Below are 83,012 nucleotides of genomic sequence, written 5' to 3'. Positions count from 1 at the left end.
ACTTCCCAGCTCAATTTATATCAGAAGCTGTTGACCAAACAAGAGGATGGTTCTATACATTACTTGCAATTTCAACTGCAATATTTGATAGAAACCCATTTGAAAACTGTATAGTTTTAGGTCATGTTCTTGATAAAAAGGGATTAAAGATGAGTAAATCAAAAGGCAACGTTGTTGATCCATTTGAAGTACTAGACTCTCAAGGTGCTGATGCTACAAGATGGCATTTCTACACTGCAAGTGCTCCATGGCTTCCAACTAGATTCTCAATTGATGATGTAGGAGAAGCTTCAAGAAAGTTCTTAAGTACATTATGGAATGTATACTCATTCTACGTATTATATGCTGACTTAGATAACTTTAATCCAACTAAGTATGCTGATTTCGAATCAGATAACGTAATGGATAAGTGGATCATGTCAAAATTAAATACATTAATTAAGACTGTAGGAGACGGACTAGATGACTACAACATAACAGGATCAGCTCTTGCTATAGAAGCATTTACTGATGAATTATCAAACTGGTATGTAAGAAGAAATAGATCAAGATTCTGGTCATCAGAATTAACTGATGATAAGATTGGTGCTTATGTAACTCTTAATAGAGTACTTGTTACTTTATCTAAGATTTCAGCTCCATTTGTTCCATTCATTACAGAAGAAATTTATCAAAACTTAGTTGTTAACTTAGACCAAAATGCACCAGAAAGTATTCACTTATGCGATTGGCCAGCAGTTAATACAGAAGCTATAGATAAAGCTTTAGAAAATGATATGGATTTAGCTTACACAATAGTTAAACTAGGAAGAAGTGCAAGAAATGGTGCTAATGTTAAGAACAGACAGCCACTTTCAAAGATACTTGTATCAACAACATCACTTCCAGAATATTATGGTGACATTATAGCTAATGAGCTTAACATTAAAGAAATTGAATTTGGAGCAGATCTTTCTAAGTATGTTAACTTTGAAATCAAGCCAAACCTACCTGTTTTAGGAAGAGCTTATGGTAAGTTAATACCAGGAATAAGAAAAGAAATTGCATCAAGAAATCAAATGGAATTAGCTCAAAAGATTAAAAATGGCGGAATTGAAATAATAAACGTTGATGGAACTGAAATTGAACTTAACGCTGAAAGCATTCTAGTAACAATGCAAGGCCTTGAAGGATTTGCATTTGCAGGAGAAGGCGGAATCGGAGTAGTTTTAGATACTCATATAACAGAAGAATTAAGAGAAGAAGGTCACGTAAGAGAAGTCATCTCAAAAATTCAAAATATGAGAAAAGAAAAAGGATTTGAAGTTCTAGACAATATTAACCTTTATGTTTCAAATAACGACATGTTAATAGATATAATCAAAAAATACCAAGATACTATTAAGAAAGAAACTTTAACAAAAGAAATAGTATTTAATGGAGAATTTGATTTTACAGAAGTAACTATTAATGGTGAAAAGTTAAACATGACTGTTGAAGTTGTAAGATAACAATCTAAATAAAGCAGGCTAGATACGAAATTTCATAGATTCTAGCCTGTTTTTAGTATTTTAATATATATTTACAAAAATTTTAGGAAAACTATAATTAAAGAAGGGTTTCCATTGAAATAAGACGAATATATTAGTATAATAAATTATCAAAGGTGGTTAGGAGTGATTAAAAAATGGCTACTTCAATAAAAGACGTTGCTAGAGAGGCTGGAGTTTCTATAGCTACAGTTTCTAGAGTGTTAAACGACATAGACGTTGTAAACGAGGACACGAAGAAGAAAGTTTTAGACGCAATAAAGATGCTTGGATATAGACCAAATATAGTTGCAAGAAGTTTAAAAACACAAAGAACAAAGACTATAGGAATATTAATACCAGATATATCAAGTCAATTTTATCCAGAAATCGTTAGAGGTGCTGAAGACGTATCCAATATATATGATTATAACATAATACTTGGAAATTCAGACTTTGACGTTGAGAAGGAAAAAGAGTACTTAAGAGTATTAAAAGAGAAAATGGTCGACGGTGTTATATACATGAGTAGTTCTCTTCAAGATGAAATTTTAGATTTAATCAACGAATTAGATTTAAAAACAATCCTTGTAGAAACTAAAGATAAGGAAGGTAAACTTCCAAGTGTAACTATAGATAACGTTGAGGGTGCTTATGATGGTACAAAATACCTATTAAATAAGGGCTTAAAGAACATAGGATTCGTTGGAGTTCAAAAGAATGAAATAAATGCATGGAGTGACAGATACATAGGTTTTGAGAAAGCTATGAAAGAAGCTTCAATTGCAATCGATAGTGATTTAGTTCACTTAGCTGATCTTAAAGTTAAGAGCGGTAATGACGCTGCAGAGAAATTTGTAAAGTCAAACAAAAAAATCGACGGTATAATTTGTGCAACTGATGAATTAGCAATGGGCGTTATAAACGGCTTAAGAGATAATGGAGTTAGAGTTCCAGAAGATGTAAGCGTTATTGGATTCAATAACAATTACGTTGGAGAAATATTCTATCCAAAGTTAACAACAGTTGGTCAACCAAGTTATGATATGGGATCTGTTGCTATGAGAATGTTAATAAAACTTCTTAATAAGCAAGAGCTTGAGCAAGCACATTATGTACTTCCATACCATATTGTTGAAAGAAACAGTGTAAAGTAGTAATTAGTTAATTACTTGATGAGTCATCCTTATTTTTGTAAGGGTGGCTTATTTTTATATTTGTGATATGATTATATTTGTAAAAAAAATATGAAGGAGGAGACTTAGTGAAGAAAAAGTACCTTATAATAGTAACAGCAGTGATTTTGGCCATTATAATAGGGGTGGTTTTATTTATGTCTATTAACAAAAAAGACAAATATGAAGCTATAAAATATGGTAGAGCTGAATTTGTAACTAGCATGAATGATATAAATAAAGAACTTCCAACTGTAATATTATTTAAATCTTCGATGGTAGAAAATAGTTTATATGCCGAGAGAAATTTAAAATATTTACATGATGATTATGGAGATCAATTTAATATAGTACATGCTAATGCAGATGATATTCAAAATAAGGAAATAGTAGCGCTTGCAGAAAAATATAACGTTGTAGGAGTTCCTACAATTGTAGTTTTAAATAAAGATGGTAATTTAGTTGATAAAAAAGAAGATATTTCTTCAAAAGAGGAAATAGCTGAGATGCTAAAGAAGGTAGGGGTAAAAATCAATAACTAATAATTTATAAGGGGGTAGTTTTATTTATATGAATAAGCAAAAAAGACTTGGCGAAGAAAAAATTACGAAGCTTCTATTAAGCTTCTCAATACCTGCTATTGTTGGTATGGTTGTAAATACTCTATATAATATAATAGATAGAATGTATATTGGTAGAATAGAGGGAATAGGATCACTTGCATTAACTGGTGTTGGGATAACAATGCCAATAATGACTATAATATTAGCTTTTGGTATGCTTGTTGGAATAGGAACAGCTGCAAGAGTATCTTTAAAACTTGGACAACATGATAAGGAATCAGCAGAAGAGCATTTAGGTAATGCATTTACATTAATAATTATAATAAGTATTGTAATTACGATAGTTGGACTTATGTTTTTAGATCCAATACTATCTGTGTTTGGGGCTAGTGCAAATACTGAAATATATGCAAGACAGTATATGCAAATAATATTCATAGGAACAATAGTTAATATGTTAAGCTTTGGTCTTAATCACTCAATAAGAAGTGATGGAAGTCCTAAAATAGCAATGCTTTCAATGCTTATTGGAGCAATAACAAATATTATATTAGATCCTATATTTATATTTGGGTTCGGTATGGGAGTTAGAGGTGCAGCTATTGCAACTGTAATATCTCAAATATTAACTACTGTATGGATACTTCAATATTTCACTGTTGGAAAAAGTATAATAAAGATTAGAATTAGTAATTTAAAGTTAAAAAGTGCAGTAATAATTAGCATATTCTCAATTGGGATGAGCCCATTTAGTATGCAAGTTGCATCAAGTATTGTACAAGTATTAGCAAATAATTCATTAAAAGAATATGGTGGAGATTTGGCTATAGGCGCAATGACTATTATAACAAGTATTGCTATGATATTCTTAATGCCTATATTCGGTATAAACCAAGGTTCTCAACCAATAATAGGTTATAACTACGGAGCAAAACAGTATGATAGAGTTAAGCAAACAGTTAAATATGGTGCAATAGCAGCAACAATAATAGTTATGATTGGATGGGTCATAACTCAAGTAGCACCTGATTTACTTATTGCAATATTTAATAATGATCCAGAACTAGTTCAAATAGCCACAAATGGAATGAAGATTTATTTATTCATGATGCCTGTTGTAGGATTCCAAGTAGTTAGTTCAAACTACTTCCAATCAATCGGGAAAGCTAAAATATCAATGTTTTTAAGTTTACTTAGACAAGTTATTCTTTTAATTCCATGCCTTATAATATTACCAAAGATTTTCGGGTTAAATGGTATATGGTTAGCTGGTGCTATGAGTGATGGATTATCATCAGTTATAACAGGAATAATTTTCTTCTACTCAGTTAAGAAGTTGAAAGCTAAAGAAGTGGTTTTAGAAGATGGATTAGAAATATCTTAATATATAATAAAATCAAGAGGAACTGTTAATAGCAGTTCCTTTATTTTTTTAGTTGTAACTATGGTTACTACATTAAGTTAAGGGGTAATATATAATATAAATAAAATTAGAATAAATAGAATATTTTACATAGATAATATAGGAGGAATTTATGGTGAATAATATAAAAGGAAGTATGCCAGCTATGGTAAGTGGTACTCATTATGGCAACCTTCAGAAAGTAAGAGATGGAAAAAGAACTTTTGGAATAACGCCTCATATTCCAGGTGGATTTATTACTGTAGAGCAATTAGAAAAAATAACAAAAGTTGCAAAGAAATATAATGGAGTAATTAAGATAACATCAGGACAAAGACTTCTTATTACTAACTTACAAGGTGAAGATTTACCTAGCATATGGGAAGAACTTGGTATGGAACCTGCTGTTAAAAAGCAAAATACAGTTAAGAATGTTGAGATGTGTCCTGCTGGATATTGCAAAAGATCAAAGTTCAATACAATAAGTACAGGAATGAAACTTTTAAATAAATATCAATACATGGAAGTGCCATGTAGAAGTAAGATAGGTGTTGCAGGTTGTAGAAATGCTTGTGGGGGTGTTTACTCAAAGGATGTAGGGGTAATTGCTGATAAGACAGGATTCCTTGTTACAGCTGGAGGATCAGCAGGATATAATCCTAGGATGGCAGATGTAATAATTTATGATGTTGATGAAAAGGAAGCTATTAGAATAGTTGATAAAATTTTTGAAATTTATAAATGTGAAGGAAATCCAGGAGAAAAACTTGGAGATTTTATAGATAGAATAGGGCTTGATGTATTTAAAGAAAAAGTGCTTTAAAAGAAGATTTTGTAGAACTTATAAAATAGACCAAAAAAGGTGTATTTATATAAGTTCTTTTTTTAATTTTTTGAAATAAAAAAAGAACTTTAATCAAATAATATATAGTGTACATTACAGTCTGTAAGTGAATATTGTTTGAATTTTATTTGTAATTTGTGAACTTTGATGATATAATCACTACTAACAACTTTTAATTCATAATAAGTTGTCAGTTGTCGAAAAGGGGGCTTTTTATGATAGAAATAAAAAACGTAACAAAAAAATTAGGTAACAATGTTATATTAGACGATATTTCGCTTTCGATAGATAGCGGTAGTCTAGTTGTACTTATAGGATCTAGTGGTTGTGGTAAAACAACAACACTTAAACTTATAAATAAATTAATAACACCTACTTCAGGTGAGATTTTCATTGATGGCAAGCCGTTATCAAAAGAAAATACTATAGACCTTAGAAGAAGAATAGGGTATGTAATCCAAAATACAGGACTATTTCCTCATTTAACGACAAAGGAAAACATAGAACTTATTCCTAAGTTAAAGAAAGAAAAGTCTTTAAAAGATATAGAGAAAGCAACCGAGAAATTTTTAAATATGGTAGGACTTGATCCGAAGCAATATTTAAACAAATACCCATCTGAGCTTAGCGGTGGTCAACAACAAAGAGTTGGCGTTGCAAGAGCCTTTGCTACTGATGCTGAAATCATACTTATGGATGAACCTTTTAGTGCATTAGATCCAATAACACGTACATCATTACAAGAAGAACTATTCACATTACATGAAGAATTAAAGAAAACTATAATATTTGTTACTCATGATATGGATGAAGCTTTAAAAATTGCAGATAAAATATGTATTATGAAAGATGGTAAAGTAGCGCAATACGATACCCCTGAAAATATACTTAGAAATCCTGCAAATGACTTTGTAAGAGACTTTATAGGCTCTGATAGAGTATGGAATAATCCAGAATTCATTAAAGCAGACGCAATTATGATTAAAGATCCAGTTGCTGTTAAGGGTTCAAGAACTGTACTTCAAGGTATAGAAATTATGAGATCTAGCAAAGTTGATAGTTTATTAGTTGTTGATAAAGAAAATACATTAAGAGGTATCGTTACAGTTAAGGATATTAAATCAACTCAAGAAAAATCTACACCCCTTGAGAAAGTAATGAGTACAGAATTACTTACTGTAAATGAAAATGATAACTTAGTAGATATATTAGCTGTTATGAATGAACATTCAGTTGGATATATTCCAGTAACAAATGATTCTAAAAAGTTAGTTGGGTTAATAACTAGAAGTAGTTTACTTTCAATTTTAAGTGAACAATTCCTTGAAATGGAGGTGAGCGTTCTTGGGTAGTTTTTTTCAATTCGTAATTGAGCAGAAGAGTCAAATACTTGATCTTCTATATCAACATATTACATTAACATCTACTGCTATTATAATTGCTATATTAGTTGGAGTTCCGCTTGGAATTATAGTATCTAGAGTATCATTTTTAAGAAAACCTATCGTTGGGTTTGTAAATTTAATTCAAGCAGTACCATCAATGGCATTACTTGGTCTTCTTATTCCTTTACTTGGTATAGGTAGTACACCAGCTATATTTATGGTTGTTATCTATTCTTTACTACCTATTGTTAAGAACACTTATACAGGTCTTACAAGTATAGATCCAGTTATTTTAGAATCTGCAACAGGTATTGGTCTTACAAAGAACCAAACTTTATTTAGAATTCAATTACCTCTTGCACTTCCAATGATAATGGCTGGTGTTAGAATTTCAGCAGTTACTGCTGTTGGTCTTATGACACTTGCAGCATTTATTGGTGCTGGTGGACTTGGATATTTAGTATTCTCTGGAGTTCAAACTGTTAATAATAATATGATATTAGCCGGAGCAATACCAGCTTGTATACTTGCATTAATAGTTGATTATATATTCGGTAAGATAGAAAGTGCAGTTACTCCAAGTGGTTTAACACCGGGAGAGCCAAAGAAGAATTTAATTGTTCTTAAAGTAATTGGAGTAATACTTGCAATATTAGTATTATTTACTGCATTTACTTCAATATTTTCAAATAAGAAAGATACAATAACAATCGGTTCAAAAAACTTTACAGAACAGCTTATACTAGGAAATATGTATGCTGATTTAGTTGAAGATAAAACAGATTTAAATGTAGATAGAAAGCTAAATCTTGGTGGTACATCAGTAGCCTTTGGGGCAGTGCAAACAGGCGATTTAGATATGTATGTTGATTATACTGGAACACTTTTATTAAGTGTAATGAAAGAACAAGCAATAAAAGATGAAGCAAAATCTTATAATCATATAAAAGATGTTATGAATAGTAAGTATGGAATAACTTTATTAGATCCAATTGGATTTAATAACACATATACATTAGCTATGATGCCGGAAGTTGCTGAGAAATACGGTATAAATACTATTTCAGATTTAGCTAAGCATAGTAAGGATTTAGTGCTTTCTCCAACAATAGAATTTGAAACAAGAGATGATGCATTAGTAGGTCTTACTAAGGATTATAATTTGAAATTTAAAAATGTTAAAGCAATGGATGGAAGTTTAAGATATTCAGCTTTAAGCAATAATGAATCACAAGTAGTTGATGCATTCTCAACAGATGGACTTTTAAAGAAGTTTAATCTTAAAGTACTAGAGGATGATAAGAATTTCTTCTCTCCTTATAAAGCAGTACCTTTAGTTAATAATAAAACTTTAGAAGAACATCCTGAACTTAAGGACGTATTTAATTCATTATCTGGAAAGATTGATGAAAAGACTATGTTAGATCTTAACTATCAAGTTGATGAACTTGGTAAGTCACCAGAATCAGTGGCACATAAGTTCTTAGTTGATAACGGGTTAATTAAGTAGATTATATAAAAAATAGAGTTCCATTTTATAATGGAACTCTATTTTTTTATTTATCAGTTATATATATCTTTTTGTATGCTTTTTCAATTGAAGTAAACCCATTATTTTTTAATGCCTTAGAACATGAATCAATTACTTCTTTATAAGATGCAGCTCTGCAATCTTTAGTAATATCTTTTAATATATCCTCTGTAGCTTCAGAAACTAACTGTAAATCAGATTCAGTATAAGAATAATTTGCATCCATAAATGCACCTTCGATACTCTTTTTTAATTTTCCAAAGTCAAATGGAACAACTTCATTATCTCTTTTAACAACTCTCATAAAAATCTCCTCCTAAGTAAAAATAAACAAAAGAAGCTTACAAAATAAGCTTCTTAAATTTTCTAAATCTTAAATTTTATAAAATACCTTCTGTTTTTAAGATATTTTCTAATTTTTGAAGTTTATCACTTAATGATACAAATTTTTCTTTTATATCATCTTTTGATATAGCATCTTCATCGATACCTTTTTCTAAATCTTCTACTGTTCTTAAAGCTTCTTCAATGTCTTGTTGAGCTAATTTAAGGTTTTCTTCTCTCATATGATTGTCTCCTTTAATGTACCTTTAGTTATGTAGGAGTATTAAAAAACTCCCTTATATATTTATCCTATCACTACTAAAAGCCTAGTGCAAGGCATATATTTAAATGTTAACAGTACTTATTTTATGGAGGATAGAATGATTAATTATATTTGGTTTGCCATGATATTTTTTGGAATTATATTTGCATTAATTACAGGTAATGCAGACAAAATAACAGAAGCTATTGTATCAGGAAGTGGCAACACAGTTACATTTGTTATTGAACTTGCTGGAATAATGTGTTTTTGGTGTGGTGTTATGAAAGTTGCAGAAAAGAGTGGACTTACACAAATATTAGCAAAAGCATTAAGACCTATATTAAAGAAGCTATTTAAAGATGCAGCAAAAGATGAGAAAGCACTTGGTGCAATAGTTATGAACTTAACTGCTAATATGATGGGATTATCAAATGCAGCAACTCCATTTGGAATAAAAGCAATGGAGGAGATGGATAGATTAAATAAAGGAAGTAGTATAGCTTCAAATGATATGTCCTTATTTCTTGTAATGAATGCAGCTTGTATACAGCTTGTCCCGACTACTATAATCTCAATAAGAGCAGCATCAGGGTCAATAAATCCAGGGATAATAATCGTACCTGCAATAATATCAACAACAGTAGCAGCGGCAGTAGGTATAATGTGCTGCAAAATACTGCAAAGATATTTTTAGGAGGAGATAAAGATGCTTTTTAATATTACAAAGAGTATTATTCCTATAATTGTAGTTTTAATTTTAGGTTATGGAATGATAAAGGGAAGAAAAGTTTATGAATGGTTTGTTGAAGGGGCAAAAGATGGACTTAAAGTTTGTCTTAGAATATTTCCTTGCCTGTTAGCAATGTTAGTTGCAGTTCAAATATTTAAAAATGCAAATCTTTTAGATTTAGTAAATAAATTAGTATCACCAATGTCTAATGCTATAGGGTTACCAGAGGAAGTTGTACCACTTGTACTTATTAAACCTATATCAGGAAGTGGAGCAATTGGAATGTTTACAGATATAATTAAAACATATGGAGCAGATACATTTATAGGGCTTGTTGCATCAGTAATAATGGGAACGACAGAAACTATATTTTATACAATAACTGTATACTTTGGGGCAGCTAATATAAAGAAGATAAGACATACATTATGGGCGGCTATAATTGCAGATATAACAGCTGTAATTACAGCTGTTATAGTTGTTAATTGGATGTTATTGTAAATAGAATCTCCCTATGGTACTATTTATTTAAATAGGGGAGGCGATAGCTTGATTAATATTAATAATGTTACAAAAATGTATAACAAAGAGTTCAAAGCTGTAGATAATGTTACTTTACAAATTAAAGATGGAGAAATTTTTGGTCTTTTAGGTCCAAATGGAGCAGGAAAGACTACAACAATTAAGATGGTTACTGGAATATCAGAGATAACAGAGGGTAATGTAGTAATTAATGAGTTAGATATATCAGTAAGTCCAGTAAAGGCAAAAGAACAATTTGGTTATGTACCAGATAGTCCAGATATGTTTTTAAGATTTACAGGAATTGAATATTTGAATTTTATGGCGGATGTTTATGGAGTTTCAAAGGAAGATAGACTAGCTAGAATTAATGAATTAGCTGTAAGATTTGAAATGGAGAAAGCATTAGGAGATAAAATTCAAAGTTACTCACATGGTATGAGGCAAAAGGCTATTATAATGGGAGTTCTAATCCATAAGCCGAAAGTTTGGATATTAGATGAACCACTTACAGGATTAGATCCAAAGTCAGCATTTATATTAAAAGAGATGATGAGAGAACATGCAGATGAAGGAAATACAGTACTTTTTTCAACTCACGTATTAGAAGTTGCAGAGAAAGTATGTGATAGAGTTGGAATAATAAATAAAGGTAAATTAATATTTGTTGGAACATTAAATGAGATGAGAGAAGAATTTAAAGAGAGTGAATCTTTAGAAGAAATGTTCTTGGAGATGACAGGCAATGAATAGGACTAAAATAGCAACTAAATTTTTCTTAAAAAATTCCTTAGAAGAGATGTTTAATAATAAGATGTCAGGTACATTAATGATATTACTTATGATATTTTTAATGTTTGTACTATCAATACCAATAAGTATGACTGTAACTATGAGTTATGATTCTTTTAAGGCAATTAATCAAGATGGATACCTTCTTTCACTTATATTGCTATTAGGAAGTTTAACAACACTTCTTATGGGAATATACACTGTACTTAATGTCTTTTTCTTCTCAGAAGACATAGAAATATTAATGCCAATGCCTTTTAAAATGAGCGAAATAATGCTTGGTAAATTCATAGTGACTTTAATAAATATGTATGTCTATACTATTATAATCGTAGTGCCGTTAATGGCTTATGGAGTAGTATCAAAGGCAGGATTCCTATATTATATATTTGCTATAGTTGTTATAATAGCAAATCCAATTTTGCCATTAATGTTATGTTTATTAATCTCATTAATAATAATGAGATTTACTAATTTATCAAAGCATAAAGATATGTTTAGGACAATATCAGGTGTTATATCAATAGCATTTATCGTAGGAATAAATTTCTTTGCAAATAGAGGTCCAAGCCATGAAGAAATGACTAGTTTAATTTCTAAAAATAACGGTTTGATGGATGGAATAAACGGAATATTTTTCACTAACACTTTAGGGGCTAATGCCTTAATTTATAGTGGAGGGTTAAAGGGGATACTTAGTTTAATAATATTAATTGTATCTTTAGCCATTCTTGTATATGCACTTTATTATATCGGAGACAAGCTATACTATAAAAGTGTAGTTGGAATGGCAGAGTCAGTAGGTAAAAGAAAAAATATATTAGAAGAAGATAAAGATTATATAAAAGAGAAATCCCCAATGGTAACATTAGCAGTTAAAGATATAAAGATGATATTTAGAACACCAACTTTCTTTATGAATTGTATAGTAATGCTTCTATACTTTCCATTAATAATGGGTGTTGCATTTATAGGAAATGACTTCTCTGAGTTTGTTGGAAATGTAAATAGTAATATGATAATTTCAGGAACAATGTTAGTTATAGCATTCTCAATAGTGGGTGGAAGTGCAGCAACTACTTGCTTAAGTAGAGAAGGTAAGAATTTAATTGTATCAAAGTATATTCCTGTTAGTTATAAGACTCAAATAAAATCAAAAATATTATCATCCTCAGTTATAAATTGTATTGCGCTCTTAATGGGAGTTGCAATATTAATATATATAAAGGCATCAGCAGTTACGTTTATTATGAGCTTAATAATTCAAGTATTAACAATAATTATGGTTTCTGTTGTTGGAGTATTTTTAGATTATTCATCTCCATCAATTAATTGGGAAGATGAGAAAGCTTTATTTAACAAGAATTTTAAGCCACTTATTTTAATGGGATTATTCTTTGCAATAGGAGGCGCATTAACAGTTATATATACAAAAATTCCAAATTTACTACTTTTATTTGTAGTTAATATAGTAGTTATTTCGGTTATAACATTTTTAATATATAAATTATTAGTGAAAAAGGGACCTGAAGTATATAAAAGAATATAAACTAAGAAAGAGACTGTTTAAACAGTCTCTTTCTTAGTTTTAAACTTAAATTTATCAACAATTAATGCAATTGCATTATCACCAGATACATTACAAGCAGTACCGAAACTGTCTTGAGCAATATATAAAGCAATCATTAATGCTAATTGAGCTTCATTAAATCCAAGGTTTGATTGAAGTACACCAAGTGCTGCCATAACAGCGCCACCAGGTACACCAGGAGCTGCAACCATTGTTATACCAAGCATTGCTATAAATCCTGCAAATGTAGTAAATGAGAAAGGCATCCCATTTAAAAGCATAACAGCTATAGCACAGCAAGTAAGAGTAATAGTACTACCTGATAAGTGGATTGTTGCACATAAAGGAACGACGAATTCACGGACCCCTTTTGATACACCATTATTTTTTGCAACATCAAGGTTAACAGGAATAGTTGCAGCAGAAGATTGAGTACCAAGTGCAGTTAAATATCCAGGAATCTGATTTTTTAAAAGAGTAAATAAATTCTTTTTGCTAGACATACTAGCTACAGAAAATTGAAATAATAACATTATAAAATGTAATAAGATTATTACTAAAAATACTTTCCAAAATACAGAGAATATACTTTTAACTTCTCCAGCATAAGTCATGTTAGCAAATATACCTAATATGTGTAATGGAATAAGTGGGATAATAATATTTTTTATAACCTTTTGAATTATTTCTTGAAATTCAAAACACATATCATATAATGTTTTACCTTTTATTGAAGCAATACCAAGTCCTAATAAGAAAGCTAATATTAATGCAGTCATTACAGACATAACAGGTGGCATATCAACTTTAAAAAGAGGAGGAAGTAAATTTTCCTCAGGATTATTTGCATTAAAAGATAGTGAAGCAGTAATAAACTTTGGGAATATACTAGATGAAACAAAGAATGCTAAAAATCCAGCAATAAGTGTTGAGCCGTAAGCTAAAACTGTTGTAAGTCCAAGCATCTTACCAGCAGCACCACCAAGGTCTGCAATACCACAAACAACAAATCCTAATATAATAAGTGGAATTATAAATCCTAAAAAGTTACCAAAAATTGAGTTAAAAGTAGCTAGTACACTAACAACTCCTTTTGGCATAAATGTTCCGATGAGTAGACCTAATATAATTGCTATTATTAACTTTGGAATTAAACCTAAATTTTTCATTTTCATGTTCTCCCTTCGTGCACAAGTGTCTTTTGTATGTTATTATATATATATATCGTGAATAAAGTCCATTTATTTATCATAAAGAAGAGATAGGAAGAGGAAATAGGCAAAAAGTAAAGAATAACAAGTAATAAGTGTAAAATTGGGGATAATACGAAACAATTTTAGAAGTAGGTAAGTAATAAAGGTTTCTATTAAAAACACATTATATTATTTGTGCACAAAATAAAGGGGGAGATTTATATGTCAGAAGAAAAGTTCTATGTAGTAAATGAGGCAGTACTTCCAGAGATATTTTATAAAGTTATGGAAGTTAAAGAATTAATACATACAGGAAAGGTCAAAGACATTTCAGAGGGAGTAAAGAAAGTTGGTATAAGTAGAAGTACTTATTATAAATACAAAGATTCAATACATCCTATGGCAGAGGGCGTCAATAGTAAAAAGATAACAATAGTGTTATTATTAGCACATAAGTCTGGTGCATTATCAAGAGTATTAGACTTTATAGCAACAAGAAAGTTAAATATATTAACTATAAATCAAGACATACCTATAAACATGACAGCTAATGTAACTATAACGTTAGATGTATCAAAGATAAAAGGAGATGTTAAAAAGTTTCTATATAGAATGAGTGAAGTTGAAGATGTTATAAAAGTTAGAGTATTAGCTGTTGAATAGAATTTTTTAGGAGGAAGATAGATATGGATAAAGAAGTTTTCAAATTAAATAGAGAAAGACTTAGAGAAAAGATGAAGGATGATTCTGTAGTAATACTTTTTGCAGGCGTTGCGCCAAAGAAAACTGCAGATGAGAAGTATGAATTTACTCCAAATAGAAATTTTTATTATTTAACAGGAATTAATGAAGAAGATCATATGTTAGTTCTTTTCAAGAAAAAGGGTGAGCTAACTGCTAAAATGTTTATAAAAGAAACAGACGAAGAAAAAGAAAAGTGGCATGGTAAAACAATAAGAAAAGAAGAAGTATTTGATATAAATGGAATAGATGATGTAGCGTATTTAGGAGAGTTTAGAGCATTCTTAAATAAGTTATTAAATGAGAGTGAAGATCTTACATTATACCTTGATTTAGAGAGGGACGAATTTGATAGTTTACCTACTTTAAGCAGTACATTTTGTAAGAAGTTAAGAAATAAATACCCACATGTAAATATAAAAAATATATTCCCATTAATGGCACCTTTAAGACTTGTGAAAAGTCCAGGTGAAGTAAGAGAAATGCAAAAGGCTATTGATATAACAATTAAAGGTGTTGAATCAATAATGAAAAATATTAAGCCGGGAATGAAGGAATATGAGCTTGAAGCTTACTTTGAATTTGAATGTAAAAGAAGGGGAGTTTGTGATTATGCATTTAAGACAATTGCAGCAGCAGGTAAAAATGCAACAATTCTTCATTATGTAGATAACAACTGTGAGGCAAAAGATGGAGATTTAATTCTCTTTGATTTAGGAGCTCAAGTTAACTATTATAATGGAGATATTTCAAGAACATTCCCTGTAAGCGGAAAATTTACAGACAGACAAAAAGAAGTGTATGAAGCAGTTCTAAGAGTTAATGAAAGAGTTATAAGAAGTTTAAAACCTGGAGTTAATTTCTTAGAAATAAATAGATTATCAAGAGAATGGATTGGCGAAGAGTGCGTAAAACTTGGAATAATTAAAGATAAAGAAGAGGTTACAAAGTATTACTGGCACAGCATCGGACACAGTTTAGGTCTTGATACACATGATATAGATAACCCAGGTAGAGATACAGTTTTAGAACCTGGAATGGTATATACTGTAGAGCCAGGCATATATATAAGTGAAGAGAATATTGGTGTAAGAATAGAAGATGATGTTTTAATAACAGCTGATGGAAATGAAGTTCTTACTAGAAATATGATTAAAAGTGTTAGTGAAATAGAGGGATTTATGAAAAATCATCAATAAAAATAAGAGAAATTTCTCAAAAATGTATTGACAGTATTTTCAAATAACTGTATAATCACAGTAATATAAAAAGTGAATAATAGGAAGAGATAGAGGCGCGATCTTTAAGAGTACTATCACTGAGTTAAGCACAGTGAAGTGGTAGGAAAGGAAATATCGCCGAAGGATATAACTAATGCTTTGAAGTTATAATCCTGGGTTTATGAATAATATTCATAAGACTGTCGCAAAGTAACTTTGTGGTGAGCTATCATTCAAGCGGATTTTACGAATATGTAGAACCTTGAGTGCTATCTCAAGGTTCTTTTTTGTTTTTTAGCAAAAAACGAACCTTAAACATTCACAAAATTTTTAAGGGGGTTTTATACATGAAAAGAAACAGAAATTATTTGGTATTATTACTTACAGTTATACTTACACTTTGTATGACGACTATGGCATTTGCAGCGGAGGTTGATCCTGGAACTGTAAATGCAGAGAAATTCGGTCTTTGGACTATAATTCCACCACTAGTTGCAATTATTTTAGCATTCATAACGAAGAATGTTGTTGTATCACTATTTATTGGAGCTTTATCAGGATGCTTTATGCTTCAAATAGTTGATCAAAATGCTTTTAGTGCATTAATTCAAGCATTTTTAGATTTTATTCAAAGAGTTTTAAACTCACTAGCAGATCCATGGAATGCTGGTATTATTCTTCAAGTATTAGCAATAGGAGGAGTTATAAACTTAGTTTCAAAAATGGGTGGTGCTAAGGCTATAGCAGAAGCTTTAGCTAAGAGAGCTAAAACTCCAAGAAGTGCTCAAATGGTAACTTGGTTCTTAGGATTATTAGTATTCTTTGATGATTACGCTAACTCTTTAATAGTTGGTCCTATAATGAAGCCAGTTGCAGATAAGTTAAAAGTTTCAAGAGAAAGATTAGCATTTATAATTGATGCAACAGCAGCGCCAATTGCTGGGCTTGCAATAATCTCAACTTGGATAGGACTTGAAGTTGGACTTATAAAAGATTCATTTACTCAAATAGGTATGGAAGTTGATGCTTTTGGTGTATTCTTAGATACAATACCTTTTAGATTTTATAATATTTTAATACTTGCTTTCGTTGTTATAACAACTCTTATGCTTAGAGATTTCGGTCCTATGAGAAAAGCAGAAATAAGAGCTAGAAAAGGAATTGCAGATAAAAAATCAGAACTTGAAAGTATAACAACAAGTGAAGAAATGGACGTTAAAGAAGGAGTTAAGCTAAGTGTTTGGAATGCAATAATTCCAATTGGAACACTTATTGTATCAGCACTTGTAAGTTTTTATTACAGCGGATACACAGCTATAATGGCAGGAGAAGATACAATAATTCAAGGTGTACTTACTAATTCACCATTTTCTTTTGAAGCAATTCAACAAACATTTAGCTCAGCAGATGCTTCAACAGCACTTTTCCAATCAGCAGTATTTGCTTCAATAGTTGCAATTGCAATGGCTGTAGGAAAGAAGATATTCACTGTTTCAGAAGCAGTAGAAGTATGGATTGATGGTATGAAAGGACTTATAATCACAGGAGTTATACTACTTCTTGCATGGTCATTAAGTTCAGTTATAAAGGACTTAGGAACAGCTAAGTATTTAGTAACTTTATTATCAGATTCTATACCGGCATTCCTTCTTCCAAGTATAATTTTCTTACTTGGTGCAGTAATATCATTTGCAACAGGAACAGCTTATGGAACAATGGGAATATTAATGCCACTTGCAATACCACTTGCTTATTCAATATCACCTGATATGGGATACATTGTTTTAAGTACAAGTGCAGTTTTAACAGGTGCTATATTTGGAGATCATTGCTCCCCAATATCAGATACTACGATACTCTCCTCAATGGGAGCTGGGTGTGATCATATTGAACACGTCAAGACTCAGATGTGGTATGCAATATTTGTAGCAGGAGCTACAATTTTACTTGGATACATTCCAGCTGGACTTAATGTTCCAGTTTATATAATACTTCCAGTAGCCATTGCATTGCTTGCAGTAGCTGTAAGATTTATTGGAAAGCCAGTTGATAACGTAGAAGAAGCTTAAATAAAAAAAGGGGATTGTTTAAAAACAATCCCTTTTTATGTATCAAATTAAGGTATGTACTAATAGAATGTAAATAGAAGAAATATTCTAGGAGTAGACAATGAATAATAATAATTTGAGCAATAATAATGGTTTTTTCTCAAGTATATTTAATTTTACTAACCTTATAAATGATAGTGGAATAATAGATAGTATATTAAATGAAATGTTAACTGAAGAAAATAATAGCAGCGATATAAATGTTTCTATGAGGGAAGAGGATGACGCATATATAATAGAAGGAATATTTAATGGTGTAAAAAGAAAGGATTTAAAAATTGATTATAAAGACGATTATGTTTACTTAAATGTTAATAATACTCAGACATTTTCAAATGGTTCATATGGCAATATGGTTATAATGCAATATGGAGGAGATTATAGGAGAGAGTTTTATCTTCCAAATAGTGATGGTACAAGGATTGAAGCTTCTTATAAAAATTATAAGTTGAATCTTAAAATTCCAAAAATGATCGATGACTTTATAGAGGGAGAGAGCAATATAATAGATGTAGAAGAATTTTACGAGGAGTAGTTTTTACTACTCCTTTCTTAATAAAAAATAAAAAAAGACTTTACTATAAGCCTTTATGTATGTAAAAATATAGAAAATAGGAGGCGGTATATATGAGAATAGTTGAAAGAATAGACTCTTTAAGAAATGAGATGAAGAAAAAGGGCGTAGATTATGTAATTATTCCAAGTTCAGATGCTCATCAAAGTGAATATGTAAGTGATTATTATAAAGGAAGAGCTTATATATCAGGATTTACAGGTTCTGCAGGAACAGTATTAATTGGGTTAAATGAAGGTATTCTGTGGACTGATGGAAGATATTTTATACAAGCTGAAAAAGAACTTGAAGGATCAAATATAAAGATGTATAAGATGAGAATACCAGGGTGGCAAACATTAGAAGAATGGCTATTTGAAAATATTAAAGAAGGTGAGACTATAGCCTTTGATGGTAAAGTAATTTCACTTCTTCAATATAAAGAAATTAAAAGTATAGCAGATGAAAAGTCAGTAAACATTAAATTAGATGAAGACTTAATTGATGTAATATGGGAAGATAGACCAAACTTGCCTAAAGAAAATGTATTTTTACATAATGTAAAGTATTGTGGTAAAAGTGCAAAAGAAAAGATAGAAGAAGTAAGAAAATATATGAAGAAAAAAGAAGCACTAAATTATATAATTTCATCATTAGATGATATAGCATGGCTTTATAACATAAGGGGAAATGATATTCATTGTAACCCAGTTGTTATGAGCTATGGGATTGTTACTTTGAATAAGGCGTATCTTTATGTAGATAAGGATAAAATAAGTAATGATATATTAAAGTCTTTAAATGATGAAGGAATTGAAGTTAAAGATTACGATAAAATATATGAAGGTATAAGTAAACTTAAAGAGAGTGTACTTATAGACCCAGAAAGAATTAGTGCATTCATTTATGAAAGTATAGATAAAAAGGTTAAAGTAATAGAAGATACTAATATAACAACGAGTCTTAAAGCAGTTAAGAATAATGTTGAAATAGAAAATTTGAAAAAATGCCAAATAAGAGATGGTATAGCAATGGTTAAATTCATTAAGTGGCTTAAAGAAAATTTAGGCACAAGTGAAATAAGTGAAATATCAGCTTCAGAAAAGTTAACTGAATTTAGAAGCTTTGGAGAGTTATTTAAAGGAATTAGCTTTGATACAATAGCAGGGCATAAAGAGCATGGTGCTATGATGCACTACTTCCCAACTAAAGAAAGTGATTATAAGTTAGATAAGAAAGGATTCTTACTTATAGATTCAGGTGGTCAATATTTAGATGGAACAACTGACATTACAAGAACAATAGTACTTGGGGATCTTACAGAAGAGGAAAAAAGAGACTTTACTCTAGTATTGAAAGGCCACATAAACTTAAGTATTACTAAGTTTTTAAAAGGAACTAGTGGATCAAATCTTGATATAAAGGCAAGAGAACCTTTATGGAAAGAGGGAATAGACTATAAATGTGGTACAGGACATGGAGTTGGATTCTTCTTGAATGTTCATGAAGGACCTCAAAGAATAAGTCCTATCCCAAATGATATAGCATTAGAACCAGGAATGATTTTAACTAATGAGCCAGGTATTTATAGAGAAGGCATGCATGGAATAAGAACTGAAAATACAATGGTTGTTATAGAGGATGAGTCTTCAAAAGAGTTTGGAGAATTTTATAAATTCCAAGTTATTTCTTTATGTCCTATAGACTTAAAAGGAATAGAAGTTTCATTATTAAATGAAGAAGAAAGAAGTTGGATAAATGATTATCATAAAGGGGTATTTAATACATTAAGCCCATTATTAAATAAAGAAGAAATAGAATTTTTAAAAGAAGAGACTAAAGAAATATAAAAAATAAAACTCCCATTAAGTTAATGGGAGTTTTATTTTAGTTATACTGAAAAATTAGTTACTAATCCTTCATATAATATATCATCATGACCTATTGATTGAATATCACTAGGTTTTATAAATTCAGGTTTTTTCTCAGAAGAAAATATCTCATTATTGATAAGTAGCTCGGCCACAAACTGAGAACAGAAATAATAATTGCTACGCTTGTAAGGAAATTTGAAATTAACTAGTAAAAGGCCTAAAAAATTATATCTGTAAATATCTTTCTTTGAAAAATGGTTGTCCAAGTCTTTTTTTAAACTAATAAACTGGTTTTCTGTAATTTTAACTTTATATATTAAGCATTTGCTTTTATTGAATAATTTAAAAGTACCATCATAGAGATTTTCCTTAACTAATCCTGCAATAAAAGGGTTAGTTGGAACCTTTCTTCCGAATGAGTACATTTCAGTAAAAGTATCATCTAAACTTAATGATACGTGAGTATAGTTATCGCTAGTTACAAGCTTTATAAAATTAGATAAATTAGAGCCTGTATAAGAAAAAACTAAATAAATATCTTTGCATTTCATAAAAAAATTAACCCCCTTACTAAGTACACATATTCATTTTATTTAAATGACAACCAAAAGTAAACAAAAAGTTAATAAAAAGTTAATAAAAATAGAACAAAAAAAGATAGCCACAAATGTGACTATCTAAAATATATAAATATTCAATTTTCTTCTTCTGATTCTTCAGGTGGATTAAAATATTTATTAATTAAAATCGCAACAATTATTCCTATTGCAGTATCAATACTTCTTCCAACTGCATAAGCATAAGATTGAGGGCCACTATAATTAATCATTATACCAATAAGTACTATGCAGGCAATGGTTACAGAACCAGGCTTATTAAATAAATTACATGTATATATAACAAAAACTATTCCGAGTCCAGTTACAAAAGCGTTGTAATCATATAGAAATGGTAATTTAATCATAATATATATTATACATAATCCAAATAGAGCACCAATTATAGTTCCTATAAGTCTATTTTTACCCATTGAAAATGAACTTGATACAGTATCTTTCATGCAAATAACTGCTGCGATACAAGCGTAAAAAGCATTTTCTCTTCCCATAACTTGAAATATTACCATGCATATAGCTACTGCTAATGCTGTCTTTATATTACGAAGGCCTATCCTATGTACGTTTAACTTCATACGAGTTTCCTCCTACAATTAATTATTATAATACACTATTATAGCATACAGAATATATAATAGTAGATACTAGAAGTGTATTCATAATGAAAAATTAATGAATTTAAATATTAATTGACATATAAAAGTATATAGAATATTATATATTTAAAATGGAAATGCTATGAAAAGAAGAGTAATAAAAGAAAATATCTAAAGAGAGCTAATATTTTGCTGAAAGTTAGTGGTATTTGATTTTATGAAGATGGCCTTGGAGCAGGTTTCTCGACCTTTATATTTATAGATAGGGAAGCACGGGTGCAACCGTTATATTGCAAGGTTATTAAATGTAACCTAATGAGTTTCTTATTGAGAAGTAAGAAAGAAATAGAGTGGTAACGCGTAATTAACGCCTCTATGCAGTATTATATTGCATAGAGGTTTTTTTAATAAGTAAAAATAAGTGATATACTATGTATTACTATGAAATATGAAGGAGGACTTTACAATGTGTAAAAAACCATATTACATTACAACACCTATATACTATCCATCAACAAAACTACATATAGGTAACACTTACACAACAGTTGCAGCAGATGCAATTTCAAGATTCAAAAGATTAACAGGATATGATGTTATGTTCTTAACAGGAACTGATGAGCATGGTCAAAAGATCCAAAGAATAGCGGAAGAAAAAGGCATTCAGCCAATAGAACATGTTAATGAAATTGTTGCAGGAATAAAAGATCTTTGGAAGATGATGGACATAAGCTATGATAAGTTCATAAGAACAACTGATGATTATCATATTGAAGCGGTTCAAAAAATATTCAAGAAATTATACGATCAAGGAGACATTTATAAGAGCTCATATGAAGGTTTATACTGTACTCCATGTGAATCATTCTGGACAGAAAGTCAATTAGTTGACGGAAATTGCCCAGACTGTGGAAGACCAGTTGAAACATCAAAAGAAGAAGCATACTTCTTCAAGATGAGTAAATATGCTGACAGATTAATTAAGTATATTGAAGAAAATCCAGATTTCATACAACCAGAATCAAGAAAGAATGAAATGATTAATAACTTCTTAAAGCCAGGACTACAAGACCTTTGTGTTTCAAGAACTAGCTTTAACTGGGGAGTTCCAGTAACATTTGATGAAAAGCATGTTGTTTATGTATGGATAGATGCATTATCAAACTATATAACTGCATTAGGTTATGGAAGTAATAATACTGAATTATTCGATAAATACTGGCCTGCAGATGTTCACCTTATAGGTAAAGATATATTAAGATTCCATACAATATACTGGCCAATAATGTTAATGGCACTTGACTTACCATTACCAAAGAAAATATTCGGTCATGGATGGTTATTAGTTGATGGAGGAAAGATGAGTAAGTCAAAGGGTAACGTAGTAGACCCAGTTACACTTGTTGAAAACTTCGGTGTTGATGCTGTTAGATACTATTTATTAAGAGAAATACCATTTGGAGCAGATGGATTATTCAATAATGAAATATTCATTAAGAAGATTAATTCAGATCTTTGTAATGACCTTGGAAATTTACTTTCAAGAACAGTTGCAATGGTAGAAAAGTACTTTGATGGAGTAATTCCAGCACCACTTGATAAAGAAGCAGTTGATGATGAGCTTATAAATCTTGCACTTGAAACTCCAAAGAAAGTTGAAGATGCAATAAATGCTCTTAAACTTCCAGACGCGTTAGAATATATATTCGAATTAGTTGGAAGAGCTAATAAGTATATTGATGAAACAACTCCTTGGATATTAGCTAAGGATGAGGAAAAGAAAGATAGACTTGGAACTGTACTTTATAACTTAGCTGAAAGCTTAAGATTTACATCAGTTTTAATTTCATCATTTTTACCAACAACAGCTGAAAAGATTAACGAGCAGTTAGCTATAACAGCTAAAGATTGGGCATCATTAGAAGGATTTGACGGAACAGCTTCAGGAACAACAGTTAAAAAGGGAGATAGCTTATTCCCAAGAATTGATGTTGAGAAGAGATTAGCTGAACTTGAAGAACTTAGAAAAGCTCAAATGGAAGCTATGAAAGAAAAAGAAGTTAAAGAAATGAAGCCAATAAAAGAAGAAATAACAATAGAAGACTTCGAAAAGCTAGACTTAAGAGTAGTTAAAGTATTAGAATGTGAGCCAATTAAAAAAGCAAACAAATTACTTAAACTAAAGGTAGATTTAGGTGGAGAGATTAGACAAGTGGTTTCTGGAATAGCAAAACACTATAAACCAGAAGATCTTATCGGAAAGAACGTTGTTCTTGTTGCTAACCTTAAGCCAGTTAAGTTAAGAGGCGAATTATCACAAGGTATGATACTTGCAGCATCAAATGATGATGATAGTATACTAAACCTAGTTAATCCAGGAGATTTAGATACTGGAAGCGAAGTTAGATAATTTAATATAAATATATAAACTAAAGAGGAAGTCGACTTAAAACTTTAAGTTGGCTTCCTTTTGTATAAAATTTGAGAATTAAAGATGAGGTTTATTATGAATATAATTGTAGGAAATGCTTGGCCATATGCAAATGGGAAGCTTCATTTAGGAAGAATAGCAACGCTTTTACCTGGAGATATACTTGCAAGGTATCATAGAATGATGGGAGATAATGTTTTATTTATATCAGGAAGTGATGCACATGGAAGACCAGTTACTATGAAAGCGATAGAAGAGAATACTACTCCAAAAAAAGTTTTAGATAAGTATCATAAAGAATTTGTTGAATGTTTTAATAAGTTAAATTTCTCTTTTGATTTATTTACTAGTACACACACTTACTACCATAAAAAGGAAGTAATGAGGCTGATAAAAGAGCTTTACAAAAAAGACTATATATATGAAGGAACTGACAAGGAATTATATTTTTCACTTTCGAAATTTGAAAATGATGTGAAAAAAATATTCGTAAAACAACAAGGCTGGAGAGAAAATGCTTTAAATATAACTAAAAAATATATTGAAGAAGGTCTTAGAGATAAATCAGTAACAAAGGAAATTGATTGGGGTGTTGATGTTCCTTTAGAAGGATTTGAAAACAAAAAAATATTCGTTTGGATTGAAGCTCTTATGGGATATATTACTGCAACGAATAGTTGCTTAATTAATAAGGATGAAACTATAGATGACTACTTTAATGATGAGGAAGGAAAGGTTTATTTAGTTCATGGAAAAGATAATATTCCATTCCATACAATAATTTTCCCAGGACTTCTTTCAGCACTTGGTTTTGATAAGGTGAATTTAAGCGTAATGTCTAGCGAGCATTTAAAACTTGAAGGTAAAGATTTCTCTACTAATAAGAATTGGGCAATTTGGGTTGATGATATATGCAAAAGATATGATGTTGATACAATAAGATATTATTTAATTTTAAATGGACCAGAAGATAATGATACAGATTTTAAGTGGAAGAATTTCATAAATGCTAATAATTATGATTTAGTATCAGAATTAGACCTCTTATATAGAAATACTGTATCAAATTTAAGACAAGAATCGATTAATGAAGGAGAAAAAGATAAACTTCTAAATATGTATTTCGATCTTTCTGACAAGATAGAAGACGGTAATTTTAAAGATGCATTAAAAGAAATATTTGCATTAATTAAGGAAGAAAATAAAAAGAAAAAATGTTCAGTAATTACATTAATAAATATAGCAAATATGTTAGAGCCTTTTATGCCTAAAACGGCTAAAAGAATAAAAGAGGAATTTGGAGCAAATAAAAGTATATGGAGTTTTATTACGATTGAAAGATTCCCTAAAAAGGTGTTTTATAGACCGTTATTTAGAATGATAGATAGGAAAAATCTTAATGATGAAATAAGACTTTTAAAAGATAAAAAAATATAAAAAAAACCTAGAATATCTACAATAGGGGGACGAGATATTCTAGGTAACCAATCAATTAAGATGGTTATAAGGGGTAAATAATAATGCTTTAACTACTTTACAATTTAAATGATACATTATTAATATGTCATTTATGTGTCAAAAAACATAATAAAATATTAATAGATAATAATATAAAAATTAAATAAACCATAAAAAGGATTAATAGGTTTTTATTTCATCAAAATCGACTATTGTAATGGTTTTTCTGTCGAAATCTATAATGTTTTCACTCTTCATTTTCATAAGTTCTCTAGATAATGAGGGTCTTTGTACACCAAAAGTATCAGCCAAAGCTTGCTTTGTCATATTAAGCTCGATCTTGGCACTTTTTTGTTTTTTATATTCATTTAACAAGAACTCACAAATCATAGATTTTAATGATTTTGAAGTTACTTGTCTTAACTTTTTACTTAGTAACATAGCCTTGTTTGACAATAGTTTAAGAAATGCTACTAAAAAATCTTGGTTAGTCTGAAGCAAAGATGTAACTAAGGTTTTATTTATATGAAGAACAGTGCTATTATCCTTGCTTACAACATCCATTGGATAGACGTTTTTATCTCCGAATAAAAGGTTTTCTCCAAACATATTTCCTTTAACAAGGCTTGTTACAACTAACACATTGCCATTCTCATTATTTTGTTGTATTTCTATAGTTCCGTTTAGAACAATACTTAAATTATCACACGTATCCATTTGAAAAAATATTGTTTCTTCCTTAGAGTAATTTCTAATAGAAGAATAAGAATTTTCTAGTAAAGATTTTAAAATATCTTCATTAAAATTTTTAAACAATATACAGGACTTTAAAATATTAATATTGTCAATTTGTGACATGAATCCACATCCTCTCTTACTGTATATATTTTGTGCAGAGTGCTTATAATGTATAATAATATATATGAAAAATTAATTAAAGAGGTAGGATGAAGATATGGAACAAAAATATAAGATATTTGATACACATGCACACTATGATGCAGAGGAGTATGACTTAGATAGAGATGAAGTTATTAATGAATTAAAAGAGAATGGAGTTATAGGAATTTTAGACTGTGCATCATCTTATGAAAGCAATAAAAAAGTTGATGAAATTACAAAGAAATATGACTTTATATTTGGTGCACTTGGAATACATCCTGAAAATGCTGACGAAATGACAGAGGAGAGATTAGCTGAGATAAAAGAGATGATTAAAGCTAATGATAAAATAGTTGCTGTAGGGGAAACAGGATTAGATTATTACTGGGATGAGAATCCGGAAAAAGAAGTTCAAAAGGAGAATTTAAGAGCTCATATGAAAATGGCACAAGAACTTAACTTGCCAATAATAATTCATGATAGAGATGCTCATAAAGATACTCTTGATATACTAAAAGAATTCCCAGAAGTAAAGGGTATTGTACATTGCTTCTCAGGCAGTGTTGAATTCGCTAAAGAATGTATTAAACTTGGATACTATATTGGATTTACAGGAGTAATAACTTTTAAAAATTCTAAGAAAATAGTTGAGGTTGCAAAAGAGATACCATTAGATAGAATGCTTGTAGAAACTGATGCACCATATATGGCTCCAGTTCCAAACAGAGGTAAGAGAAATAGATCAGATTACATAAAGGATATTATAGAGAAAATCGCAGAGATTAAGAGCATAGATCCGAAAATTCTGAATATTCAACTAAATAACAACTTTATGGATTTGATTAAGAGGAATATTTAAAGTAAAATAGAATACAATTAAATGAATATTTAATAAAAACTGGAAATTTTAAACAAGAGACTATTCACTACAAAACCAATGGAATAAGGAGACTCCATAAAGAGCTGAAACTATAGTAAATATCCAAATTACTATATTATGCATATAACTGCATTTTACTATCAGTTCATATAAGCAAGAGGGCTTGAATTTGACAAAGTGTTAAAATGTAAGATATAATGCAAAAGACACTCTTGCCTAAAGGAGGTAAATCAATGGTAGAAAAATTTAAAACTTTTATTAAGAAAAGTTTTTCTAACGGTCCGAAGGCAAAAATAGTGATATTAGCCACGGCCTGTGTTGTGGCAGTTGCAGCAGTTACTGCTGTAACAATGAGAAAGACAGTAAATATAAGCATTGACGGAAAAGAAGAAACATTTATCACATATAAAGGGACTGTTAAAGATGTATTGCAAGAAAATGGTCTAGAGGTATCAGACCACGATAAGGTGCAACCATCCTTAGAATCCAAACTTAAAGAGGATGATCAAATCGAAGTTAGAAAAGCTGTACCTATCAACGTTAAGTTTGCAAAAAAAGATGTCAAAATCGTTTCAGCAGAGGAAACTGTTCAGGACGCACTAATAGCTGGGAGCGATCAGCTAAAAAAAGAGGGAGTAGAATATGTTAATGGTGTAGACGAAGTCGAGCCAGGACTAGATGCTCCTGTAGAGGAAAATATGAAAGTTGATGTCGTAAAGGTAGAAGTTAAGAGTGTAACAGAACACAAAAATATACCTTATGACACTGTAACTAAGAAAGATTCATCTTTAGAACAAGGTAAAAAGAGAGTTGAATCTGATGGTAAGCATGGAAAGCAAGAGGTTACTTACCAAGTAGTATATAAAGATGGTGAAGAAGCTGAAAAAAGAGAAGTAAGCAGCAAGACTATTGCAACACCAGTAAATGCAATTGTTGTACAAGGTACAAAAAATCCAGTACAATACATTCCAAACAGAGGTGGAGACTCAATTGCCTACAAGAAACACTTAGTTGTAGAATCAACAGCATATTCAGGACATAATAATACTGCAACTGGCGTTAAACCAGTGTACAACCCAGGTGGTATAAGTACAATCGCAGTTGACCCAAGAGTAATACCGCTAGGAAGTTTAGTATACGTAGAAGGTTACGGATACGCAAGAGCAGCGGATACAGGTGGGGCTATAAAAGGAAATATCATAGACGTTTTCTTTAATAGTGATTCACAGTGTACAACTTGGGGAAGAAAATATGGAGTAGATGTTTATGTAGTATCTTATCCGGGTGAATGGTAGAATATTAAGGAGATAGCATTTTAGTTATCTCCTATTTTTTTTTGCAAATAATATGGAAAAGTAGTGTGTTTATTTGACACATTCATTATATATAGGTAAATTATTTATATAGAAAGCGCTAAGGAAAGTTAATAGCGCTCTGAAAGGATGTACATCGTGGAGAAGAAGATTATAAAAGAAGTTATAGTTGTAGAAGGAAGAGACGACATAGATGCAGTAAAGAAAGCTGTAAATGCTGAACTTATTGCTACTGGAGGATTCGGAATAAACAAGAGAGTTATAGATAGAATAAAAGAAGCTCAAAGGAGAAAGGGTGTAATAGTATTTACTGACCCTGACTTTGCAGGTGAGAAGATAAGAAGCATTATTTCAAAGAGAGTTAAAGGAATAAAACATGCATACATAGCTCAAGAAGACGGACTTAAAGATGGAGATATTGGTGTTGAGAATGCTTGTCCTGAAGTTATTATAAAAGCACTAGAAGGGGCTAAGGTTACTGTAGAAGATAAGCAAGAAATATATAAGATGGAAGATATGTTCTACTTTAAGTTAACAGCAGATAGTAAAGCTAAAGATAGAAGAATGGCATTAGGAAAAGAACTTGGAATTGGATACGGAAATGCAAAGCAAATGGTAGCAAGATTAAATAATTATGGAATAGATAGAGACGAGTTTGCAAATGCTATACAAAAGGTAGAGAAAGAAATGGGAGATAATTAATATGGATATAAAAGATTACAAAACACAAGAACTTGTAAAAAAATATAATTTTAGATTTTCAAAAAGCTTAGGACAAAATTTTCTTATAGATGATTCTGTTCTTAATGATATAGTAAAAGGCGCTGACGTTAACGAAGAAGACTTTGTAATAGAAATAGGACCTGGAGTTGGAACATTAACAGCACACCTTTTAAATAACGCTAAGAAAGTTACATCAATTGAATTAGATAGTGACTTAATCCCTATATTACAAGAAGAACTTGGAGACAATGAAAAGTTCTCTCTTATACATAAGGATGCATTAAAAGTAGATTTTAATGAAGTTATAGGGGATGAAAAGAGCGTAAAGCTAGTTGCAAATCTTCCATACTACGTTACAACTCCTATAATAGTAAATCTTTTAAAGAAAGGATATAACTTTAAAAGTTTAACTATTATGATTCAAAAGGAAGTTGCAGAGAGAATTGATGCAGAGCCAAACTGTAAAGAATATGGAGCTCTTTCATTATTAGTTCAATATTACTGTAATACTGAAATAATAAGAAAAGTTGCACCAAGTTCATTTATGCCAAGACCAAAAGTTGAATCAATAGTAATAAGATTAGACAGATTAGAAGAACCAAGAGTTAAACCTATTGATGAAGCTTTAATGTTTGAAATAATAAGAAACTCATTTAACATGAGAAGAAAAACTTTATGGAACGGTGTAAAAAACATGGGAGTTAATAAAGATGACTTAAAGAAGGCATTTGAAGAAGCTGGAATAGACACTAAGAGAAGAGGGGAAACTCTGTCATTAGAAGAGTTTGCAGAACTTTCAAATAAAATTTATGCATATAAATAAATTTACATTATCATAATAGTAACCTTCACGCATATACTATATTGAATAAATATATGTGGAGGTAACAGAGGCTTGGCACATAATAAATTATACAGAAATTTTATAATATTGCAGGAAGATGAGAGAAGTAAGTCTTCCTCAAATGAAAAAGCCCTATCAGGATATGCCAAAATAGAAGCAAAGGGAGATAATTGCAAAATCACTTTTTATGCTCAAAACTTAAAAAAGGATGAGGATTACTCCGTAGTACTTATTTGCTATAAAAAAGACATGAAACAAATAATTGATATGGGAAAGCTTAACGTTAATGAAGTTGGTAAGGGAGAGGCTACTAAAGAGTATTATTGTGATAACATAGCAGGACTAGATATGTCATATGACAAAATATCTGGTGCTGGGGTTTGCAAAAATATGAGTAATAATCCTGTATACCTAATGTACGGATTCATGAATGGAGAAAAGCTAGAAGAGGGCTGGAAAAAAGCTAAAGTTACAAAGTGTGATGAAGGTAAGGCGAAATCAAAGCCTAAAACTTACGTTAAAAAAGATAATGATAAGAAACATGAAAGTAATAAAGACAAAGACAAAGACAAAGAATGTAGAGAAGAGAATACAGATAAGTTCGACGAATATGAGAAAACTATAGCAGCTAAAATTGAAGAAGAAAAGATAGATCCATATGACTTTAGATTAAAAGGTGGTATTGGAGATTTCTTTGAAGGTTTAGTTGAAGGTTTTGAAGAAGTTAAAGGTAAATTCAAGGATCTTAAATATAGTAAATGGTTTAAAATCCCTATAAAAGATATTGAAGATATGTGTGATTCAAGTAATAATGACAAATATTCAATTATCTATTATCCTATGCTAAATTATTATCCATACATTAAGAAGCATGGGCATTTTATGATGGGATATAAATGTGACTCAAAAGGAGAGCTTAAGTACTTAGTTTATGCTATACCAGGTGGAAAAGATAAAGATGAGCAACCTTATGGTGGTAAATCAGGATTTGTTACATGGTGTAAAGGCAAAGATGATGATGAAGTAGGATATTGGTTAATGTTCTATGATTATAAAAACTCAACTATTGTAGTACCATCAAAGTAAGAAAATCGTAATATAACAATAGTTTGCAAGTGGTAAATTAAAGTATTATAATTTAAATATAATTAGGAGAAGCTTTATGCTTCTCCTAATTACTTATATGAGTTTTTGGAGGATGTATGAGATTAATATTATTTCAAATTGGAAATTTTAAAGTTTATAGTTATGGGTTTATGATAGCTATAGGAATTGTTTTAGCTTCAGCTTTGTTTATTAAAAGAGCAAAGAGAGAGGGATATGACGAGGATAAATTATTAAATTTAATAATTATAACTGTTATATCAGGAGCACTTGGAGGAAAGTTATTATTTATAATAACAGAATATAAGGCGATACTTAACAATCCAGAAATATTGTTAAACTTCGGTAATGGATTTGTAATTTATGGAGCCATAATACTTGGAGCGCTTGGTTTATACTTATATTCTAAAAGATGCGGATTTAATACATTACAGTTAGCAGACCTAGCTGTTCCATCACTTGCATTAGCGCAAGGTTTTGGAAGAATAGGATGCTTTTTAGCTGGATGCTGTTATGGAAGAGAAACTTCACTTCCTATAGGAGTTGTTTTTCCTGTAGATTCATTAGCAGAAAGCGGTGTACCTTTAATTCCAACACAACTATTTAGCTCTGTCTTTGACTTTGCACTAGCAGCATTTTTATTATGGTACAGTGGAAAGAAAAGAAAAGAAGGTAGAGTTTTAGCTTCTTATATAATCATATACAGTATAGGAAGATTCTTTGTTGAGTTCTTAAGAAATGATCCAAGAGGAAACGTTTGGATTCTATCAACATCACAATTCATAGCTATTTTCACATTAATATTTGGAATTGTAATATACAATTTAGATAAAATAAAAAGGAGAGATAAGCAAAATGAGGAAAAGTAGAGTCACTAGATTACTAATGGTGTGCGTTATGCTTATACTTGGAGTAACCATGGTTGGGTGTTCACCGATACAAGATGCAATGGTTAAGCTTGGTTTTAGAAATAATGACTTTGACTATATGAAATCAAATAAGGTCGATGAAATTGTAATCGAAAGTACAAGGGATACTGGATTTAGATTTAAGGTTACAGACCCAAAGGCAATAGAAGAAATATATAACATTTTATCAGACGGTAGTCCAGAAAAAGAAAAAAGTTCATTAGATCCAGATTACATATTTGAAATTCACATGGGAGATCAAGTGAAGAAGTATGATTATGTAGTTGGAGTAGATGAAAGTGGAAGAGGTAACTTCTACAATGAAAGTAATGCTTATCAAGTTCCTAAAAATTTAGACCAAACAATAATAAATAACCTATCATTTATTAGAAGACCTAGAGATTTTACTTCTATATATTATGATACAATAATGAAGGTAATAGAACAAAACAAGGATTTATTAGGTGATGGAAAACATAAAGTTGGAATTGATATACTTGGGGATTTAGATTGTGTAAAATATCTGTTCTCAGTAGATTTACAGGCATTCCAAGATAAGCTTCAAAAGACTATTCCAGGAGCTGAAATAGTTAAAAACAATGAAGACAAATTCAATGTAATTGTAAAAGTTCAAAATAAGGGTTATAACAGTGATACATTTAGAACGCTTATTACTATAGATAATAAGGTTGATAATGTTTATGAAAAATACTATGTTGTAGGACATTATGAATTTAAGAATTGGGAAATTTCTGTGGGTAAGGATGGGAATAAACCTGAAAAATGGTAACATAGGAGGATTTTAATATGAGTGATTGTTCAAACTGTGCAAGTAAAGATTCTTGTGCATCAAAGGGTATTACATCATGCCCGTCAAAGAAGATGCCTAAATACGGCAATATAAAAAATGTAATTGGAGTTATAAGCGGTAAAGGTGGAGTAGGTAAATCTACAGTTACAGGAATAATGGCTACAATGCTTAGAAAAAAGGGATATAAAGTAGGAGTTCTTGATGCAGATATAACAGGACCATCAATGCCAAGATTTTTTGGTATAAATAATCAAAGAGCGCAAATAATATCAGTAGATGAGCAAAACGTAAAGTTCATCCCAGCTACAACTAAAAGTGGTATAAAAGTTATATCAATGAATCTTTTGACTGAAGTTGAAGATGATCCAGTTATATGGAGAGGTCCTGTAATAACAGGAGTACTTAGTCAAATGTATTTTGATACTGCATGGGAAGAGTTAGACTATTTATTAATAGATATGCCTCCAGGTACAGGAGATATAGCTCTTACAGTAATGAATGAGTTCAACATTAAAGAATTAATAATTGTGTCTACTCCTCAAGACATGGTTTCAATGATTGTTAAAAAGGTTGTTAAAATGGCAGAGAAAGTTGGAGTACCAGTAAGAGGTGTTGTAGAAAACATGTCTTACATTAATTGTGACGGATGCCAAAAGAAAATAAGAGTATTTAGCAAGAAATCAGCAGAGGAACATGCAGAGTATCTTGGATTGCCACTAATAGGAGAACTTCCAATTAATTTAGAGCTTACTGAAGCACTAGAAAAAGGAATGGCTGAGGAGTATGTATTAGATGATCCTCTATATTCATTAATTTTTGAAGGATTATACTAAGAGATACTTACTACATACGTAAATTTAAATTAACAGAATCGAGAGGAGTAAGTTTAAATGAAAGCACATGTAGATAAGGATACTTGTATAGGTTGTGGATTATGTCCATCAGTAGCACCTGAGGTGTTTGATATGGATGATGACGGTAAGGCAAAGGAAATAGTTGATGAAGTGCCAGAAAGCAGCAGAGGCGCTGCTAAGGAAGCAGAAGAAAGCTGTCCTGTTACTGCTATAGAAATTAAATAGCAAAATAACAAAAAAAGATAGTAAGCTTAATTTAAGCTTACTATCTTTTTTATGTGCTTATATTTTAATATATGTTATTTAAAAATGGGCTAATATAGTTTGATAAACTAACATGTGAGGATTTAATATTGTATGATGAAATGTCAACTGAGTCACCAATTGAGGCTGTGCCAATTAGAAAAACTGGAACAGCAGCAATTGATGAATTATCAAATTCTACAAAAGCTTCTAAGTTATTAATATCAATTACATGACCACGCATAAAATCACTCCTTTATGAATATTAGTTTTATCAAATTAGAGGATATATATGCAAAAAAAAGCACTGAAAAATCAGTGCTTTTAATAAAGATCTTTATAAATAATCTTGAAAACCTCTAATGCTTCCTCGATTTTAGGCTTAAGTAAAAACTTTTTCTTTAAATATTCTTGCTTTCCAGAAGGAGTAAGAGAATATATTTTTCTGAATTTCTTTTTTGGGTCATCCCATGTCCCAACTACTAAACCTTGTTTCTCTAATGTTTTTAGAAGAGGGTATATACCACCAGTACTAGGAATCCATTTACCTTTTGTTCGAGTTCCTATTTCGTGAGATATATAATTACCTGTAGTAGGACCTAAATTTAATATATGAAGAACATAAATAGGAAGCAGACCTTTAGTGAAAACTTGACCTACAGCATCGCGTTCCTTTTGCACCTTCTTAAGTTCAGTTACTTTCTTTTTATACTCTTCATAAAGTCGTTTCTCTTCAGCTTTTATATTTTTAAAGTCAGAAAAGTTTGCTTCATCCATAAGTAAATTACACCTCTTGAACTACAACTCCTAATAAACCAGGACCTGCATGAACTCCAAGTGCTGGACCTATTTCAGCTGTAGAAATTGATTCAATATTAGGAAGCTCATTAACAGCATTAAATAATATATCAGCTTCTTCTTTAGAAGAACCGCCATTTAGTATCCAAATATTACATTTAGATTTTTCTAAGTGTTCTTTAGCTATTTTAGTAAGTTTATTGATTGATTGTTTTCTTCCACGTACTTTAGCGTAAGTGTAGTAAATTCCATCTTCATCAACAGATATTATAGGTTTTAAATTTAAAATTTCTCCTATAGTTCCTGCAACTCTTCCTATTCTTCCACCTTTTTTTAAGTATTCTAATGTGTTTATTGTGAAATAGCCGTGAGTTTTTGCACGTAATTTAGGTAGTGTTTCAACGATTTCATCAAAACTTTTACCTTCTTTAATCATTTCAGCAACATTTAAAACTAAAACGCCTTCACCCATACTAAGTATTTTAGTATCGTAAACGAATGATTTTAAGTTTGGATGATCTTCTAGTGCTAATCTTATAGCGTTAGCTGTTCCAGAAAGTCCGCTTGAAATTGTTATTACAACTAAATGTGTATAACCATCACTTTCTAATTGATTTAAAATCTCTTCGATTCTAGCTGTGCTAGGTAATGATGTCTTTGGGATTTCTCTTTCTAATGAAGAGTACACTTCATTAGGGGATATTTCTAGTATATCCTCGAACTCACCATCTGAATATATTATCTTTAATGGTGCAAGATGTATATTATTTTCTCTTAATTCTTCTAATGTTAAATCTGATCCACTGTCAGTTAAAATAGCAATTTTCTCCATATACTATTCCTCCTAAATTTATGTTTAATGATACAAACTATATCATTAATGATAATATAAACTATATCACTACTGATAATGTTATGCAATAAAAAAGGCAATAAATTTATTCAATAAATTGCCTTTTCTTGAATTTAATTGATTTTTTTAAAAATCTATTTTAGAATCTGAATCAACTATATTCCAAATTGTATTACCAGGAGATAAAAATACTTCCTTGTTTTCTGAATCATAAAGCTTAGTTTGTGCAAATTCAGAGTCTTTACTCCATTTTATATCAATAACTTTTCCTTTAGAAAAAAGATAACCTTCACCATCTTTTACTAAATCAATATTTAAATGAGAATTATCTGTCTGAAGTGTAATATCAGTCTTTTGAACTATTATATTAGTAAATGTTAGTTCGGAATTTGTTGATGCATCTTTTGAAACTTTACCATCCATATATTTAGTGTACACACCATCTTTATATTTATAGGATGTTTCGTATACTTTGTTTGGAATTAAGTTAATATTTTCAGCACTTTTGAAATTTTCGTTATTAAAGTAATTATTGTCAAAGTTTAATGCAGTTTTAGCTGAAACATTATATTTTTTATCTTCCATAGCTTTTATTATTTTATCTGATGAAGTATATAAATTATGAGGAGCTTTTCTAGTTGTATCTCTAAAGTAGTATTTTCCGTTAGACATTTCGTTTAAGCTCATTAGTGAAGTATCTTTACTAACTTCATCTAACGCCTCCTTAGAACCGCCACAATGAGCTATAGGGAGTGCATACTCTTTTGATATTGTTAAGAAGTAAGGTCTTATACTTCTAACTGGTCCTATTTTTTCAGAAGATTTACTATGGAATACTGCGATGAATCTTGGAATACCACCTTCTGCTGAAGTTTCATAAACTATATCTGCAGATGAAAGACCGCTTTGAGGTCTTGCTTGTTTAGAATTTTCAACAACTGCCATAAATGGTGTTTTATTTGATGGATCTTCTTTGCTTTCAATACCCGTAAAAGGATAATTATATGTTTTAGTAGTTTCAACATTATCATTTGAAGAAGGAAGACTGGTTTCGTCCTTACAAGAAATGAAAAAAGAGGAAACTATAAAAATTGAAAGTAAGGATAATAATATTTTTTTTCGCATAATTTCACCTCATTTTAATTAATTCTTATTTATGTATATTAAAAGTAGGTGTGAAATCATACCGTAAAATAAAATAAATTTACATAGTAAAAGTACAAGAAAAACCAAAAAAGAGAGATAACTAGACATAAAGAGAAGTATATCAAATTATTAAATTTAGATTGTAATTGCACTACAATATCTTTTGAAGTATAATAATACGGTACGAAAACGGTACTATATATTGTGTAACGGGGGTAGTTTAAATGCTATATGTTGTGAAAAGGGACGGTAGAGAAGTAGAGTTCAATGCTGATAAGATAGGAAGCGCCATAAAGAGCGCAGCTGAAGAAATAGGTGTAAGTTTAAAAACTAGCGAGGTTTTAGATATCGTTCAAAAGGTAATTAAATATATAGAAATTTCTGGTGAAAACAGAATATCTGTTGAACAGGTTCAAAACTTAGTTGAAAAAGCTTTAAAGGATTCAAAGCTTGATAATGTAGTTGTAGCTTATCAAAATTACAGAAAAGAAAGAACTAAGGTTAGAGAAATAAAATCAGACCTTATGAGAGCTATAAGTAAAATTGGAGTTGAAACTGATAGAGATAATGCAAATGTAGGTAACAATTTCAGTTCAAAGTTATTAAGAATAGCTTCAGAATCAAACAAATGGCATAATTTAGCATCAATGCCAAAGCATTTATCAAAAGCTCATGAAATAGGCGATGTTTATTATCATGATTTAGATAGTTATAATTTAACAACTAACTGTCTTCATATCCCAACTAAAGAAATTTTAGAAAATGGATTTAACACAGGATACGGAACAATTAATGCACCAAAAAGAATAGAAACAGCAGCAGAGTTATCATGCATCTTACTACAATCAACTCAAAATGATATGTTTGGTGGTCAAAGTCATCCAGATTTTGATAATGACATGGGAGTGTTTGTTGAGCCAACAAGACAAGAAATCATTAAAGAGTTAATAAAACTTGAAGTACCGTCAGAAAAAGTCGAAAAGATAGCGGAAGAAAGATTAAGAGAAAGAGTTCATCAAGCAATGCAAGGAGTTGTTTACAACTTAAATACAATGCATTCAAGAGCAGGATCACAAGTTCCATTTAGTTCAATGAACCTTGGAATACCATATACAGATGATGCAGCTTTAGTTTGTGAAATCTTCTTATTAGAATATGAAAAAGGATTAGGTAGAGGTGAACAGCCTATATTCCCTAACATAATATTCAGAGTAAAAGAGGGAGTAAATAGAGAAGAAAATGATCCATACTTCTACTTATACGAATTAGCTTGTAGAGTTGCAGCTAAGAGAATGAATCCTACATTTATGAATATAGATGCAGACTTTAATAAAGAGTATTATGATAAAGGATATATGCCTGCAACAATGGGATGCAGAACATACCTTATGAAAAATGTTAACGGAGAGCCAGGTTGTAAAGGAAGAGGAAACATAGCTCCAACTACTTTAAACTTACCTAGAATAGGTATTCAAGCTCAAGGTAGCATTGAAAGATTTTTTGAAATATTAGATGCAAGAATGCTTTTAGCAAAAGAATCATTAATGCATAGATATGGTGTATTAAAACATTTAAGAGTTAAAGACTTACCATTCGTAGCAGGTCAAGGACTTATGAAAGGTGCAGAAGGACTTAGCCCTGATGATTCAATTGAACCAATATTAAAGCAAGGTACTTGGGGAATTGGATTTATAGGACTTGCAGAAACACTTACAGCATTAATCGGAAAGCACCATGGTGAAGATGAGGAAGCTAGAGAATTAGGTGTTAAAATAATTGAACACTTAAGAGCTTACTGTGATAGATTAACTGAAGAAACAATGCTTAACTGGAGTGCCTATGCAACACCAGCAGAAGGATTATCAGGTAAATTTATAAAGCAGGACCAAAAGACATTTGGTTTAATTGCTGGAGTAACTGATAAAGAATATTATACTAACAGTTACCATGTTCCAGTTGGATGTGCTATTTCAATTAAAGATAAAATTGATATTGAAGCACCATACCACAAATTATGTAACGGTGGACACATTAGTTACTTAGAGGTTGATGATACACCATCAGGTCAAGATATTATGGATATATTAAACTATGCTTACAAAAATACTAATATAAGCTACTTAGGTGTTAATTTCCATATAAGATATTGCAGAAATTGTGGAACTTCATTAAATAACCATGAAAGTAAGTGTCCAAAATGTGAAAGCACTGATATACAAGGTATATCAAGAGTAACAGGATACCTTTCATTAGATGAAAGATTTGGTCCAGGAAAGTATCAAGAAAGACAAGATAGAGTTACTCATACAGGAACAAACACAAATCATTATCAAGAATGTTAATATAAATATTTATTTAAGAGACTATACTTAAAAAGTAGTATCTTATCGTCAATATTATTAAGTTAAGATGTCTTTTATATGAAACTTTCCAAGAAAATGAAAATTTTCTTGGAAAGTTTTTTTGTTGTGTTTAATAATATACTGCAATATATTATTAAAAACTTGCAATTTAATGTCGCAATAAATTAAAAATACGCTATATATAATTAATAAATGAATGAACACACAATAGTTCTTGCAAGAAATATTGAACTTTTAATTTCTATATGGTAAAATTAAACATATTGGGGAAATAAAGAAAATTTAGAAGGGGGCATTAAAATGACTGTAAAAAAGCTAGATAATGGTAAGCAAATTTATGTAGTTGATACAACTTTAAGAGATGGAGAGCAGACCGCAGGAGTTGTTTTTGCAAATGCAGAAAAGGTTGCAATAGCAGAAATATTAAGTGATATGGGAGTTGATCAATTAGAAGTTGGAATTCCAACAATGGGTGGAGATGAAAAAGAAGCAATAAAACGTATAGTAAATAGAAATTTAAAAAGTAGCATAATGGCGTGGAATAGAGCTGTTATATCAGATATTGAACAATCTATAGATTGTGGAGTGGATGCTGTAGCTATTTCAGTATCAGTATCAGATATTCATATTAAGTATAAGCTAAAGACTTCTAGAGAATGGGTTTTAGATAGTATGGTTAAGGCTGTTTTATATGCTAAGAAGAATGGACTTTATGTATCAGTAAATGGGGAAGATGCATCAAGGGCTGATAGAGAATTTCTAGTGGAATTTATACAAGCTGCAAAGGATGCTGGTGCAGATAGATTTAGATATTGTGATACTGTTGGGGTAATGGATCCATTTAAAATATATACTGATATTAAGTATCTTCATGAAAAAACAGGATTTGATATAGAAATGCATACTCATAATGATTTTGGGATGGCAACAGCTAATGCTATTTCAGGAATTAAAGCAGGGGCAAACTACGTTGGAGTTACTGTAAATGGGCTTGGTGAGAGAGCTGGAAATGCCGCACTTGAAGAAGTTATTATGGCATTTAAATATGTATTTAAATATGAAGTTGATATAGATACAACTAAGTTTAAGGAAGCATCGGAATACGTAGCTAGAGCATCAGGAAGAACTTTACCTGCGTGGAAAGCTATAGTTGGAGAGAATATGTTTGCTCATGAATCTGGTATACATGCAGATGGTGCTATAAAGAACCCAAAAAATTATGAAGCTTTTGACCCAGCAGTTGTTGGACTTGAAAGGCAAATAATAATAGGGAAACATTCAGGTAGAGCTGGAATAGTTAATAAGTTTAAAGAATATGGAATTACATTAACTGATAGTGAGGCTAATAGAATATTAGAAATAGTAAGGGCAACTTCAGTGAGACTTAAGAGAAGCTTATTTGATAAAGAGGTAGTTAGAATATATAAAGAGTATGAACGTTTAGTAAGTGAAAAAGTTAATTAAGGGGAATGAGAACTATGGGAGATAATATAGTAAATAAAATTTTGAAAAATCACTTGGTAGAGGGAGAATTTAAAACTTCAATGCCAATATCAATTAAAATAGATCAAACTTTAACTCAAGATTCAACAGGAACGATGGCATATCTTCAGCTTGAGGCTATGGAAATAGAAAAGGTAAAGACAAGAAGGTCAATTGCGTTTGTAGATCATAATATGCTACAACAAGGATTTGAAAATGCAGATGATCATAAGTTTATTCAAACTGTTGCATCAAAGCATGGTATATATTTTTCAAAGCCAGGTAACGGAATATGTCATCAAGTTTTCTTAGAAAGATTCTCAAAACCTGGAGAAACTTTAATTGGGTCTGATAGTCACACACCAACGGCCGGTGGTGTCTGTATGCTTGCAATGGGAGCGGGGGGATTAGATGTTGCCCTTGCAATGGGAGGAGTAGCTTATAATATAAATACTCCAAAGGTTTGTAAAATTAATTTAATTAATAATCTTAAAAAGATGGTTGCAGCTAAAGATATTATATTAGAAGTTTTAAGAATATTTTCTGTTAAAGGCGGAGTTTCAAAGGTATTTGAGTATGGTGGTGATGGTATACTTGGACTTTCAGTACCAGAGAGAGCTACTATAACTAATATGGGAGCAGAACTTGGTGCTACAACATCTATATTCCCAAGTGATGAAAGAACTTTAGAGTTCTTTAAAGCACAAGGAAGAGAAGAGGAATGGGTAGAATTAAAGGCTGATGAAGATGCAGTATATGATGAAGAAATAACAATAGATTTATCTAAACTTAAACCTTTAGCTGCAAAGCCTCACTCACCAGACAATGTAGATGAAGTAGAGAATATAGGTAAAATAAAAGTAGATCAAGTAGCAATAGGAAGTTGTACTAATTCATCTTATGCAGATTTGATGAAAGTTTCAAAAATATTAAAAGGTAATAAAGTTCATGATGATGTAAGTTTAGTAATAGCCCCAGGTTCAAGACAAGTTATGCAAATGATAGCTAGAAATGGTGCTTTATATGACATTATAAGTTCAGGAGCTAGAATACTTGAAAATTCATGTGGACCTTGTATTGGAATGGGTCAAGCACCAGGGACAGGAGGAGTATCACTTAGAACATTTAATAGAAACTTTTATGGAAGAAGTGGAACATTATCAGCAAAAATTTATTTAGTAAGTCCAGAGACAGCAGCAGTATCAGCAATAAAAGGTGTGCTTACAGATCCAAGAGAATTTGATGTTGATTTAAATTTCGAAATGCCAAAAGAATTTATAATTGATGATTCTATGATAATTAGTCCAGCTAAAGATAATGAGAAGGTAGAAGTTAAGAGAGGACCAAATATAAAGCCATTTCCTATAAATAATCCATTGGGAGATGATATATGTGCTAAGGTACTTATAAAGGTTAGTGATAATATTACAACTGACCATATAATGCCGTCAAATTCTAAGCTTTTACCATTTAGATCAAATATTCCATATCTTTCAGAATTTTGTTTTAATACAATAGATAGAGATTTTCCAAAAAGAGCAAAAGAGAATGGTTTTGGAATAATTGTGGCTGGGGAAAATTACGGGCAAGGCTCAAGTAGAGAACATGCAGCATTAGCACCACTTTATTTAGGAATTAAGGCAGTAATATCAAAGTCATTTGCAAGAATCCATAAAGCGAATCTTATTAATAATGGAATAGTACCGTTAGAGTTTAATGATGAGAATGATTATGAAAATATAGATTTAATGGATGAGCTACTTTGTAATAATATAAATGAAGCTTTAGATAAAGGGGAAGTCACAATAACTAATAAAACTAAAGGACAACAATTTAAAGTAGTAGCTGACCTTACGGAGAAAGAGAGAGAAGTAGTTAAATCTGGCGGAAGACTTAATTATTTAAAATAATAAAATGCCTGTATATCTAATTTGGGATATACAGGCATTTTTGGTGTTAATATGTTTATATAATAAGCAAAAAGTATAAATAATATAATAAATTATAATGATAATAAAGGGTTATTATGGTTTATAATAATTAAATAGAAACTATATGATAAATTTATTAAAAAAATTAATTAAGTAATAAATATTTTGTATTATATGGATAATGAAATTTAGAGTGATATAATTTAAGTTAATTGAAGGAGTGAGCTTATGACTAAAAAAATTAGACTTTCAGGAATAGCTTATGAAAGTTTAGTAAATGGACCTGGAATGAGAAGAGTATTCTTTTCACAAGGATGCAATCATAATTGCAAGGGATGTTTTAATCCAGACACACATGATTTTAATGGTGGCGAAGAAAGAGATATGGATGAACTTATAATGGATGTACTAAATAATCCAATGATTAAGGGTGTCACTTTCAGCGGAGGAGATCCTATAGAAAGAGCAGAAGAGTTCTCATATATGGCAAAAAAGTTTAGAGAGAATGGGTTGAATGTTTGGTCATTTACAGGTTATACCTTCGAGTATATATTAGAGCATCTAGATGATAGAAAAGGATTTAGGGAATTTATTAATAATATAGATGTGTTAGTAGATGGAAGATTTGATAAAGAACAGGTTGAGGATGGTCTAAGATATAGAGGTTCAAAGAATCAAAGAATAATTGATGTAAAAAAGAGTTTAAAGGCTAATGAGATTGTACTAGTTCATGAATACATGAATTAATATATAAAGATAAAATTAGAAGGGAGAGAATATTATGAAAGTAAGTGCAAAGGCTAAAAAATGGTCAGAAGTACAAGGTGTTATCATTTCTTTATTTGAAGAGAAGTTAGAATTAAAGACTCCTGAAATAAATAAAATGATACAACACTTAAATAAAAATGGTAAGTTCAGCGGAAAGGAAGGGGAAGTTTATACTTTCACTAATGAAGTTGAAGGAAAGATAGAAGACATAGTTTTATTAGGTCTTGGAAAGGAAGATGATATAACTTTAGAGAAAATTAAAGTTAACCTTTCAAAAGCATATAATAAAATGAAAGAACTTAAAAATAATGATATAGTTGTTAGAATGATAAACACTAAAGAATTAGATGTTTGTGAAATGGCTAAAGCTATGACAATATCATTAATGCTTTCAGACTATGAATTTAACAAATATAAGACTGATAAAGAAGTTAAGGAAGATGTATTTGTATCAATGTCAGGATATAACATAGAAGAGTCTATGATTGAAGATATTGAATCATTTATAGTTGAAGGAATGGAAATAGCTAAAGGTATAATAATAGCTAGAAACTTAGTTAATGAACCAGCAAATGAAATGTATCCAGAAATGTTAGCTGATGAAGCTATAATAATTGGTGATGAATGTGGCTTCGAAGTGGAAGTTATTGAAGAAGGAAAAATAGGTGCCCTTGGAATGGAAGCTTTCTTATCCGTTGCAAAGGGATCTAGTAGAGAACCAAAACTTATCGTTATGAGATATTTTGGAGACAAGGAAAACAAGAAAGATAGACTTGGTCTTGTTGGTAAGGGATTAACTTACGATTCAGGTGGATATTCAATAAAACCAACTGATGGTATGAAAACTATGAAATCAGACATGGGTGGTGCAGCGGCTGTAATAGGCGCAATGTCTATAATTGCAAAGAGAAAATTAAAAATGAATGTAATTGGTGTTGTTGCTGCTTGTGAAAATATGATTTCAGGTAAGGCGTACAAGCCAGGAGATATTATAAGCAGTATGGCTGGTAAGACTATAGAGGTATTAAACACAGATGCAGAAGGAAGATTAACTTTAGCTGATGCTGTAACTTATATAACAACTAAAGAAAAGGTTAATGAAGTTGTTGAGATGGCAACTCTTACAGGAGCAGCATTAGTAGCGCTTGGAGAAACAACAACAGCAGCAGTAACTAATGATGAAGATTTATATAAAGAATTTGAAGAAGTAACAAAATATACAGGAGAAAAAGTATGGCAATTACCAGCTTTCCCTGAATATAAGGAACTTTTAAAATCAGATATAGCTGACTTGAAAAATATTGGTGGAAGAGATGCAGGCACAATAACAGCAGGACTTTTTGTTGAAGATTTTGTTCCAGAGGGAATACCATTTCTACACTTAGATATTGCAGGAACAGCATGGACAGATTCACCAAAACCTTATAAAGAAAAAGGTGGTACAGGAGTTCCTGTAAATACAATTTATGAATTCGCAAAAGAAAGAGAAAATTAATAGGAAAATTCCTATTTAAAGTGACCTTTTAAGGTCACTTTTTTTTATAAGATAAAGTAATTACTATGTTAAAATATAGTAAAGCATTTTGGGGATGCTATATTATGGGGAGGGAAAATTTAAAGGGAAATATAAGGAATTAAATAAATTAGATTAATAAATTAGGGAGGTCGTTTTGTATGCTTAGTAGAGAACTTGCTCAAAATATTTCTGAGAGAATGATGAAAGTAATTCCATACAACGTAAATATAATGGATGATAGAGGTGTCATTATTGGAAGTGGTGATCTTAGTAGAGTTGGGCATATTCATGAAGGCGCTATAGAAACCCTAAAGAGAAAATCTGTTGTAGAAATAAATGAAAGTGTAGGAGGTGTTAAACCTGGTGTTAATACTCCTATATTTTTTATGGGAAAAGCAATTGGCGTAATTGGAATAACAGGAAATCCTGAAAAGGTTAGACAGTTTTCTAAAATAGTTTCTGTAACTGCGGAATTACTAATAAATCAAGAATATACTTTAAATGAATACTTAATAAAGAAGAAATTAGAAGAAGAATTTATATATGAGCTTTTATATTCAAATAAGGAATATGATAATGATTTTATACAAAGAGGTAAATCTTTAGGCGTTGATATAACGAAAAAGATGTCAGTTATAATATTAAATTATGAAAAAAAAGATGAAAATAAAATAATAGTTAAGCTTAAGAACGTATTAGTTAAGGATGAACATTTTATAAGTATAGCAAATGATAAATTTGCAATAATATTACTTAGAGATAATAATTTCGATGAAAAGGTTCTTAAGATAGATAAAATTTTAAATAAATATAAAATAAGCATTGGAATTGGAGAGTGGCATAAAATTCTTCAAAATTCATTAATTGAAGGTATTGAGGCATTGAAGATTGGAGATAAGCTTTATGGTGAAGAGAGAGTTAATTTTTATAAGAAGATAAAACTTTTTTATTATATGGAAGATTTCTTTTTTCAAGATGAAAATCAATACATTATAGAGAAAGTTAAAAATGAAGGATATGAATTACTTGAAACATTCATAGCTTACTTTGATTTTAATGGAGAGAAGAATAGAATAGCAGAAAAGTTACATATTCATAGAAATACACTTAACTATAGACTTAAAAAAATTGAAGAAATAACCTCATTAAGTTTTGAAAATTATATTGATGTATTTCAATTTTTATCAAGTTATATAGGATTTAAACTTCAAGTGTAATTTGGGCAAATGCACAAAAAATATATAAATAAGTTTGGGTGTTTATATAATGAAATTATTTACAAGAACCTTTACAATTAGTAAGTACAAAAGATGAAAGGAGACAAAGTAATGGATATTACAGTTACAGCATTAGGAGCAATTGTTGCTTTAGTAGTAGCAATTGTATTAATTGTAAAGAAAGTTCACCCAGCATACGGATTAATAGTTGGAGCAATTGTTGGTGGATTAATTGGAGGAGCCGGAATTGAAGGAACAGTTTCATTAATGATGGATGGAGCTAAAGGAATGATTCCTGCGATACTTAGAATACTTACAGCTGGAGTTTTAGCGGGGGTTTTAATAGAATCAGGAGCAGCAGCTAAAATTGCAGAAACAATTGTTGAAAAAATAGGAGAATCAAGAGCATTAGTTGCACTTACAATAGCAACAACAGTACTTACAATGGTTGGAGTATTTGTTGATGTTGCTGTTATAACAGTTGCACCAATAGCACTTGCAATAGCACAAAGATCAGGATTAACAAAAACAGCTATATTAATCGCTATGGTTGGTGGAGGTAAGGCTGGTAATATAATGTCTCCAAACCCAAATACAATAGCAGCAGCAGATAACCTTGGAGTTCCATTAACTTCAGTTATGCTTGCAGGTGTAATACCAGCAATTATCGGAATTATAGTTACATGTATTATTTCAAAAAGATTAAAGCAAAAAGGTAGTTTTGTTAGTGAAGAAGAAAAACTTAAAGAGGTAGAAAATATGCCTAGTTTCTTTACTGCAATGGTTGGACCTATAGTAGCAATCGTATTATTAATGTTAAGACCAATCGCAAACATAGCAATTGATCCACTTATAGCACTTCCAGTTGGAGGGATTTGTGGAATACTTGCAATGGGTAAGATAAGATATTTAAATAGATATGCAACATTTGGATTAGCTAAGATGAGTGGAGTTGCCATTCTTTTAATAGGAACTGGTACACTTGCTGGAATTATAGCAAATTCAGGACTTAAAGATGTAATAATATCAGGAGTTAATTCACTTGGATTACCAAGCTTTGCATTAGCACCAATATCAGGTATTTTAATGTCAGCTGCAACAGCATCAACAACATCAGGAACAGCAGTTGCAACATCAGTATTTGGACCTACAATAGTTGGTCTTGGAGTAGCACCACTTGCAACAGCAGCAATGATACATGTTGGAGCAACAGTATTAGATCACTTACCACACGGTAGCTTCTTCCATGCAACTGGCGGAAGTGTATCAATGGAAATGAACGAAAGATTAAAACTTATACCATATGAATCATTAGTTGGACTTTCAATGACAATTGTATCAACTATAATATTTGGATTTATACTATAAAGTTTAGAAAAGAGGGAGAATTACTATGAAATTTGTATTAGCACCAGATTCATTTAAAGAAAGCATGTCTTCTATGGAAGCTTGTAATGCAATGGAGAGAGGCATAAAGAAAGTAATAAAAGATGCAGAATGCATTAAGGTACCAATGGCAGACGGCGGAGAAGGCACTGTTGAAGCTTTAGTTTTGGCAACAGGTGGTTCTATTAAAAAAGTAATGGTAAAAGGACCTTTAGGCGAGGCTACTGAAGCAAGCTTTGGAATGCTTGGTAATTCAAAAACAGCTGTTATCGAAATGGCTGAAGCTAGTGGAATAGCACTTGTAAATAGAGATGATAGAAATCCAATGATTACAACAACTTATGGAACTGGAGAAATTATTAAAGCTGCATTAGATAATGGAGCAGACAGTATAGTTATTGGAATTGGAGGAAGTGCTACAAATGATGGTGGAGCTGGAATGCTTCAAGCATTAGGAGTTAAGCTTCTTGATGAAAATTCTAATGAACTTCCTTTTGGTGGTGGAGCTTTAAGTAATCTTCATAAGATTGATGTAAGTAGTTTAGATGAAAGATTAAAAGACGTAAGTATAGAAGTTGCATGTGATGTAACTAATCCTTTATGTGGAATAACTGGAGCATCTCATGTTTTTGGTCCTCAAAAGGGAGCAACAGAAGAGATGGTTCTAGAACTTGATAAAAATTTAGAGCATTATGCAAATAAGATTAAAGAGTACTTAGGAAAAGATATAAAAGATGCTGAAGGAGCTGGAGCTGCAGGCGGTCTTGGAGCTGCACTTTTAGCATTTTTAAATGGAGAACTTAAAAGAGGAATCGAACTTGTAATAAAACATACGAACCTTGAAGAGAAGCTTAAGGGTTCTGATTACTTATTAACAGGTGAAGGAAGTATTGATTCTCAAACTATATTTGGAAAGACACCAATGGGAGTTGCAACTGTAGCTAAAAAGCAAGGTGCAAGGACTATAGCTTTTGGTGGAAGAATATTAGATGGAGTAGAAAATCTTTATGATATAGGTGTTACTTCAATCTTCTCAATTACTCCAGGTGTTATTGACTTAGATACTGCTCTAAAAGACGGTAGTAAAAATTTAGAGAGAACAGTAGAAAATGTAGTTAGACTTTTATAATAAAAAGAGGTCCCTAAAATTTCAATATACGAAACTTGCTGAGATTCTGAAAACTCAGCAAGTTTTTTTGCGTTTATATATATAAATAATCCATAGGAATTATCCACATATATGTGGATAATTTATTGATTCAAAACATCTTTGTGGATAACTTTTTTCATATAAGTTATTAGAATACATACGAATTAGGCTATTGATACTATAAATTATTAGTATTATAAAATAAATTCTAAGGAGTATATAATTATTTGTGTTAGAAAGTTTTTTTGAAACTTACTAAAGATAAATTCAAAAAAGGAGATGATACTATGAAGACAATGAAGACTATGGATGGTAACACTGCTGCAGCTCATATCTCATATGCATTTACAGAAGTTACAGCAATTTATCCAATAACACCATCATCACCAATGGCTGAACATGTCGATGAATGGGCAGCAAAAGGAAGAAAGAATATCTTTGGACAACCAGTTAAAATTATGGAAATGCAATCAGAAGCAGGTGCTTCAGGTGCAGTTCATGGATCATTACAAGGTGGTGCGTTAACAACTACATATACTGCATCACAAGGATTATTATTAATGATTCCAAACATGTATAAAATGGCTGGAGAATTACTTCCAGGAGTATTCCATGTGGCCGCTAGAGCAATAGCTGCTTCGTCACTAAGTATTTTTGGGGATCATCAAGATGTCATGGCAACAAGACAAACTGGATTTGCAATACTTGCTGAGGGCGCAGTTCAAGAAGTTATGGATTTATCAGCTGTAGCACATTTAGCTGCAATTAAGTCAAGAATTCCATTTTTAAATTTCTTTGATGGATTTAGAACTTCACACGAAATACAAAAAATAGAGGTATTAGATCAAGAAGATTTAAGACCATTAATAGATATGGATGCTTTAAAAGCATTTAGAAAAAGAGCATTAAGTCCAAATCATCCTGTAACTAGAGGAACTGCTCAAAATCCAGATATTTATTTCCAAGAACGAGAAGCTGTAAATAAATTTTACGATGCCGTACCAGACATTGTTGAAGGATATATGGCTGAAATTACAAGAATAACTGGAAGAGAATATCACTGTTTCGATTACTATGGTGCAAAGGATGCAGATAGAATAATTATAGCTATGGGATCATGTACAGATTTATGTGAAGAAACAGTAGATTACTTAAATGATAGAGGACAAAAAGTTGGTGTTGTTAAAGTAAGACTTTACAGACCATTTGATGTTGAAAGATTAAAGAAGGTAATCCCGGAAACAGTTAAGAAGATTGCTGTTTTAGATAAGACTAAAGAACCAGGAAGCAACGGAGAACCACTTTATTTAGATGTTGTAGGTGCATTTAACGATGTGAAAGATTCACCATTAATAATCGGTGGAAGATATGGATTAGGTTCAAAAGATCCAAATCCAAGTCATATAGTTGCTGTATATGATAACTTAAATAAGGAAGAACCAAAGAATGGATTTACTATAGGAATAGTAGATGATGTAACTAACACATCACTAGAAATATCAGAAGATATAGATGCAACTAAAAAAGGCACTGTTTCATGTAAGTTCTGGGGGCTTGGATCAGATGGTACTGTTGGTGCGAATAAGAGTGCTATAAAAATTATTGGAGACCATACAGAAATGTATGCTCAAGGATATTTCTCATATGATTCTAAAAAATCAGGTGGGGTTACAGTATCACATTTAAGATTTGGTAAAGAACCAATAAAATCACCTTATTTAGTAGATAAAGCAGACTTTATAGCTTGTCATAATCAGGCATACGTTCATAAATATAATGTTTTAGATGGATTAAAGAAGAACGGAACATTTTTACTAAACACTATATGGAACGCTGACGAAATAGAAAAGAACTTACCAGCTTCATATAAGAGATATATAGCAAATAACAATATTAAATTCTACACTTTAAATGCTGTTAAAATAGCACAAGAGATTGGTCTTGGTGGAAGAATTAATATGATTATGCAATCAGCTTTCTTTAAATTAGCAAATATTATCCCTATAGAGGATGCTGTTAAATATTTAAAAGAAGCAGTTGTAACTTCATACGGTAAAAAAGGACAAAAGATTGTTGATATGAATAATGAAGCTATTGATAAAGGAACTAATTCATTAGTTGAAGTTAAAGTTTTAGATTCATGGAAAGATGCTAAAGATGAAGTTAAACCTGAATTAGAAGGTGCAACAGATTTTATAAAGAAAATTGTTGAACCTATGAATAGGTTAGAAGGATTCTCTCTACCAGTATCAGCATTTGATGGAATAGAAGATGGTACTTTTGAACAAGGAACAGCAGCCTTCGAAAGAAGAGGGATTGCAATAAATGTACCAGAATGGGATAAAGACAAATGTATACAATGTAATCAATGCTCATTTGTATGTCCACATGCTGCAATAAGACCGTTTTTATTAACTGAAAAAGAATCAAAGAATGCTCCAGTAGGAATGAAATTAACTAAAGCAAAAGGAATAAAATCAGAAGATGGAATGAACTTTGCAATTTCAATTGATCCTATAGATTGTACTGGATGTGGAAACTGTGCTGAGGTTTGTCCTGCAAAAGGAAAAGCTTTAGTTATGAAACCAGCCCATACTCAAAAGCATGAGATGGAGAACTTTGAATATGCAACTAAAATGGTAACAATAAAAGAAAACATGATGAATAAGAATACTGTAAAAGGTAGTCAGTTCCAAAAACCATTACTTGAGTTCTCAGGAGCTTGTGGCGGATGTGGAGAAACTCCATATGCTAAGCTTATAACTCAATTATTTGGAGATAGAATGGTAATTTCAAATGCAACAGGATGTTCATCTATTTGGGGTGGTTCTGCACCATCAACTCCATATACAACTAATAATAAAGGATTTGGTCCTGCATGGGCAAATTCATTATTTGAAGATAACGCTGAATATGGACTTGGAATGTTTTTAGGTGCAAAAGCTATAAGAGAAAGATTATTTGAAAAAGCAAATATGCTTATAGAAGAACTAGAAGAATGTGAAGCTAAAGAAGCTCTTAAAACTTGGGCAGATAATGTAGAAGTTGGATCAGAAACTAGAGAGAGAGCAGATAGATTAGTACATGCTTTAGAAGGCTTAAATAATAAACTTGCAAAAGAAATATTAGAAGAACAAGACTTCTTAATAAGACCATCTCAATGGATTTTCGGAGGAGACGGATGGGCTTATGATATTGGATATGGTGGATTAGACCATGTACTAGCATCAGGAGAAAATATAAACGTATTTGTATTTGATACAGAAGTTTATTCAAACACTGGTGGTCAATCCTCAAAATCAACTCCAACAGCAGCTGTTGCTAAATTTGCTGCATCAGGTAAGAAAACTAAGAAGAAAGACCTTGGAATGATGGCAATGACATACGGATATGTATATGTTGCACAAGTTTCAATGGGAGCTGATAAGAACCAAACTCTTAAAGCTATAGCAGAAGCTGAAAATTATGATGGACCATCATTAATTATCGGATATGCTCCATGTATTAATCATGGTATTAAAATAGGAATGGGTAATAGCCAAGTAGAAGCTAAAAGAGCTGTTGATTGTGGATACTGGAATATGTATAGATTCAATCCAGAACTAAAGGGAAGTGGAACAAATCCATTTACTTTAGATTCAAAAGAACCAACAGGGGACTTTAAGGAATTCTTAATGGGAGAAGTTAGATACTCTTCTCTTGCTAAATCATTCCCAGAAGCTGCAGAGGCACTATTTGAAAAGACTCATAGTGATGCTATGGAAAGATTAGAAAATTATAAAAAGCTTGCAGGAAAATAAAACTTCAAAATAAATAAAACCTCAAAACAAAAAAATACTGTAGTGATTTAATAAATCACTACAGTATTTTTTGTTTTATATTAGAAGTCTGATTGACCAGTTGTTCTTGGGAATGGTATAACGTCTCTGATATTTGTCATACCAGTGATGTACATGATTAATCTTTCAAATCCAAGACCGAATCCTGCGTGCTTAGTTTCTCCGTACTTTCTAAGCTCTAAGTACCACCAGTAATCTTCTTCATTTAAGTTAAGTTCAGCCATTCTAGCTTTAAGAACATCAAGTCTTTCTTCTCTTTGGCTACCACCTATAATTTCTCCTATTCCAGGAACTAAAAGGTCCATAGCAGCAACTGTCTTATTATCATCGTTCATTCTCATATAGAATGCTTTAATATCTTTTGGATAGTCAGTTACGAATAAAGGTCTCTTGAAGTGTTCTTCTGTTAAGTATCTTTCATGTTCTGTTTGAAGATCTATTCCCCATTCAACTGGGTATTCGAATGTCTTATCACAGCTCATTAATATATCAACAGCTTCTGTATAAGTAACCTTAGCAAACTCTGCATTTGCAACGTGATTTAATCTTTCAACTAATCCTTTATCGATGAATTGGTTAAAGAATGCTATTTCTTCAGGACATTCTTTCATTACATACTTAATTACATAAGTAAGCATTTCTTCTGCAAGCTTCATATCATCGTTTAAGTCAGCAAATGATATTTCAGGTTCTACCATCCAGAATTCTGCTGCATGTCTTGCAGTGTTTGAATTTTCAGCTCTGAATGTTGGTCCGAATGTATAAACATCTCTAAATGCTAAAGCAAAAGTTTCTGCATTTAATTGACCTGAAACTGTAAGGTTAGTTTCTTTTCCGAAGAAGTCTTGTGAGTAATCAATAGCACCTTCTTCAGTTTGTGGAACATTGTGTAAATCAAGAGTTGTTACTCTAAACATTTCACCAGCACCTTCACAGTCACTACCAGTTAAAAGTGGAGTGTTTGTGTAAACAAATCCTTTATCTTGGAAGAATTTGTGGATAGCGTAAGCTGCAACTGATCTTACTCTAAATACAGCTGAGAAAGCGTTACTTCTTGGTCTTAAATGAGCTATTGTTCTTAAGTATTCGAATGTGTGTCTTTTCTTTTGTAATGGGTAATCTGAATCTGACATTCCTTCGATTACTATTTCCTTAGCTTGAATTTCAAATGGTTGCTTTGCATTTGGAGTTTCAACTAAAGTACCAACAACTTTTAATGATGAGCTTATTGGTAATTTTGCAAGTTCCTTAAAGTTACTTAAGTTATTATCAAAAACAACCTGTACGTTCTTAAAGAAAGAACCATCGTTAATTTCAATGAACCCAAAAGCATTTGAAGCTCTTAAAGTTCTAATCCAACCAGTTAGTGATACTTCTTTGTTTAAGTACTCAGAAGTGTTTCTGTAAAGTGACTTTACTAAAGTATTTTTATCCATTAATATTACCTCCTGTAATTTATGATTATCTTTTTATAAAATAAAAAAACCTTCCATCCCCATAAACTATGGGACGAAAGGATACTATCGCGGTACCACCCAAATTGCTATAAAAATATAGCCAACTCAAAATGTAGGCACAAAGTGTTATGCCCATTCTAGAAGTTAACGGTCTAGAAAATCCGTCTAAGCCTACTAATTAAATAAAATTTTCGGTTAGAAACTCAGAGATGTTCTTCACTCTAAGGCTTCGTATGAGGCTTCCACCTTCCCTCACTCGCTAAGACTACGTCCTAAGGTTACTCTTCTCGTCACAGTTATATTTTAATGTTATATTAAATTGATTTTACAATACTTTTTGAGCAAATGCAACAAGGTTAGCATATATTGCTTATATATCACTATATGTTAGGAGCAAAAAGATGTTATTTGAGAAAATTATAATTAAGAAGATGAAAGAGTTAAATGAGCTAAAAGGAATGCTTTTTTATAGAGGTGAAGCAGAAAAGAAAGAAATAATAAACGAGATAAAATATATATTAGGTGATTTAGAACTTATACTTGAAGAGCAGCAAATAGAATCTAAGACTAGAATGAGAGAATTCACATTGGCAGAACTATCTAAATATGACGGTAAGGATGGAAGGCTTGCATATGTTGCAGTTAATGGTTCTATTTATGATGTAACCGGTGTTGTTGGATTTAGTGAAGGGCAGCATTTTGGGATCAAAGCTGGAACTGATGGAACAAATAGTTTTAAACAATGTCATGGAAAGCAAAAAGATATTCTAAAAAATCTTAGAGTTGTTGGAGTTTTAAAAGAGTAAAACATAATAAAAATAACTAGAATTTAATTTCTAGTTATTTTTTTGTTGTTAAATGGAACAATAAAAAGGAGGTGATTTTATGAAATCAATATGGAGTGAATCATGCAATTTAAAAAGAAGAGAGTCATTAAATGGTGATATAGAAGTAAAAACGCTTATTATAGGTGCTGGAATAGCAGGCTTGCTAACAGCATATTTATTAAAGCAAAGTGGTGAAAATCCAGTTATTATTGAAAGTAATGAGATTTTAGGAGGTAATACAAAAAATACAACAGGAAAGATTACTTCTCAGCATGGGTTAATTTACAACAGATTGATTAAAGAGTTTGGAGAAGATGCGGCAAAGGAATATGGAAGAGCTAACGAAGTCGCAATTAGAAAGTTTAAAGAAATTATAGATGAGAATAAAATAGATTGCGACTTTGAAGAAAGAGCATCTTATATATACTCATTAGATAAAGATGATGAAATTAAGGAAGAGTATGAAGCAGTATGTAAATTAGGAATTGATGCGGAGTTAGTTAAAGATACGAAACTTCCTTTCAACATAAATATAGGATTAAAATTTAATAAACAAGCACAATTTAATCCGTTAAAGTTTTTAGAAGAAATATCAAAAGATATAACTATATATGAAAATACTAGAGCTTTAGATATAGAAGGAAAAACAGTAATTACTAATAATGGTAATATAAATGCAAGTAAAATAATAGTTACAACACATTTTCCGATATTTAATGCGCCAGGATATTATTTTATGAGAATGCACCAAGAGAGATCTTATGTTATAGCATTAAAAAATGCAGAAAATGTTGATGGTATGTACATTGACATTAATAAGGATGGGTATTCTTTTAGAAATTATAAAGATTTATTATTAATAGGTGGTATACCTCAAAGAACAGGACAAAATGAGGAGGGTGGATCTTATGAAGCCTTAAGAAGTGCTACTAAAGAAATGTACCCTAATGCAACGGAAGTTGCTATTTGGTCAGCTCAAGATTGCATGAGTCTAGATAGTATACCTTACATAGGGAATTACTCTTTAAATTCAAATGATATTTATGTAGCTACAGGATTTAATAAATGGGGTATGACAGGTTCTATGGTCGCTGCAATGATACTTTCAGATAGGGTTTTAGGAAGAAAAAATGATTTCTCAAATATATTTTCACCTGAAAGAATTGATATTACAGAATCAATAGATAATTTTATGGAAAACACTAAAGAAACAGTTAAGAACTTTATAGCACAGAAATTATATATACCAGATAGTGAGATAGAACATATTAAAAATGGTCATGGTGGAGTTGTAGAATATAAAGGGCATAAAGTTGGTGTTTATAAGGATGATAAAGGTGAAAAATTTATTGTAAAGACAAAGTGCTCGCACTTAGGATGTCAACTTCATTGGAATGCTGATGAACTAACATGGGACTGTCCATGTCATGGTTCAAGATTTGATTATAAAGGTAATATATTAGATAGTCCTACAACAAAAAAACTTAATGATGGACTAGATTAATTATAAAAAAGAAAATAGCTAGATTTGCATAAATACAAATCTAGCTATTACTTATTCTATACCAGTTTCAAAAGATCTTATTAGACTTTCAGGGAACTTAAGCATAGTCATATCTTTAATTATTCTTTTAACTTCATATTCAGTTTCAAAGATTGTAGCTTTTACATCTTTATCTTTTTCTACATCAAGTACACAATAAGTTGGATTTGGACGACCTATTTTAGGTTTTCCAACACTACCATCATTTACGAAAAGTTTATTACCAAATTTCTTAATTGAAGGTATATGAGTATGAGCACATACTAAAACATCTTCATTTAAATTTTCCATAATTGAAGCTGTATTATCTTCATTTTCTAACATATACTCATTAATCTTATTTGGACTACCATGAACAAATAAAATCTTCTTTCCTTCAAACTCTAAAGTTAAAGAAGTTGGAAGTGAATTTAAATAAAATTTATTAGCCATTCTAAGTTCGTCCACAGCAAATGGTAGTGAGAATGAATTAGTTCTTGTTTCTCTTATATAAGTAAAACTTCCATCAACGACTGAAGCATCATAATTTCCTTTTAAACATATAATATTTCTTCTCTTAATCATTGCTATAACTTCGTTAGGGTGTGGTCCATAACCAACTAAATCACCTAAACAAATTATTGTATCAACATTTTTATCTTCTATATCTTCAAGTACTCTCATTAGAGCGTAAAGATTTCCGTGTATGTCTGAGATTACTGCTATTTTCATTTACTTATCCTCCTAAGGCTTTCTTAAATAATATTATATCATCAAAGTATTACGATAAAATAAATAATAGATAAAGTTGTTATTTAAATTCAGTATATTATAATAGATAGTAAGAACATTTTAAACGGAGGGATAAATTATGAAACAAAATAGAGTACAAAAAGCAATAGAAAAGATGAGAGAAAACAACTTATCACAAATGATAGTTTCATCAGAAGCTGCATTATTTTATCTAACAGGTAAATGGTTTCATACAGGAGAAAGAATGATAACTTTACTTATAAAAGAGGATGGTAATCATAAGTTAATAATAAATAAGATGTTCCCTGTTAATGAGGACTTAGGTGTAGATATAGTGTTATTCGAAGACACAGATGAACCAATAGAAATATTAGCAAAATATATAGATAAGGATAAGACTTTAGGAGTAGATAAAAAATGGCCAGCGCATTTCTTAATAAGCTTAATGAAATTAAATGCAGCTAAAGATTATGACAATGCTTCTCCTATAGTTGATGATTTAAGAAGAATAAAAGATGAAGAAGAAATAGCTATAATGAAAGAAGCTTCAAAGTTAAATGATGAAGCAATGAAAGAATTATGGACTATGCTTGAAGAAGGAAAGACAGAAAACTATTATGCAGAAGCTTTAAAAGAAATATATGCAAAGCAGGGGGTTAATGAAGTTTCATTTACACCAATTATTGCATTCTGTCCAAATGGAGCAGATCCTCATCATGAAACAGATGATACTAAACTTAAAAAGGGTCAAAGTATTGTAATTGATATGGGAGGAGTTTATAAAGATTATTGTTCAGATATGACAAGAACAGTATTCTTTGGAGAAGCACCTTCAAAAGAACATGAAAAGATTTATAACATAGTAAAGGAAGCTAATGAAAGAGCTATCGCTATGATTAAGCCAGGAGTTAAATTTAAAGATATAGATAATGCTGCAAGAAGTTATATTACAGAGAAGGGATATGGAGAATACTTCACTCATAGAACAGGACATTGTATAGGAATAGAATGTCATGATGCAGGTGATGTTGGTGGAACTAACGAAAATGTAGTTTCAAAAGGAATGATATTCTCAATAGAACCAGGAGTGTATTTAAAAGATAACTTTGGAGTTAGAATAGAAGATTTAGTATTAGTTACTGAAGATGGATGCGAAAGATTAAACAAAGTAACTAAGGAATTAACAGTAATAAAATAATATTTATTACAATAAAGGAAGCCGTTTATTTTAATGGTTTCCTTTTTGTGTTTTAGAAAGGTTTAATATATGGGGAAATTATTATTAGCTTTAACAACTTTTGTTGCAATATTAGCTATATTTACAAATAAAGAGAACAATAATAAAGCAATAAGAATAATTAGAGAAGTTATAAAAGAAATTAACTTAGCTTACTTAAAAATATTTAAAGGGAAAGCTAAATTCACTAAATTAGTACAAGGTATTGTTTTTATAATTGCAGAACTTATGACTGCAATTGGTATAAGTGGAAGTGTAATAAAAATTATAAAAAAGAGTACGATAAGTATGAAAGAATTAGTAATTCCTTTAGCAATAATCGGAATTATTGTTAGTGTGTATTTTATTGTTGGGTATGTATTACTTACCTTAACTAGCATACACTTATTCATAAATAAGCTAGACAATAAAAAGCTTAAAAATAATTTATTAATTTCATATTTTCTTATAAGTACCTATTTTTTTGTATTTATTATATCGCCTAAACAGTTTGAACAAGCCAATGTAATTGTTTTTATAGGTTTAGCATTTGCATATTACTTAAATATGAGTGTTTTAATTAAGCTTATTAAGAATCCATTAGCTGTAAAAGGTAAAATAATAAGAAGGCGAGATGGTAAAGTTAGAAACATGCGAGTGATAGCATCCATACTACTTTTAATGATGATTATAGTTAATTTATTCCTTGCTGTAAGTGTAATAAATTATTCTATGCCAGGGTCATTTTCTAATAACCCAAGTAGCTTTGATTTGCTATATTATACAGTTATAACATTCACAACGGTAGGATACGGCGATATAGTGCCCTTAACAGTGTCTGGAAAGGTTATAACGATACTTATATCAATAACTAGTGTAATATGCTTGACGGTATTTTTAAGTAGTATATTATCAGCAAAAGATGAAGAAGAATAAATAAAAAAGTGCTTGGAAAAATCCAAGCACTTTTTTTTGTCTATATATTACATTACATTGAGAATAATACACCTGCTATTGTTCCTGTTAAACAAGTTGCAAGAGCACCACCTAGTAATGCTTTAAATCCTAATTTAGCGATTAGTCCTTTTCTTTCAGGAGCTAATGCACCTATACCACCTATTTGGATAGCAACTGAACTTATGTTAGCGAATCCGCATAATGCATAAGTAAGTATAAGTATTGTCTTAGGTTGAAGAGTACCAGCTGCAATGTACTTAGATAATTCTGAGTACGCAACAAACTCATTAATCATAACCTTTTGACCAAGTAAGCTACCAGCTACTGATATATCAGAAGTTGGTATACCCATTGCAAATGTTAATGGTGAGAATAGTTTTCCAAGTAACCATTGGAAACTAAGTGTTGGGAATCCGAATAGTCCACCAATTGAAGCTAAGATGTAGTTAAGTAATGCAATAAGCGCAACGAATGCTAAAAGCATAGCAGCAACGTTTAATGCAAGACCAAGACCTTCACTAGCTCCATTTGCAGCAGCTTCTACTACGTTTGAAGAAGTTTGTTCTATTTGAATATCAGTAGTATTTTTAGTTTTTGGTTCTTCTGTTTCAGGAACTAAAATCTTAGCTAAGATAAGTCCTGCAGGAGCAGCCATGATACTTGCAGCAAGTAAGTCACCAGCGTTAACACCCATAGCAACATATCCTGCCATAACACCACCTGCAACAGTAGCCATACCACCGACCATAATAGCCATAAGCTCTGATTTAGTCATTTCCTTAATGAAAGGTTTAACTAAAAGAGGGGCTTCTGTTTGGCCTAAGAAAATATTACCAACAGCACTTAATGTTTCAGCACCTGATGTACCAAGTAATTTACATAAGCCTTTTGCTATAATTTTAACTATAAATTGCATAATTCCTAAGTAATAAAGTATTCCCATTAAAGCTGAGAAGAAAATAATTGTTGGTAGCACTTGAAGTGCGAAAATCATACCGAATGTATTTTGGTCTAATAAGTTACCAAATAAGAATTTAGTACCTTCTTGAGTAAAGTCAAGTAGCTTAGTTATTGCATTACTACAAAATTCGAAGAATGCTCTACCAGCTGGAACTTTTAATATTATAAGTGCGAAGACTATTTGAAGTCCAAGACCAATTCCAACTAGACGCCAATTGATTTTTTTTCTGTTTTCTGAAAATAGTACGGCTATACCTAATATAGCTACTATACCAATTAATCCTATAAATCTACTCAATGTTCTTTCTCCTTCGTATATTAAATTTGGTTAAACGGTTGTTTGTATATTAAAAAATTTTCTTATAAATTTTTTATAAGCTCTCTTGTTAAGGCCATAAAGCTCTTTTTAACTTTATTAGAAGTTTCAATAACTTCTGCATGGTTAAGTGGTTGATCTAAGATTCCAGCTGCCATGTTAGTTAAACATGAGATTCCTAAAATCTCCATACCAGAATGATTAGCTACAATTACTTCAGGAACTGTAGACATACCAACGGCATCTGATCCAAATATTCTTGCCATTTTTACTTCAGCTGGAGTTTCGTAAGTTGGTCCACTAAACATAGTGTAAACTCCTTCTTTTATGTCTATCCCTAAGTTTTTAGCAGTTTCTTTAGCAATCGCTCTAAGACGAGGGCTGTAAGCTGATGACATATCTGGGAATCTTGGTCCGAAGTCATCTAAGTTTTTACCTATTAAAGGATTAGCACCTGAGTAATTAATATGATCTGTTATGATCATTAAGTCTCCAGGTTTAAACTCTGTATTAACTGATCCTGCTGCATTGGTAACGATTAACTTTTCCACGCCAAGCATCTTCATTACTCTTACAGGGAAAGTAATAACTTGCATTGAATATCCTTCATAAAAGTGGAATCTTCCTTGCATTGCTACAACTACTTTACCTTCAAGTTTACCAATAACTAAACGACCTTCGTGTCCTTGTACTGTTGATACAGGGAAATTAGGTAATTCTTCATATGGGTAAAATTCTGGTTCTTCGATTAAATCTGCAAGTGATCCTAAGCCAGATCCTAAAATTAATCCTATTTCAGGTTTATACTTACTTTTTTCAAGTATAAAATCTGCAGTGGCTTTTGCTGTATTTGATAAATCCATTTCTTATCACCTCTATATTTATTTTTAATAACTAAACATTTACATGTAAAAACGTTCATTATTTAAATTATAAAATAAATTCAGTAAAATTAAAACACAATATGTAAAAAAATATGAAATAGATAAAAACATACTGAATTAAATAGAATAGTGTCGAAATCACAATAAACATATTCTATTGCATATAATAGTATATACTATTGTTAGGCGGTGTGCAAAATAATATTTTTGGTAATAATTCTTATATTAGTTTTCCTCATTTTAAAAATAACAATTACACACAAAATTTCAAAGCCAAAAAAGAGTGATGTAATTATAATATTAGGATGCAACTTAAATAGCTTTTTTATGACTCAAAGATTAAATAAATGTGAAGAGCTTTATAAAAAAGCTATGGGTAAATATATTATAGTTACTGGGAAAGGAAGAGGTCTTTTAACAGAAGGGGAAGGAATGAAAGAAAAACTTATTGAAAGAGGGATAAATAAAGATATTATATTTGTAGAAAAGAATGCACGAAATACTTATGAAAATTTAATGTTTTCTAAAGAGATAATGGAAAGAGAAAATCTTCATAGTGCAATAATCATATCAGATGCATATCATTTAGCCAGAATTAAAATGATATGTAGAAATATAAAGATACATTCAACTGTATGTAGTGAAAAGTGTAATCACTATAGTAAATATGAGTTCCAAGCGTTAATAAGAGAAATACCAGCTTACTTAAAAGATTTTTTCTTTAGTTTAGTTAGAAAATTTATATTAAAAAACTAATAAAATAAAAAATAAGCTTTAGAAATTCTAAAGCTTATTTTTTATATATTATTTTGAGAGTAATTTTTCTCCAACTAAAACAACATCACCAGCACCAACAGTTAATAACATGTCACCAGGCTGTAATATAGTCTTAACGTATGAAACTGCTTCATCATGTGAGTGAACATTAGTACACTTAACACCTTTAGCTCTTATTGCATCTCCTAATTCATCAGAAGAAACAAGGCCAGTGTCCTTTTCTCTTGCAGCATATATATCCATTAAGATTAGTTCATCAGCATCATTAAATGCTTCTGTAAATTCATTAAATAATGTCTTTGTTCTAGTATATGTATGTGGTTGGAATACACATACAGTTTTCTTGTGAGGTATTTTCTTAGCTGTACTTAAAGTAGCTTGAATTTCAACAGGGTGATGAGCATAATCATCTATTACAGTGATTTCATCTACTTCACCTTTATATTCAAATCTTTTGTGAGCTCCTTTGCATTCAGCTAAACCTTCAATTATATCTTCATAAGGTAAGTTAAATATTAATCCAACAGAGATACTTGATAATGAGTTTAATACATTATGCTTACCTGGCATATTTAATTGAAGATTAAATAATTCTTTATTATCCTTACAAACTGTAAATGAAGCACAACCTCTAGCATCATATTCGATGTTTGTTGCAGTTACATCTGCATTATCGAATCCGTAGCTTATTGTATTACAAGGTGCATCCTTTAATATATTAGCTACATTTTGGTCGCCATTATAACCTATTAAGTATCCATCCTCTGGAATAAGTGTTGAGAATTTCTTAAATGTTTCAGTTATATGGTCTAAATCTCTGTAGTAATCTAAATGGTCAGCATCGATATTTAAAATTATTCCGATATATGGATAGAATTTTAAAAATGATTCTTTATATTCACATGCTTCTGTAACAAAGTATTCGCTACTTCCTATTCTATAATTACCACCTATGATATCAACTTCTCCACCAACAAGTATTGTTGGATCTAATTCAGCTTTTAAAGTCATATTAGTAATCATACTAGTAGTTGTAGTTTTACCATGAGTACCAGCAACAGCTACATTATATTTGTGACCTTTCATTATAAGTCCTAAAAATTCAGCTCTATCCATAAGTTGAATGTTATTATCTTTAGCTTCAACTATTTCAGGATTATCTTGAGGAATAGCAGCAGTATAGACAACTAAGTCAACATCATTTATGTTTTCTCTATTGTGGCCTATATGAATTTCAGCTCCTTTAGCTTGTAAGCTATTAGTGATGTGTGATTCCTTAGAATCAGAACCTGAAACCTTAAATCCATTATTTAAAAGTACAGCAGCAAGACCGCTCATACTTATTCCACCAATTCCTATAAAGTGAACTTTTTTATGTGTATCTTTTAAAAAATCAAATGACATGAGATCAACCCCTTTTTATTAGTTCATTTATAATTATATACATTTTTATTTAATTGAACACAACAAAAAGGTGAATATTTTAAATTTTTTTTCAAATATAATCCAAATTTAATAATTATTTAAAAACATTTAGGAAATCTAGGGCTAAAACATATTGCACTATATAAAAATATAGAATAAAATATGAATATTAAGAGCTAAAATAGGAAGAATAATTCGTAAAATAAAAAATATGTAGGTGATTTTTGTGGAAAAATTAAGCAGAAACAGTAGAGTTGTTATAATAACAAAAATATTAATGGAAAGTCCGAATAAAATAATTGGACTAAATAAATTTTCAGAATTACTAAATGCGGCAAAATCAACAATTAGTGAAGATATAGTTATAGTAAGAGAAGTTTTAGAAAAACTTAAGATGGGAAAGATAGAAACAATATCAGGCGCAGCTGGTGGAATAAAGTATATTCCAGAGATGAGCATATCTAAAGGTAAAGAGTTTGCAGCAAAGTTATGTGAACTATTAAAAGATGACGAGAGAGTTATTGCAGGAAATATAATTTATATGACAGATTTAATGTATAATCCAGAAATTATAAGCAGCGCAGGAACACTTCTTTCTTCATGGTTTGAGAATATGGGCGTAGACTATGTTATAACAGTTGAAACTAAGGGTATTCCTTTAGCATATGAAGTTGCTAGAAATTTAGGGGTACAGCTTGTAATAGCAAGAAGAGAAAATAAGTTCACTGAAGGAACAACTATGACAATAAATTACGTTTCAGGTACAAGTGGAAGACTCCAGCAGATGTCTTTATCAAAGAAATCAATGAAGAGCAATTCAAAATGTATATTCATCGATGATTTCATGAAAGGCGGAGGAACTGCAATTGGAATAAAGGATCTTTTAAAGGAGTTTGAAAGTGAGTTAGTTGGAATTGGAGTTTTAGTTGACAATAAAGAAGTAGATAAGAAGTTAGTAGATGAATATGTATCAATTGTTGAATTACATTCAGTAGATAAATCTTCAATAATAGATATACGTCCTTCTAAGATTTTTGAATAAACAATAATAAAATACAAAGATTACACCTAAAGTAAAAAATAAACAATATTTTTTAAAATATTTCCAAATAAAAAGAGGAAATTGGCAATCTATGGAGAAATATAATATCATCAAGGCAACTGGAGGTGTAGTCAAATGCAAATTACAGACGTGAGAATTAGAAAGATCGCTACAGATGGAAAAATGAAAGCAATAGTATCTGTTACTTTTGATGATCAATTTGTAGTACATGACATTAAGGTGATCGAAGGGCAAAATGGGTTATTTATAGCAATGCCAAGTAGAAAGACACCTGATGGTGAGTTTAAGGATATCGCACATCCTATAAACACTGATTCAAGAGAAACAATACAAACAGCTATTCTTGAAGCATACGATAAGGCATTAGAAGAAGATAATAATGCAGAATAATAATTTGTAAATAAAAATAAAAGGGTTTTCCCTTTTATTTTTTTTCGCTTATATGAATTAAAAAGGATGCAATGCTTGAAATGAACTAATGATTGAAATATAATAAGATAGATATATCTTATTATTAAAAAAATTTAAATAATGTATACTAAATTAATAAATAATTATCATAATATGAGGTGGTAAAGTGTATAAATGTGCGTTAATACTTGCAGCTGGACAAGGAAAGAGAATAAAATCTGATATTCCTAAAGTTCTACACAAAGTATGTGGAAAAGAAATGGTTAACCATGTTATAGATAACATGAGAAAAGCTGATATAGAAGAGATAGATGTAATTGTAGGAAAAGGTGCTGAAAGAGTAAAAGAAGGCACTAAAGATAGAAATGTATCATATTCACTACAAGAGGAACAACTAGGAACTGGACACGCAGTTAAGTGTGCTAGTGAATTCTTAAAAGGAAAAAAAGGAACAGTAGTTATCTTTCCAGGTGATGCACCATTAACAAAGAAAACCACTATCGAAAACCTAATGAAAGAGCATGAAGAAAATAAGAATTCTGCTACATTATTAAGTGCAATGGTAGAAGATCCAACAGGATATGGAAGAATAATAAGAGACGAAAACGGAGACGTTCTAAAGATAGTAGAACATAAAGATTGTAATGAAGAAGAATTACTAGTTAATGAAATGAATGCAGCTATGTACTGCTTCGATGTAGAAGAATTAGTTAATTCATTAGATAAGCTTTCAAATAATAATAACCAAGGTGAATACTACCTTACAGATGTAGTTGGTATTCTTAAAGCTGAAGGTAAAAAAGTAGGAGCAGTTGTTACTGACTACGAAGATACAATAGGTGTTAACTCAAGAGTTCAATTAGCAGAAGCTGAAGGACTTTTAAGAGATAGAATAAATACAGAACATTTAGAAAATGGAGTAACTTTAATTGATCCTAAAGGAACATATATAGGAATAGATGTTCAAATAGGAAGAGATACAGTTATATATCCTGGAACAATTTTAGAAGGAAAAACTGTAATAGGATCAGATTGTTTAATTATGCAAAACTGCAGAATTAAAGATAGTACTGTTAATGATTGCGTAACAGTTGAATCATCAGTAATATTAGAAAGTGAAATAGGAAAGAATACTACAGTTGGACCATTTGCTTATATAAGACCAGAAAGTAAGATTGGTGAAAAAGCAAGAATAGGAGATTTCGTAGAAATAAAGAAATCAACTATAGGAAATGGAACAAAAGTATCACATTTAACTTATATTGGAGATGCAGAAGTTGGATCAGGATGTAACTTTGGATGTGGAACAGTTGTAGTAAACTACGATGGAAAAACAAAGAATAAGACAATAATAGGAAATGATAGCTTTATAGGATGTAATACTAATTTAGTATCACCAGTTGAAGTTCATGATAATACTTATATTGCAGCAGGATCTACAATAACTAATGATGTTTTAGAAGGTGAGCTTGCAGTAGCTAGAGCTAAACAAAGAAACATCAAAGGATGGGTAGAGAAAAAGGGACTGAATAAATAGTAGACAATTAAAATTTATATATAAAAAGAGCTAAAGTTTGAGGAGGTCTTCAATAATTATGTTAAGTCATGTAAAGAATATTAAAATATTCACGGGAAACTCACACCCAGAATTAGCTGAGGAAGTAGCTAAAATATTAGGATTAAAAGTCGGTGATTCTAACGTCGGAACTTTCAGTGATGGTGAAATATCAGTAGATATTAACGAAACTGTAAGAGGGGCTGATGTATTTATAGTACAATCAACTTGTTCACCAGTTAATAATAACTTAATGGAATTATTAATAATGATAGATGCCTTTAAGAGAGCATCAGCAGGAAGAATAACAGCAGTTATGCCATACTATGGATATGCAAGACAAGATAGAAAAGCTAAATCAAGAGATCCAATAACTGCAAAGTTAGTTGCAGATATATTACAAGCTGCTGGAGCAGACAGAGTATTAACAATGGATTTACATGCATCACAAATCCAAGGGTATTTCAATATACCAGTTGACCATTTAGTTGGTTCACCAATGTTATCAAAATACTTTGTAGATAAGGGATTAGCAGATCAAGATGATGTAGTAGTAGTTTCACCAGACCTTGGTAGTGTTACTAGAGCTAGAAAGTTTGCAGATAGATTACATGCACCAATAGCTATCATAGATAAGAGAAGACCAAAAGCAAATGTATCAGAAATAATGAACATCATAGGTGATGTTGAAGGTAAGAAGTGTATCTTAATAGATGATATGATAGATACAGCAGGAACTATTTCAAATGCAGCAAATGCACTTAAAGATTTAGGTGCTAAAAATGTTTATGCTTGTTGTACTCATGGAGTATTATCAGGACCAGCATTTGAAAGAATAAATGACTCAGCAATTGAAGAGTTAGTTATGTTAAATACAATAAAATTACCAGAAGGTGTTGATAAAGAGAAATTCAAATCAATATCAGTAGCACCATTATTTGCTGAAGCGATAAAAAGAATATACGATGATGAGCCAATAAGTAAATTATTTGAAGCTTAGTACATAATTTGTTATTTTTATAACTTAAAAACCTCTAGATAATGAACTAGAGGTTTTTAAATTTTAGATAATGATAATTTATAGTTAATAATTTGTAACTTTTGGTGGAAACTATATTAAAAAGATTGAAAAAATGATAAATTTATATTTGTTAGTTAACATGAATAATACAAAATTAACAATATTTAAAAATACGGAGGTGCCGATATGGAAGGCGTTTTAGGGAAAGTATTAATAGTTGATGATGACGAAAATATTTGCGAAGTAATAAATATGTACGTTAAAAGTGCAGGTTACGATACAAGAGTTGCACATAATGGTAAAGAAGCAGAGGAACAATTTTTAGATTATAAACCAGACATCGTGTTATTAGATGTAATGATTCCAAACATAGATGGTATAGATGTCCTAAAATGGATAAGAAAAGAAGGAACAACACCAGTAATAATGCTTACAGCTAAAGGTGATACATTCGATAAAGTTTTAGCGTTAGAACTTGGAGCAGACGATTACATAGTTAAACCATTCGAACCAAAAGAATTACTTGCAAGAGTTAAAGCTGTAATGAGAAGATACACAGCAGATAACACAAACAAAGAAGTAATCCAATACAATGATTTAACAATAGATGCAAATTCATACAGAGTTATTTATAAAAATAACGAAGTTAAGATGCCACCTAAAGAATTCGAACTATTATATTACTTAGCTTGTAATAAAAATAGAGTATTCACAAGAGAACAGTTACTATGCGAAGTTTGGGGATATGATTACCCAGGAGACTCAAGAACTGTTGACGTTCACGTTAAGAGATTAAGAGAAAAACTTCATTCAGGAGACACATGGCAAATAGAAACTGTTTGGGGGGTAGGCTACAAATTCGAGGTGAAATAAATGAAAAAAACTAGCTTAGTTTATAGGCTTATAATAACATTCACTTTAATTTTAGCTACTGCGCTAATAATTGTTGCTGGAGTTTTATCTGTTTGGTTTAAGCAGTATTACTTCGATGATAAGAAAGAGCAACTAAATAAAGAAAGTACTATAATCGAAAGTGCAGCGATAACTTATTTAGCTTCAGATAAAAGCGCAAATCTTACAACACTTAAAAATGTTATGGATTTCGTAGGTAAAACAGTTAATGCAGATATATTAGTTGCTGACAATATGGGATATACATATGCAGTTTCTAAAAGTGAGCATGAAGATTATAAATTTTCAAATTTAGGAATTCCAAAGGAAGATATGGAAATTCTTAAACAGGGGAAATCAATAGAATACGGTAATGTAAAAACCGGTGACAAAAGCGATTATGTATATTTGAAGCCGATATTTAATAAAAGTGATTTTAGCGGAGTTATATTAATGATTATACCTGCTGAAACTATAATAGCTCCTATAATTAGGGTTAATGAAGTTATTTGGATAACTGCGTTAATAGCTATTGTAGCTGGAGGTATAGTAGTTTATTTCTATAGTAAAAAATCACTTATTGAACCGATAGATAAAGTTACAACTGTAGCTAAGAGAATCGCTAAAGGTGAAGTAGATCAAAGGCTCGAAATAAAATCTAACAATGAGATTGGAGAACTTGCTGAGTCATTTAATATAATGGCAGAATCTTTAGAGCAAGTTGATGAGAATAGAAGGATATTTATATCAAATGTTTCTCATGAATTAAGATCTCCAATTACATCAATAAAAGGATTTATATCTGGAATATTAGATGGAGTAATTCCAAAAGATAGGGAAGGATATTATTTAAATATTGTATATGAAGAAACTGATAGATTATCAAGGCTTATAAATGATTTACTAGATATTTCGGCATTAGAATCAGGTAAGATGAATCTTCATAAGCAAGAGATAGATATAAGCAATATGCTTAAGCATACAATTGCTAAGTTTGAAGGAACCATAAATAAAAAAGGGTTAACTGTTGATGTTATTTTAGAAAAAGAACATCAATATATAATCGGAGATAACGATAGATTAACTCAAGTAGTTACTAACTTAATAGACAACGCTATTAAATATGGTTCTGAAAATGGTAGAGTCGAAATAGATACTACATCTAAAGGTAATAAAGTGTATGTAAGTATTTATAATGATGGAGAACTATTAACAAAAGAACAAAAAGTAAAGATTTGGGATAGATTCTACAAAGCGGACGTTTCTAGAACAAATAAAGTAAGTACTGGACTTGGATTACCTATAGTAAGGTTAATACTTAGTGAACATGGTGAGGATATCTGGGTCGAAAACTACAAAGATAGCGGTGTTAAGTTTACATTTACTTTAACTAAAAAGTAAGTTTGGTGGTGACTATGAAAGATAATAATGATAAGTCTGGAAATATAAATATTAAACGTAAAACAAAAATTATAACGAAAAAAAATGTTTTAATAGTATTATCTGTAATATTACTTTCAGCAATAACTGGAATATGTTCTGTTACGTATGTTCTTTCTAAAGTGAATGATGAATATAGTAATAAGCCAAAGGATACTAGCTCTGAATTTTTATTAAATGCAGATGCGAAAAGTGTAATAAATGTTGTTGGGCCATCTTTAGTAACAATTGGTGGTAGCAGTGATGCATTACAAAATATTAAGCTACCAACAACCAATACCACTGGGGTAGTTTTAACTAAAGAAGGGCTTATTATAACTTCATATTCAGCTATCAAAGATTTTAAAGATATTTATGTTAAGTTATCTGGTAAAGGAGTTAAGCCTGTTAAAGGAGTATTAATAGGTGAAGATAAGGGACTAGATGCAGCACTTATAAAAATATCAGGAGATAATTTAACTCCGATTAAAATAGCTAATGAAACTGATGTTAAAGAAGGTAATGTAGTATTTGCTGTTGGTAATAATATTTCCGATAATTATGTAGGAATGATTACACCGGGAATAATTACTTCAACTAACCATATGGTAAAAATAAAAGATGATAAGTTTAAAGCAATTCAAACAAGTGCAGTTATGAATGATGAAAACTTTGCAGGTGTCTTATGTAATTCAGATGGTGAAATGGTTGGAATGAATAGCAAATTTCTTACAGATAAATTTGAAAAAGATAATTTATATTTTGCAATAGGAAATGAAGCTTTAAAAAAAGTTGAAAATGAAATTATAAAATCTGCGAATATTATTGGAATAAATGGATCAGAAATAGATATAGCAGACAAAAGTGGTGAACGTGGATTTTATATTAATAATGTAATTGAAGGCAGTAAAGCTTATAAAGCAGGTATAAAGGTTACAGATATAATAATTAAAGCTAATAATGCAAAGATTAATTCTACTCAAGATTTAGTAAATGTTATTAAATCTACAGAAAAAGGTGGAAAGATAGACTTTGTAGTTCTTAGAAATGGAATAGAAGAGAATATAAGTATAACTATATAGTGTATAATGGTGAAGAGGCTTTTTTTAAAAGTCTCTTTATTATTGTTAAAATTTAGTATAATATTAAGTAGTATTTGAATTATTAAATGTTATATTGTTAACACTTATAATATAAAAATATTTTTAAACAAAGAGGAGAAAGATATGTTTTTAATAGTTGGACTTGGAAATCCAGAAGAGAAATACAACAATACTAGACATAATATAGGATTTGAGGCTATAGATTACATAGCAAGTAAGTATAATATAGATATAAATAGGAAAAAATTTAAAGGTATATGTGGTGAAGGTTTTATTGGAACTGAGAAAGTAATACTTATTAAGCCTACAACATATATGAATTTAAGTGGAGAGTGCTTAAGAGAAGTTTTAGATTTTTATAAACTTACAAACGAAGATATATTAGTTATATATGATGATATAAGCTTAGATGTTGGTAGATTAAGAATAAGACCTAAAGGTAGTGCTGGTGGACATAATGGAATTAAGAGCATAATAAGCCATTTAGGTACAGATGAATTTGCAAGAATTAAAATAGGGGTAGGACAACCTAAAGGGGATTTAGTAAATCATGTATTAGGTAAATTCTCAAAAGAAGAAAATGAAATTTTAGAAGAGAGTTTAGAAGCTACAAATCTTGCAACGAATGAAATAATAAAAGAGGATACTAAGTCTGCAATGAATAAATATAATGGGTTTAAGGCAAAGAAAAGTATTTAAGGATGGTGCATAACATGAGGTTAGAAGGGTTAATGAAGCCCTTATTTGAGAGTAGGGAATTTAATAACATAAAAAATAGCATAGAAAATAAAAAATTTCCATCAGCTATATATGGTTTATCTGATTCAGGAAGAACGTATTTAATTGATGCTTTATATGAAGAAGGAGATAAACCGATAGTTATTGTTACTCACAGTGATATTGAGGCGAAAAATTTATATGAAGATCTTAGTTTTTATTCAACAGATGTATATTACTTCCCTGTTAGAGAGGTTGTTTTTTACAACATTGATGCCATATCAGGTGATTTAAGATGGGCTAGGCTTAAGGTAATAAAAGAAGTATTAAACAAAAAGAAGAAAATAATAGTTACTTCTGTTGAAGCATTTGCAGCTAAATATACTCCAAGAGAATTTTATGAAAATCATAGAGTAGATTTAAAAGTTGCCTCAGAAGTAGATTTTAATAATATATCTAAGCTTCTAGTTGAAGGTGGATATGAAAGAGTTGAAATAGTTGAAGGTAAAGGTGAATTTGCATTAAGAGGTGGAATACTTGACGTGTATCCACCAGATTCTGCGTACCCTTATAGAATTGAGCTTTTTGGAGATGAGATTGATTCAATAAGAACTTTTAACGTTGAATCACAAAGAAGTATTGAAAAAGTTAAAGAAGTGAAAATATTCCCAGCAAAAGAAATAATAGTAGATGACGAAAGTATAAAATATGCTAATGAAAATCTTAAAAATGAGCTTGATAAAGCACTTTCAAATAATAAAGATAAAGAAGTCAGAGAAAAATTAACTGGAGTTATAAATAGAAATTTAGAAAGTTTAAATACAACATCTAATTTTGAAACTATAGATTCATACTTACCATTCTTCTATGAAAAATTAGAAACATTATTTGATTATTTTAATGGATACACATTTATAATCGATGACACTACAAGGGTGTTAGGTAAGATTGAAAGTACGTACTCAGAATTTAGAGAGAATTTCTTAATGTTCTTACAAAAGGGTAATATACTTCCAAAGCATTCGGAATTATTAATAGATTATGATAAATTAATAGGATTATTTGAACAGCATGATTTAATAACATTAGATACATTTGCAAAGGTTAGAGATGTATTTAAACCATTATCAAATGCAAATATCAAGCAATTAACACTTAATAATTATCAAGGACAACTAGATCTTTTAATAGAAGATATAAAAGGTAAAAAGAGTAGTGGCTTTAAAACATTAATATTATCTGGTACTCGAACAAGAGGAGAAAGACTTGTTGACACTTTAAGAGATAGAGGAATAGAAAGTGTTTATAAAGATACTGTTTCAGATATACAAAATGGAGAAGTTGTTATAACTTTTGGTAATCTTCTAAAAGGGTTTGAATATCCGGATGAAAAGTTATGCGTAATATCTGATAAAGAAGTATTTGGTGAAGCAAAGAGAAAGCTTACTAAGAAAAGAAAAAATAAAAAAGGTGTAGCTAAAATAAATTCTTTTGCTGAACTTAAAATTGGAGATTACGTTGTACACGTAAACCATGGTGTTGGAGTTTATAAAGGTATAAAGCAAATTGAGGTTTCAGGAAATACAAGAGATTACCTTGATATTGTGTATCAAAAAGGTGATAAACTTTACGTACCTGTAGAGCAACTTGATCTAATTCAAAAGTATATAGGTAGTGAAGGAAAAACACCTAAAGTAAATAAACTTGGTGGAATGGAATGGCAAAAAGCTAAAAGTAAAGTAAGACAATCAATAAATGAAATAGCTAAAGATCTAATAAAGCTCTATGCAACAAGAGCAACATTAAAAGGACATAAGTTTTCTAAAGATACTGAGTGGCAAAGACAGTTTGAAGATGAATTCCCATTTGAAGAAACACCAGACCAATTAACTTCATTAGAAGAAATAAAGAAAGACATGGAATCATCAAAATCAATGGATAGACTACTTTGTGGAGATGTTGGATATGGTAAGACAGAAGTTGCTGTAAGAGCGGCATTTAAAGCTGTAATGGATGGAAAGCAAGTTGCATTTTTAGTTCCAACAACAATACTTGCAGAGCAACATTATAAAAATATGATAAAGAGATTTTCAGATTTCCCAATAAAAATTGATATGATTAGTAGATTTAGAACAGCTAAGCAACAAAAAGCTACTATTCAAGCAGCTAAAGAAGGAAATGTAGATATACTTATAGGAACTCATAAGTTAGTTGCTAAAGATATTCAATTTAAAGATTTGGGACTTTTAATAATTGATGAAGAACAAAGATTTGGAGTTAAGCAAAAAGAGAAGATAAAAGAGATTAAGAAAAATGTTGATGTATTAACGCTTAGTGCAACTCCAATCCCAAGAACATTACACATGTCATTAACAGGAGCTCGTGATATATCAGTTATTGAAACTCCACCTGAGGAGAGATATCCTGTTCAAACTTATGTCATAGAGCAAAATGATCAACTTATACGTGATGCTATTTTAAGAGAGATGAATAGAGGAGGCCAAACATTCTTCGTATTTAACAGAGTAGAAAATATAGAGAATATGGCAAACTATATTAGAGACTTAGTTCCTGAAAGTAAAGTTACAGTAGCTCATGGAAGAATGACTGAAAGACAGTTAGAAACTGTGATGATGGAATTTATGAATAAAGAACATGACGTACTTGTTTGCACAACAATAATAGAAACAGGTATAGATATGCCAAATGTAAACACAATAATAGTAAATGATGCAGATAAGATGGGATTATCTCAGCTTTATCAATTAAGAGGTAGAGTTGGAAGGTCTAATAAGATTGCTTATGCATATCTTCTATACACTAAGGATAAAGTATTAACTGAGGTAGCTGAAAAGAGACTTAAAGCATTAAAAGATTTTACAGAGCTTGGTTCAGGATTCAAGATTGCTATGAGAGACCTTGAAATAAGAGGAGCTGGAAACATGATGGGTTCGTCTCAACATGGTCATATGGCCACTATTGGATATGATCTTTACTGTAGAATGCTTGAAGATACTATTAAGATTATAAAAGGTGAAATTTCTAAAGATCCAATTGAGACAACAGTTGATATTAAAGTTGATGCATTTATTCCGTCAGCATTTATAAAAGATGAAAATCAAAAGATTGAAATATACAAGAAAATCGCAGCTATTGAAAGTTTTGAAGAGTATATGGAAATTAAAGATGAACTAGAAGATAGATATTCAGAGATTCCAGATTCAGTTTATAACTTAATGGATATAGCATATATTAAGAGCAAAGCAAGAGAACTTGGTATAGAGGAAATTAAAGAGACACCAAAAGGATTATTCTTTAGATTTGAAGAAGGCGACAAGGAACACATAAAAGTGTTTAAAGTTCTTCTTGATAAGTATAAAGATAATGTTATATTACAATTTGGCAGTAAGCCACAATTCTCATTTAAACAAGATAGTATAAAAAAGGATGATATGTTACCTTTCTTTAAAGAAATGTTAGATAACATAATAAAAGTAATAAATACTTAAACACAATGGTTTGAATTGAGTGTATAATATTGATATACTTAATAAGTGTAAATTTTTACAAATAATATAGTAAAGTGAGGGAAAAAAACGTGGGCAAAATTAAAAAGATAATAGCCTTAGGATTAATTGCAGTAGCTAGTATGTCATTTGTAGGCTGTAAGATGATTCAAAAAACACCAGAGGCAATAAGCAATGAAGCGTTAGCTAAAATTGGAGACCAAAAAATCACAAGAGGTGATTTAAATAAAGTAATGGATCCATACTATAAGCAATTAGAACAACAATATGGTGCTAATTACAAAGATAATGCTCAAATAAAGACTCAATTATTACAACAAGAGAAACAACAGTTAAATGCGTTAGTAGATAGAAAAGTTATGCTTGATGAGGCTCAGAAGAACGGATGGGCGCCAAAAGAGGAAGACCTAAACAAGCAAATAGATGAGCAAATGAAGGTAATGAAGGGCGCTTATAAGACAGAAGACGAATTTAAGCAAGCTTATGAAGAAAATGGATATAAAAATGAAGATGAATTAAAAGATATGATTAAAGATAATATAATAGTAAAAATAGTTATAGATGATCATATATTAAAAGATGCTAAAGTTTCAGATGAAGATGTTAAAAAATACTATGATGATAATAAAGCACAATTTACAAATGGTGCAGGAGCTGATGCTTATAACATAGTACTTCCAGATGAAGCAACAGCTAAGAAGGTAAGAGAAGAAATATCTTCAGGAAAAGTTACATTTAAAGCAATGGCTGAGAAATACAATACTGATAATACAAAGACTACAGGAGGATCATTAGGATTCGTACCTTATGATTCAACACAACTTTTACCAGAATTCATGACAGCATTTAAGAAACTTAAAGCTGGAGAAATATCACAGCCTGTTAAGACTCAATACGGATATCACTTAATTAAAGCTGAAGATATAAAGACAAAAGAATCAGTAACACCATTTGATAAAGTAAAAGATCAAATAAAGAAACAATTAGAAGATACAAAACAACAAAAAGTTTATGAAGATACACTTAAAAAGTGGAAAGATGAGCTTGGAGTTAAAGTTTACGAAGATAAATTACAATAATTTATAATAAAAAAGAGCACTAATAGAAATATTAGTGCTCTTTTTCTTTTAAATAATGGTTATATGTGTATAAAATTTCTATCTAGTCAAATAATAATAATGCTACTAAATTTAATAGTATTTTACGAGGAGGCTTGATTATAAAATGAAAGCGACAGGTATTGTAAGACGTATTGATGACTTAGGAAGAGTTGTTATACCGAAAGAAATAAGAAGAACATTAAGAATTAGAGAAGGAGATCCACTTGAAATATTCACAGACAGAGAAGGAGGTGTAATCCTTAAGAAGTATTCCCCAATAGGAGAACTTACTGATTTCTCTAAAGAGTATTCAGAAAGCTTACAACAAGTTGTAGGACATATAATTTTAATAAGTGATAAGGATGCATTTATATCAGCAAGTGGAGCACCAAAGAAAGATTATGTAGATAGAAAGATAAGTAACGAACTTGAAAACGTTATGGATGCCAGAAAACCAGTATTGCTAGGTGAAGGAGGAGATAAATTAATCCCATTACATAGTGATGAAGAAGTAGGCGAAATGGTGTCACAAGTTATAGCACCAATTCTTGCAGAAGGTGATGCTATAGGAACAGTAGTTATATTATCAAAACAATCCAATTCAAAATTTGGAGAGTTAGAATTAAAACTTGCAGAAACAGCAGCAGCTTTCTTAGGAAAGCAGATGGAACAATAAAATTAATTACAACAAAACAAGAAATAAAAGTAATAATACCTCTAAACTTACAATAATAATTATTAGTAAAAGAAAGTTTGGAGGTATTTTATGAATAAACAGTCCCTAATTAAAGGAAGCTTAATACTTGGAATAGCAGGGATACTTGCGAAAGTTTTAGGACTATTCTTTAGATGGCCTCTTATTATGTTAATTGGTGATGAGGGCATTGGATTTTATCAAATGTCATTCCCTTTATATATGTTCTTTGTAGCTATAGCATCTGGAATACCTGTTGCTATATCGAAAATAGTATCAGAGAATAATGCAGTAGGGGATATAGAAGGAAGTTTTAGAGTAGTTAAAGAGTCAACATATTTAATGCTAATTTTAGGTGCAGGAACAACGTGTTTCCTATTTTTCTTTGCACAACCAATAATAAATTTTTTAAAGTGGGATCCTAAAGCATATTATTCTCTTATAGGAATATCATTTGCACCACTCATAATTTCTATTATGACTATATTTAGAGGATTCTTTCAAGGGCTTCAAAATATGACTCCATCTGGAATATCTCAAATATTAGAACAGGTTGGAAGAGTAATATTTGGAATTGGACTAGCAGTTTTATTATTACCAAAAGGAATTGAATATGCAGCAGGAGGAGCAGCTTTTGGAGCGGCAGCAGGAGGTTTGTTAGGGGGAGGATATCTTTATATAAAGTATCGACTAACTAAGAAGAGCTTCGGTATAAAGAAGGTTAAGAGCGATCCTGCATTGATGAACAGAATACTTAAGATAGCGATACCAATATCATTAGGAGCCACCGTAGGGACTGTTATGAGCCTTATTGACTCCGTATTTATTCCAAGAGAGTTATTAAATGCAGGATTTACAACACAACAGTCAACAATTCTTTATGCTCAGCTTGCAGGAAAGGCATCAGTTATTGTTAATATTCCGATGACACTTTCAATGGCGCTTAGTATATCTTTAATACCGATAATAGCAGAAAAGTTTATATTAGGTAAAAATAGAGAGGTTGAAAGTAAAGTTAATCTTTCAATAAAATTATCTTCTGTAATTGGAATACCATGTATGTTTGGGATGTTCTTTTTAGCAGAACCGATAATGAGGCTTATATTCCCAGGAAGACACGAAGGGTTTGAAATACTTAGATACTTATCACTTACTGTACCTTTTATAATATTAACTCAAACAACAACATCAATATTACAAGGTGTTGGTAGATACATTCTTCCTGTAATAAATTTATTTATAGGCTGTGCAATAAAACTATTTTTAACATTAACTTTAGTATCCATGCCAGAATTTAATATATATGGAGCTGTAATTGCAAGTGTAGTAGCTTATTTAGTTACAACTATACTTAATATAATTTTATTAAAGATGACTCTAAAAACGAAGATTGGAGTACTTGGAAACATAGGAAAACCAATAGTTTGTTCAACTGTTATGATTGTTGTAGTTATATTTAGTTACGTTAATATTTTAAGATATACATCTAGTAATGGAATTGCATGCTTGGTATCAGTATTTTTAGGTATTATAATATATATGTTAGCAATAATATTCATGAGAGTATTTAGTGCGCAAGATGTAATGAATAGAATTTCAAGAAAATAAACATATATAAAAGGAGAAATACCTAATGATTAAAATTATTGGTTTAGGAACTGGAAATATTGAAGATATTACAGTAGGTACACTTAAAATTTTAGAAACAGAGAAAAATATTTATTTTAGAACGTTAAATAATCCTTTAATTAGTTTTATAAAAGAAAAAAATATAAAATTCAAAACATATGATCATTTTTATAATAAGCAGTTAGACTTAGATGAAGTTCACAAAAATATTGCAGAAGATTTAGTAAAACTTAATAAAGAGGTTGGAGATATTGTATATGGAGTTCCAGGACATCCTTTAATTGGAGAATTATCAGTAGAATTGCTTATTGATATTTGTAATAAAGAAAATATACAATATAAAATTTTCCAAGCAGTAAGTTTTATTGATGTTATTATAGAAAAACTAAAAATTGATCCAAGTGAAGGTCTTAAAATAATTAATAGCAATAATTTAAGTAATCAAATTATAGATAAAAGAAATGGAATAATTATAACGGATATATACAATCAATTTATAGCATCAGAAGTTAAATTAAAGTTATCAGAAATTTATGATGATGAAACAAGTATAACTTTTATAAAAGGTGCTGGAATTAAGGGTTTAGAGAGTATAAGAGAGATTAAGCTATACGAATTGGATATGCAAGAAGATATAGATGATATAACCTCTATATATGTTTCTAAGGATTTAAATGGAAGGAAGGATATATATGACCTTATAGATCTTATAGATGTTCTAAGGGGTGAGAATGGATGTCCTTGGGATAGGGAGCAAACTCATGAAAGTATAAAAAATGCAATAGTAGAAGAGAGTTATGAAGTAAAGGATGCTATAGAAAAAGAAGATGAGTATGCATTAATAGAAGAACTTGGGGATGTTTTACTTCATGTTGTATTCCATGCTTCAATAGGGAAAGAAGATGAGTATTTTAATTTTACTGATGTTATAGAAGGAATATATAAGAAGATGGTATTTAGACATCCTCATATATTTAAAGATGATTTAATAAGTTCAGAAGAAGTTGTTCAAAATTGGGAAGAGATAAAAAAAGAAGAAAAAGGTTTTGAAACGATGACAGATGAGCTTAATGGAATAGCATCTGCACTTCCAGCTTTAATTAGAGCACACAAAGTTCAAAATAAAGCTAGAAAAGTTGGATTTGATTTTGATAACATAAAAGATGTGTCAGAAAAAGTTATAGAAGAATTAAAAGAAGTGTTAGATGTATATAATATAGAAAACAGGGAAAGAATAACAGAAGAAGTCGGGGACTTATTATTTTCTTGTGTAAATGTAGCTAGGTTTTTAGATGTAGATGAAGAAGAAGCTTTAAACAAAACAACTGATAAATTTATACGAAGATTTAGTTATATTGAGGAAGAATCACTTAAAAATGGAAAGAAATTAGGTGATATGACTTTAGAGGAGATGGATAATCTTTGGAATAAGGCTAAAATAGAAGAAAATAATTAGTTTTAGAAGGATTTTTAAAATTTTTAGAGAATATATTTAAGTAATAAATACTACTCTTCCAAATTATTGTATTAAATTTGCTTTTTTTTACAAAAATATATAAATATTTATATATTCAGTATAGACGAGACTTGAAAGTAATAATATAATAAGATAATGTAAGTGTAGTACATATAAGATTAGTTAGTACTATAAATATATAACTAGTTATTTAAGGAGGATGTAATTGTGAATAAAGCAGAATTAATTACTAGTATGGCTGAAAAGTCTAAATTAACTAAGAAAGATGCAGAAGCAGCTTTAAAAGCATTTATAGAAAGCGTTGAAGAAGCATTAGAAAATGGGGAAAGAGTTCAATTAGTTGGATTCGGAACTTTCGAAACTAGAGAAAGAGCTGCTAGAGAAGGAAGAAACCCAAGAACAAAAGAAATAATCAAAATACCAGCTTCTACTGTTCCAGTATTCAAAGCAGGTAAAGAATTTAAAGAAAAAGTTAACAAGTAATTTTTTTGAACCCGAGGCGACTCGGGTTCTTTTATAAGGTTATACTTTAAAAAGGAGGTAAAACTCTTTATGAGATTAGATAAATATTTAAAAGTTTCTAGACTTATAAAAAGAAGAACCGTTGCAAAAGAAGCTTGTGAAAGTTCAAGAGTTACTATAAATGGTAAAATAGCAAAGTCAGGAACACAAATTAAAGAAGGCGATATTATAGAAATTACATTTGCAAGTAGATCATTACGTGCAGAAGTTTTAAATATTGCAGAACATGTAAGAAAAGATGATGCAAAAGATATGTATAAGTTATTAGATGGAGAAGAGATAGAATAATTCCTTAATAATCCCCTAAAGATATTACAATTAAGAATATAGAAAATATAATACACATATATTTCTTAATAGGATTAATATCTAAAGGAGAATATATTATGGAAAGGAAATCTGACATTATACAAGTTCAAAAAAGTTGCATCCAATTAGAAGATAGAAAGAAGCTATCTTTAACAGGTGTGGTTGAAGTGATGAGCTTTAACGATGAAAAAATAATATTGAATACGGTATTAGGAAAGCTTAAAATTGATGGAAGAAATCTAAAGATGAATAAGCTTGATGTTAAAAATGGTGATGTTATAATAGACGGACATGTTGAAAGTATGATTTATTGTGGAAAAGTAAAAGTAAAAAGAAAAAAATTAAGCTTAAAAAAGCTGTTTAATAGGTGAAGTTATGCCTTTAGAGCTAAAAGTTCAATTTAATATTATTTTTTATGCTTTAGCTGCTGGTGTTATGATTGGAATATTTTTCGATCTTTATAGAATGATACGCGGAAAAAGTGGGCATAAATTAATAATAATAGTACAGGATGTTTTGTTCTGGTTATTAAGTGCCATTTTGGTATTTACTTTTTTACTTTACACTAATTATGCTTTTTTAGGACCATATGTTTATTTATGTATGGGAGTTTCACTTTTTATATATCTTAAGTTGTTTAGTAATTTTATTTATAAGGTTGAAAATGGAATTGTATATGGTACAAAATCCACCATAAGAAGAGGTTATAAAAATATAAGTTACCCTTTTAGGCTGTTTTTTAGTAAATTTAATAACAAAAGATAAATATAATTAAAAATAGCTTGAATTAAAACCCTATAGTGTTTAAAATATATTTATAGAATTTGAAAAAATGAGGTACTATGGGATGATAAAGAAATTAAAAGGGAAGAATTTAATAATCTTAGTATTATGCCTTGTTTTTTTACTTGGGTTTGTTAGACAGGAAAGCGCTATGAGAAGAATTGAAAAAGAAATAGCGAATAAACAGACAGAATTAGAACAAATAAAAGAAAAAAACAAGCAGCTTGAAGAACAAGTTAAAAGTGCTAATTCTGAAGAGTACAATGAAACGTTGGCTAGAGAGAGACTTAACATGGTTAAGCCAGGAGAAAAAGTCATAAATGATAAAAAAGGTGACTCAACGTCTAAAAATTAGGTTATTATAATAATAACATATATATCTTATTTTAAAAATTAAGGAGGAATCTTTTAAACATGACCTTAGAGGCAGGAAACATATTAGAGGGTACAGTGGTAAATATCACAAATTTCGGAGCTTTCGTTGAATTAGAAGGCGGAAAAACAGGTCTAGTTCACATATCAGAAGTAGCAGATTCTTTTGTAAAGGACATAAGACAACATTTAAAAGAACAAGATAAAGTAAGGGTAAAAGTTATCTCAATAGATGATAACGGAAAAATCAGCTTATCAATTAAGCAAGCTGATGTAAAACCTAAAAGATCAGTTAGACCAGTAGAGTTTGACTGGGGAGTAAAAGAAAAGAAAAAAGCTACAACAAACTTTGAAGATCAAATGTCAAAGTTTTTAAAAGATAGCGAAGAAAGAATGCAAGATGTTAAAAAACATCAAGACTTCAAGAGCAAAAGTGGTAAAAAGGGAGTCTAAAAATTAAGACATCATATAAATTTAATATATAAATCTATAAATAAAAAGTTTTCGGCGTCGCATGCCGAAAACTTTTTATTGTTTTTTGCACAAAAAAGGATGGTTTACTAAGGGATTTTTAGAAAAAAATAAATAAATATTATAAATTTTTACCTGTCACAAAGCCCCTAAATTAGCCGTTCTGTTCGATGAAATTACAAAAAAACAAAATAAAATAAAAATAAAGGTGAAAAAGCTGTTGACAGTATAACCTGCATACTATATAATAACTATTGTCGTCAGAAATGATACAGAAAAAACGCATGCCGAAGTGGCGGAACTGGCAGACGCACAGGACTTAAAATCCTGCGGTGGTTAAACACCGTACCGGTTCGATTCCGGTCTTCGGCACCAAGTTTTTTCAAAACATAATATCGCGGGGTGGAGCAGTTGGTAGCTCGTCGGGCTCATAACCCGAAGGTC

Annotated in this window: 75 protein-coding genes, 1 tRNA gene, 1 riboswitch and 2 other annotated features; of the genes, 62 read left to right on the top strand and 14 right to left on the bottom strand. The window is 30.5% G+C overall.

Going from position 1 to position 83,012, the window contains the following annotated elements; genetic code table 11:
• From RSF37_RS03905 to RSF37_RS03875, 7 genes are all read left to right on the top strand, one after another.
• A partial coding sequence (locus RSF37_RS03905) for an isoleucine--tRNA ligase family protein (protein WP_332563081.1) occupies nt 1–1,490 on the top strand: 1,490 nt, incomplete at its 5' end.
• A 176-nt stretch (nt 1,491–1,666) separates the two neighbouring features.
• Nucleotides 1,667–2,665: a LacI family DNA-binding transcriptional regulator gene (locus RSF37_RS03900; RefSeq protein ID WP_332563080.1), complete on the top strand. Its 999-nt coding sequence runs from the start codon at nt 1,667–1,669 to the stop codon at nt 2,663–2,665.
• Nucleotides 2,666–2,772: 107 nt separating this feature from the next.
• The gene (locus RSF37_RS03895; RefSeq protein WP_332563079.1) at nt 2,773–3,225 is read left to right on the top strand and encodes a thioredoxin family protein; all 453 of its coding nucleotides are present in this window, start codon (nt 2,773–2,775) and stop codon (nt 3,223–3,225) included.
• 28 nt (nt 3,226–3,253) lie between these two features.
• A complete protein-coding gene (locus RSF37_RS03890) occupies nt 3,254–4,630 on the top strand; it encodes an MATE family efflux transporter (protein ID WP_332563078.1) in 1,377 nt (458 codons plus the stop codon).
• A gap of 151 nt (nt 4,631–4,781) precedes the next feature.
• The gene (locus tag RSF37_RS03885) at nt 4,782–5,471 is read left to right on the top strand and encodes an NAD(P)/FAD-dependent oxidoreductase (protein ID WP_332563077.1); all 690 of its coding nucleotides are present in this window, start codon (nt 4,782–4,784) and stop codon (nt 5,469–5,471) included.
• Nucleotides 5,472–5,707: 236 nt separating this feature from the next.
• On the top strand, nt 5,708–6,844 hold the full coding sequence (locus RSF37_RS03880) for a betaine/proline/choline family ABC transporter ATP-binding protein (protein ID WP_332563076.1): 1,137 nt from the start codon (nt 5,708–5,710) through the stop codon (nt 6,842–6,844).
• Nucleotides 6,837–8,387, top strand: coding sequence for an ABC transporter permease/substrate-binding protein (locus RSF37_RS03875; protein WP_332563075.1), 1,551 nt, complete (start codon nt 6,837–6,839; stop codon nt 8,385–8,387). The genes RSF37_RS03880 and RSF37_RS03875 overlap by 8 nt, the downstream gene beginning before the upstream one ends.
• A 46-nt stretch (nt 8,388–8,433) precedes the next feature.
• Here the strand turns inward: RSF37_RS03875 and RSF37_RS03870 are convergent, their stop codons facing one another.
• A complete protein-coding gene (locus tag RSF37_RS03870; RefSeq protein ID WP_332563074.1) occupies nt 8,434–8,712 on the bottom strand; it encodes an ATP cone domain-containing protein in 279 nt (92 codons plus the stop codon).
• A gap of 76 nt (nt 8,713–8,788) precedes the next feature.
• Nucleotides 8,789–8,974, bottom strand: a complete 186-nt coding sequence (locus RSF37_RS03865; RefSeq protein WP_332563073.1) for a hypothetical protein — start codon at nt 8,972–8,974, stop codon at nt 8,789–8,791.
• Between the two features lie 138 nt (nt 8,975–9,112).
• Here RSF37_RS03865 and RSF37_RS03860 point away from each other — a divergent pair, with 138 nt between their 5' ends.
• From RSF37_RS03860 to RSF37_RS03845, 4 genes are read left to right on the top strand one after another with little or no spacing between them, the layout of a single operon-like run.
• Complete coding sequence (locus RSF37_RS03860; RefSeq protein WP_332563072.1) at nt 9,113–9,688, top strand: nucleoside recognition domain-containing protein; 576 nt, start codon at nt 9,113–9,115, stop codon at nt 9,686–9,688.
• A gap of 12 nt (nt 9,689–9,700) precedes the next feature.
• Nucleotides 9,701–10,225, top strand: coding sequence for a spore maturation protein (locus RSF37_RS03855; RefSeq protein WP_332563071.1), 525 nt, complete (start codon nt 9,701–9,703; stop codon nt 10,223–10,225).
• Nucleotides 10,226–10,273: 48 nt separating this feature from the next.
• Nucleotides 10,274–10,999, top strand: coding sequence for an ABC transporter ATP-binding protein (locus tag RSF37_RS03850; protein ID WP_332563070.1), 726 nt, complete (start codon nt 10,274–10,276; stop codon nt 10,997–10,999).
• The gene (locus RSF37_RS03845) at nt 10,992–12,587 is read left to right on the top strand and encodes a putative ABC transporter permease subunit (RefSeq protein WP_332563069.1); all 1,596 of its coding nucleotides are present in this window, start codon (nt 10,992–10,994) and stop codon (nt 12,585–12,587) included. Before RSF37_RS03850 ends, RSF37_RS03845 begins: the two co-directional genes overlap by 8 nt.
• 17 nt (nt 12,588–12,604) lie before the next feature.
• Here RSF37_RS03845 and RSF37_RS03840 read toward each other — a convergent pair whose 3' ends face one another.
• Nucleotides 12,605–13,777, bottom strand: coding sequence for a dicarboxylate/amino acid:cation symporter (locus tag RSF37_RS03840; protein ID WP_332563068.1), 1,173 nt, complete (start codon nt 13,775–13,777; stop codon nt 12,605–12,607).
• Nucleotides 13,778–14,023: 246 nt separating this feature from the next.
• Here RSF37_RS03840 and RSF37_RS03835 point away from each other — a divergent pair, with 246 nt between their 5' ends.
• From RSF37_RS03835 to RSF37_RS03815, 5 genes are all read left to right on the top strand, one after another.
• Nucleotides 14,024–14,464, top strand: coding sequence for an ACT domain-containing protein (locus RSF37_RS03835; protein WP_332563067.1), 441 nt, complete (start codon nt 14,024–14,026; stop codon nt 14,462–14,464).
• Between the two features lie 23 nt (nt 14,465–14,487).
• Nucleotides 14,488–15,741, top strand: a complete 1,254-nt coding sequence (locus RSF37_RS03830) for an aminopeptidase P family protein (RefSeq protein ID WP_332563066.1) — start codon at nt 14,488–14,490, stop codon at nt 15,739–15,741.
• Between the two features lie 82 nt (nt 15,742–15,823).
• Nucleotides 15,824–15,999, top strand: a riboswitch (Lysine riboswitch).
• Nucleotides 16,000–16,109: 110 nt separating this feature from the next.
• Nucleotides 16,110–17,831 (top strand): Na+/H+ antiporter NhaC family protein, encoded by a 1,722-nt coding sequence (locus RSF37_RS03825; RefSeq protein WP_332563065.1) that lies wholly within the window; start codon nt 16,110–16,112, stop codon nt 17,829–17,831.
• A 100-nt stretch (nt 17,832–17,931) separates the two neighbouring features.
• On the top strand, nt 17,932–18,405 hold the full coding sequence (locus RSF37_RS03820) for an Hsp20 family protein (protein WP_332563064.1): 474 nt from the start codon (nt 17,932–17,934) through the stop codon (nt 18,403–18,405).
• Nucleotides 18,406–18,497: 92 nt separating this feature from the next.
• Nucleotides 18,498–20,273 (top strand): aminopeptidase P family protein, encoded by a 1,776-nt coding sequence (locus RSF37_RS03815; protein WP_332563063.1) that lies wholly within the window; start codon nt 18,498–18,500, stop codon nt 20,271–20,273.
• Nucleotides 20,274–20,314: 41 nt separating this feature from the next.
• On the opposite strand, the gene RSF37_RS03810 is transcribed toward RSF37_RS03815, so the two are convergent.
• Both RSF37_RS03810 and RSF37_RS03805 read right to left on the bottom strand, forming a co-directional pair.
• Nucleotides 20,315–20,848, bottom strand: a complete 534-nt coding sequence (locus RSF37_RS03810; protein ID WP_332563062.1) for a hypothetical protein — start codon at nt 20,846–20,848, stop codon at nt 20,315–20,317.
• Between the two features lie 143 nt (nt 20,849–20,991).
• Nucleotides 20,992–21,489, bottom strand: coding sequence for an FUSC family protein (locus RSF37_RS03805; RefSeq protein ID WP_332563061.1), 498 nt, complete (start codon nt 21,487–21,489; stop codon nt 20,992–20,994).
• A gap of 154 nt (nt 21,490–21,643) precedes the next feature.
• Nucleotides 21,644–21,888, top strand: a binding site (T-box leader).
• 88 nt (nt 21,889–21,976) lie between these two features.
• Here RSF37_RS03805 and metG point away from each other — a divergent pair.
• Both metG and RSF37_RS03795 read left to right on the top strand, forming a co-directional pair.
• Nucleotides 21,977–23,920 carry a methionine--tRNA ligase gene (gene metG / locus RSF37_RS03800; protein WP_332563060.1) on the top strand — a complete coding sequence of 648 codons (1,944 nt, stop codon included), beginning with the start codon at nt 21,977–21,979 and terminating at the stop codon, nt 23,918–23,920.
• Nucleotides 23,921–24,016: 96 nt separating this feature from the next.
• Nucleotides 24,017–25,378: a methionine--tRNA ligase gene (locus tag RSF37_RS03795; RefSeq protein WP_332563059.1), complete on the top strand. Its 1,362-nt coding sequence runs from the start codon at nt 24,017–24,019 to the stop codon at nt 25,376–25,378.
• Nucleotides 25,379–25,579: 201 nt separating this feature from the next.
• Here RSF37_RS03795 and RSF37_RS03790 read toward each other — a convergent pair whose 3' ends face one another.
• Nucleotides 25,580–26,257: a Crp/Fnr family transcriptional regulator gene (locus tag RSF37_RS03790; RefSeq protein ID WP_332563058.1), complete on the bottom strand. Its 678-nt coding sequence runs from the start codon at nt 26,255–26,257 to the stop codon at nt 25,580–25,582.
• Between the two features lie 97 nt (nt 26,258–26,354).
• On the opposite strand from RSF37_RS03790, the gene RSF37_RS03785 reads away from it, so the two are divergent.
• The 10 genes from RSF37_RS03785 (at nt 26,355) to RSF37_RS03740 (ending at nt 34,197) form a co-directional block, all read left to right on the top strand.
• On the top strand, nt 26,355–27,140 hold the full coding sequence (locus tag RSF37_RS03785; RefSeq protein ID WP_332563057.1) for a TatD family hydrolase: 786 nt from the start codon (nt 26,355–26,357) through the stop codon (nt 27,138–27,140).
• Between the two features lie 254 nt (nt 27,141–27,394).
• A complete protein-coding gene (locus tag RSF37_RS03780; protein ID WP_332563056.1) occupies nt 27,395–28,456 on the top strand; it encodes a 3D domain-containing protein in 1,062 nt (353 codons plus the stop codon).
• A gap of 168 nt (nt 28,457–28,624) precedes the next feature.
• Nucleotides 28,625–29,176 carry a ribonuclease M5 gene (gene rnmV, locus RSF37_RS03775; protein ID WP_332563082.1) on the top strand — a complete coding sequence of 184 codons (552 nt, stop codon included), beginning with the start codon at nt 28,625–28,627 and terminating at the stop codon, nt 29,174–29,176.
• A 1-nt stretch (nt 29,177) separates the two neighbouring features.
• Nucleotides 29,178–30,020 carry a 16S rRNA (adenine(1518)-N(6)/adenine(1519)-N(6))-dimethyltransferase RsmA gene (gene rsmA, locus RSF37_RS03770; protein ID WP_332563055.1) on the top strand — a complete coding sequence of 281 codons (843 nt, stop codon included), beginning with the start codon at nt 29,178–29,180 and terminating at the stop codon, nt 30,018–30,020.
• A gap of 72 nt (nt 30,021–30,092) precedes the next feature.
• Nucleotides 30,093–31,127, top strand: coding sequence for a hypothetical protein (locus RSF37_RS03765; protein ID WP_332563054.1), 1,035 nt, complete (start codon nt 30,093–30,095; stop codon nt 31,125–31,127).
• Between the two features lie 116 nt (nt 31,128–31,243).
• Nucleotides 31,244–32,014, top strand: coding sequence for a prolipoprotein diacylglyceryl transferase (locus RSF37_RS03760; protein ID WP_332563053.1), 771 nt, complete (start codon nt 31,244–31,246; stop codon nt 32,012–32,014).
• Entirely contained in the window at nt 32,001–32,843 is an 843-nt protein-coding gene (locus tag RSF37_RS03755) for a hypothetical protein (protein WP_332563052.1), read from the top strand. The genes RSF37_RS03760 and RSF37_RS03755 overlap by 14 nt, the downstream gene beginning before the upstream one ends.
• Before the next feature lie 17 nt (nt 32,844–32,860).
• Nucleotides 32,861–33,697 carry an Mrp/NBP35 family ATP-binding protein gene (locus tag RSF37_RS03750; protein ID WP_332563051.1) on the top strand — a complete coding sequence of 279 codons (837 nt, stop codon included), beginning with the start codon at nt 32,861–32,863 and terminating at the stop codon, nt 33,695–33,697.
• 57 nt (nt 33,698–33,754) lie between these two features.
• Nucleotides 33,755–33,943 carry a ferredoxin gene (locus tag RSF37_RS03745; RefSeq protein WP_332563050.1) on the top strand — a complete coding sequence of 63 codons (189 nt, stop codon included), beginning with the start codon at nt 33,755–33,757 and terminating at the stop codon, nt 33,941–33,943.
• 128 nt (nt 33,944–34,071) lie between these two features.
• Nucleotides 34,072–34,197 carry a hypothetical protein gene (locus RSF37_RS03740; RefSeq protein ID WP_332563049.1) on the top strand — a complete coding sequence of 42 codons (126 nt, stop codon included), beginning with the start codon at nt 34,072–34,074 and terminating at the stop codon, nt 34,195–34,197.
• 88 nt (nt 34,198–34,285) lie between these two features.
• On the opposite strand, the gene RSF37_RS03735 is transcribed toward RSF37_RS03740, so the two are convergent.
• The 3 genes from RSF37_RS03735 to RSF37_RS03725 all read right to left on the bottom strand — a co-directional run bounded on the left by RSF37_RS03735 (nt 34,286) and on the right by RSF37_RS03725 (nt 36,737).
• On the bottom strand, nt 34,286–34,738 hold the full coding sequence (locus RSF37_RS03735) for a PadR family transcriptional regulator (protein ID WP_332563048.1): 453 nt from the start codon (nt 34,736–34,738) through the stop codon (nt 34,286–34,288).
• 7 nt (nt 34,739–34,745) lie between these two features.
• Complete coding sequence (locus RSF37_RS03730; RefSeq protein ID WP_332563047.1) at nt 34,746–35,591, bottom strand: DegV family protein; 846 nt, start codon at nt 35,589–35,591, stop codon at nt 34,746–34,748.
• Nucleotides 35,592–35,738: 147 nt separating this feature from the next.
• A complete protein-coding gene (locus RSF37_RS03725; RefSeq protein ID WP_332563046.1) occupies nt 35,739–36,737 on the bottom strand; it encodes a DUF3048 domain-containing protein in 999 nt (332 codons plus the stop codon).
• Nucleotides 36,738–36,982: 245 nt separating this feature from the next.
• Between RSF37_RS03725 and nrdD the strand changes: the two genes are divergently transcribed.
• The 9 genes from nrdD to nifJ all read left to right on the top strand — a co-directional run bounded on the left by nrdD (nt 36,983) and on the right by nifJ (nt 52,371).
• Entirely contained in the window at nt 36,983–39,100 is a 2,118-nt protein-coding gene (gene nrdD / locus RSF37_RS03720; RefSeq protein WP_332563045.1) for an anaerobic ribonucleoside-triphosphate reductase, read from the top strand.
• 321 nt (nt 39,101–39,421) lie between these two features.
• Complete coding sequence (nifV, locus tag RSF37_RS03715; protein WP_332563044.1) at nt 39,422–40,585, top strand: homocitrate synthase; 1,164 nt, start codon at nt 39,422–39,424, stop codon at nt 40,583–40,585.
• A gap of 14 nt (nt 40,586–40,599) precedes the next feature.
• Nucleotides 40,600–42,513: an aconitate hydratase gene (locus tag RSF37_RS03710; protein ID WP_332563043.1), complete on the top strand. Its 1,914-nt coding sequence runs from the start codon at nt 40,600–40,602 to the stop codon at nt 42,511–42,513.
• Nucleotides 42,514–42,762: 249 nt separating this feature from the next.
• Nucleotides 42,763–43,281 carry an anaerobic ribonucleoside-triphosphate reductase activating protein gene (gene nrdG / locus RSF37_RS03705; RefSeq protein WP_332563042.1) on the top strand — a complete coding sequence of 173 codons (519 nt, stop codon included), beginning with the start codon at nt 42,763–42,765 and terminating at the stop codon, nt 43,279–43,281.
• Between the two features lie 31 nt (nt 43,282–43,312).
• Entirely contained in the window at nt 43,313–44,797 is a 1,485-nt protein-coding gene (locus RSF37_RS03700; RefSeq protein WP_442878702.1) for a leucyl aminopeptidase, read from the top strand.
• A 179-nt stretch (nt 44,798–44,976) separates the two neighbouring features.
• The gene (locus RSF37_RS03695; RefSeq protein WP_332563040.1) at nt 44,977–46,035 is read left to right on the top strand and encodes a CdaR family transcriptional regulator; all 1,059 of its coding nucleotides are present in this window, start codon (nt 44,977–44,979) and stop codon (nt 46,033–46,035) included.
• Nucleotides 46,036–46,146: 111 nt separating this feature from the next.
• Nucleotides 46,147–47,403: a GntP family permease gene (locus tag RSF37_RS03690; RefSeq protein WP_332563039.1), complete on the top strand. Its 1,257-nt coding sequence runs from the start codon at nt 46,147–46,149 to the stop codon at nt 47,401–47,403.
• Nucleotides 47,404–47,428: 25 nt separating this feature from the next.
• Complete coding sequence (locus RSF37_RS03685) at nt 47,429–48,550, top strand: glycerate kinase (protein WP_332563038.1); 1,122 nt, start codon at nt 47,429–47,431, stop codon at nt 48,548–48,550.
• 308 nt (nt 48,551–48,858) lie between these two features.
• The gene (nifJ, locus tag RSF37_RS03680) at nt 48,859–52,371 is read left to right on the top strand and encodes a pyruvate:ferredoxin (flavodoxin) oxidoreductase (RefSeq protein WP_332563037.1); all 3,513 of its coding nucleotides are present in this window, start codon (nt 48,859–48,861) and stop codon (nt 52,369–52,371) included.
• Nucleotides 52,372–52,451: 80 nt separating this feature from the next.
• Here nifJ and asnS read toward each other — a convergent pair whose 3' ends face one another.
• Entirely contained in the window at nt 52,452–53,846 is a 1,395-nt protein-coding gene (gene asnS, locus RSF37_RS03675) for an asparagine--tRNA ligase (RefSeq protein WP_332563036.1), read from the bottom strand.
• 66 nt (nt 53,847–53,912) lie between these two features.
• Nucleotides 53,913–54,170 (bottom strand) — a binding site (T-box leader).
• Between the two features lie 98 nt (nt 54,171–54,268).
• On the opposite strand from asnS, the gene RSF37_RS03670 reads away from it, so the two are divergent.
• Together RSF37_RS03670 and RSF37_RS03665 are read left to right on the top strand one after the other, a co-directional pair.
• Nucleotides 54,269–54,673, top strand: coding sequence for a cytochrome b5 domain-containing protein (locus RSF37_RS03670; RefSeq protein WP_332563035.1), 405 nt, complete (start codon nt 54,269–54,271; stop codon nt 54,671–54,673).
• Nucleotides 54,674–54,752: 79 nt separating this feature from the next.
• Nucleotides 54,753–56,198, top strand: coding sequence for an FAD-dependent oxidoreductase (locus RSF37_RS03665; RefSeq protein WP_332563034.1), 1,446 nt, complete (start codon nt 54,753–54,755; stop codon nt 56,196–56,198).
• Between the two features lie 51 nt (nt 56,199–56,249).
• Here the strand turns inward: RSF37_RS03665 and RSF37_RS03660 are convergent, their stop codons facing one another.
• Nucleotides 56,250–56,948 (bottom strand): metallophosphoesterase family protein, encoded by a 699-nt coding sequence (locus RSF37_RS03660; protein WP_332563033.1) that lies wholly within the window; start codon nt 56,946–56,948, stop codon nt 56,250–56,252.
• Between the two features lie 139 nt (nt 56,949–57,087).
• Between RSF37_RS03660 and RSF37_RS03655 the strand changes: the two genes are divergently transcribed.
• Nucleotides 57,088–58,167, top strand: a complete 1,080-nt coding sequence (locus tag RSF37_RS03655; protein ID WP_332563032.1) for a M24 family metallopeptidase — start codon at nt 57,088–57,090, stop codon at nt 58,165–58,167.
• Between the two features lie 69 nt (nt 58,168–58,236).
• Entirely contained in the window at nt 58,237–59,121 is an 885-nt protein-coding gene (locus RSF37_RS03650) for a potassium channel family protein (protein ID WP_332563031.1), read from the top strand.
• Nucleotides 59,122–59,173: 52 nt separating this feature from the next.
• Here the strand turns inward: RSF37_RS03650 and RSF37_RS03645 are convergent, their stop codons facing one another.
• Together RSF37_RS03645 and RSF37_RS03640 are read right to left on the bottom strand one after the other, a co-directional pair.
• Entirely contained in the window at nt 59,174–60,400 is a 1,227-nt protein-coding gene (locus RSF37_RS03645) for a NupC/NupG family nucleoside CNT transporter (RefSeq protein ID WP_332563030.1), read from the bottom strand.
• A gap of 62 nt (nt 60,401–60,462) precedes the next feature.
• Nucleotides 60,463–61,281: a purine-nucleoside phosphorylase gene (locus RSF37_RS03640; protein ID WP_332563029.1), complete on the bottom strand. Its 819-nt coding sequence runs from the start codon at nt 61,279–61,281 to the stop codon at nt 60,463–60,465.
• Nucleotides 61,282–61,491: 210 nt separating this feature from the next.
• Here RSF37_RS03640 and RSF37_RS03635 point away from each other — a divergent pair, with 210 nt between their 5' ends.
• Nucleotides 61,492–62,058: a YdcF family protein gene (locus RSF37_RS03635; RefSeq protein WP_332563028.1), complete on the top strand. Its 567-nt coding sequence runs from the start codon at nt 61,492–61,494 to the stop codon at nt 62,056–62,058.
• Nucleotides 62,059–62,106: 48 nt separating this feature from the next.
• On the opposite strand, the gene murC is transcribed toward RSF37_RS03635, so the two are convergent.
• Entirely contained in the window at nt 62,107–63,483 is a 1,377-nt protein-coding gene (gene murC / locus RSF37_RS03630; RefSeq protein WP_332563027.1) for a UDP-N-acetylmuramate--L-alanine ligase, read from the bottom strand.
• 247 nt (nt 63,484–63,730) lie between these two features.
• Between murC and purR the strand changes: the two genes are divergently transcribed.
• From purR to RSF37_RS03530, 20 genes are all read left to right on the top strand, one after another.
• Nucleotides 63,731–64,546 (top strand): pur operon repressor, encoded by an 816-nt coding sequence (purR, locus tag RSF37_RS03625; RefSeq protein WP_332563026.1) that lies wholly within the window; start codon nt 63,731–63,733, stop codon nt 64,544–64,546.
• Nucleotides 64,547–64,681: 135 nt separating this feature from the next.
• The gene (gene spoVG, locus RSF37_RS03620) at nt 64,682–64,957 is read left to right on the top strand and encodes a septation regulator SpoVG (protein ID WP_332563025.1); all 276 of its coding nucleotides are present in this window, start codon (nt 64,682–64,684) and stop codon (nt 64,955–64,957) included.
• A 187-nt stretch (nt 64,958–65,144) separates the two neighbouring features.
• Nucleotides 65,145–66,515 (top strand): bifunctional UDP-N-acetylglucosamine diphosphorylase/glucosamine-1-phosphate N-acetyltransferase GlmU, encoded by a 1,371-nt coding sequence (glmU, locus tag RSF37_RS03615; protein WP_332563024.1) that lies wholly within the window; start codon nt 65,145–65,147, stop codon nt 66,513–66,515.
• Nucleotides 66,516–66,573: 58 nt separating this feature from the next.
• Nucleotides 66,574–67,533 (top strand): ribose-phosphate diphosphokinase, encoded by a 960-nt coding sequence (locus RSF37_RS03610; RefSeq protein WP_332563023.1) that lies wholly within the window; start codon nt 66,574–66,576, stop codon nt 67,531–67,533.
• Between the two features lie 207 nt (nt 67,534–67,740).
• Nucleotides 67,741–68,427, top strand: a complete 687-nt coding sequence (locus RSF37_RS03605; RefSeq protein WP_039312599.1) for a response regulator transcription factor — start codon at nt 67,741–67,743, stop codon at nt 68,425–68,427.
• Nucleotides 68,428–69,846: a sensor histidine kinase gene (locus RSF37_RS03600; RefSeq protein ID WP_332563022.1), complete on the top strand. Its 1,419-nt coding sequence runs from the start codon at nt 68,428–68,430 to the stop codon at nt 69,844–69,846.
• 14 nt (nt 69,847–69,860) lie between these two features.
• Nucleotides 69,861–70,946 (top strand): S1C family serine protease, encoded by a 1,086-nt coding sequence (locus RSF37_RS03595; protein WP_332563021.1) that lies wholly within the window; start codon nt 69,861–69,863, stop codon nt 70,944–70,946.
• Nucleotides 70,947–71,090: 144 nt separating this feature from the next.
• On the top strand, nt 71,091–71,666 hold the full coding sequence (gene pth, locus RSF37_RS03590; protein WP_332563020.1) for an aminoacyl-tRNA hydrolase: 576 nt from the start codon (nt 71,091–71,093) through the stop codon (nt 71,664–71,666).
• A 14-nt stretch (nt 71,667–71,680) separates the two neighbouring features.
• On the top strand, nt 71,681–75,193 hold the full coding sequence (mfd, locus tag RSF37_RS03585; protein ID WP_332563019.1) for a transcription-repair coupling factor: 3,513 nt from the start codon (nt 71,681–71,683) through the stop codon (nt 75,191–75,193).
• A gap of 74 nt (nt 75,194–75,267) precedes the next feature.
• Nucleotides 75,268–76,290, top strand: coding sequence for a peptidylprolyl isomerase (locus tag RSF37_RS03580; protein ID WP_332563018.1), 1,023 nt, complete (start codon nt 75,268–75,270; stop codon nt 76,288–76,290).
• Between the two features lie 145 nt (nt 76,291–76,435).
• The gene (gene spoVT / locus RSF37_RS03575) at nt 76,436–76,987 is read left to right on the top strand and encodes a stage V sporulation protein T (RefSeq protein ID WP_332563017.1); all 552 of its coding nucleotides are present in this window, start codon (nt 76,436–76,438) and stop codon (nt 76,985–76,987) included.
• A 90-nt stretch (nt 76,988–77,077) separates the two neighbouring features.
• Complete coding sequence (locus RSF37_RS03570; protein ID WP_332563016.1) at nt 77,078–78,613, top strand: putative polysaccharide biosynthesis protein; 1,536 nt, start codon at nt 77,078–77,080, stop codon at nt 78,611–78,613.
• Nucleotides 78,614–78,638: 25 nt separating this feature from the next.
• Nucleotides 78,639–80,090: a nucleoside triphosphate pyrophosphohydrolase gene (mazG, locus tag RSF37_RS03565; RefSeq protein ID WP_332563015.1), complete on the top strand. Its 1,452-nt coding sequence runs from the start codon at nt 78,639–78,641 to the stop codon at nt 80,088–80,090.
• 228 nt (nt 80,091–80,318) lie between these two features.
• Entirely contained in the window at nt 80,319–80,594 is a 276-nt protein-coding gene (locus tag RSF37_RS03560; RefSeq protein WP_039312623.1) for an HU family DNA-binding protein, read from the top strand.
• 69 nt (nt 80,595–80,663) lie between these two features.
• Nucleotides 80,664–80,921 carry an RNA-binding S4 domain-containing protein gene (locus RSF37_RS03555; RefSeq protein ID WP_332563014.1) on the top strand — a complete coding sequence of 86 codons (258 nt, stop codon included), beginning with the start codon at nt 80,664–80,666 and terminating at the stop codon, nt 80,919–80,921.
• 98 nt (nt 80,922–81,019) lie between these two features.
• Nucleotides 81,020–81,313: a sporulation protein YabP gene (gene yabP, locus RSF37_RS03550; RefSeq protein WP_332563013.1), complete on the top strand. Its 294-nt coding sequence runs from the start codon at nt 81,020–81,022 to the stop codon at nt 81,311–81,313.
• Between the two features lie 4 nt (nt 81,314–81,317).
• Nucleotides 81,318–81,707 carry a spore cortex biosynthesis protein YabQ gene (yabQ, locus tag RSF37_RS03545; RefSeq protein ID WP_332563012.1) on the top strand — a complete coding sequence of 130 codons (390 nt, stop codon included), beginning with the start codon at nt 81,318–81,320 and terminating at the stop codon, nt 81,705–81,707.
• A gap of 82 nt (nt 81,708–81,789) precedes the next feature.
• On the top strand, nt 81,790–82,080 hold the full coding sequence (locus tag RSF37_RS03540; RefSeq protein WP_332563011.1) for an FtsB family cell division protein: 291 nt from the start codon (nt 81,790–81,792) through the stop codon (nt 82,078–82,080).
• Between the two features lie 59 nt (nt 82,081–82,139).
• Nucleotides 82,140–82,550, top strand: coding sequence for a S1 domain-containing RNA-binding protein (locus RSF37_RS03535; protein ID WP_332563010.1), 411 nt, complete (start codon nt 82,140–82,142; stop codon nt 82,548–82,550).
• A gap of 304 nt (nt 82,551–82,854) precedes the next feature.
• A tRNA-Leu gene (locus RSF37_RS03530) sits at nt 82,855–82,943 on the top strand.
• The last annotated feature ends 69 nt before the right edge of the window (nt 82,944–83,012 follow it).

Origin of the sequence: Clostridium sp., from assembly GCF_036643715.1 — a bacterium.
Lineage (GTDB): Bacteria > Bacillota > Clostridia > Clostridiales > Clostridiaceae > Clostridium.
The sequence above is the reverse complement of the archived record's forward strand: the minus strand, read 5'-3'. Positions and strand labels throughout refer to the sequence as shown.

Excerpts from the sequence above, each read along its gene's own strand:
- RSF37_RS03900 (WP_332563080.1), top strand. The coding sequence starts at position 1,667 with ATGGCTACTTCAATAAAAGACGTTGCTAGAGAGGCTGGAGTTTCTATA.
- RSF37_RS03890 (WP_332563078.1), top strand. The coding sequence starts at position 3,254 with ATGAATAAGCAAAAAAGACTTGGCGAAGAAAAAATTACGAAGCTTCTA.
- RSF37_RS03885 (WP_332563077.1), top strand. The coding sequence starts at position 4,782 with ATGGTGAATAATATAAAAGGAAGTATGCCAGCTATGGTAAGTGGTACT.
- RSF37_RS03880 (WP_332563076.1), top strand. The coding sequence starts at position 5,708 with ATGATAGAAATAAAAAACGTAACAAAAAAATTAGGTAACAATGTTATA.
- RSF37_RS03870 (WP_332563074.1), bottom strand. The coding sequence starts at position 8,712 with ATGAGAGTTGTTAAAAGAGATAATGAAGTTGTTCCATTTGACTTTGGA.
- RSF37_RS03865 (WP_332563073.1), bottom strand. The coding sequence starts at position 8,974 with ATGAGAGAAGAAAACCTTAAATTAGCTCAACAAGACATTGAAGAAGCT.
- RSF37_RS03860 (WP_332563072.1), top strand. The coding sequence starts at position 9,113 with ATGATTAATTATATTTGGTTTGCCATGATATTTTTTGGAATTATATTT.
- RSF37_RS03855 (WP_332563071.1), top strand. The coding sequence starts at position 9,701 with ATGCTTTTTAATATTACAAAGAGTATTATTCCTATAATTGTAGTTTTA.
- RSF37_RS03845 (WP_332563069.1), top strand. The coding sequence starts at position 10,992 with ATGAATAGGACTAAAATAGCAACTAAATTTTTCTTAAAAAATTCCTTA.
- RSF37_RS03840 (WP_332563068.1), bottom strand. The coding sequence starts at position 13,777 with ATGAAAAATTTAGGTTTAATTCCAAAGTTAATAATAGCAATTATATTA.
- RSF37_RS03835 (WP_332563067.1), top strand. The coding sequence starts at position 14,024 with ATGTCAGAAGAAAAGTTCTATGTAGTAAATGAGGCAGTACTTCCAGAG.
- RSF37_RS03830 (WP_332563066.1), top strand. The coding sequence starts at position 14,488 with ATGGATAAAGAAGTTTTCAAATTAAATAGAGAAAGACTTAGAGAAAAG.
- RSF37_RS03825 (WP_332563065.1), top strand. The coding sequence starts at position 16,110 with ATGAAAAGAAACAGAAATTATTTGGTATTATTACTTACAGTTATACTT.
- RSF37_RS03820 (WP_332563064.1), top strand. The coding sequence starts at position 17,932 with ATGAATAATAATAATTTGAGCAATAATAATGGTTTTTTCTCAAGTATA.
- RSF37_RS03815 (WP_332563063.1), top strand. The coding sequence starts at position 18,498 with ATGAGAATAGTTGAAAGAATAGACTCTTTAAGAAATGAGATGAAGAAA.
- RSF37_RS03810 (WP_332563062.1), bottom strand. The coding sequence starts at position 20,848 with ATGAAATGCAAAGATATTTATTTAGTTTTTTCTTATACAGGCTCTAAT.
- RSF37_RS03805 (WP_332563061.1), bottom strand. The coding sequence starts at position 21,489 with ATGAAGTTAAACGTACATAGGATAGGCCTTCGTAATATAAAGACAGCA.
- metG (WP_332563060.1), top strand. The coding sequence starts at position 21,977 with ATGTGTAAAAAACCATATTACATTACAACACCTATATACTATCCATCA.
- RSF37_RS03795 (WP_332563059.1), top strand. The coding sequence starts at position 24,017 with ATGAATATAATTGTAGGAAATGCTTGGCCATATGCAAATGGGAAGCTT.
- RSF37_RS03790 (WP_332563058.1), bottom strand. The coding sequence starts at position 26,257 with ATGTCACAAATTGACAATATTAATATTTTAAAGTCCTGTATATTGTTT.
- RSF37_RS03785 (WP_332563057.1), top strand. The coding sequence starts at position 26,355 with ATGGAACAAAAATATAAGATATTTGATACACATGCACACTATGATGCA.
- RSF37_RS03780 (WP_332563056.1), top strand. The coding sequence starts at position 27,395 with ATGGTAGAAAAATTTAAAACTTTTATTAAGAAAAGTTTTTCTAACGGT.
- rsmA (WP_332563055.1), top strand. The coding sequence starts at position 29,178 with ATGGATATAAAAGATTACAAAACACAAGAACTTGTAAAAAAATATAAT.
- RSF37_RS03760 (WP_332563053.1), top strand. The coding sequence starts at position 31,244 with ATGAGATTAATATTATTTCAAATTGGAAATTTTAAAGTTTATAGTTAT.
- RSF37_RS03755 (WP_332563052.1), top strand. The coding sequence starts at position 32,001 with ATGAGGAAAAGTAGAGTCACTAGATTACTAATGGTGTGCGTTATGCTT.
- RSF37_RS03750 (WP_332563051.1), top strand. The coding sequence starts at position 32,861 with ATGAGTGATTGTTCAAACTGTGCAAGTAAAGATTCTTGTGCATCAAAG.
- RSF37_RS03745 (WP_332563050.1), top strand. The coding sequence starts at position 33,755 with ATGAAAGCACATGTAGATAAGGATACTTGTATAGGTTGTGGATTATGT.
- RSF37_RS03735 (WP_332563048.1), bottom strand. The coding sequence starts at position 34,738 with ATGGATGAAGCAAACTTTTCTGACTTTAAAAATATAAAAGCTGAAGAG.
- RSF37_RS03730 (WP_332563047.1), bottom strand. The coding sequence starts at position 35,591 with ATGGAGAAAATTGCTATTTTAACTGACAGTGGATCAGATTTAACATTA.
- RSF37_RS03725 (WP_332563046.1), bottom strand. The coding sequence starts at position 36,737 with ATGCGAAAAAAAATATTATTATCCTTACTTTCAATTTTTATAGTTTCC.
- nrdD (WP_332563045.1), top strand. The coding sequence starts at position 36,983 with ATGCTATATGTTGTGAAAAGGGACGGTAGAGAAGTAGAGTTCAATGCT.
- nifV (WP_332563044.1), top strand. The coding sequence starts at position 39,422 with ATGACTGTAAAAAAGCTAGATAATGGTAAGCAAATTTATGTAGTTGAT.
- RSF37_RS03710 (WP_332563043.1), top strand. The coding sequence starts at position 40,600 with ATGGGAGATAATATAGTAAATAAAATTTTGAAAAATCACTTGGTAGAG.
- nrdG (WP_332563042.1), top strand. The coding sequence starts at position 42,763 with ATGACTAAAAAAATTAGACTTTCAGGAATAGCTTATGAAAGTTTAGTA.
- RSF37_RS03695 (WP_332563040.1), top strand. The coding sequence starts at position 44,977 with ATGCTTAGTAGAGAACTTGCTCAAAATATTTCTGAGAGAATGATGAAA.
- RSF37_RS03690 (WP_332563039.1), top strand. The coding sequence starts at position 46,147 with ATGGATATTACAGTTACAGCATTAGGAGCAATTGTTGCTTTAGTAGTA.
- RSF37_RS03685 (WP_332563038.1), top strand. The coding sequence starts at position 47,429 with ATGAAATTTGTATTAGCACCAGATTCATTTAAAGAAAGCATGTCTTCT.
- nifJ (WP_332563037.1), top strand. The coding sequence starts at position 48,859 with ATGAAGACAATGAAGACTATGGATGGTAACACTGCTGCAGCTCATATC.
- asnS (WP_332563036.1), bottom strand. The coding sequence starts at position 53,846 with ATGGATAAAAATACTTTAGTAAAGTCACTTTACAGAAACACTTCTGAG.
- RSF37_RS03670 (WP_332563035.1), top strand. The coding sequence starts at position 54,269 with ATGTTATTTGAGAAAATTATAATTAAGAAGATGAAAGAGTTAAATGAG.
- RSF37_RS03665 (WP_332563034.1), top strand. The coding sequence starts at position 54,753 with ATGAAATCAATATGGAGTGAATCATGCAATTTAAAAAGAAGAGAGTCA.
- RSF37_RS03660 (WP_332563033.1), bottom strand. The coding sequence starts at position 56,948 with ATGAAAATAGCAGTAATCTCAGACATACACGGAAATCTTTACGCTCTA.
- RSF37_RS03655 (WP_332563032.1), top strand. The coding sequence starts at position 57,088 with ATGAAACAAAATAGAGTACAAAAAGCAATAGAAAAGATGAGAGAAAAC.
- RSF37_RS03650 (WP_332563031.1), top strand. The coding sequence starts at position 58,237 with ATGGGGAAATTATTATTAGCTTTAACAACTTTTGTTGCAATATTAGCT.
- RSF37_RS03640 (WP_332563029.1), bottom strand. The coding sequence starts at position 61,281 with ATGGATTTATCAAATACAGCAAAAGCCACTGCAGATTTTATACTTGAA.
- murC (WP_332563027.1), bottom strand. The coding sequence starts at position 63,483 with ATGTCATTTGATTTTTTAAAAGATACACATAAAAAAGTTCACTTTATA.
- spoVG (WP_332563025.1), top strand. The coding sequence starts at position 64,682 with ATGCAAATTACAGACGTGAGAATTAGAAAGATCGCTACAGATGGAAAA.
- RSF37_RS03610 (WP_332563023.1), top strand. The coding sequence starts at position 66,574 with ATGTTAAGTCATGTAAAGAATATTAAAATATTCACGGGAAACTCACAC.
- RSF37_RS03605 (WP_039312599.1), top strand. The coding sequence starts at position 67,741 with ATGGAAGGCGTTTTAGGGAAAGTATTAATAGTTGATGATGACGAAAAT.
- RSF37_RS03600 (WP_332563022.1), top strand. The coding sequence starts at position 68,428 with ATGAAAAAAACTAGCTTAGTTTATAGGCTTATAATAACATTCACTTTA.
- RSF37_RS03595 (WP_332563021.1), top strand. The coding sequence starts at position 69,861 with ATGAAAGATAATAATGATAAGTCTGGAAATATAAATATTAAACGTAAA.
- pth (WP_332563020.1), top strand. The coding sequence starts at position 71,091 with ATGTTTTTAATAGTTGGACTTGGAAATCCAGAAGAGAAATACAACAAT.
- mfd (WP_332563019.1), top strand. The coding sequence starts at position 71,681 with ATGAGGTTAGAAGGGTTAATGAAGCCCTTATTTGAGAGTAGGGAATTT.
- spoVT (WP_332563017.1), top strand. The coding sequence starts at position 76,436 with ATGAAAGCGACAGGTATTGTAAGACGTATTGATGACTTAGGAAGAGTT.
- RSF37_RS03570 (WP_332563016.1), top strand. The coding sequence starts at position 77,078 with ATGAATAAACAGTCCCTAATTAAAGGAAGCTTAATACTTGGAATAGCA.
- mazG (WP_332563015.1), top strand. The coding sequence starts at position 78,639 with ATGATTAAAATTATTGGTTTAGGAACTGGAAATATTGAAGATATTACA.
- RSF37_RS03555 (WP_332563014.1), top strand. The coding sequence starts at position 80,664 with ATGAGATTAGATAAATATTTAAAAGTTTCTAGACTTATAAAAAGAAGA.
- yabP (WP_332563013.1), top strand. The coding sequence starts at position 81,020 with ATGGAAAGGAAATCTGACATTATACAAGTTCAAAAAAGTTGCATCCAA.
- yabQ (WP_332563012.1), top strand. The coding sequence starts at position 81,318 with ATGCCTTTAGAGCTAAAAGTTCAATTTAATATTATTTTTTATGCTTTA.
- RSF37_RS03540 (WP_332563011.1), top strand. The coding sequence starts at position 81,790 with ATGATAAAGAAATTAAAAGGGAAGAATTTAATAATCTTAGTATTATGC.
- RSF37_RS03535 (WP_332563010.1), top strand. The coding sequence starts at position 82,140 with ATGACCTTAGAGGCAGGAAACATATTAGAGGGTACAGTGGTAAATATC.